The organism is Beggiatoa alba B18LD (assembly GCF_000245015.1).
In the GTDB taxonomy this organism is placed as follows: Bacteria; Pseudomonadota; Gammaproteobacteria; order Beggiatoales; family Beggiatoaceae; genus Beggiatoa; species Beggiatoa alba.
In genome coordinates this window covers 509265-624607 of the sequence record NZ_JH600070.1, presented here as the reverse complement: position 1 = coordinate 624607, position 115343 = coordinate 509265, and the positions used below count along the sequence as shown (strand labels likewise).

Sequence of the window (115343 nt, the reverse complement as noted above, 5' to 3'; positions counted from 1 at the left end):
TAAAAAATAATCGCCATCTCGAATTAAAACAGGACGCATACCATATTCTCGTTCTAATAAACTCGCTAATTGGCGGGCAATGGCTAATACGACTGTTTTTTCATAAGTGCCTTGCTTACCAATTGCCCCAGGGTCAATACCACCATGTCCTGCATCAATGGCTACAATTAATTCTCGTCCATTACCATCTTTTTTCGGGATAACTGGGGTTAATTGACGTGGGCGATTGGTTGGAATTGTGGCTTGTGCATTGAGGCGATTGTTGGGGGCTGTTTGGTTTAATGATTGATTCGCTAGGGTGGAGTTCGTTGATGGCGGGGGAAGGCTGATAACGAGCGGGTTACGCGGAGAGGATGTGCTTGCCATTTGTGCGAGGCTACGCTGTGTTGCGGGAGGGGCTTGTGTGATTTGTGTGGTTTGCCCACTGAGTATGTCGATATTGAGACGATGCCCGATAATGCCCGCAGGTTTTAATAAGAAGCTTTTAGTACGTACAGGGGCATGTAAGTCTAAAACAATCCGTAAATCATTGTTATTACGTGGTGCGCTGCGTATGTTTTGAATCAACGGGTGATTTTTCGCAAAATTGACAAGCGATGTTGATAATTTGGTGTTTTCCAAATCAATCACTAGCCGTTCAGGATTAGAGAGGCTAAAAATGCGATAGCGTACAGGGCTACTAAAATCAAATAGTAAACGCACACTGGTTGCTGTGTCAGTTGCAACTTGCATGGACTGTAACTGAACACTTTCTGCCCGTACATGTGTTGCAATAACACAAAGGAAAACAAGTAGAAATACCCGAAATTTCGTTAAATACCACATCATCTTAACTCTAAGAGGAAATAAAAACCGATTAAAAAATAGGGTAGTGCGAAACAAGTCAGGCTTTAAACGCATAAAACCCGATTGTCTAATGAATCTTTTAAGCCCTGCTAATTCTGAAAACGTTGTGAATCCTGATTCAGACAACCGCGTTAAGATTAACGTGTAAAACTTGACTTGTTTCGCACTGCCAAAAATACGATACCCGAAAAATAATGCTATTAGCATACAACATGCCGCCCACCTTTCCGCATATTAAACACCGTTATAGTGTCAAGCAACAAGATATCTCAGGGTATTATGCTTATTGTCAAATTCTCCACTATTTCTTATCTTTTCAAGTTGTCATACTCAGTTATTTCAAGACTCAATTAATCATTAAAGAGGCATTATGATGCACTTACGAACACTTTTCCTTTACTCACTTCCTTTTTTGTTTTACACCGTCACGGCTGTGAGCGCAGAGGGTACACCTAAAGTTGATTGTAACGACCCACAATCAACTTATGAGATAAATTATTGCGCTGAAAAAGCGTATCAATCTGCTGATGCGGCGTTGAATAGAGCGTATAAAAATTTGATGAATAGTGGTTTATCCGCAGAGGAACAGGCGTTATTGAAAACAGCGCAACGGACATGGATAAAGTTTCGTGATGAACATTGTGAATATGCGGTTTACGGTGCGCGAGGTGGTACAGGATTTTCAGGCTTTCTGAATGCGTGTTTACAAGACATGACAGAGGAACGAATCCGCAGTTTAGAAAAATCATATCTTGAATAATCAGCTTATTTATCCTTGTTGGATAAGAGGAGTTTACCCATGCGTCACTTTATTCTTGTCTGTTTATGTGTTTTAGCGGGCGAACTTTCTGCGACAGAAGCAGAGCCTTTGCGCCAGATTGTACAAAACACCTTATTAGCCCCTGTAGAAAGTTCAGACAATACTTTGTCTATACAGGAAAATTCAGCGGATGGTTTTACTTTTTTTGATAATAACGGGCGTGAATTATTTGCTGCTGTTACGGTACGTACTGTTGAGGGAGAAACACAAACTCGTGAAATACGGACAGTTTGGCGTAAAGGAGGGGAAGAACAAACGTCTGGCGGAGACCGTGTTATTTGGGGATTTTTTTATGTGAATCCAGCGGATGTGAGTTGGGGAAGTTTTAATAATCCAGAGGTTTATGTCAAAGTTTGGATTGATCGGGGTGGACGTGTTGACGTGAATTTTTTCCATGTCTCTGTGCCTGATATTTTTGTGGCGACTGGATTTGCAAGAAATGGTGCACCAACCACGACATTTGGTGAGTTACAAAGCACGGTGACGTTAAGCAGTCGTTATGTTCGTCATTATTTGCCAAACAATGGGGATAGATTTTTTAGGGATTATTAATTTTAACCTGAGTTCGGCAAGTTTCTTTTAAAAAGACAACAGCTTGTCTGAATCAGAATTTTCAGAATTAAAAAGACAAGAAAATTAAAAGAATAAAAAATTATGTTTTTAATTGTTTTTAATTCTGCTAATTCTGTGAATTCTGATTCAGACAAAAAAAGACTTGTTAGGTTTTCAAAGCCTAACAGGTTTTTATTTTTAATATAGTAAACGTACCACAAAGCGATTTAAATTTAGGACTGCCAGTCCTTCGCATTGTTTTATAGTGCGTTTACTATATTTTTAGCGTTCCCGCAATGCTTCGTCATGCACTTTTTTGATGGGTTTTAATAGGTAATTTAACAGGGTTTTCTTGCCCGTTAAAATATCTACGTTGGCAGTCATCCCTGTAATAATCGGCAGGTTTTTATCGCCATTTTTTAAGAAATTTTGTGTTGTGCGTAGTTGAATTAAGAAAAAGGCTTCATTGCGTTCATTCATAATGGTGTCCGCGCTGATATGTTCTAGCGTTGCGGATAGTCCGCCAAAAATTGAGAAATCGTAGGCGGTAAACTTAATCATGGCTGGTTGCCCTGGGTGTAAAAAAGCGATGTCTGAGGGGCGAATTTGTGCTTCTATCAGTAATGTGTCTTCTAACGGCACAATTTCTACTAAATCCATTCCTGGTTGTACAACGCCACCAATGGTTGTGACTTTTACTCGTTTTATTGTGCCTTTGACGGGGGAGCGAACAAGTGTTCGTGTCACACGGTCTTGTAGGGCTAGACCTGATTCGGTATTTTTGGCTAATTCGGCTTTATTATCATTGAGTTCTGCTAGTGCGCCCGCGCGAAAAGTGGCGGTGAGTTCTTTTATTTTGCGTTCTATTTCATCGACGGCGGTTTCTGCGCGGGGAATGCTTAAGCGAATACTTTCGGCATTGCCTTTTAAATCAGTTGCTTCACGTTGTAAGCGGAGTAGTTCTACTTCTGACATTACGCCTTTTTTTACTAGAGGTTCAGTAATATTCAGTTCTTTTTTGGCTAATTCGTAACTTTGTTGTAGTTGAGTCAGTTTTGATTTTAATTCATTGATTTCTTGTGTTTTTTGGCGTTTTTGTTGTAATAAAATATCTATATTGGCTTGTAGGGCTTGTTGACGGGAGTTTGCAAGGGCTAATTCGTTTTTAAAAAAACTTTGTTGTTCTTCAGGTATTTTTGCGGGTAAAGCAAATGGTTTTCCTTCCGCTTCGGCACTTAAACGGGCAATTTTGGCTTGTAGTTCTGCGATGCCGACATTGTTTTCTCGATAGGAGGAGGAAAAACGGGTGTCGTCAATACGTAGTAGAATTTGTCCTTTTTCGACAATATCACCTGCTTTAACAGGTAGTTCGGAGATAATGCCGCCTTCTAGGTTTTGCACGATTTGAACTTGACTTGAGGGTATAACTTTGCCCATACCGCGTGTGACTTCATCTAGTTCGGCATAGTTTGCCCAGATGCCAGCAAGTAGAAGAAATAAGGCACTTAGCCATAAAATCAGGTGTGTGCTTGTGCTGGGTTGGGTTATTAACCAGTCATGTGTTTTATGCATGGTTTTGTTAATCCTGATGATACATAGAGGGTTTAACGTTGGGCTATTTTATGAGTTGTCGCTTCAACCAGAGAATGCTACCTATTACATAATAGAGCGGGAATAAGACGGGGGGGAGTGGTAGAGCTTGCCAATCATGGGGATGTAAAAAAATATGTTGGAGCAGTTCGCGTCGATAAGCCCATGAGCTATTGAGTTGTAAATCGTAGTAGAAGCGTTGCCATAAAACTGTCCGTAAGGGGATAGGTATTGGTAATTGTAAGTAGCGTTCTCCCGCTTGTTGAAGCCGTTTATAGCGTGTTTGTTGTTGGTAGGGGGGAAGTGTATCAGGTAAAGGGCTGTTTAGTAGGTGATGGGCAAGGTGTATGCCTTGAATGAGTGAGGGTAAACAGCCTATGTGTTGCGCGTTGGTAATGACTTTATCCCAGTCAAAAGTGGTTTGTTGTAAGAGTGTGGCGATGTCCCAAAGCCAGAATAAACAGCCCCATACGTGTTGACTGCCATGTGCAGAGAGGTAGAGTAGGTTGTGTAAGGGGGCTAGGACGGGGAGTGCTTGAGTCTGTACGTAAATGGTTTGATGTTGTTGATAGAGTTCGTTAAATGGAATCGGGCAAAGATGGTGGTTGTAGGAAAGTCGCCAGTGAATATCTAGGTAGCATTGTCCTTGTGGGTGGTAGTATTCAAATTGATTCCATAGTTGTTGAATTTTTAAAAATTGGGCTTCTGTCAGGGAAAATGCGGGTTGAATGCGTTGGTAGCCTTGTTGTTGTAATAGGGTGTCAACGTGGCGGAGGTGTTGGGGATCAATGAGTAGGTCTATGTCGCCCGCGTGGCGTGCGCCAATATTGCCGTATAGTTGTAGCGCAAGTCCTATGCCTTTTAGGACGATGCAGGGGATATTGTGTTGTGTAAAGGATTGTAAGAGTGTTTGTATAGTCACTAAATTGCGCATTGCCCGCAGGGTGTTTTTTTCGTAGCGGGTGCGTAGGGCTTGGCGTATGGGGTTGGGAATTAAGTTGTTATTTTTTAGTGATTGATAGAGTTGTGGGGCAACTCGATGACGGTCTGTAAGTTTTAATACGGTTTGCCATGCAATCGTTTGATTGAGCAGTTGAGCGAGTTTATCAGGTTGGTGGGCTTGGCAGAGGAGTTGAAACTCAACGGACATGGTGTTTTTCAATCAGTTGTTGATAGGTTTGTTCCATTAATTCGCCAATTTGTTGCCATTGGTAGCGATTTTCGACGAGTTGTCTGCCTTTTTCTCCATAGTAACGGGCTTGGAATGGGTTAGCCAGTAAATCTGCAAGGGCTTGTTGTACTGCGTTTTGTTCGCAGGGGACGATAACACCCGCTTTTGCTTGTTGAATATCGTGATGCAGATTCACTTTGTCAGAAATCAGTACAGGACAGCGACATGCCATGGCTTCTAACACGGCAATACCGAAATTTTCTGAATAAGAGGGTAATGCAAATAGGTAGGATTCTCGCAGGAGGGAGAGTTTTTCATCCCCTTGTATCATGCCTGTGAAGGTGGCACGGTCTAACATGTTATCCACGCTTAATAAGTGCTTTAAATGGTCGGCATATCTTTCATCGTCTGGACCTGCAATAACGAGGTGAATATCGTCTTGTTGTTTTGCTAACGCGATAAACGCAGGAATCAGAAGGTCTAAGCCTTTCTTAAAATGAATGCGCCCAAAAAAGAGGATGATTTTTTTATCTTTGGTTTCAGGGTAATAATGGGCTAACCATTGGGATGGACGCGGTTTATCATATTCGTTTAATGTCAGTCCTAACGGTACGATAACACTGTGGGCGTTATGGGTGTATGGTTGGGCAAGGAGTTGTTCTTCTTGTGTAATAAAGTGGATTGCGGTTGCTTGTCGCATATTCCGATTTTCAAATGTCCATTCCATTAGTCGTTTTCGTTGGCGATGACGTTGATATAGGAAGGGGTCTAATGTGCCATGTGGCAACATGACATAAGGTTTTTTGTACCAGCGACATAGCCAAGGCGCGATAAGGTTATGAAATAAATACAGGGAATGTATATGGACAATATCAACTGTGGGAATCATTTGCGCTAATGCCCGCGCCATGGGCAGGGATGTGCCCCAAAAACGGGGGGATTGAATCGGAAAAAACCGTAATTGCACCCCTTCGCGTTGAATAATTTGATTTAAAGGGGTATCAAGTTCGCCATCACCGTCTTGATTGGTTGTATAAATAGTGACTTCGTGCCCCCGTTGTGCAACGGCACGTGCTAACTCAAAGCAGGCTTTTGCAGGGCCACCATAACGCGGGGCTAAATTGGCAATAACGTGTAATATTTTCATGGTTTTTAGGGGTTAATGCGCTTATTAATATTGGGTTAATGTGCCGTCACGTTTTGCGCGTTGTATGGCATGGTGAAAAGCCCATAAACTGCTTGGTAGTAAAAACAGGGTAAATAAACTTAAAGGCAATAAGTTAGGCATTAGTTGTGTTAGTGAATAGCCTTGTAAGAGTGCAAGGCGTAGTCCTTCTAAGGCATATGTCACAGGTATCCAATGGGCAACCAGTTGTAAACTATCAGGTAATATACTAATAGGATAGTATAAGCCGCAGAGTAAACGGGCAATACTGACAAATAGGCTACTGAGAGCCTCGCCTTTTTTCAGTAGGATAACAACGCTCGCGGTTAAAATGCCCAAACTGCTAAAAGCCATCAGGGTAAGTAATAAAAATAAGCCCGTTGCGATTAGGTTTGCACCATGCAAGGTAATCTGAAAAATACCGATGGCTAATCCAAGATAAACCACTACTCGTGCTGTTGCTCCTAGTAATTGGTAGCAGATACTCGCAATAATTAAGGTTGGTAGCGCAGTTGGTGTGACTAATAAAGCCTCTAATGTGCCAAGCAATTGCCCTTCACGAATCTGTTGCGGGAGTCCTTTCAATAAAACTTCTAAATAATTAAAAAAGGCAAAGCCAATGAGGACAAAGGCAAAGTAATCACCGCCATAGGGTTGTAACGCAGGCAATTGGGCGTGATTTAAAAGACGAGCTAAAAAAAAGAAAGTAAATAATAAGGTAAATAGGCTGAAAAAAGCGGGCAAAAAAACCAATCGATAGCTTTTTTCATGTTGCCAATCACGAATAAGAAAAGCCCTTATTTTAGCGAGTTCGTGATACATGACGTGGCATCAAATAACTCACCCAAGCTAAGGCAAGGAATATGATAAAAGTCGCCGCATTGGCGGGAATTTGTAAGCTAAAATCAACCATGCTGTGAATCAACATTGCCAAAATTCCCATCATGACACCTAAGGCAATTCCACGACATAGAGGGTCACGTCGACGAAATAACGTTAAAAAAGTTGCTAATAGGGAAGCAAGCACAATACAGGCTAGTATGCTTAATCCGATTAATCCTGTTTCCGTCGCAAATTCCAAATAATCATTATGCGCATGGTCATAGTATCCTCCAAGTCCTGACTGCCAATAACTTGGAAACACCGCATAAAAACTGCCTAATCCTGAGCCCATCCAAAAAAAATCTTTCCAATAGTGAAAAGCATATAGATAAACATCACCTCGTTCTTCACCCGTGATGTGAGTCACATTAATACGTTGACTCAGTTGCTCTATACCGAAAAAAGTACCCATCACGGCTAAATCTATCAGTATTAAACTGAATAATAAAAGACTGACTGAGCGGGCAGTATGACGCGCGAAAAATAACCCGATAAACCCTGTTATTAGCAAACTACCAAAGAAAGCAATATTGCCCATGCGTGAGCGCGTTAGAATTAAGGCAATGACTAAAATAATCAGGTATAACCGTAAACGCATTTTGTGACTAAATAGAAACGTCAGCCAAGCACGCAAGCGTTGTCGCCATGTTTCATACTGAGTGTCACGTAATTGACTGATAAGTAAGCCTAATCCCATAGAAAAACTGAGGATTAAGTAATTTGCAAAATGGTTGCGATTGACAAAAGTCCCCGTTGCAAAGCCTTCATAAGCCGTTTTCGGGCGTAAAAAACCATATTCCCAACCTGTCAATGTCATGACACTGCCATAAACAGCCTGTACTACACCACTGATTAATAAACAGTAGGCAACCCAACGTAGCCGTGAGTGACGATTAACTAACACTAGCACTAATGCAAAGAGTAGGACATAACTGATACTCTTTAACAACGCCGCTTGTGTGCTAAATACATCAACAGAAAGGGTTAGCGTGGTGGGGGTAGTGCCAAAAGTAGCTAACTGATAAAGTCGCGCCGTGCTTGGAGATAAGGTGTTTACCCAGTAATAGGGCAATGGTAAACATTGTAGAATCAAATAGAGTAACCACACACTCCAGAGAATTAAGAGCGGATAGGCTCGATAAAATGTTGCAGGAAAGCTTATTTTCTGTTGTAAAAAAGAAATAATCCAAATAAACCATAACGAGAAAATGCTGATTTCCATGATTGCCCATGCCCAAGCATGATTGCTCGCAAATGGAATGGGTAACCAAATAATAAGCAACAATAAACTAATAAATAAGTAACGATCAGCAAGGGGTGGTGTTGACATAACGCATTATTTTTGTTGTAAACTTACAACATACTGTTGTAAAATTCTGTGCAGTTGTAAAGACATGGCATAATATACTCAATATCAGAATATGTTGTTAAGTGTTACTTTGTAACTAGTTACAACTATTCGTAATTGCGCTATCGTGCAGTTTATAAAAATACTTAAATATAATGGTAAAATTGCACGAATACCCTCGAGATGGTTATGGATGTTTTATCATAACGATTGAAATTATAAGATATTGAGAGTATCAGGTTTTTGAATGGTACAGTAAATGCTATAGGAAAACATCATACTACATGTAGGTGTTTTTACTAAACTAGGCAAACGCTTAACATGGATAATGCTTATGAGACCTTGTATAAAAACTTTCCTAACTTGTTGTTTAATTACTTACGCCCCTTATTCTCTCGCGGCTGAAAGTGGTTTTCCCGTTGGACCTACGGTTTTACACCCTTCGATAGGAGTAGAACTTGGACATAATGATAACGTTATACAATCTAGTCATGATGAAATTCAATCTATGTATATGCGTTTAACGCCAGCGGTTAAGTGGGAGTTAGAACGATTAACTGATAAATATATAATTGATTTTGATACAAATATCATACGCTATTTTGACAGTTCCGCAGACAATGCAGAAAGTTATGGTTTAGCAGGTTCTGCGGATTTAGATTTGCCCGATAAATTTCATGCATTTTTAAGTGCGGGTTACCATAAATATTATGATCCTAGAGGTACAACGGATTTTGATGAGGATGGAAACCCAAATAAGTGGGATACAAGTACGCTAGATGGAAAATTAACGTATGGCAGTCCAGGGGCGAAAGGACGCATTGAGCTTAAAGCAAATTATGCCACTGTTCGCTATGATGAGTTCGACGTTGCACAAATCACTGATCGTCATCTTTTTGGCCTAGGCGGTGCTTTCCACTATCGAATTCAGCCAAAAACCTATTTATTTATTAATGCTGATGTTGTTGATACAAATTACGAAACAAACACCCGTTTAGACAGTAAAGAATATCGTTATGGTATTGGCGCAAGTTGGTTTGCAACCGCAAAAACAACAGGTACGTTGAATGTCGGTTACAACAATAAAGCAATGGATAATGACACTATTCCTGATTACACAGGTACTTATGTACAAGCACTTGTCAACTGGAGACCAAGAACTTACTCATTATTTGATGTGAAAGCCTCAAGAATGACAGGAGAAAGTAAGGGCTTTGGGGACTATAGCTTAACAAATGCATTAGGTTTAGCATGGACTTATGCATGGACTACGCGGGTATCCTCCACACTAGGCTATGACTACGCCGATATCGATTTTGCAGGAACGGATAGAAACGATAAGAAAAACGGCTTATATGTAAACCTTAATTATCAAATGCGACGTTGGTTGAGCTTACGTGGTGGATTCGACTTTATCGATTTTAGCTCTAATTACCCTGATGAAGATTACAATCAAAATGTTGTATCTTTAACCCTATTCTCCAGCTTTTAATCGGTTATAAAACATATGCGTGCTATATTATTCTTAATATTGATAGGCTTAACCGCTCTTTTAACCGCATGTGGTGGAGACGATTTCTCAAAAGAAGTTCCTGTTAATCCAACGAATATTGCTGATATGTCCAGTTATCAGCTTGCAAGTGGTGACCAGATTACGATTACCGTATTTGGTGAAGACAGCTTAAGTGGTAATTACCGCTTGAGCGACGCAGGGACGATATCCTATCCCCTGCTAGGAGAACTGCAGATTTCTGGCTTAACCATTGGGGATTTAGAAAAATTACTTGCAACCCGTTTAACAGAAGGTAAATATCTGGTCTCCCCTAAAGTCACTGTTTCTAGCGCAGAATATCGCAAGTTTTTTATTAACGGTGAAGTCAAATTACCTGGTGGATATACCTATTTACCAGGGCTGACGATTTTAAAAGCAGCCTCGATTGCAGGTGGATTTACAGAACGTGCATCACGTCGCAAAATTTATATTTTGCGAGAAGGTAGTAAACCCATTCAAGCAGAACTCCATACTTATATTCAACCCGGTGATATTATTACAGTAGAAGAAAGTTTCTTCTAACCATAATAGTCCATTGCTAAGGAAATCAAGGTAAAGGTGTTAGTCAAATAACACCTATTTTTCTATGAACTTCACACAAAAACAATTAATAGCAAATGAATTCACACACTCAGTGGATGAAAGCGAAGTTGATTTACGCATTTACCTGAATATTCTTAACCGTTATAAATGGCGAATTCTTCGCCTCACGCTCTTAATTAGCTTATTAGCGTGGCTTGTTAGTTACACACTTCAACCCATTTATACCGCAACAGCGACTTTTCTAATTAATGTAGAGTCCCCTAATATCGTTTCTGTGCAAGAGTTTACGGTCAGAAATGACCAAATGAAAACACAAATAGATATCTTAAACTCTATGCAAGTGTGGGAAGAAACTGTTGCACGGATTCAAAAGCAATTTCCACATAAATTTCAACTGCAACCCCAACAGCCACTTAATTTATTAGGCATTACCTTAGATTGGCAAACTTGGATAAGTCGGTTAGGGATTACCCTGCCTGAACAACAAACTGAAGCCGCTCTCGTTCCTCCCCCTTTACCCGCAAAAGGTAATTTATCCATTATTGATACCAAGGGCAGTCAAGTTATAGAAATTAAATACGATTCACCTGACCCTGAATTAGCCAGTGCGATTCCCAATACTTTAGCCGAGGTTTATGTAGAAAATGATTTAGAATCACGGCTACAAATGACACAAAAAGCAACAGTTTGGCTGACGGAACGTTTAGATAACTTACGCAGTAAATTAGAAGAATCAGAAAAAACCCTACAAAACTTTACAGAAAACCAAAAATTAGTTGATGTTTCAGGGGTTAAAAGTGTTGCCACGCAAGAGTTATCCCAAATCAGTTTAGATTTAGGAACTGCTCGGCGTAAATTAGCAGAAACCAGCAATATGTACTCGCAGATACAAGGGGTTAAAGGAAAACCCTTAGATATTTTAGTGACCATTCCTGTCGTTTTTGCTGATCCATTAGTCAGTAGTTTAAAAGCAACTGAAGCCAATTTAGAACAAAAAGCCTCTGAATTAAGCAAACGCTATGGCAGTCAACACCCTGAAATGATTGCCGTTCGTACAGAATTAGAAACGAATCGTGCTAACCTTGCTCGAGCAGTGCAACGGATTATTGACAGCGTCACCAAACAATATGAAGTTGATCGTGCTAATGCAGCGACATTAGAACGTAATATGCGCCAAAAAGAAGGCGAAATTCAAAATATTAACCGTAAACAATATGATTTAGGCGTGCGACAACGTGATGTAGAAGCAAACCGTCAACTTTACGATATGTTTTTAGCCCGTTTTAAAGAAACAGGCGTGACTCAAACTGAACAAAAAACCATCGGACGAATTGTCGATGCTGCCGTAACTCCCACACGTCCTGATAAACCTAAAAAATTAAAAGTGGTGGCAATTGCCTTTGTATTTGGACTGTTTTTCTCTATATTTCTTGCCTTTTTATTAGAATATTTAAATAACACGCTAAAACATGGTGATGATGTAGAACAAAAATTAGGCATGTCTTTATTAGGCATTTTGCCCAAACTACAACGGAAGAGTAAGCAAAGACCCTTATTTATTGTGCTTGAAGAAGAACATTCCTATTTTGCTGAATCTATCCGAAGTATGCGAACAGGCATTATGTTATCGAATGTGGACAATCCGCATAAAACTTTGTTAATTACGTCTTCATTGCCTTCTGAAGGAAAAACAACGTTTGCAACTAATCAGGCGTTTGCATTGGGACAGTTAGACAAAACAATTTTAATCGATGCAGATATGCGTCGTCCTTCTGTTGGCAAGGGCTTTGGACTGAATGAAAACGCCCCTGGACTTTCTGAAATGGTTGCAGGTACAAAACCGTTTGAAGAATGTGTACACCACTTAGAAGGCATGAATATTGATTTAATTCCAAGTGGTATGTTACCGCCGAATCCTTTAGAACTTTTATCTTCTCAACATTTTTCAGAGATTTTGAAAAAACTGGAAACTGAGTATAAATATGTAGTTATTGATAGTGCGCCCATTCATGCTGTCAGTGACGCGCTAATGATAGCCCGTGTTGCAAGTGCTGTTATTTATGTGACTAAAGCAGATTCAACACCCTATCAACTGATTAAAGGGGATATTAGACGCTTGACCGCTATTGATAAAGCACCAATAGGTATTGTTCTCAATCAAGTTATTCCTAAAGCCTTATCACAATACTACGGCGCGAAATATGGCTATTATGGCGGTTACAGTGACTATTACGGCACTTATGGCTTAGAAAAGAAGAAAGCAGCGGGATAAACTGCCATGAACAGAGATAATAAATAAGATGATTGCATCATTAAGATACTCGCAGTGGATGAGTCTCTTTTTTATGCTGGGTTTATTGCTTGGCATTTATCATGCGGGGCGTTTAGGGGTAGCAGATGTATTAACCCGTCAAATAAGGCAGGAGATGCAACAGTGGAAACAAACGCCCGAACATGTGAATCAAGTTCGCTGGAGTTTTATTTATCGAAAAACTCAAACTCTTGCAGAGTTAATTCCTCAAAGTCCTGATGTTTTAGAACTGCAAGCGCAACTGTATTATTGGCAACTGCGTTTTATTGTTGCGGATGTTCAAACCTTACATGAAATGGTACAAACACAAGCATTAAATCATTTTCTATATGCTGCGCAGAAAAGACCCAGTTCAGCCTATACATGGAGTAACATTGCTTTATTAAAATATTATTTACGTCAATATGATACGCAATTCTTTCAAGCATTGAAGAATACCGCATTATTAGGTTCATGGGAGCCATTAATGCAACGACAAGTCATAGAAATCGGACTGATTAACTGGTACTACTTACCGCCAGCCTTACAAACTGTAGTCGTGCAAACCATTGAACACGGATTACAGATGCCATTTAATCAAGTTTCTCAGCTTATTCAACAATATCGTCGTCATGCGGTCATTTGCCAAACTCAACAACCCAATACCCCATTACTAACCAAAATTTGTTCCTAATGCGGAGTGATGTGAAAATGCAATTTTCTATACGTACCCTACTACTATTTTTCAGCGTTAGTCTGCTGAGTGCTGTTTCTTCTATCTCTGTAGCGGCTGAAGAGGTGCTTACCCGCTATATTCATATTGGTTCTGGTAGTGTGATTAATCTCTATTTTCCAACGGGTGGTTTTGTATGCCACGCGATTAACCAGAATTTTGCAAAACATCATCTACGTTGTACGGTAGAGTTGACTGCGGGTGGAATTGATAATTTAGAAAAAGTGGCTAAAGGTCAATTACAATTCGGTTTTGCAGGCGCAGACTGGCAAACAAAAGCTGCTGATGATTATAAAAATCTACGCTCCGTTTTTTCATTATTTGATGAAGTTTTCACCGTTGTGGTTAGAAAAGATGCAAATGTGAAAAGTTTAGAAGATTTAAAAGGAAAACGTATTAATATTGGTGAAACTGGCTCAGGACAACGGACGACCATGGAAAATTTAATGCAAGCCTTTGGTTGGGATACCAGTATGTTCCAAGCCTTTGCCATTCGTGATGTTGAACAAGCAGATGCTTTATGTAACAACCAGATAGATGCTTTTGTTTATTTATCTGGACATCCTAATGTTTCTGTACGTCAAGCAATTGATATTAGCAGACAACGTGAGTTTTCTGAGAAAACATGTGTTGAGGCAGAAATTTTAAATATTACAGGTGATGCAGTTACACAATTTATTGCCAAACAAAAAGATTATTATCAAGCCAATATTCCCGCGAATACCTATGAACGACATGCCAATGATATCGCCAGTTTTAGCACAAAAGCGACTTTAGTGACCAATGCAAATGTTCCTGATGATGTTGTTTATGAACTGGTAAAAGCCGTTTTCTCGACATTTGCCGAAGGGAAAAAATTACATCCTGCTTTCGCCCCGCTCACCCCTGAAAAAATGATGTTAGGTAACACCGCGCCAATACATGCAGGGGCTGAAAAATATTATCGTGAAAAAGGTTGGATTAAATAACTAAAGGGTATTGTAATGGCAGGAGGTCTGATTCGTCCGCATCATGCAAAACTTGCGGTATTGTTTCGCTTAGTGGATGCATTGTTAATAGGCACTCTCCTATGGTTACTTTCCCAACAATGGCATATTTCTTTTTGGGAACACTCTCATTACTCCCTCATGACTTTATTGGCAATGATGCTCTTTTTCTTCATTGCCGAATTTAATCATTTATATCACTCATGGCGTGGCGATGTGTTAGTGGGTGAATTACGAATTATTTGGCGAGTCTGGTTTCTAGTCACAGGAATTCTATTGATTTTAGGGTTTACCTTTAAAGCCTTTGATTCACTCTCTAGGGCAGTGGTTTTAACGTGGTTAGTCACTGTGCCAATTATATTAAGTGTATGGCGTTTAGCTTTACGTTCTTTTTTAGGCTATGTCCGTGAATCAGGGCGCAATGGTCGGATTGCCATTATTATCGGTGCAGATCATTTAGGTGTTTCATTTGCAAAAGCCTTGTTAGAACGTCCAGAAACAGGGATTCGTTTACAAGGATTTTGTGATGATCATAAACCCGCAAGCGATACTGCATTGATTGAAGGCACTCAATTAACCTGTTTAGGAACACCAGATGTTGCCTTAGAGCAGGCAAGAAATGGAGCGGTTGACCTGATTTATATTGCTTTACCCATCAAAGCGGAAGCGCGGATACAAGAGTTAGTCACGGCTTTTGCTGATGCGACTGCCTCTGTTTATATCCTCCTGCCTGATTTATTTATGTTGGAAATGCTTCATGCTCGGCTAGTTAATTTTGGGGATTTTTCCGCTGTGAGTATTTATGAAACCCCATTTTCTGGATATGGTGCATGGATAAAACGCTTAGAAGACATTATATTAGCAAGTTTTATTCTACTTTTAATCAGTGTGCCCATGTTAATCATTGCTGGGCTGATTAAATTGACCTCTAAAGGGGACATTATTTTTAAACAACACCGTTACGGCTTAAATGGTGAAGTGATTGAAGTATGGAAATTTCGCACAATGCGAGTCAGTGAAAATGGTTCAATTGTCACGCAAGCGCAACGTCATGACCCCAGAATAACCCGTTTAGGTCGTTTTTTACGGCGAACTTCTTTAGATGAACTCCCCCAATTTATTAATGTATTACAAGGTCGTATGTCTATCGTAGGACCTCGTCCTCATGCAATCGCACATAATGAACAATACCGCAAATTGATTCCCCGCTACATGCTGCGCCATAAAGTAAAACCCGGTATTACAGGCTGGGCGCAAATTAACGGTTGGCGTGGCGAAACGGATACTTTAGAAAAAATGGAGCGACGGGTAGAGTACGATTTAGAATATATTCGTAATTGGTCAGTCTGGTTAGATTTAGAAATTATTTTTGCGACGGTTTATAAAGGGTTCTTAAATAAAAATGCCTACTAAGTGAGGATAACTATTGAAAATTTTAGTAACAGGTGCTGCTGGGTTTATAGGTTTTCATCTTATTCAACGTCTCATAGCACGGGGAGATAATGTTATTGGATTGGATAGCATTAATGATTATTACGATACACGTCTGAAATTAGGACGTTTAGCAAAAAGCGGAATTGATAACCCTGTTTATAAGCAATTAATTATCAGTAAATTTGCAACTAACTATCGTTTTATTCAATTACAGTTAGAAGATAACCCCGCCTTACAAGCACTCTTTGCGCAAGAAAAATTTGAGATTGTTATTAATCTGGCAGCACAAGCGGGGGTGCGCTACTCCATAGAAAATCCTCACAGTTATATCAGTAGCAATATTGTTGGCTTTCTAAATCTCTTAGAAGCCTGTCGACATCATCCTGTACAACATCTGATTTATGCGAGTAGTTCCAGTGTTTATGGGTTAAATACTAAAATTCCTTTTTCTGTACACGATACAACCGACCAGCCCGCCAGCCTATACGCTGCCAGTAAAAAAGCGAATGAGCTTATGGCACACACTTATGCCCATCTCTATCAACTACCCAGTACAGGCTTACGCTTCTTTACCGTTTATGGCGAATGGGGCAGACCTGATATGGCTTATTTTTCTTTTACACAAGCGATTTTAACGGGTAAACCCATCAATATTTATAATAATGGGCAAATGCAACGAGACTTTACCTATATTGATGACATTATCAACGGTATGTTGCACGTGTTAGCCTCACCCCCACAAATCAGTTTAAATACTCCGCCTTATCGTTTATATAATATTGGTAATAATCAACCTGTTAAACTACTTGATTTTATAAAAGTTTTAGAAATGATATTAGGTAAGCAAGCCGAAAAAAATTATTTACCGATGCAAGCAGGTGATGTTGTCACTACTTATGCAGATATTGATGACTTAATAAGAGATTTTTCTTACAAACCGACAACTAATATTGAGGAAGGACTGCAACGTTTTGTTACATGGTATCGAGATTTTTACGCTTGTTAAAAAAATGAAAAAGCCCATTATTAATGAACAAATTCTATAGAACCGATTTGAAATGTTTAAAAAGAAACAAGTCGTTTAATCATGAGTCTGATAAAACACAGTTTCAGTTTAGCATTAACCTGAGTTTTGCGAGTTTCTTTTAAAAAGACAACAGCTTGTCTGAATCAGGATTCACAGGATTTTCAGGATTAGCAGGATTAAAAAGCGTGATTCACCTGACTTTTTGGTTTGAGGGTTTTAAATCCTGCTAATCCTGATTCAGACAATGTTTTAATTTTATCTGATGAATCCCGATGAAAAACAAGAGAGTAATCTCTGCCAGTCCTTCAACCCTTTTCGCGTGTTCCGACAAACCTGCTAGGTTTTGAAAACCTAGCAGGTCTCTGTTTTGTTTTATAAATCTCTCCGAACTCAGGTTATAGAACTTCCAAAAAAAAGCAGACGTTTAAGGGATGTGATAAACGTCTGCTAAAAGTGGTTTAAGACTGTTGGTTAATGATGTGCAAGTGCATCCGAAGTCGGTGCGGTGGATTTATCCGTTTGTTCTGTCGCGTTGTTAGGAATTGCATTGGCTTGTTTTAGTTCTTCATACCATAAATCATGGTGTTGCTTTGCCCATGATTCGTCAACATAGCCTGTTACCATTCCTTCCAGTGAGCCTTCACTGCCCATTGTGCCAATGTAAATATGTCCGAAAGTGAAGGCTATCCATGCTAGCGCGAGGGTGACATGTAGTAAGTGTGCAGTTTGTAGTTGGTTGCGGGTTTGTTCAAATAGGCTGGGGAAATGTAGGAATAAGCCTGTTGCGCAAACCGTTAAGCCGACAATCGCTACAACCCAGTACCATGTTTTTTCCCCGCCATTCATCCGTCCTGCGGAAGGGTGTCCGTGTCCTATCATGCCACCGCCTTTTAAAAACCAGTCTAAATCGGCTTTTATCGGTATGTTGTGGCGTAACCAGAGTAAGACCATAAGGATAACACCGCCCGCAAAGTAGATGCCAAGAAAGTTATGTAATTCATGTGCATAGCTAGCATAAGCAGCAAAACTTTCTTTGCCCAGTAGTGGAATTAACACTGCGCGTCCGTATAATAAACTTAAGCCTGTGATGGCTAAAATAATGAATAAAATCGCGGTGTACCAGTGTAGTAAGCGTTCAAAAAATGACCAGCGCAGAATTTTTATTCCTGTTCGTGGGTGTTCTAGTTTGAGCTTGCCACGGAGGAGGTAAAACAGTCCAATCGCACCAATCACGCCGATAAGTAAGTACGCGCCATAGGTTGCAATCGGTGCATTGCGTAATTGTCGCCAGTTTTGTCCTGCATTTTGGATTAAAATCCCACGGTCAACGCCTTGAATAGTGGTATAACCGACTTCACCACTCCGCACTTCGCGCCAGTAGTCAGCACGGGGATTGGTTGCGGGGGCTTCGGCGGTCGCTGTGGCGGTATTTAACCATAGTAAACTGCTAGCGGTTGGTATCAGAATAGCCAGCGCGAGGATGAGTAGGAAACTCCAGCTCATCATGCGATAACGTGTTTTACGTGTCATAACCCTGCTCCTTAACGGTCAGCTTGTACCATTTTAAAACGCGCGGCGAGTTGGGCTGTGCGTTGTTCGGCTGGGGGTAAATTGTCGGCTTGCCCTTTGTATTGCCCTTGATGGTGTAAGGTGACATCTTTCGGGTCTTCATAGCAGGCGGTTAGGGTTAATAAGCAGACAAGAACGCTGAAAAAAGATAAATATCGCATGATGATGTCCTAGTCTTTGTAGGCTGTGCCCCAGCCCCAGAGTTCGGAACGTCCGCCACGGCGAACAATGCGTTCACGATAGAGCATAGAAACCATGTCGCTATCGCCTGCCAATAGGGCTTTGGTTGAGCACATTTCTGCACATAAGGGCAGTTTGCCTTCTGCAATGCGGTTGCGTCCGTATTTTTGCCATTCTTCTTCGCTGTTGTCGGGACTTGGACCGCCTGCGCAGAAGGTGCATTTGTCCATTTTTCCGCGTGCACCGAATTCGCTGACTTTGGGATATTGGGGCGCGCCAAACGGGCAGGCATAGAAGCAGTAACCGCAACCGATGCAGAGATTTTTATCATGTAAAACAATGCCGTCATCGGTGGTGTAAAAGCAGTCGACGGGACAGACTGCCGCGCAAGGTGCATCGCTACAGTGCATACAGGCGACTGAAATCGATTTTTCTCCCGCGACACCGTCATCTAGCGTGACTACACGACGGCGGTTGATGCCCCAAGGGACTTCGTGTTCATTTTTGCAGGCGGTGACGCAGGCATTGCATTCGATACAGCGTTCTGCATCGCATAAAAATTTCATTTTTGCCATGATTTTAATAACTCCCTTTACGCGGCGGCAGTGATTTTACATAGAGATACTTTGGTTTCTTGCATGGCGGTGACGGAGTCGTAACCGTAGGTAAAGATAATGTTGCAAGATTCACCAGAGACCAATGGCGCAGAGCCTTCAGGGTATTTAGCGCGACGGTTTTCGCCTTGGAAATAGCCCGCAAAGTGGAAGGGCATAAAGACCACGCCCGCAGCAACGCGACGGGTAATCATGGCTTTTACTCTGATTTTTCCGCCTTCAGGAGAGCTGACCCAAACCATGCCACCGTTTTTAATTCCTGCGTCGTTTGCATCTTTGGGATTAATTTCGATAAACATGTCTTGTTGTAATTCGGCAAGCCATGGATTAGAGCGGGTTTCATCGCCACCGCCTTCATATTCGACTAAGCGTCCGCTGGTCATGATGAGCGGGAAATCTTTAGAATAATCTTTCGCTTGTATCGATTGATAACGAGTGGGTAAACGGTAGTAGGATTTTCTATCCTCATAGGTGGGGTATTTGGCGGCTAATTCGCGGTCGGGCGCGTATAAGGGTTCGCGGTGAATCGGTACGGGGTCTGGGAATGTCCACACGACACAGCGGGCTTTGCCATTGCCAAAGGGTAAGCAACCGCGTTTTAAGACAGCGCGTTGAATCCCACCTGATAAGTCTGTTTTCCAGTTTTTGCCATCAGCTTCGGCTTTTTCTTCGGCGGTTAAATCGTCCCACCAGCCGAGTTTTTTTAATAATTCGGCATCAAATTCGGGATGTCCATCTTGAATTTCCGCGCCTTTGGGGTAACTGCCTTCAGACAAGAGGGTTTCGCCATTACGTTCTACGCCCCAGTTTGCGCGGAAGTTGCCCCCGCCTTGCATCACGTGTTGGCTAGGGTCATAAAGAATATGTGTTCCAGGGTGTTTTAATTCTGGTGTTCCCCAGCAAGGCCAAGGCAAGCCGTAGGTTTCGCCGTTTAGCGTGCCACCTTCAGCGCGTAGTGTGGTGGTGTCAAAATCGCCCCAATGTTGTTGATGGGCTTTTAAGCGTTCTGGGCTTTGTCCTGTGTAGCCAATGGTCCACATACCACGATTGTATTCACGGACAATATCTTCAATTAAAGGTTCGTTGCCATTGACTTTGATATTTTTAACCAGTTGTTCTGCAAAGCCGAATTTTTTCGCAAACAGATACATTAAGGTGTGGTCGGGCTTGGATTCGAATAAGGGGTCGATGATTTTGTCGCGCCATTGTACGGAGCGATTGGAGGCGGTGACAGACCCGTAGGTTTCAAATTGGGTGCAAGCGGGCAAGAGATACATATTGTCAGTACGGTCTTGCATCACGGCTGTTGCAGTGGGATAGGGGTCGATAACGACTAATAAATCTAGCTTTTCCATGGCTTTTTTCATTTCTGTGCCACGGGTTTGGCTATTAGGTGCGTGTCCCCAGTAAATCATCGCGCGAATATTGTCTTTTTGCGCAATATTTTCTTTGGCTTCTAAAACGCCATCAATCCAGCGTGAAACGGGTATCCCTTTGGTGCTCATTGGGCTAACGGGTTTCATCTCGTCTTTGACTTTCTCTTTTTCGTAGCTATTGCTATCGAAGCGAGATTTTAGCCATTCGTAGTCCACGCTCCAAACCCGCGCCCAGTGTTTCCACGCGCCATCAGCTAACCCGTAGTAACCAGGTAGGGTGGTTGTATCTAAGCCGAAATCGGTCGCGCCTTGTACGTTATCGTGTCCACGGAAAATATTTGTACCGCCACCAGACACGCCCATGTTGCCAAGCACAAGCTGGAAAATGCAGTAAGCACGGGTATTGTTATTGCCGACAGTGTGTTGTGTGCCACCCATGCACCAGACAAACGTACCAGGGCGATTTTCTGCCATCAGTTGCGCGACTTTTTTCACGTCGGCTTCTTGAACGCCTGTCACACGCTCGACTTCTGCGGGTGTCCATTTTTCAACTTCTTTACGAACGTCTTCTAAACCGTAAACCCGTTGATGAATATAGTCTTTATCTTCCCAACCATTTTGGAAAATATGCCATAACGTACCCCAAATAAATGGTACATCCGTACCAGGGCGAAGGCGGACATAGTGGTCAGCATGGGCGGCCGTGCGGGTAAAGCGGGGGTCGATAACAATGAGTTTTGCCCCGCGTTCTTTCGCTCGGAAAATATGTTGTAAAGAGACGGGATGGGCTTCGGCAGGATTTCCCCCAATAATCATGACTGCTTTTGCATTGTGCATGTCATTGTAGGAGTTAGTCATCGCGCCATAACCCCATGTATTAGCAACCCCTGCAACGGTGGTGGAGTGGCAAATACGGGCTTGATGGTCGACGTTATTCGTGCCCCATAGCGCGGCAAATTTGCGGAATAAGTAGGCTTGTTCGTTGCTAAATTTGGCAGAGCCGAGCCAGTAAACGGAGTCAGGGCTAGCGGTTTCTCGAATGGTGAGCAGTTTGTCTCCGACTTCGTTAATCGCTTGTTCCCATGAAAGGCGTTGCCATTTACCAGCGACAAGTTTCATCGGATATTTTAAGCGGTGGTCGCCGTGTCCATGTTCTCGTACTGATGCGCCTTTCGCACAATGTGCGCCTAAATTGAAAGGATGGTCAAAAGCGGGTTCTTGCCCCGTCCATACGCCATTTTGCACTTCTGCAATCACGCCACAGCCGACAGAACAGTGCGTACAGATAGAACGCACGGTTTTAGTGTCAGCGGTTGAATAGTTTTTTTCACGTTCGCCAGCTTCTGCTTTTTTCATTAAGCTGGGAGCAAGGCTTGTGAGTGCGGCAAGTCCACCAACAGCAACCCCCGAACGTTGTAAAAACGTGCGACGGTCTATGGCATTTAGTGGGGAGGTGTGACCGCTAACGGTTGCGGTACTCGTGGTTTGTCGTTTGACTAATTTCATAAAATACCCCTCGTTAAATTATCAACAACCGCTTAAAATTGCAGGGTTTTATAGTAGGCTTCTATGTGGGGCGTGAGGTGATAGCCTTGCGCATGTGTCGCTTGAGTCGCGTCTCTTGCAGGCGATTCGGAAGGAATGGCAGTTTCTGCATTGACAACGGTACTACTAACAACCGCTGTTGCACTACCAAGTACCGCTAAGTTTTTTAAAAATTCACGGCGTTCTTTTTGGATAGTCATTTGAGTTTCTCCAAGTGTAGAGTGTGTCCACTACTATCTATTTATATTTAGTGATATTGCGGAAAGCCGAATCATTATAAAGAATAGTTTCCCTTGATGATTGTCCTGCCTAACACGTCACTGCGGTTTTATTATTATGTGCTGTTATCTGTGTCGAAACAGTATAGTACTGATTCAATTGTCGCTAAAAAATTGGCGGTATCCTTACCGTAACATTGCAAAGGCTTGTTGTTCAATCTGGATAAAACATTTTCCTAATAGTCCCACTTGTTTGTAAAACTGCGCACTGGGCGCGTGTTGCATATCATGGAAAAATTTATGTAACCAGCTTAAGTGGTTAATAAAAAACTGTTTTTGTGTTTCAAAAGTATATTCATCAGCATGAATTATCAGTAAATTCATTACTTCACATAAGGCAGCTGCGTGGTCTTCTGATTCATAAGTATCTTCATGACGGGCTAGCCCTAAACGCGCTAAGTCTTCACGTAACAATGCTAATGGTTTATCCATTAACATCCCTGTGACATACCAAGAGCGATAAGGAACAATTTCGCCTTTACCTAATCCAATGAATAAATTTTGATATTCGTCTGCGACAAGGTCTGCACATCTTTGTTGTGCACACTGTTGTAATGCTTGTAATGCGTGGGGTAAGGATGCGGTGTTATGTTGCAAATCTGGGTCATTTTGTAATGGCTCACTGACAAGTTGACCTAATTGTTGCAATAATGTGTCACTTGGTGGATTTGCTAATAAACCTGCTAATAATGCGTAAAGTCGCGCTCTCCCCGCATCTATTTCATTTAATATAGTCATATTTTCAGCAATAGCAGTGGTATCTGTTCGCTGTGAAACAGGCGTTGTGGACATACGTAGTGTCACTTTGTGAACAGAAGTGTGGCAATAGTTAGACCATTTACGCAGGATTAACGACAGCTAGCAAGCAAAAATACGAAATCATCCCGTTATCATTACCATCAAGTAGTATTTGAAAAGCTCAAATCACTAAAAATAATAATTGATAATGAATAGGGAAAATGAATGATGTTGGGAATTAACTGAGGAAGGCAAAACTAAAGAAAGGAGAGATTATTATTGGTCGGGGCGAGAGGATTTGAACCTCCGACCACTTGAACCCCATTCAAGTGCGCTACCAGGCTGCGCTACGCCCCGAATTAAAGAAGCGACTATTATATAGGGTTGTTTATAGCCTGTATAGTCTTTTTATGATTTTTTGTGACATGCTGGGGCTGGCAGTTTATAAAGATATATTAACCTGAGTTTGGCGAGTTTTATAAAATAAAACAGAGACCTGCTAAGTTTTCAAAACCTAACAGGTCTTTTTTTGTCTGAATCAGAATTCACAGAATTTTCAGAATGAGCAAAATTAAAAAGCGTGATTCGCATTAATTTCTTGGTTTAAGGGGTTTAAATCCTGTTAATTCTGAAAATCCTGATTCAGACAAATGCTTGTCTTTTTTTAAAATCTCGCCGAACTCAGGTTATATTAAGTTTCTAAGTAAGTATAACCGACTAAGCCTGAATCAATTTCACGTTGATAGGCAGCACGTTGTTCAGGCGTGATAGTAGCCGCTTGGAGACGTTTGCGGTAAGTATTGCGTAAGAAGTCCGTGTCAAAATTGACATAGCGGAGCATCTCTTGCACGGTGTCGCCTTCCATGGGGTTGACCAGCTCGTATCCACCATCTTCCGTTACGTAAACGTTGACAGAGAAGGTATCGCCAAACAGATTATGCATATCACCTAAAATTTCTTGATAAGCCCCAACGAGAAAGACACCAATTAAGTAGGGTTCATCTTCGCGGGGAACGTGAACAGGCATACTGGTCTCTACACCAGCACCGTCAACATAACGGTCAAATTGTCCATCAGAATCACAAGTTAAATCTTGTAAAGTCGCACGTCGTTCTGGGCATTCCTCTAAACGATGTAACGGCATGATAGGAAACAGTTGGTCAATTGCCCATGCATCGGGAACAGACTGGAAAAGCGAGAAATTGCAGAAATATTTATCCGCAAGTTTATCGTTGAGTTCGTCTAAAATTTCGCGGTGAGTGCGAGAGCCTGCTTGTAACATTTCGCGCACTTCTCGGCAAATCGCATAATAAAGTTGTTCAGCATGAGCGCGTTGAGCAAGGTTAATAATGCCGTGCGTAAAGAGGGCGTGGGCTTCGTTTAGCCAATAAACGGCATCGTGATAGACTTCTATCGCAGAACGTTGGTTAAGGGTACGCAAGTTTTCCGCCATGTCTTTCAAAATAGTCGGTGCATCTTCAGGCACAGGTGGCGGGGGAGTCAGTCCTGGCGCGGATTCGATATCGTTGACATTGACGATTAAAACTGCATGATGTGCCGTCATCGCGCGACCTGATTCGCTGATGATATTAGGATGTGGAAGGTCGTGTAATTCACTGATTTTTTTCAGTTCATAAACGACATTATTGGCATACTCTTGAACAGAATAATTGACAGAACAAGCATGACGTGAGCGCGTGCCATCATAATCAACACCAAGACCGCCACCCACATCAACCACATTAATGGGCACACCAATAGCCAGCAATTCTGCATAACAACGAGCCGCTTCTTGCAAGGCTTTTTGCATTTCACGGATATTGCCAACTTGTGAACCGATATGAAAATGCATGAGTTGCAGGGACTCGATAAGTCCTTCATCTTTAATCGCTTGTATAACCTCAAGCAATTTAGCCGCAGAAAGACCAAATTTTGATTTTTCACCGCCACTGTTTTGCCATTTACCTGTCCCTACGGACGCAAGGCGAATGCGTACGCCAATACGTGGCACAATCCCCATATCACGGGATTCTTCAATAATCATCTTTAATTCTGACGCTTTTTCGATGACGAGATAGGGACGTAAACCAATTTGCTGACCAATCAGGGCGAGGCGAATATATTCACGGTCTTTATAACCATTGCAGACAACAACACCGCCTTGTAGCGGCGCGAGGGCTAACACTGCCATGAGTTCAGATTTACTACCCGCTTCTAAGCCAACCCCCCCCTGCATACCCGCATTCATGATTTCTTTAACAACATGATGTTGTTGATTGACTTTAATCGGATAAATCGCCGTATAATTACCCTCATATTTATGCTCATTCATCGCAGTTGCAAACGCATTACGGATAAGGCTGACGCGATGATGCAGAATATTAGGAAAGCGGACGAGAACAGGCAAAGATAAGCCATGAGCCGTAAAATTTTGTGCAAGTTCGTACAGGCTGAAATTAATGGCGGGTTGAGAAGGGATAGGCTTAACCAATATTTCCCCTTTATCATTGACATCGAAATAACCACCGCTCCAGTGCTCAATACTGTAAAGTGCTTTAGACTGATTAATATCCCATGCTGGTTTTGACATTGTTTTGCCTGTGTTAAAAGAGAAAGAAGCCATGTGCGTTTATGCTAAGAAGTGATTATGACAATTATGTGAAAAAACGGATGTCAGCAACTTTATGACACATCATTGTCATGCGGGGTTAAAGAGAAAAGCGACTTGTGTTGCTTGCACACAAGTCGCTTTGCGCATTTACGAATAGCGATAAAAAATAGCTGAGATTAAGAGGATTTCCAAGTACCATCAGATTGACGGCAGGCTGTTCCGTATAACGTTTCGCGTTGACCATCAATCACGGCAACTGTGGAATAATTACGGCAAGGAGTACTGCCATTGCTCATATAAGTGCTGGTAGGCGTGACGGTATATTGTGAATTGGTATTCGGATTTTTCCAAGCAACTGGTTGATTATCTGGCATATTTTCTAAAGCGCGATAGGCTTGTTGTTGGTCGGTAGAATCCATTGATTGCCCAATAGCTCCCCCAATAATAGCCCCTAACAATGTACCTGCAATAATAGCCGTTGTTTTACCTTTACCACTGCCGATTTGTGAGCCTCCAATACCGCCTAACGCACCACCAACAACCGCGCCCATGGTTTGCTTAGAAGGGGCTTCGGCACAACCAACCGTGAGAATAGACAGAATGACTAACAAGCTTACAGCGTTGGACTTCATACTAAATACTCCTAAAAGTAAAGAATTGGGCATAATTGAATAATGTTCAATTATGCTAAGTTTATGCCATTCTATTGACTGAGGGCTTACACACTATTTTATCAAAAATGACAGCATGACTGTATGTATTGCGAAACCACATCATTTGATTGCTGATATAGGGATATAAGCAAGCCGCTTCTATAGGGTGAATGGAATATTCAGCGTATTTAATTTTGTAATATATTGATTTTAAAACAGAGAAAAATAATGCGGGATGCTAATTTTTGGATAAAAACGTTAGATTTACAAATACATCCTGAAGGAGGATATTATCGACGCACTTATTGTTCAACGGAAAGCTTGCCGATTCAGGGATTACCCTCGCGTTTTCAAGCCTCACGATTCATCAGTAGTGCGATTTATTATTTATTACGCGATACTCAATTTTCTGCCTTACATCGAATTCGCTCGGATGAATTGTGGCACTTTTACGCAGGAACAAGTATTAGTTTATACATGATTAATCATCAGGGAGATTTATTAAAGTGTGTGTTAGGCGCAAACCCTGAGCAAGGGCAAGTTTTTCAAGCCGTTGTCCCTGCGGGGTGTTGGTTTGGTGCGCATTTGAATCAGGCTGATAGTTACGCGCTGTTAGGTTGTACCGTCGCGCCAGCCTTTGAATTTGCCGATTTTGAATTAGCACAGCGTGAAGATTTATTGAGCACTTATCCACAACATCAAGCATTAATTCATCAATTAACTCACCCATCCTCTTCTTAAGTAATCTGTCATATAAGGAGTTTGTATGTCTGAACATCAAGCAACGATTGAGTGGCGAAATGTAGCGGCTAGTTTTTCAGCGGATAATTTTAGTCGTGACCATACCGTAACATTTCCAAGCGGGATTCAAATAAATGCCTCTTCTGCGCCTGAGTTTAATGGAAATACAGCTTATACAAATCCTGAGGAGTTATTAGTTGCTGCGTTGTCAAACTGTCATATGTTGACTTTTTTGGCAGTTGCTGCAAAACGGGGTTATCAATTAGCGCATTATCTCGATCAAGCCGTGGGCGTTTTAGAGAAAAATACCGAAGGAAAAATGGCTGTTACACGGGTTACTTTAAATCCTAAAGTCACTTTTTTAGGGGATAATCAACCAACTGCTGAACAGTTGGAAAAATTACATGAGAGTGCTCATCGTAACTGTTTTATCGGTAATTCCGTAAAAACAGAAGTGATTATTGCGCTTTAAAATTAAACTGTTGCGGTGTCATATTTGCAATGCACCGCCTTTTTATATAAATAAAACTGGATTATACATTATCGTCGTGTTATTCCTCCTTTGAATTTAACCGTCATGATTGAGATGACAATAATAAAAAAACTGATGACTTCGCCAATTTTTACATTAGCTTACTATGTTGTGTTGGAAGCCTTGCGTACCCGTTTTTTCATGGTGGTTTTATCCCTTTTTGGAATTGGGCTTGGGTTAGTGCTGTTTTTAGGGCAAGTTACTTTGGTAGAAACAGTGGCATATCAAAGCAGTTTATTAGCGGCTTTTTTCCGAATCAGTGCGGTGTATGTCATCAGTCTTTTTGTGGTTACTAGCATGGTTAGGGAATTTAACGAGCAAAGTATCAGTTTATTCCTATCCTTACCATTTTCACGCACAACTTATTTATTAGGTAAGTTTTTTGGTTTTTGCTTAACGGCGGGGATTACGAGCTTATTGTTTGGTTTGCTTCTGCTTTATTATGCTGATTTTCAGCAGGTTTTGTTATGGATTGGGACGTTGTTTTGTGAGCTTTTAATAGTCAGTACAATTGCTTTATTGTTTGTGCTGAATTTCAACAATACTGTGCAAGCCTTTAGTGCGGTGATTGCGTTTTATTTATTAGCAAGAAGTATCAGTACATTACAACTAATGAGCTTGGGTGTTTTATATAGTTCTAATACATTTAGTGATCAATTTATTCGGGGGTTTATTTATTTATTAGCCTTGATGTTGCCTAATTTAGATGAATTTGCACAATCAGCATGGTTAGTTTATAACTCTGGAACAACTGCACAGTTTTTAAGCATTGTTATGCAAACAATTATTTATGTTTTTTTATTAGTCAGTGCCAGTTTATTCGATTTGTATCGTAAAAATTTATGAAGCAGTTAGTGCGTCCGCTGAAATCCGTTCCATGGCTTATTTTTGCATTCTTATTGTGTGGCTTAAGCCTGCAAGTTATTTATGCTGTATATCGTCCCATTTCTACGTTTACCCCACATGAATTACCCGCCCCGCCCCGCGTTGATTTAGTAAAAACGCTCAGTCTTGGTGATTCTATTGTTAGCGCGAAATTATTAATGTTGTGGTTACAAAGCTTTAGCGTGCAGAAAGGACAGTTTCTTGCTAATCAACAACTTGATTATGACACGTTAATTGCATGGCTGAAGGTTATTCTAGCGTTAGATCCATTAGCCAATTATCCGTTATTCGCTGCCAGTCATTTATATACTGATGTGAGTGACGCTCAGAAACAACGAAAAATGCTAGAATTTGTATATAGTGAGTTTTTTATCAATCCGTCTCAGCGTTGGTTATGGCTTGCTTATGTCACCGTGATGGCTAAACACCGTCTTAAAGAGTTACCACTGGCTTTAAAATATGCTCAGGCAATTGCGCAACATGCAAGTCGTGATACTCCATTGTGGGCGCAGGAGATGCAAATATTTATTCTTGAGGATATGAAAAAATGGGAAGAAGCACAGAGGGTTGTACATGATTTGCTACTGAATCATCAAATAATCGACCCACAGGAATTACAGTTCCTTCAGCATAAACAAGATGAGTTAGTAGCAAAGATAAAAAAGAATATAACAGGACGCGATGAATAGTAACGGTTATCTGTCATTATCGTTTATCATTGCCGAAATGATGAAATTGAGGTTTTAACTATGAAACAGCAACAATCTGGCTTTACCTTAGTTGAAATAGCCATTGTCTTAGTGATTATTGGTTTATTGATTGGTGGAGTTTTAAAAGGGCAGGAAATTATCACAAATGCGCGGGTCGTCAATATAGAGAATTCTTTTAGCGGAATTTCTGCGGCAATCTTTAGTTATCAAGATCGCTATCGGGCATTACCAGGGGATGACAGCAAAGCCGACACGCGATTTACCAGCATCACCAGCACAGAAAATGGTAACGGTAACGGGATTATTGCAGGTCAGTTTAAAAGTACGACGAATACAGATGAGTCCAGATTATTCTGGTTGCATTTACGCAATGCAGGCTTAGTTCCTGGTGCAATTAATCCCTCTGACGCGAATGCTTTTGAGCAACCAACCAACCCTTATGGGGGGAAAGTGGGGATTTCCAGCGATGCAACCGCCACAAAACCGACGGATGTTTCTGGTATGTATGTTGGTTTCGCGGTCATTCCTGGTAAGATTGCACAAATTTTGGAAACCCGTTCCGATGATACGCAAGGGGATACAGGCAGTATTCAAGCATTAACGAATACAGGTAATAATGCCGTAACGACTTATAACCCTGTTGAGATTTATGATTTATTTTTAACTTTATAAATCAAAATAAATCATACTGTTATAGATTTTTAATAAAAAAGCGCGAATTTTACCTATTCGCGCTTTTTTATTGAGTAACCCCAGTTCTGCGAGTTTTATAAAACAGAGACCTGACTTTAATCGGCAAGATTAAAACATTGTCTGAATCAGAATTTTCAGAATTAGCAGAATTTAAAACCCTTAAACCAAAAAATTAAGGTTTTCAATCCTGTTAATCCTGATTCAGACAAGCTATTGTCTTTTTAAAAAAATCTCGCAGAACTTAGGTTGAGTCAGCTTATGAAGGAACAATTTCTAAGTGCATGATAATTAAATCAACTAATTGTTCAAATTTAACATTTTCTTTTGCATCAATAATCCCCCGTGTATCGACATCGGGTAAGTCGGGATATAACAAATGAATGCCGTAACGGTCTGTTTCTTGACCATGTGTATAAATATAGGCGATTAAACTGGGGTCTCCCCGTTTGCAAAGTCCTACCGCCGATAAATCATCTTGCCAACGTTCACTGAGTTCAAACGCTTCTTTTCCCAATTGACTGGTCAGCATAATCAGCAGTTTTTTTATATCTTCCGTTTTGTTTAATGCCCATACATTCATATTTATACTCATTTATCAATAAATTAATTTGTTGATTCTTTGCAGGTTACGCGATTAAAACAAGGTGTTTTTTTGTCCTGCAATTTCAATGTTGCAGAGCACTACCATAATCATACTCTGCTCGTTATACTCGCTTCACTTTAACAACGGTTCACCCTTTATGTGCTCATGACGATACGAGATTTATATATAGTAAACGTATCATAAAGTGATTTAAATTTAGGACTGCCAGTCCTTCGCATCGTTTTATAGTGCGTTTACTATATGTCCGTTTTTTCATGATTGATAACAATAGAAGTACTGGCTGACATTCTCTTGCGAGCCGTCGTTATTGTCATTGTAAGCACGCTGTAACGATATAAACCCTTTCGTCTCTTACCACTGAGCTTATTGATATCACATGCAATATTCCCTTATTCAACGCATTCTTGGCTTATTGCTAATGTCATTTAGCGTTACCTTGATTCCGCCGATGTTAGTGTCCCTCTGGTATAAAGATAATAATTTACATGCGTTTACTATTTCTTTTTTAGTCATGTTTGCGTTGGGATTAGTCAGTTGGTTACCCGCTCGCCATGTGAAAAAAGAATTGTATTTACATGACGGATTTATTGTGACCTCTTTATTCTGGATTGTATTGAGCGTGGTCAGTGCCGTGCCGTTCTTAATTACCCCTCATTTAAATTTAGCGCAATCTGTCTTTGAGGCGGTTTCAGGATTTACAACAACAGGCGCGACGGTGATGTCTGGTTTAGATCATCTGCCACCCTCTATTTTGTATTATCGGCAACAATTGCAATGGATTGGCGGTTTAGGGGTTATCGTTTTCGCGGTCGCGGTGTTACCCATGTTAGGGATTGGGGGGATGCAGCTTTATCGTGCAGAAACGCCAGGCCCAATGCATGATGACAAAATCACGCCCCGTTTACAGCATACCGTTTGGCGATTTTTATTAACTTATTTAGTTATCACTGTTGCCTGTACCTTGGCATTTTGGGCGGCGGGCATGTCCTTATTTGATGCAATTGCACATAGCTATTCCACCGTTTCTACAGGGGGATTTTCAACGCATGATGACAGTTTGAAGTATTTTAATAGTGTTTTAATTGAGGTAATTGCTATTGTTTTCATGCTATTGGGGAGCTTGAGCTTTACATTGCATTATATGTCGTGGGCACAGTTTGATTTAGGACGTTATTGGCGAGATGTGCAAACCCGCGTGTTTTTATACTTAGTGATTGCTCTTGTAGGCATTATTACGCTTACGCTGTGGCTAAATGGTATTTATCCTGACTTTTTAACCAGTTTACGCTACGCCAGTTTTCAATTAATTTCGGTCATGACGACAACAGGTTTTTTAACAGACGATTTTAGTCAATGGCCGTTATTTGTGCCTGCTTTGATTATTCTTAGTGCTTTTATTGGTGGTTGTGTCGGCTCAACGGCTGGGGGATATCGGGTTATTCGTTTAATCATTTTATATAAGCAAGCCATGCGTGGATTAATGCGGATGATTCATCCTAATGCGGTATTTAGCATAAAAATAGAGGGTAAATCTGTTCCTGATAACGTTTTACAAACCGTTTGGGAATTTACGATTTGGTTTATTGCCAGTTATGTGATTCTCTCCTTTTTATTGATGGCAACAGGCGTGGATATGGTCAGCGCGTTTTCTGGTGTGGCGACCTGTTTTACAATGGCAGGTCCTGGACTTGGGACAGTTGTCTATAGTTTTTCAGGCATTAGTGATACAGGATTATGGATTCTAAGCTTTTCTATGCTACTTGGACGGCTAGAGATTTTTCCCCTGTTAGTGTTAATCACCCCTGCTTTTTGGCGTAGATAATGAATGCTTTTAAACTGTCTTCATCTCAACTTATGAAATACTGTGGAAAATATTAATATTGATATTAATGTGTTATGGATTTGTATCAGTGCTTTTTTAGTCTTCCTGATGCAGGCAGGGTTTTTATGTTTAGAGTCTGGGTTTACACGTAGTAAAAACGCCATTAATGTTGCCTTTAAAAACTTAGTCGATTTTTCCATCGCGGTCATGCTGTACTGGGCGTTTGGTTTCGCGCTGATGTTTGGTATCAGTTTTCAAGGTTGGTTTGGACAGAGTTATTTTTTATTGCCTGTGCAAGCAGAAACAGCGGGCGTTGTAGCATTTTTCGTGTTTGAAGTCATGTTCTGTGCAACAGCAACCACGATTTTATCAGGTGCAGTTGCCGAGCGGTTTCAGTTAAAAGCCTATGTGTTTGCAACAGCGTTTACCTCTGGATTAATTTATCCTTTATTTGGTCATTGGGCGTGGGGTGGGGCGTTAACCGCGACACAAGGCTGGTTACAAGTACGTGGTTTTGTAGACTTTGCAGGCTCTAGTGTGGTGCACAGTGTTGGTGGCTGGGTTTCTCTTGCCGCACTTCTCATTATTGGTGCACGTACAGGGCGTTTTGCACAAGGACGAACAGTAAGGCAAATTCACGGTTCGAATTTACCCCTCTCAATGCTAGGTGTTTGTCTGCTGTTATTTGGATGGTTTGGTTTTAATGGGGGAAGTACGCTTGCGCTAAATCATGCCGTGCCCGCGATTATTGTCAATACTTTGCTGGGAGGAGTTGCAGGGGCATTAACGGCTTCTGCATGGGGTTGGTATCGTTATGGTTATGCGGAGGTTGGTTACTTAATCAATGGAATGCTTGCAGGATTAGTCGCCATTACAGCGGGTTGTCATGCAATTACTGTATCACAAGCGATATTAATTGGCGGTATCGGTGGTTTAATTTTTTGCTTTGCGAATCAATTACTCTTGTATTTAAAAATTGATGATGCGGTTGGAGCTGTTCCTACCCATCTAGCGGCGGGCATTTGGGGTACATTAGCCGTTGGTTTTTTTGGGGATTTGAGTATTTTAAATACGGGTTTAAGCCGTTTAGAGCAGATTAATGTACAACTGTTGGGGATTTTAGTCTGTGCGGTGTGGGCATTTGGGTGTGCCTATTTTTTCCTCATGACGTTAAATCGAATTTTCCCGTTACGGGTCAGTTTAGAAGCAGAAGAACAAGGGTTAAATCTGGCGGAGCATGGGGCAAAAACAGATTTAGTCGAATTATTAACGATAATGCAAACCCATGAGAAAAATGGGTATATCGGTAATTATGTGCCTGTAGAGCCGTTTACTGAAGTCGGACAAATTGCCCGCCAATATAATCGGGTCATGACCGCTTTGGATAAAGCTTCTATGCAATTGCGGGCTATCATTCATGATATTCGAGATGGCATTATTACCTTTAATCGTCAAGGGGTTATCACCAGCTTTAGCGCGGGGGCAGAGCAATTATTCGGTTATTCAGCAACTTCTATCATTGGGCATCCTGTCACCGTTTTATGGCAACAAGCAGACCCGCATTTTTTATCCGCTGCTTATGAAATGACCTTACCTGTTGGTATCAAACGGGAAATTGAGGTTAAACGGCAAGATACAACAACGCTGATGGTAGAGTTAACCATTACACAAAGTTGGTTACAACGCGATGTGATGTACACGACCTTGATTCGTGATATTACCGAGCGTAAGCAGATGGAAGCTCAATTATTTGCGGAAAAAGAATTAGCACAAACAACACTCGCCTCCATTGGTGATGCGGTGATTACAACCAATGCAACAGGTTCAATTGCTTATTTAAACCCGACAGCCGAATCATTGACAGGTTGGATACGAGCTGATGCCGTTGGACAGCCAATTCATGAAGTCTATTATTTAATTGATGAAGTCACACGCGATGTGTTGTTATCACCCATGCATCGCGCTTATCAACATAATCCAAATACGCATAAACCTAACCATGCTGTTTTAATTCGACGCGATGGGCACGAAATCGCTTTAGAGGATTCCGTTGCACCGATTCGTAACCAACAAGGCAGTGTAATGGGTATTGTGGTTGTTTTTCACGATGTGACAAAAACCCGTAAATTAGCACAACAACTGTCTTATCAAGCCAAACATGATGCATTAACTGGCTTAGTTAATCGCACAGAATTTGAATATCGCTTACAACATCTCCTTGAAAATTCTGAACAAGAACGCGCTCGCCATGTTTTATGTTATTTAGACTTAGATAACTTTAAAGTTGTGAATGATACCTGTGGACATGTTGCTGGTGATGAGTTACTCCGCCAAATTACAGCATTATTTAAAACCCGTGTGCGCGGTACGGATACCTTAGCGCGTTTAGGGGGGGATGAATTTGGTCTCTTGTTCCAAAACTGCGCTGTTGAGCAAGCCGAAAACATTGCCGAACAACTCCGCGAATCGGTTCACCGCTTCCGCTTTGTTTGGAATACCTACACTTTCCGTATTGGCGTTAGCATCGGCTTAGTAGAGATAAAAGGCTGTGGAGAAACACTTGCTAGCATACAAGCCGCCGCAGATACCGCCTGTTATATCGCTAAAGATTCAGGGCGCAACTGTATCCATATTTTCCGCCCCAGCGATTTAGAAGGCAAAGAACAGCCTGAACCTGTGCAATGGTTACATCGAATTGAACACGCGCTACAAACTGACCGCTTGCGCCTGCTATATCAATCTATTTGCCCGTTACACACTGCGGAAGGTACTGAAGGTTATTATGAAATATTTGTCAGCCTGCTAGACCAACACAACCGCCTTATTCCCCCAGGAGCATTTATCCCAGCGGCAGAACGCTACAATATCATGCCCTTAATTGACCGCTGGGTTATTCGCAATATTTGCGCATGGGTTGGCGACTATTTGCGTGGTGGAAAATATCCATTAAAACTCTGTATGGTCAATCTTTCCGCAACAGCTGTCGGTGACGAAGATTTTTTAAAACTGGTTGCAGAATTGATTCGTAAGCACCAAATTCCCCCGCATATCCTTTGTTTTGAGGTTGTTGAATCCGTTTTAATCGCCAATATTGCTAAATCAGCACAATTTATTCATGCCTTACATGCATTAGGCTGTTACTTTTCTGTTGATGATTTTGGGCGCGGTTTATCCTCCTTTTCCTATTTCAAAGAACTGCATGTCGATTTTTTAAAAATTGATGGTGCATTTGTGAAAGACATTGCAAAAGAAGAAATTGACTATGCGTTAGTCGCCTCAATTAATCACATTGCCCACGTGATGGGATTTAAAACGATTGCTGAATTTGTAGAAAGTGAAACCGTTTTGAATAAACTGCGTGAAGTCGGTGTCGATTTTGCGCAAGGCTATCATGTGGCAGAACCGAAACCCTTAGAACAATTAGCAGGGGTTTGGATGATGCCACGATAACTATGTACTTGCTAGATTGAATTAAATCTGTTAGTCAAAGAGAACCTGTATGAATGCACAAGCTAAAACCCCACCCGCTCATTATGAATTAAGTTTCCGTACTATCGCGATGCCTGCGGATACCAACTACAATGGAGACATCTTTGGCGGTTGGTTACTGGCACAAATGGATATTGCAGGGGGAAATTATGCGTTTCAACAGGCAAAAGGTCGGGTTGCAACGGTTGGTATTGAAGCCATGAGTTTTCACCTCCCTGTTTATGTTGGTGATGAAGTCAGTTGTTATTGCAATGCCTGCCGTATTGGTACAACCTCGATTACGGTGCATATAGAAACATGGGTCAGACGGCATAAAGACAGCCAAGTTGTAAAAGTCACAGAAGGCAGTTTTATTTTTGTTGCTTTAGATGCCAATGGTAAAAAACGCAAAATTAGTGAATAAACTCAATCAGTAAGTCATACCATGGAGTCACCGCATTATGAGTGAAAATTTAGTAGAAAAACGTCAAATCATACTGACAGCCCGCCAAGCCGCTCATCAAGGTTTAAAAGCCAGTGCAAATCCTTATCCTGTTGATACGCCTGAATATGCAACATGGCAACATTTTTACCAAATGGCAAAAAATGAAGGTTCTATGCAATGCTTGTATGCATTGGAATATGAAACCTCTGCGTATTAAGACGGAACAGAGACCTGCTAAATTTTGAAAACCTAGCAGGTCTAATGTTGTCTGAATCAGGATTCAGCGGGATTATCGTCATTTATACCTGAGTTCGGCGAGATTCTTTTAAAAAGACAAGAGATTGTCTGAATCAGAATTTTCAGAATTAATAGAATTAATAGAATTTAAACCCCCTTAAACCAAGAAATTAACGCGAATCACGTTTTTTAATTCTGCTAATTCTGAAAATTCTGTGAATTCTGATTCAGACAAAAAAAGACCTGCTAGGTTTTGAAAACCTAGCAGGTCTCTGTTTTGTTTTATAAAACTTGCCGAACTCAAGTTCATTTATCCAACCATGGCTAAATTCTTACCATATTTATCTTTATGACGATTAGCCCAATATGTGTCTGCTAAGGCTTGCGCTTCCTCTTGAGTGTTGGCTTTACCCATAAATTTCAATGCAATTGCAACAGTGCCTGTAATACTAGCAACGGCAAATTCATCCTCAATATCGCCACGCCATAAGGCAGCTAATCGTTCAGGATTCATATCCATTTCTTTGATATGCCGTTGTTTAAATAATGGTTGCCATAACTCTTCGCCCAGCTCGCCATCATGTAAGGTTTTTACCAAGCATTCAACATCAGGATTCCGCTCAATTTCTCCCCCTTCCCCCTTAATCACGGCTAAATGAGGCTGATTCAATAATTGTCCTGCTTCTTGATGCACATCACGGAAACTGGGGTGGAAAATGCCTTGCATCATATACGGTGCGTTAAAGGGGTTAATCATTCGTACAACGGTATGAATGGGGGAACGTAAACCCATTAAAGGACGTAAATCCATTATTTCTTGCAATTTAGGACATAAATATTCTAAGGGAAAGTAACTAAAATGATGCTGTTCTAATTGGCTCACCGCTTCGGCAAAAGTGGTGGCATAGGGTAAGCCTAAAAAGTGTAAAACATCTTTGGTATAAATTCGCCCGTTTGTATGTCCGCCCGCACCGTGCATAAAGACTTTAATCCCATTATTGGCTAACAATAACGTGGCTAATAAAAACCATGGTAAATGCCGACGTTTCCCCGCATAAGAAGACCAATCTAAATCAACAGGGGTAAGTGCTTGCGGTAATTGGAAGGAATCACGCACAGCTTGCACAAAGCCTGCTAACTCCTCCCGTGTTTCTTCTTTCACTCGCATTAACATCATAAACGCACCGAGTTGTACTGGTTCAACCTCTCCTGCCACAATCATCCGCATTGCTTGATAGGATTCTTCACGGCTTAAAGGGCGTGCGCCATTTTTGCCTTTTCCTAACGCACGGATATATTGTGCAAAAGGGTGTTCGGTGTAATGGTTAAATAACTCGCTATGTGTGTCGCTCATGATAATGCCTTGAATAATAAATCAATAAAAAAGGGAAAATCCATTTATCCCACAGTGAGTCAGCCTATTAATTTAGGCAGTCACTTTGTCTGTGTGCTTGGTTAGCATAAACCGCTTAATGACCAAGTCCAATAAATCAACGGCTAAATCTTGTTTCAGTCCATATCCTAAATCTTGTTCGCCCCCTTCCCATAACACCAATAAGGCATTTTCATCCATGTCAAAACCTTGATTTTTCCCCACTTGATTTGCTGCAATCATATTTAATTTTTTCCGACTTAATTTCTCCCATGCATAATTGGCGACATTTTGCGTTTCAGCGGCAAAGCCAACCGTAAACGGGCGTTTTTCCAGCTTGGCAACTTCTCCCAAAATATCGGTTGTCCGTTCTAAGGGTAAATGAAGCTCTGCTTGTGCGGTTTTTTTCAATTTTTGAATAGCAACTTGTGCGGGGCGATAATCAGCAACAGCCGCCGCCGCAATAAAAATGTCTGCGGATTCTATGTTAAACATCACCGCTTCATACATATCTTGCGCACTGTAAACTGAAATGAGTTGTGCATTGGCTGGAGGGGGTAAATTACTATTACCACTGATTAAAATCACGTCCGCGCCTTCGGCAATTGCCGCATTGGCAATGGCATATCCCATTTTGCCCGAACTGCGATTACTGATAAAACGAACGGGGTCTATATCTTCGCGGGTCGCGCCTGCGGTGATTAACACTTTACGACCTGCAAGACGGTGAGGAGTAAGGAAGTTTTGTAAATGCGCGACAATGGCTAATGGTTCGGGCATTCGTCCTGCCCCCACTTCGCCACAGGCTTGTGACCCTTCATCAGGGGTTAATAGCGTGATGCCTCGCTGTTGTAAGCGGTGACAATTTTCTTGAGTAATGGCAGCACGCCACATTTGTTGATTCATCGCGGGGGCAAGGACAATCGGTGCTGTGCTGGCTAAACATAAGGTTGTGAGCAAGTCATCTGCCATCCCAACGGTTAAACGTGCGATAAAATCCGCTGTGGTAGGCGCAATAATAATTAACTCCGCCCAACGGGCTAAATCAATGTGTCCCATTGCGGATTCTGTATCTGCGTCTAACAATTCTGTGTGTACGGCTTGCCCTGAAACAGCTTGAAAAGTCAACGGTGTGACAAACGCCTGCGCCGCTTTCGTCATCACGACTTTAACGATTGCGCCTTGTTCTTTTAACCGTCTAACGAGGTCAGGACTTTTATAAACGGCAATCCCGCCTGTAACACCCAGTAAAATCCGTTTATTTTTTAAGTAATTCATAATATCCCCTTAATTTTTTAAACTTTTTTGCAACAATTTATTGTATGCAACGTATCCTACCTGATAAGGGTTGCAATTAATGAAATAAGCCTTTCAGGACATAATATTTTAAATGGTGTAAAAACAAGCTGAAACGGGGGTAACGCGGGTATAAACGCACAATAAAATGATTGCAACGTGCAATACTTCGTTGTAAATAAACCGACTTTTTTAAAAACCGTGTGTTTTTAACGGTTTGAATTTGTTCTACTTTGCCAATCAATTGCGCATACAAGATTTTGCTGGCTGATAAATTGGTGTCACCACATTGCCAAAAGCCATCCGTTTCTATGCGTAAGACACGATGAGCGATTAATTTATTCTCTGCAATAAAAACCGCAATATCCCCCATTTGCAAAGCCGTCTTTGCGATAACATGAACCCCAATTTTTGCTTGTGGTGGCATTAAGGGCATCATGCTACCCGATGTCATCGTAAGCCAAAAAAAAGTGCTTGGCTCAGACATGTTGATAATACGCGGTAAAAAGGGTTTCTAACGAGGGGGTAATAGAAACAAAACAAGAAACACTCGCGCCTAGTCCAACCAGTTGCGTTAAAAATGCACTGGGCGTAATGACTTGCGGATTTAATTCAATTTCAATCGTATATTGGTCTGGTGCAAGGGGTATTTGTTGATGAATAACACCTTGTTGTTTCAGCCAATTCATCACCGTTGGGCTTGATGTTTGCAACGACAATTGATAACGAGTCGTCGACTGTAATTGTTGGCGTAAACTGCGCAACGTTTCTACTGTTTTAACCTGTCCTTGTTTCAAAATGGCAAAACGGTCTGCAAATTGTTCTACTTTTTGCAAATTATGTTCAGTAACAACAACGGTTTTACCCTGTTGTTTGACCAAGGTTTGCTGAATGTATTGCCATATTTGCATAGCAGACAAACTATCTAAAGCATTGCTAGGCTCGTCCATCAAAATTAATGGGGGGTCGGTTAATAAGCCACGAATAAATGCTAATTTGCGTCGCGTCCCTGTAGAATAGGTTTGAAAGGGCTTGTCTAAATATGCAGTTAGGGCAAATTGTTCGCTTAAGGTTTGAATCCGCGCTTTAGCAACAGCTTTGGATAAATTTTGTAAGGTCGCAAAAAATTGTAAATTTTCTCTCCCTGTCAATCGCCAGTAAAAACTTCGCTCATCGCTTAAAACATAACCAATCAATGCTTTAATTTGTCGTGCGTGTTGGGTGACTTCCAAGCCTTGAATAAGAACCCTGCCACTGTTTGGTAACATTAATGTGCATAAAATCTTTAATAAAGTCGTCTTTCCTGCACCGTTTTCCCCCAAAATACAAAAAAGTTCGCCCTGCGTAATGGATAAAGAGACTTGATGTAATGCAGTGACATATCGCGGACGTATCGAATGCCATAAAAAATCACGATAGCCGCGAATGACAGGGAAATGTTTGTAAATATCTATTATTTCAATAAATTGACTCATTACGACTCTGTCAAAATCAAGCAGTGATTAAACAACTTAAACGATAGAGGGCTTGAATGTCCTCAGAAAAACCGCATTGAATCATATTATCTCGTTAGACAATAGTAATTCTCACAGGAAACATTTTATGTTGCACTTTATACTGAGCTTATTAATTGTTGTTGCTGATATTTTTGCCATTCTGAAAATTACACAATCCAGCGTGCCTGTTGAACATAAAGTTATTTGGATAGTGATTATTTTATTACTGCCTGTCTTGGGTTTTATTGCATGGTATATCGTAGGACCCGGTGATAAAACGGTGCGATTAAAATACTAAATATTCAAACGTACACGTTGGGAAAGGTTTTCACCGCGCCCCAACAGACCTGCTAAATGTTGAAAGCCTAGCAGGTCTCTGTTCTTGTTTAGAAAACTCGTTGAACTTGAATTCATTAACTACAACAACTTGATTTTACAAAAGTAAAAAATATTTTAACTTAGTGGTCTTGAATATTTAATATTTTAAATATATAAATATACCTGTAAATAAATTAACCGTAAAATATTGTTAAGGAATAAAAAATGCAAGCACTGACTGAACGTTTAAATGCAACCCTTTTTCAACCTTTTGCCTTTGGTCGCCAACAATTACCGAATCGTGTTGTAATGGCACCAATGACAAGAAACCATTCTCCCAACGGTATCCCAACTACAGACGTAGCCAATTATTATCGGCGACGGGCAGAAGGCGGTGTCGGCTTAATCATTACGGAAGGAACTTATATCAATCATCCTTCCGCAAATGGATATCCTAATGTGCCTGCATTCTATGGTGAACAAGCCCTTGCGGGTTGGAAAAAGGTCGTTGATGCCGTGCATCAAGCCGGTGGAAAAATTATTCCGCAATTATGGCACGTCGGCATTATTCGCCGTGCAGGGTTAGAGCCTGACCCGACCATTGGCGGTGTGGGTCCTATGGATATTGAAGAAGATGGCAAGCTGGTTGTACGGGCAATGACCAAAACAGATATTCAAGCCGTGGTAGAAGCCTTTGCCCAAGCAGCCCGTGATGCGGAGCGTATTGGGTTTGATGGTGTTGAAATTCATGGCGCACACGAATATCTGTTAGATAACTTTTTATGGGAAGGGACAAACCAACGGCAGGATGAATATGGTGGCTCAATTGAAAATCGAGTGCGCTTTCCTGTTGAAATTGTCAAAGCCGTGCGGGCAGCGGTTAACCCTGATTTTCCGATTGTTTTCCGTTTTTCACAATGGAAACAACGCGATTATAAAGCACGTTTAGCCAATACCCCTGACGAGTTAAAACGCATTCTGCAACCCTTAGCTAATGCTGGGGTTGATGTGTTTCACGCCAGCACACGGCGTTTTTGGGAGGCAGAATTTACCGATTCGCCCGATAACTTAGCCACATGGACACAACGCTTAACTAATAAATCAGTGATTACCGTTGGTAGCATTGGACTTGACCGTGCTTTTTCCTTAGAACAATTCCAAGGCAAAGATTATCCCAGCCTTCAATTCGAACAACTCAGCACCTTAGCTGAACGGTTAGAACAGCATAAATTTGACTTAGTTGCAGTAGGAAGAGCGTTATTATCCGAACCTGAATGGGCAAATAAAGTACGCTCAGGACATTACGAATCCATTAAAAATTTTAGCAGTGAGGCATTAACAACACTGATTGTTTAAGCATAACGCGGTAAAATGGCGACTTGTTGACGTTTTTTAAGACCTGACTGGCGATATACTTCCCGTCGGGTCTTTATTTATAAACATTTTTAATACACCTGCTGAAATAAACTTTAAAATTAAATAAAGAGCGCGTCTTAAACGCAGTCGCTATGTTAAGTTGAGGTAGTAGTACGTGAGTAATGAAATAGATATCGATGGCATCATCAAAGCACTGTCTAATCCAGTGCGTCGAGAAATATTAATGTGGTTAAAAGAGCCTGAAAAACACTTTCAACCGCAGGAGCATTCGCTAGAAGAAACAGGCGTTTGTGTTGGACGTATCTATGAACGTGCGGGCTTATCTCAATCGACGATTTCAGCATATTTGGCAATTTTGCAACGTACAGGCTTGGTAACTTCGCAACGAGTCGGGCAATGGGTATTTTATAAACGGAATGAAGACGTGATTAAAGCCTTTTTGTTATATCTGCAAAATGAATTGTAATCTCTTTTAACGAGTTGTTTTTTTATATCCCTCTCTCTTCTCTTTCCATTATTGCACTGGTTTTGTGAAGACTGGTTGCGCTTGCGTTTAAAATATAACCCCAGTTTTGCGTGTGTTATAAAACAAAGACCTGCTACGTTTTCAAAACCTAGCAGGTCTTTTTTTGTCTGAATCAGAATTCACAGAATTTTCAGAATTAGCAGAATTAAAAACATAATTTTTTATTCTTTTAGTTTTCTTGTCTTTTTAATTCTGAAAATTCTGTTAATTCTGAAAATTCTGATTCAGACAAGCTGTTGTCATTTCAAAAGAAACTCGCGTTAATCTTATAAAATTTCGCCAAACTCAGGTTGATTTAACTTTCAGCAGATTATTGATTTGACGGATAAACGGTTTATTCCGTTGTAACCGCTCGGCTAAATTTTTTAATGCATTATCCGCCTGTATTTCATCAGGATATATGCCGTAAATGATTATCAAACTTTGTCCAATATCTAGCACTAAAAGTTCTGTTTGCAAGCGTTGTACATCAGGCAAGCGTAAAAAACGTTCTAATTCTTCAGGCTTATCGTCATTAATTTGGAAAAGTTGCAAGGTGTAGGATTGGGGATTGAGTTGTTTTAAGCGTGTGTTTGAGTCGATTAAGCGTTGTTGTAACTGGCTGGGTAGGGTTATCGAGTCTGTTGCGGGTGTGTTTTGCGACGGAGAGGGCTTAATCGGTGGTGGTGTGGTGATGGGCTGTAATGAATTTTGTGGCGGTGAAAATAGTTGTTGTAATTGTTGATTTATCCATGTGTTATGGGGAGAGAGTAGAAAAGTCAGCAATAGGATAAGTAGGATTAAGCTAACGCTTTTTAGCGGTATTTTGTTTTGATAAGGAATGGAAAAATTGCTGTCTTGTGCAGCGCGTAGGATGTATTTTTTTTGTACAAAGTGTGTATTTTCCATAAATGCAATCAATAAGGCTTTATCAGCGAGTATGTTCAGTCGGCGGATAAGTCCTTGTGAAATAATGTATAGCATTTTAATTGCGGCTTTATCAAAGACGGGAAGCCCACGATAGCCAACAGATTGCATACGAAAATAGAGGTAGTTTTCTATTTCTTGTTTATTTAGGGGTTCTAAGTAGAAATTATGGGTTATGCGTTCTTTTAGTTGGCGAACATGGGGCTTTGCAAGGTTAGCATCGAGTTCTGGCTGTCCAAACAGTACCATTTGTAGGAGTTTATCGCGGTTTGTTTCTAAATTAGTTAATAGGCGAATTTCTTCTAGTGTTTCCAATGGCATGGCTTGCGCTTCTTCGATAAACACGACAACTTGTCGACCTTGTGCATGTTTTTCAAGGAGGGCGGCTTGTAGGCGATGCATCACGTGTAAACGGTTATCTTCGGTTTTAATCGTCAGGCGCATTTCAAACGCGATAGCGTGTAAAACCATGTCGGGGGAAACATGGGGGTTTGCAAGGTAAACGACTTCAACTTGTTTAGGTAAACGGGCCTCTAGCATTCGACAAAGCATGGTTTTTCCGCTGCCCACTTCACCAACGACTTTAATGATGCCTTCACCTGTTTTGATGGCATATAGTAAGGCATCTAGGACAAGCCCACGTTTTCCGCCTGAGTAAAAAAGATGGGTGTCAGGCGTAATTTTGAAGGGGGGGGATTCTAAGCCGAAGTGTTCATAGTACATAAATCAGTTTGACCTCATTAATGCACCAGACTATTTATGATGTGTGATTGTTTCCCCCGCTTGTAGGGGGAGTTAGGCGCGGGGTTATTGGTTTAGTGCTTCTACGCAAGCAAGCACGGTTTTAACGTGGTCGGGAATTTTTACCTTGCGCCATTCGTGGCGAAGAATGCCGTCTTTATCAAAAATAAAGGTACTTCTTTCTATTCCGCGAACTTGTTTGCCATACATATTTTTAGCTTTGACAATGTCAAAAATTGCGCAGAGTTTTTCTTCTTCATCGGCGAGTAAATCAAAGGGAAATTCGTATTTTAATTTAAATTTCTCGTGTTTTTTGACGCTGTCGCGGGATACGCCAAGGATAAGGGCATTTTTAGCTTGAAAATCGGCAAAGTGGTCGCGGAAATCTTGACCTTCTTGTGTGCATCCTGGGGTATCGTCGCGGGGGTAGAAATAAAGGACAAGGATTTGTCCGCGACAGTCTCGGAGGGAAATGGTTTTATCACCCGTCGCGGGTAGGCTGATGTCTGGAAGCGCGTCGCCTATCGTTAAACTCATGTTAGTTTCCTATTTTTTGTGTTATTTGATGGGTTCCATCACGGCATCTAGGTTGAGTTCGTCAGCAAGGTCAAAAAAATCACCGCGTAAATTACTGATGACGATAGTATTCGGAACGTAAATACGTAATGTGAGGGAGAGCATGAGGGTTTCAAGTTGTGCAAGGGTATAAGTATGGCTATTGATGTCTTCAATCCGAACATCTGCATCGCTAAAAAAACGCACGATATTGGGTAGAATTTCTGCGTTGTAAATTGCGACAACTTCAATCAGGTAGGGTAAGTGATTCGTCAGTTTGGGTAGGGTTTCTGCGCGTTGACTTAGGATAGTAATTCCCAGTTGTTCTTGTAAACGGGGGAATTGCGTTTCTATTTTGGCAATAGCGTTCCACGTGCCAGAGATAGATAGAAATAAACTGACTTGGTCACCCAGTGTCGTTAGGCGCAGTTCTTCAATATTGCCACCACTGTCAACCAGTGTACGGCTGAGTTGTTTAATAAGTTGGGGTTTATGTGGCGCGATGGCACAAATCACAAGTTGCATGAATGTTTAATAGCTTAGGTGGAATTGTGAGTTTTTAGTATTAACGGTTATAGCATACCGTCATTCCATTACATTTGGTAACGGGTTTTTGATTGTTTAGTTTGGTTGATCAGGTGTTCTTTATGTAAGAAGACGCTTCCTTCTAAACTGACGGGATATATATCAGGATTTTCAAGGCGTTTGAAATTATCGGGATAACGCTGTAATTGTTGTTGTAGATATTGGCGAATGTCTAGTAAAGACTTTGGCTGATTTGCTAGGGTTTTGCCTTGACGCATCACAGGGATGAGTAAATCCTCATATAGCACTTCAGGACTAATTTTTAATAATTTTTGTGTGTCATTAATATTCACCAGTACAGGGTTACCAGATGGTGGTTGTAAAATATCATAAAGCATATCACCAAGGAAAAACCCTTGATCATTGTAGAAACGACGAACTTGTAAAATACCAGGGTTCGTTGTTTTAATAGATTGTTCAGACACTTTAATGCGATATTCCCAGCAATTTTCTTGATTTTTAATCGCTGTTAATTTGTACACGCCACCGAGTGCAGGTTCATCATAACTGGTCACTAATTTTGTGCCAATTCCCCAAGCATTAATTGCTGCACCCTGCTGTTTTAGGCTTTGAATAGCATATTCATCTAGGTCATTACTGGCGACAATCAGCGCGTCAGTAAATCCCGCTTGGTCAAGTTGTTGGCGAGCTTGTCGGCTAAGTTCGCATAAATCCCCTGAATCTAAGCGAATACCTACCATTTCATGCCCTTGTTGACGTAGCGATTGACCAACTTCGATAGCATGTTGTACCCCCTGTAAGGTGTCATAGGTATCAACAAGGAAGATGCAGTTATTAGGTAAAACATTGGCATAAGTTTGAAATGCGGTTAATTCATTCGGGAAAACCATGACCCAACTATGCGCATGTGTCCCTTTCACAGGCATATCAAAGAGTTTACCCGCTAAAACGTTTGATGTGCCTGTACACCCGCCAATATAAGCAGCACGGCTAGCACTGAGACCACCATCGATACCCTGTGCACGACGCAAACCAAACTCTAGCACCATATCACCTTGTGCGGCTTGGCATACACGAGTGGCTTTTGTAGCGACAAGTGTTTGATAATTTAGTAAAGTGAGTAATGCCGTTTCTAACAATTGGCATTGAAGTAGCTCACCTTGAACACGTAATAAGGGTTCATGAGGAAATACAATAGTCCCTTCAGGCATTGCGTCGATATCACAGGTAAAACGTAGTTCATAGAGATAATCTAAAAAGCCTTTTTCAAAAAGCGGTTTGCCATCATTACCGTTAATTGTCGCAAGATAGGCAACATCCTCAGCCGTGAAACGCAGTTGCTCAACAAGTTCTAAGGCACTGGCAAGCCCTGCGGTAATGGTATAACCGCCTTGATAGGGGGGTTTACGAAAAAAGAGGCTGAAAATAACTTCTTGATGTGGATTGCCTGTTTTCCAATAACCATAAGCCATGGTTAATTGATATAAGTCGGTGAGTAACGCTAGCGAATGTCCGTAGAGTGGTTGCAGATGCTTCATAAATGATTCCTATGTAACCCCAGTTCGGCGAGATATTTGATATAAAACAGGCTATCAATGGTAAAACCAGTAAAAAAGCAGAATGGATGCAATAATAAGTTGTACCCAAAGGAAAAATAGGAATAATGGAGCATCGCTAAATGTCTGCTACTGCGTTCCACAGGTACAATAATGAGTACGATAACAAATTTATTCTGTGCAATCGACGACTTTTGTCCATGGTTTATACCATGATGAAAGCAGATGTTGTTAGAGTCGGTTTTGAAAACCTAGCAGCTCTGTCGGAACACGCGAAAAGGATTTATCAGAGAAGATTAAAACATTGTCTGAATCAGGATTAGCAGGATTTAAAACCCTTAAACCAAAAAGTCAGGTGAATCACGCTTTTTAATTCTGCTAATCCTGAAAATCCTGAGAATTCTGATTCAGACAACCTGTTGTCTTTTTAAAAGAATCTCATCATGATCCCGTTTTTCAAAAAATGAGATGAGCTATTCCCATTTAAGGTCGCTACCTACTCGATAGTCACGGACACGTCCTTCAAAGAAATTTACTTCTTGTTTCATTTCGTACTCAGACAACCAAGGCATAGGATGTTCTTTGATATCAAAGAGTAAATCTAAGCCTAAAGCTTGGCAAATGTTGTTTGCCATTAAGCGAGCATAGCTGGTGTAAGAGTTAATGGATAAACCAGGAATTCCCCCATTGGGCATGGTTGCTTTGCCGAAATTTGTTTCTAACGCAACTGCTTCGTTAATAATGGCACGCGCCCGTTCACGCATGGCTTTATCCCATAATTCTGGGTTTTCTTTGATAATTTGGCGAATTAACCAACGACCATTGATGGCATGAAGGTTTTCATCGCGCCAAATATATTGATATTGTTGTGCCGTGTTTCTGAGTTTGCCTTGACGGGCTAATGCAAATACTTGGGAGAATCCTAAGGGGAAAAATAGGTATTCAAAGATGTAATAGCTAATTAAATCTTCTAATAACGCACGGTTGGCTTCTCGTGAACCAAGTGGCGCGTCACAATTTACGACGTTATTGGTAAATGTCAAATTCCAGTTTAATTTTGCGGTTAATTCAGGGACTTGTTGGTATAAATTGAAAATTTGCCCTTGTCCTTCTACGTCTAGCCCAAAAGATTCTAATATAAAGAAATAAGATTCAATATGATTAGCTTCTTCTGCCATTTGCCAGCGTAAATACTGGCGCATTTCATTTGCGGTAATTTGTGCCAGAATCGCATTGTCTAAATTGTCAGGCACTAGGTTATCAGAGGCGGTGAGGTAGGAAATATTGCATTTAAACATCCATGCCTCTTCCTCTGTCAATTTTCCTGTATTCCATTGCATTTTATCGTCACCCATCGCGATATCGTTGGGTGTCCAGAAATTATTACGGGCGTTGAGAAAATGCTGACGAATATTAGGATATTTCAAGGGAATTGGTTGACGGACATCATAACCTTGTCCACCAATAATTTTTACCGCACTGGCATCAGGACGACGCGCCCCAATGCTAACAGGGGATAGGCTACTGGAAACAGGGAAAATAAAGCGTTTTTTTTCTTCCATGAGTTCAGGCTCTGCCATAATGGGGCTTGTGTCTGTTTTACTAGCGGATGTCATGGGTTTACTAACTTTATAATCCGTGTTTTGACGGGCATCTACCGCATTAGAAAAACCATTATTTTTATGGGTCTTTTTGCTGGGAGATATACTGAGTTTATGGAGTAATAAGGATTCTTCGCTATTACTGGGTTCGTCAAAATCTAACATTTTATTAAAATTCTCCGACAGGATGGTTTACACAGTTAAGGTTGTAGCAGCACATATGCCAACTGGGGTAGTTACCTTAGTATATGTATAAATCATCAGTATTATAACGATTTGATACATTTCTAAAACTTGTTTTTTTCAATGCTGAGTAGTACCCCATAAACAGCCGAATTGTCACGGTGTTGTCATTTTATAAATGTGATAGCACGGCTAAATTAGGGGGAGAAAGCGTGATGCTAAAAAAGCAATGAGGTTTGATAAATACAATGTTTGCTTTATGTGAGATGTGAGGCTTTAGGCGATGAGTTAATAGCGTTCACTTGTTTGCGTTTCCATAGTGTGATTACAAGCGGAATGATGAGCATGACTAAGGTTAGGCGCAGTAGTTGGTGAACTGCAACGAATGCAGGGTCTAGTTGTAGCCAAAGGGCGATTAACATGAGTTCCGCTCCGCCACCAGGCGCAAATGCAAGCATAAGGCTAGTGAAGGGAATACCTGTAGCGATGTGTAATCCGCCCGCAAACACAAGTGTTACACCCATTAGTATGCTCACCATGCCAACGCCGAGTTTAAAAAGACGAAGTGCTTTTAACCATGGAAATCCTGCAAAACGACAACCTATCGAAGAGCCAATAATCAGTTGTGTGATAATGATTAAACCACTGGGCGGTTTTGCCGTGGTGAATAAGCAGATATGAAGTAGCGCACTCAGCATGAAGGGATAAAACAACATTGCTATAGGTGCATGAAAACGGATGGCTAATAAAGCACCTAAGCCACCACAGGCGAATAAGAGGAAGGCATCATACACACTGAGATTAAAGGTCAGCGAGCTAGAAACCGAGGGGGGCGTAAAATGGCTATGTGCGAACCAGAGGAGGATAGGCAAGCTCAGTAGTATCACAATGACCCGTAATGAGTGAAATAAAGCAACCGCACGAACGTCAGCTTGCAGTTGGTCGCTTAATAAAATGACTTCGCTCAGTCCACCGGGAACGCTGGCAAACCATGAGGATAAAAAATCCAATTTGGCAACACGTTGACAGTAGTACATGGCGAAAAAAGTCACTGTTATCAGGTAGAAGAAGATACTACTGAGACTGAGTAGCCATTGTTCTGCTTGCTGTAACAGTTGCAGGGAAAAGCTACTGCCTAGCATAACGCCAATCACCGCAAGCGTCATACTATTAATGCGGTGAAACATTAACAGGGGTAAGCCTGCCATGCTCAATAATAGGGTGAAGGTTAAAGCACCTAACAACCAAGGGGCAGGAATTGCGAAATAGTAAAAAACCCAGCCACCTAATAGCCCTAAGGCTAGTGTTAGCAGGAAACGAGCGAGTTGTATAATCAAGGAAATATCAGATATAACAGCAATTAAATCAATTAGAGATTATCAAAATCGATAATCAAACCTTCTCGGGCAATATGGCATTGCATGGCAGATTGACGGTCATGCAGGATATTCACGGCAGAACGATGCAATGTTTCAATTTTATCATCGTTGTAGTTTGGATCAACATGGAATAGATAAAGTTGCTTCACATCCGCATCAGCAGCAAAGTTGACGGTATCGATATAGCAGGAATGTCCCCAGCCCCGTTTCTTATTATAGTCTTCAGGTGTGTATTGGGCATCATGAATAAAAATATTGGCGTTGCGAATATCTTCTAATGCTTTAGTTCTCTCTTCGGCTTGCATGGCTAAAATAAGCGCATGTTCCTGCTCATTCATTTCATCTTTACGTGATTCAATATTTTGGTCGATAAACGATAATTCATTATCAGAGGCGTAAATAATGGTTTTACCTTTTACCTCAATTCGATATCCAAATGTACTTCCTGGATGATGTACATTGAAACTACTGATTTTATAAGGACCATAATTCAATTCATTATTTTCCATATCAATGTATTGAATATTGGCTAACCACATTTCTACTTCAACAGGAAAATAGGGGTCAACCATTTGCCCTGAAATCCGTTTTTCAATTTCTTTTCGATTATCACCTGGCCCGAAAAAATTTACTTTCCAACCAGGTACAAAAGCAGGCACAAAAAACGGTAAGCCTGAAATATGATCCCAATGGTAATGGGTTAAAATAATCGTCACTTCACGAATATCTTGCTGTCCCATCAAGGCATTACCCAGCGGAATAATGCCTGTTCCGCCATCACAAATCAGAATATGATTATCAACTCGCAATTCGACACAAGATGTATTCCCACCAACCCGTAAATGACTCCCAAACGGTGCAGGATAAGACCCTCTTACGCCCCAAAAGCGAATGTAGTTAAGTGCCGTACTCATTTATTCGTTGCTTCCGTAGTCGGTGTAATATCAACGTATTTACAGACTAAATCACGAATTTCTTTAAAGCGCAATGGTTTAATCACAAAGTCTAACGCGCCTAACTGTTTGGCAATATAGCGGTCTTGTGCGTAGTCTTTTGAAGTCACCATGATAACACGGGTCATTTTCTGATTTTCTTGGGTACGTAACCGACGGAGAAAAGTCAAGCCATCCATACCAGGCATAATAATGTCTAAGAACAGCAAATCAGGTGTATGCTCTTGTAAATAAGGCATGGCTTCTTCAGGTGATTTGAACCCCATAAAATTTATCGCAAGAGGGTCAATACTGAATTGATAAAGGGAAATGGATGTTGCGCTATCGTCCACTACCACAATAGTTGGTCTTTTTTCTGTCATGAAGTTAAACCCATCAACTATTAATTTTGGTGCGTCGGTTATCACAGAGAGTTTGAATGAGCAGACAATCAATACGCATCGTTAACGCAGTTAATCATAATTTAAACAAAATGTTGTTTATGGTGGAAAGGGTAGTATTCGCACGATTGTTATAAAGAAAACTTGTGTATCTTGTCTCAATAATGTCTTTATAGTATCTCGGCTAATCCTGTCAGGTGTTAGTATATGTCATCATTTCAACAAGGCTTATAGGCAATTCAGTTTATTCTTGCCAATAAGTAAAACACCCTATCTCTGTTTATACTGACCCTTTCTTATATTTTTCATTACCGTTATGGACACGTGATTTTCTCTAGCTTAATCCCTTTAAAGACTTGATTAAATTCTTGTGTTAAACCACTGCGTCGCTCGGGTATTTTAACATTTAACTGATAATGTGTATCTGTTTCATAACGTTTTTCTAAACGAGCATTGCTATAGCCTTTTTGTTTTAACTCATTTAACCGCTGTTTTGCTCTAGCCTCTTCACGAAAGATGCCAAAAGAAATTGCATTGTTATATTTCCCTTCGGTCATGATAGAAAAGTCTATAATCCCTTGACTTTCTAGTTTTTTCAAAGCATTTAAAGCCGCTTGGCGATTCTTTTGTGGGGGTAAAAAGACCCATGAGGATTCGACTTTTTTATTATCCTGACGACTTACCCGTGCGATATTTTTCTCTTTTTGATTAAACCAACTGGCGGCACTTCTTAACAGATTGCCATCTCCATAATAATTGCTTTTATAGCAGGCTGTTCCTGTCGTTGTTGTGGATGTAGCCGCTACTGATGTTAGCGTTTTTGCGGGGTCGTTGGGTTTTTTCTCGACAGCTTTTTGCGTGTTTGTGGGGGACATGCCCGCATCAGCCAGTTGTGTCGACGGTGCTGATGATTTATGACTGTTCTTTTCTACTGATTTTGTTGATTTATCTGCGGGTTCATTTGCTTGAGGCTCAATAATCGTGGGAGATTTATCCGTTTTTTCAGCGGCGGTAGTGTTTTCTTTTGTAGATTTATTTTCAGCTACTTTTGTGTCAGGTGTCACATGCTGAGGGTCTGGTGTTTTACGCACTTCAGCATTAGCCGTTACTTGATTGATTGCTGTTGTTTCTGTCGCTTGATTTTGTCGAGTTTGTGCGGGTGTTTTTGAAGCTATGCTATCTAATAAATGCGTTTTAGCTGTGTTTAATGCGGTCAACGTGGTTGATTCTGGCGGGGGCGTTGTTGGCGTTATTAAGGTTGACGCTGTGTTAGTCTCCGCCACTTTTGCAGGTTGATTTGCATCAACGACCTGAGCTTTATCAACAGTTGTAGTTTTTTCAGGCTGTTTTTGAGCAGGTTCAGCGGGCGTTGCTGTTGCTGTGTTTGTAGTCTCTAGGCTTGTGTTATCAGGTATTGTTGTGGCTGTTGTATTGCTGGCGACTGTTGTCGCCGGTGGGGTCGCAATGGCGGGTGTTGTAGTTGCATCATTTGCAATGCTTGGCGGTTGTGCTGTATTAGGCATTATCCCCGCTTTATATTCGCTAGATAAAACCAACTTTGGCAACCCGTTATCCACCACAGCGGCTTGGGCTGATTTGAATTGTTGCGGTTGCCATGGAAACCATGCCATCCAATCAAATTCCTGCAACCAAACAAAAAAAGCCAGATTGAGCAATAGCAGTAATAAGGCGAAAACTCTCATTTGTTTTGTGTGACCATCATGGTTAGTCCTTGCAATACCAAATCAGGAATATGCTGATAAGGTCTTTGAAGCAAAGGAAGTAAACTGGGTAAACTACCGCCCGTTAATACCAACTGTAACGTTCCTAAAGTCGGTTCAAAACGGTTCATCACATAATCAATTAAACCAAGTACCGCATATAACGTGCCTAAAGTAATACCTGCATGGGTATCTGTTGCTAATCGGTTTTCCTGCAAATTTGATGCAATAGAGACATACGAAGCAAGCGCATGTGCATTTTTTGCAAGGGCTTGGTGCATAGTAATAACACCAGGCACAATTAATCCGCCTAAGTGCTGTCCCGCTTGATTAATCATATCAATCGTTATTGCTGTCCCACAATCCACAACACAGAGATTATCTTGAATTAAATGATGTGCACCCATCAAACCTAACCATCTATCTACACCTAATTTTTCAGGCTGTTGATAGGCATTTGTGACACCATGAGCAAAGGCAGTGCTTTTGGCAAATTGAGGCGTTAAACCCCATTGCGCCTGTGTCCACTGTTGCAAAGCGGTTGCCACTTCTTCCCCTGCAACATTAGAAACCCAAATTGCCGTTGGTGGAGGAAAAGTTTGCCATGCTTGCTGAAATGCATCGTTGACATGCGACTTTTGATAAGCACAACGTTGTTGAGCAGTTAGCTGATTATGCTGAAAACTTGCCCATTTAATGCAACTATTTCCGATATCGATGAGCAAGTTCATAATTTAACGCTAACATCTCCATATACATAGCGTTGTCGCTGATGATTGACATCTTCTAATAGTAACGCGCCTTGAGCATCAATACCACACGCAATACCCTGAATTTGTATTTGTGGTGTTGTTAATGTTACCTGTTGTCCTGCTAAGTAATCAAATGCTTGCCAATCGGGCAAATACGGTGTTAAGCCTCTGCGTCCATATGCCAATAAATGAGGGATTAATTGCTCAATCAGTGCAATCACAAGGGCTTGTCTATTCTGTGTTTGTCCCATCACGGTCCTTAAATCAACAATTGGATATTCTAAAATGGGCAATGGTAAGGGAAAACAAACATTAAGCCCAATTCCTAATACCATTTCACAAGCCCCTGTCGTTAATGGGCGATTTTCTAACAAAATACCTGCTAATTTCTGCCCTTGCCATAAAATATCATTAGGCCATTTTATCTGTAAGCCGACCGCGCCCTGTTGCTGTAAAAAACGCGCTAAAACAATCGCAATCGCAATATTTAACCCAACTAACTGGCAGGGTTGTGCATAACGTTGTTTAAAAGATAAGCAAATCCCACTGGCAAAGGGAGAAACCCACGTTTTTCCCTGCCTGCCATAACCAGCCGTTTGATAATCTGCCAAGCAAATCGCAATTTTATGCGGGTCACTGGCTTGCGCGTGCAAGTGGCGACTGGTCGAGTCTATGACAGCAAAGACTTGCAATGTTTGAATATGCTGACGGACTTCAGGGGATAAATTCGCTTTTAACTGTGTCGCATCTAATAAGGGGATAGGATGAGACCATTGATAAGCCTCATCAGTAACCGCCTGTAGGCTTAAGCCATAAGATTGTAACGCCATTAACATATCTGCAACTTGCAGAGGCGATTTGTGCAAGCTCGTTGCTAACTGCGTTAATGAATGAACTTGACCGTCAGCGAGTTGTTGTAATAACAGATTTAACATAAATCAGAAAACGCCCCACGCGATGTGAATCAGTGATTAATGCACAATCCGTTTAGGCGCGGCAGGTAAGCCCGCATCTTCCACAAAATCGCCATCGTCTTCATCATCATCTTCAAAAGGGTCTTCAAAGTCTAAACTATTCTCATCAGGCATTAAGGACGAATGATGCAGAATAATTTGCCAACTGCCATTAATTAACTGATAAATATTTGTAGCAATCATTGATGTTGCAGGGCGGTTGCTCCCGATTAAGGAGATGTTTTCATATAAAATATGAATGGCAATATTATGATTAATATTTTGCTGAACTTGTGTTAATTCGAACGCTAACCGCGTACCACCGCTAAAGACCTCACGCCAGCCACTCATGACTTCCTCTCGCCCTCTTAAACAATTCCCCATCGGATGAATGCAAGTAATATCATCCGAATTTGCCCAAACCCTTCCCATCTCTGTAAGGTCAGCGGTCTCAAACGCCTCATAAAAGGCTAATTCAGCTTCTTCAGGGGTCGCATAAACGGGCATAACAAATTCCTAAACAGTTTTCAAAACTTATAAATGTAGTATAGACGGCTGAGACGAGAAATTAAGCGGTTGACACCTATCACCTGCCACCCCTTAATTGATATTCCTAACGTTTTTTAGCATTCGCCATGGCTGCCGCTAATGCAGAACCCAACGCTGTTGGCTCAGGGGCAGGCGACGATTTTGCGGGTTTGACAGGTTTGCCCGCTTTAGACGTATTTTTAACCGCATTTGTCGATTTTGCCTGAGAATGCGCTTGAGTCGTAGAACCCGCTCCTGCTTTGGCTTTTTCCACAGGTGCATTGCTCCCTGTTCCCGCATAATCACGAGCAGAATCTGTTAAACGCATGGTTAAAGCCACCCGTTTACGCGGTAAATCAACCTCTAAAACCTTCACTTTTACCACATCGCCCGCTTTTACCACTTCACGCGGGTCTTTCACAAAAGTATTCGACAACGCAGAAATATGCACCAAACCATCTTGATGTACGCCAATATCCACAAACGCGCCAAAATTCGTGACGTTAGTCACAACGCCCTCTAAGACCATATCAATTTTTAAATCGCTTAGGGTTTCAACCCCTTCTTTAAACTCAGCCGTTTTAAATTCGGGACGTGGGTCACGACCAGGTTTTTCCAACTCACGTAAAATATCCGTGACCGTTGGCACGCCAAATTTATCATCGACAAACTCCTGCGCTTTTAACTGCCGAATAAAACTGACATCGCCTATCATATTTTTTACGGGACGTTGCGTTTTAGACACAATTCGCTCAACCACAGGATAAGCTTCAGGATGCACACTAGACGCATCCAGCGGATTCTCACCATTCACGACCCGCAAAAAGCCCGCTGCCTGCTCGAAAGTTTTCTCGCCAAAACGGGGCACTTTACGCAACATATCGCGACTGGTAAATACGCCATGCTCATCCCGAAATGCCACAATATTCCGCGCTAAACCCGCATTTAAACCCGATACCCGACTTAATAACGGGATAGAAGCCGTATTCACATCAACCCCGACCGCGTTCACGCAATCCTCAACCACCGCATCCAACGTGCGGGCTAATTGTGACTGATTCACATCATGTTGATACTGTCCAACCCCTATCGATTTCGGCTCGATTTTCACCAATTCCGCTAAAGGGTCTTGTAAACGACGCGCAATAGAAACCGCGCCACGAATCGACACATCTAAATCAGGAAATTCATTAGCCGCCAATTCTGACGCAGAATAAACCGACGCACCCGCCTCAGAGACCACAATTTTTGTTAAACGCAATTCAGGATGCGCTTTAATTAAATCACCTGCTAAACGGTCAGTTTCACGCGACGCTGTTCCATTACCAATACTCAGCAACTCAACCCCATGTTTTGCCACTAAATGCGCTAACAGCGCAATCGACTCTGTCCACTGATTTTTAGGCGGATGCGGATAAATCGTTGCGTTATCGACTAATTTTCCTGTTTTATCAACCACCGCAACCTTAACCCCTGTCCGCAATCCAGGGTCTAATCCCATCGTTGCCCGTTGACCCGCAGGCGCAGCTAATAACAAATCATTCAAATTCTGTGAAAAAACCTTAATCGCCTCAGTTTCCGCGCTTTCACGTAAACGCATCAACAATTCCACATCAAGGCTTAAACGCACTTTAAACCGCCACGTCCAGCGCACCGTCTCCACTAACCACTTATCGGCTGCACGTCCTTGCTCTGCAATTTGATAATGCTGTGCAATCATCGCTTCACAAGCATTTAACGGACGATGCGCCGAAGGAATGCCTGCGTCTTCTTCCCCTGCTAACGGGAGCGTTAATTGCAAAAATCCCTCATTTCTACCACGGAACAATGCTAAAGCCCGATGCGAAGGAATTTCTTTTAAAGGCTCTTGATAATCAAAATAATCCGCGAACTTCGCGCCATCCGTTTGCTTACCATCGACCACTTTAGCAGTCAACTTAATCGTATCCCACATGAAAGTACGGAGCTTATCCAACAACGCCGCATTTTCAGAAAACTGCTCCATTAAAATCTGTCTAGCCCCATCTAACGCCTGTTTAACATCACTTACGCCTTTATCCGCATTAATAAAGCCCATTGCGACTGTTTCGGGGTCTTGGCTTGGGTCTTGCCACAAAGTTAATGCCAAAGGCTCAAGCCCTGCTTCCTTCGCAATTTGGGCTTTCGTGCGCCGTTTAGGTTTATACGGCAAATACAAATCTTCTAAATGCGTTTTTGTTTCTGCTTCTAAAATTGCCTGTTCTAATTCGGGCGTTAGTTTTTCTTGTTCCCGAATACTATTTAATATCGCCTCACGACGCTCATCCATTTCCCGCAAATAACGCAACCGCTCTTCTAAAGTCCGTAACTGCGTATCATCTAAACCGCCTGTTAATTCCTTACGATAACGGGCGATAAATGGCACTGTCGCGCCATCGTCTAGTAACGCAACGGCAGCTTGCACTTGACGAGCTTGCACACCGAGTTCATCGGCAATACGTTCGGCGATAGTCTTCATAAATGGAGAATAACCTCTATACAGACAAGCAAAATAATTTCCCCTTCAACAGGGTAAATAAACAGGGGGGAAATATAGAAAGCGCGAATTATACAATAATCGAAGCGTAGTGGGGAAAATCGTTAAACAAGGGGAAATTGGGGAGATTGTTTGGCGGGTTTACTTTAAACATTTAGCGCGTCTATGCTTTAGTTAAGTATTTGATGTAATATAAAAACCTATTTATCTGCTTCTCTATCCACAAAGGAATATTAAATATGACTGGTTCTAATCGTTCTGTCACAATTTCAGGTTCAACGGTTGGTGTCGTTGCGACAGGGGATAATGCAAAAATTACCATTGGTACACAACAAATTGCAGGGCTACATAATGCCAGTGAAGACACCAAAGAGAAGTTAAAACAATTAATCACGCAATTAAATGCCGAGTTGCAAAAAGTCCCTGCTCAGGAAAAAGACAAAGCCATTGAAGCCAGCGAATTAACCGAAAGTTTGCTAGAAGAAGCCAACAAAGAAAAACCGAAACAATCTTTAATTAAAGTCACCGCGCAAGGATTAATCGACGCAACCAAAGCCCTTACCAGTGTTATCCCCTTAGCCCTACCCATCGCCACCGAGATTGCCAACACTATCGTTAATTTAAATCCTTAAAAATTGTCTGAATCAGGATTAGCAGGATTTAAAACCTTCAAACCAAAAAGTCAGGTGAATGACACTTTTTAATCCTGCTAATCCTGAAAATCCCGATTCAGATAACCTGTTGTCTTTTTTAAAAGAAACTTGCCGAACTCAGGTTAATCTATAAAATCTCGCAGTACTTAGGTTCTTATTAGTTTCGATTCTGAAAGGATGTACAGTATAATTAACAATCATGTTTTTACGTTACTGTTTAATATTACAAAATCACTCTTGTAACACTATGACAAATTTAATTATTGCCTTAAAAAATCTTATACAAAATCCAATTACAGACTTAAATTCATTTTATCAGGGTTCAAATAGAGCAAATAGTATGGGAGATGCTCTTGAAACTTATATTAAAGATATTTTTTGCAACTCTCTTCATTTAAGTGATACTGAAAAAGATAAGCTTTATAGTCAAAACTTTTCTTATATTGGCAATCAAAATAATCCGCCCGATATTATCATTAAAGGAGGCGATGCGATTGAGGTAAAGAAAATTGAAAGTATTTCATCAGCTATTGCACTGAATAGTTCCTATCCAAAAAGTAAATTATTTAGAAATGATTCAAGGATTACAAACGCCTGCAAAGAGTGTGAGGGCGCGGTATCTTGGGAACAGAAGGATATTATTTATATTATTGGTGTCGCGCCAAAATCGACGCTTAAAGCATTGTGGTTCGTCTATGGTGATTGCTATGCTGCTGAAAGCGAGATATATCATAGGGTTGCTAATAAAATTTCTCAGGGGATTTCAGAAATATCAGGCGTTGAGCTAGTAGCAACGAATGAACTTGCCAAAGTAAAAAAAGTTGACCCTTTAGGAATTACAGATTTAAGAGTTCGTGGTATGTGGCACATTGAAAATCCAATCAAGGTTTTTCAGCATATTGCTTCCATCACCGAACTTCATCAATTGACGGTTCATACTATTTTGTTAGAAGAAAAATATAATACTTTCCCTCAATCAGATAGAGAACAATTAGAACAACTTCAAAGCGAGCATTTTACAATTAGAAATGTAGCGATTAGGTCTCCCTCTAATCTAGCTCGTCTTTTAAACGTTAAACTTCTTTCTTATACAAAGTAATATGAAAATAATTTCTTTATTCAGTGGTGCTGGCGGGCTTGATTTAGGATTTCATCAAGCGGGATTTAATACGATTTGGGCAAATGAGTTTGACTCCTCTATTTGGGAAACTTTTGAATATAACTTTCCTCATGTTCATTTAGATAGAAGAAGTATTACTGATATTTTACCTACCGATATTCCTGAATGTGCGGGCATTATTGGGGGACCTCCCTGTCAGAGTTGGAGCGAAGCGGGTGCAAGAAGAGGCATAAATGATAAAAGAGGACAACTATTTTTTGAATACATCCGAATTTTAAAAGAAAAAAGCCCTTTGTTCTTTCTTGCTGAGAATGTTTCTGGCATTTTACTTTCAAGGCATCAGGAAGCCTTTCAAGCAATTTTACGTGAGTTTAACTCGCTTAATTATAACGTTTCTTATTTTCTCTTAAATGCGCATGATTATGATGTTCCCCAAGATAGGAAAAGGGTCATCATTGTTGGATATCATAAAAAAATTGGGAAGAGTTTCACTCCACCCAGTAAAGTTTTACCAAAACCAACGTTAAAAGATGCTATTTGGGATTTAAGGTTGACAATGCCCGCAAAAGAGAAGAAAGGGGCATATGAAGGTGAGAACTTTCCCATTTTAAATCATGAGTATGTGAATGGCGGATTTTCAAGTATTTATATGTCAAGAAACCGTGTCAGAAGTTGGGATGAGCCTAGCTTTACGATTCAAGCGAGCGGTCGCCATGCTCCATTACATCCACAAGCTCCAAAGATGGCGTTGGTAGAGCGGGATAAAAGAGTTTTTGTGCAGGGAAAAGAAGATTTATATAGACGGCTTTCCGTGCGTGAGTGTGCAAGAATTCAAACGTTTCCAGATGATTTTATATTCAAATATAAAAATATTTCAGATGGATATAAGATGGTTGGTAATGCAGTTCCTGTGAAATTTGCAAAACATCTGGCTAGTGTCATTTTTCGAGATATTTTAGAATAAATAATAATAATTCTAACCCCCAGTTCTGCGATATTCAAAATTTAAAACAGAGGGTTGCTGTATTTTCAGGTATAAATAGTTTCAGCGATTTTAATTGGGTAAATTATTTTCCTCTCTAATTATTCTTACTAACTTAATACAACGCCTATTAACGTTGCCCTGCCTAAAAATCCCGTATAATTTGCTTATTCATTCTTCTTCCCTGACTGTGTAGCTATGTTTGCTGATCAACGTGATACAACCCGCCGTTTTTTTATCGAAGTGTGGCGAAAACATCAAGAAAAAAAGCCCTTAGAACCGCTGGAAAGCCTGATTTTAGATGTTTTATTAATGCATCCTGAATACCATGTGATTTTACATGCAGATATTGTGGATAAAGATTATTTACCTGAAATGGGTGAAACCAATCCTTTTTTACATTTAGGCTTGCATATTGCGATTCGTGAGCAGTTAAGCACTGACCGACCTGTAGGTATTCGCGCACTTTATCAGTCGTTACGTGCAAAAGCGCGTGATGTGCATGAGCTAGAGCATCAAATGTTGGAGTGTTTGGCAGAAACGTTGTGGTTAGCGCAACGTAATAATACATTGCCTGATGAACAGGCGTATTTAGCACAATTAAAACGCTTGTTGTAATTGCGTTTTATCAGCTTTTTTTCGCAGGATGGCGGTTTGTTATGTTGCAAGGTTCTTCTTTAACTTGGCGGTCTGTTGCGTCTTTTGAGGTATTACGAGCACGCAGTCAGTTGTATCAACAAATTCGAGATTTTTTTGTTGCGCGGGAGGTGTGGGAGGTGGAAACGCCGATTTTATCGCGTGCGAGTGTGCCTGAGCCAATGATTGCGCCGTTTTATACGCATTATCATGCTGAGACGGTAGAGCCTTTATTTTTGCAAACATCGCCTGAATTGCCGATGAAGCGTTTATTAGCGGGCGGTAGTGGTGCAATTTTTCAAATTTGTAAAGTGTTTCGGGATGGTGAGGCGGGTACAAAGCATAATCCTGAATTTAGTTTGTTAGAGTGGTATCGCCCTTATTTTTCTTTAGCAGATTTAATTCAAGAAATTAATGAGTTATTACAATTGGTTTTAGCTTGTCCGCCTGTAGAAGTTGTGAATTATTGTGATGTTTTTCAGGATTATACAGGGTTACATCCGTTAAATACGCCTTTGGAAACTTTGCAGTATGCAACGGTTACAGCGGGTTTAGTCACACATACGCCTTTAGACAGGGATAGTTGCTTGCAATTTTTGATGAGTCAGCAAGTAGAGCCATTTATTGGGCAAACTTGCCCAACAGTCGTGCAGTATTTTCCCGCAACTCAGGCAGCCTTAGCCCGTAAGTGTCCAACAAATCCCCAGTTAGCGGCGCGTTTTGAGGTGTATTTTAAAGGCATGGAATTAGCGAATGGTTTTCATGAATTGGCTGATCCTGTTGAACAGCGAGCGCGTTTTATGGAGGATTTGCAACGACGTGCGGCGTTAAACTTGCCACAGCATCCGATTGATGAAAATTTTTTAACTGCGCTTGCAATGGGTTTGCCTGATTGTGCGGGCGTTGCCATTGGATTGGATAGGGTGTTGATGTTAAAAGTGGGCGTTGAACGTATTCAGCAAGTTTTATCTTTTTCCATTGATAACGCTTAACCATTCTGTCATCTTTACCCCGCTTGTAATTGTGATGCATAGCACAAAATTTAAAGGATGTGGGTTGTGTCACTAGTTGTGTCACTAAAACAATAAAGACTTAATACTTCTTTGTATATTATCTTTTTTTCTAGGGATGTACTTGACCACTAAAGGTTATTTTGGCTACCCTACTTAATTATGATGCATTGCATCATTATGGCACATGTCTGATGTGGCTTATCTGAAAATATAAGTGCTTTTAGCGTGTTATTAATAACCTTTACGTCAACTGGATGAATTGCAACAAACCGTTGTTATAAGTTGATGTTCTGTTAATACATACAATCGTTGAAATATTTAGGAGTCTTGAATGTTTTCCCAGTCATTGAGTGAGCTCCCTATTTTTGAAGGTTATGATCCTGATGCCTTGTTAAAAACTATGCAGGGGATTTTGGATAAAAGCCAAAAAATTATGGCGCATTTGATTGAACAGCAGACTGAGCGGGTTGAGCAGGGCGAAATTCCAACCATTGATCATGACCCCTTAAATATCAGTCAGGCATCACAGGAGTTAATCATGCATTTTATGATGAATCCTGTCAGTTTGATGGAAGCTAATCTGTCTTTATGGCGGGAGCAGTTAAAGGTTATTGAGAATGTTTGGCGACGTTCTTTAGGCTTAGAAATTGAACCGTATATCGATGCGGCAAAAGGGGACCGTCGGTTTAAACATGAGGCTTGGAATACAGTTCCCTCTTTTGATTTTGTGAAACAGAGTTATTTACTCTCTGCAACATGGTTACACAATACTATCAAAGCGATAGGGATTAAAGATAGTGATTCGCAACATGCGAAGAAGATCGATTTTTATACCCGTCAATTAATCGACGCGCTCGCACCGACCAATTTTGTGGCGACAAACCCTGAAGTTTTATTTTTAACCTTGCAAACAGGTGGGCAAAATCTGTTAAATGGGTTAAATAACTTTTTGGAAGATTTAGAACGCGGTAAAGGGCGTTTAAGCGTCAAAATGACAGATTTAGATGCTTTTACACCTGGTAAAAATATTGCGGTGACTGCGGGTAAAGTTGTTTTTCAAAATGACTTAATGCAGTTAATCCAATATACGCCAAGCACCGAGAAAGTTTATAAACGTCCATTATTAATCGTTCCTCCTTGGATTAATAAGTTTTACATTCTGGACTTACGCGAAAATAATTCGTTTGTTAAATGGGCAGTTGACCAAGGACAAACAGTTTTTGTGATTTCTTGGGTCAATCCTGATGCAACCCTCGCCAATAAAAACTTTGAAGATTACATGCTAGAAGGTCCTTTAGCGGCTTTAGCGGCTATCGAAAAAGCGACGGGCGAAAAAGAAGTTAATGCCATCGGTTATTGCTTAGGCGGTACGTTGTTGACCAGCACGTTAGCCTATATGGCGAGCAAACAAGACAAGCGTATTGTCAGTGCAACTTTATTCACCACTTTATTAGATTTTAAAGACCCTGGTGAATTAAGCGTCTTTATCGATGAAGAGCAAATCGAAGCGTTAGAAGCAAAGATGGATGAAAAAGGCTATTTAGAAGGTAGCCACATGGCGACAACATTCACCATGTTACGGGCAAATGATTTAATTTGGTCATTCCACATTAATAATTATTTGATGGGAAGAGAAGCCAGTGCGTTTGATTTGCTCTACTGGAATTCTGACTCTACCCGTATGCCTGCTAAAATGCACAGCTTCTACCTACGCAATATGTATTTAAACAATGCGTTAAAAACCCCTAATAAAGTGACTTTAGCGGGTGAACCCATTGATTTAGGTAAAGTTAATATTCCTATGTGCTTTGTCTCTGCACAAGAAGACCATATTGCCCCATGGGAATCTACTTATGCAGGGACACAATTAGTTTCTGGTGATGTGAAATTTATTTTAGGGGGGTCTGGACATATTGCAGGCATTATTAATCCGCCCTACAAACCTAAATATTTTTACTACACCAATGATAAGACTAAAACCATTGATTCTCCAAATGTATGGTTAAAAGGGGCAACCAAACATGAGGGTTCTTGGTGGCCGCATTGGGCATTATGGATTGACCAATATGGCGATGGTAAAGTCGATGCCCGTGTTATAGGGACAGGCGCATTACCAATCATTGAAGACGCACCTGGTAGTTATGTAAAAGTTCGCGCATTAGCGGGCTAAATGAACCTGAGTACAACGTAAAGTTCAATAGGTCTGCCAATCCCTCAAAGACGGGCAGACCTTATTAAAAGGGTTAGGTTACTATTCACGATGAAAACACCCGAACAATGGATAAAAGTCTGTCCTAGCGACGCATTAATCGACCGTCGGCACATTATCAAAGAAGTGCTTTACGACAACCAGCCAGAATCCATCATCATCTGTCGTTTTGAAGGGCAATGCTACGCCTACATAAATCGCTGTGTCCACATGCCCAAGCGGTTAAACTGCGAACACGATATTATTTTCGACCTATCAGGGAAATTTCTACGTTGTTCCATGCACGGCATTATCTACACACCAGACACAGGGACATCACAAAGTACCATGTGCAACGGCGAACAACTGAAAGCGGTCAAAGTGACCGAAAAAGAAGGGATGATATACCTTAACGACAAACATATTCACGAATTAACTAAATAACGCACTAATTTAACTGAAATAAACCATGCCCCTCAAATACCACTTTGCGAGCCTGCAAAAGATGATGATGGACATGGCTTGTTAAAATCACCGCTCCGCCTGTTTCACAAAAATGTTGTAAACAATCAATCACCAATTTTGCCGACTTATCATCCAACCCTGCGGTTGGCTCATCCGCTAATAACACTTGTGGTTTTGTTAATAACACACGAACTAAGGTCAACCGATTTTGTTGCCCACCAGATAAAGAAGAAGCCTCACGTTCTAAAGCAACATCCTGTAACCCCACGCGCTGCATAGCTAGACGTAAATCAGGCGGAGAAGGAATATATTCCTGACGAGACTGTAAACGCTCTTGTTGAATCTGAAAGTTTTTAAATGGATATAATAGATTATCTTCAACAGTACCCGCTATGACGACATTTTTTTGCGGTAATAAAGCAACTTCAGCCCGCCAATGATTCACAGGTATTTCAAACGAGGGAATACCGTTTAAAAATAATTTTCCCTCAGTCATCGGACGCATCCGCGCCAACGCCCACAATAAACTGCTTTTTCCACATCCAGACGCGCCCATTAAATGCACTAATTCCCCTGTCCGTACAATTAATGAACAGGTAGAACCCCCCCGTAAAATAATTTTACGTTGTTCACGAACACCGCGTTCTAGGGCTATGGATTCAGCATAAAGAAGGGGGAGAATTTTGGAGTACCTCGGGAAAAATTAAACTTTGAACTCTTTTTTAAGTAAATCTATTATAACTTGACAAAATTCTTTTAATTCTCCTCTATCATTTGTCTTGTTGTAATATTCAATTAAATCTGTTGCTAATTTTTTGCCTTTTTCTATATGCCAATTCTTTCCAATTTTTTTATAAAAAATATTGCTCACGCCTTGCCATGCTCCAAAACGACGGCTCATTAATGTTTGATGATTAAGATTTAAACAACCTTCTTCTATTCCTGTCAAAGGGTCATTTTTTTCTAAGCCTATTTTATCCTCTTCTTTATTTTCAGCTTTAGCTTGCTTAATCTTTTCATTCCATAATGGCATGACACTAATATACTTATCTGATTCTTTACCTTGTGTATTTGCTGTAATTTTATAAGCAATATATTTTATCTTAAATTGTTCAAATTCTTTAGATTCTGGATTGGGAACTTCTTCTAATTCCTTTCCTAGTTTTTTACTATCACAATGTGTTTCGCTATTTGAGTTTCCTAAACAACTAGCTAGTAAATTTCTGTAATCTAACTCTAAATCTTTATATTTGGATTTTGGTTTGAAATGCTCTACTTTCATTTTAGGCATTTCATTTTCTACAAGATTAATTCTTGATTGGCAATAACAACAAATATAACCTTGTTCCTCTAACAGCTGTTTGCGGAGATTAAAAAAGTGCTGCTTATATTCTTCTTTAGAATCTAAACCATTTTTATAAACAGGGTCAATTTTTTTATCTTTTTCTTGTTTGATGAAGTCAGATAATGCTGGGCAAGGGGTTTTATAAATTCGTCGCATTATAAATTTTCCATTAAATCAATAGATGTACTCAACTCATTAATAATAGGGTCATTATCTCCTAAAATCTCTCGTAGTTCATTTAAAAGTTGTTTTGCTGGTTCTAATTGTTCTTGGTCAAAGAAATTATAAAGAGCATCAATTTTTTCCTGAATTTCTGGGGGTCTTGCTTCTATACCATAAAACTCAAAAAACAAATCAATTTCGTTACGCCCGTAAAAATGTTGAACGGAAGTAGCTATATTATTTTCAAGTTTATAAACAGTGGTGTTTTTCCATTGGGTTAAATACGCTAAAACCATTGGAGAATGACTCGTAACGATAAATTGTAAATGAGGAAATTTTTCTACTAATACCCGTAAAATATTCCGTTGTCGGGTTGGATGCAGATAAGTATCAATTTCATCAATTAATACAATACCATGAAGCTCTTCAATTGTGTTTGCTTCGTAACGTTTTCCGCGTGTGTTTGGATTGCGTAAAAAAAGGTTTTTATCATCTTTAGCGATGGTTTGATGGGCTTTTAAAGCACTGTATAAGCGCATGACTAAGCGACCTACCCAGATGAAAATATTGGTATAGCCTTGACTGAGCAAATCTAAAGAAATCCCGTCGGGCATGTCGGGGGTGCAGATAATAATGTCTTTTTTCCCTGTTGCGGGGTCGTGAACGGCACTTTTTAAGCGAATCGCGGTTGCATCAGTGTCAGAAATAATTTTAGAGAAAATATCAAAAACCCAATTGATTTGTACTAAATTTTCAGTGCGAATTTTAGCATCAGGTTCTCGATATAATGCAACTATCCATTCCACTAAATCATTTTTCCAGTTTGCAATGTCGCGGTCTTCTATTAAATCAATTACGTCATTTAAATTCGGTTCAGCAATTTTTCCTACATTCTTTTGAGCGCGTTTCTTGCCTTGTGGAAAACCTAGCACCAAATCAATAAAACGGTTTTCACTGGACAATAACCATTCATCCTCATTATCGACAAAGGTTTCTACACCGATACCGCCTAACTCTGTATCATTGAATTCAATAATTTGACTTTGTATGGCATTAATTTGTAAATTTAAATGGATAGAACCGTTATTACAAAAATGTTTTGTACCATCAAAATCCGTGTTTAAAATACGTAAATAATTTTGAATAAGTTCAGTGTCCAATGTTCTCGGAACACCTGATAAAGCTAACGCAATCGCTTTTAAAATCGTTGATTTACCGCTACCATTTTCACCGATAAAAATTGTAACTTGCCTGCTTAAATCAATGCCAAGACTTTCAAAATGCCCAATATTTTCTAATTGTAAAGAATGAAGTTTTAACGGCTTACCGATTTCGGTTAAAATTTTTATTTCAGCACTTTCTAATTTTTGACGTAATAAGGTAGTAAATTTTAAAGCCTGTAAAAATTCAGCTTCAGGAATAAAACTAAAATCAGCTATTTGATTACCTTTAAAGGCTAAATAATCATCAATTTGGGTTTTATCGATTAAAAATGCGTCTAAAGCACTTTGCCAATCTTGGGGATAAGTTTTTTTCCATTGCTTTCCATCAGTTGATTGAATAAATCCGTCGAGCAATTGCGTTATATCTTGTAAAAATTCTGCTTTTTCGCGGGAATCATTACCATTAAAAGTAATGGTTAGTTGTTGCTCAAGATTGATTTCAATAGCAATGGTCGGCATTTGATTGGTGCTATCGATGCCTTTCCAAAAAGAAAAATATAAAAATTCTTCTTCTTCTAAAAACCAATAGCCTCTAGAAAGTCGCCCTTGCTCATCATTGCGATGTGTGCGCAAGGTAAAAAATAATTGCGGATTTTTTTCACGTTTTTGTAGTAGAAATTGTAAAACAGTATTATGTAATTGACTAATTGAAGATAATCTAATCAAGCTACTAACTACTTGGCTAATAGTCTCCGCAAGATTTCTTAAACTTTGCGTTGTTTTGGGATGCTCAAAACCTAGCTTGCTCTCCCGTATTGCAAGTGCTTGCTGATGCAACTGTTTTGCCTCCGCGTGCTTTCCCTCTTTCCGATAAGATTCAGCGAGATTATTTAACCCATCAGCAATGGCAACATGGTCATTACCAAATTTATTTCGCCAAATGGCTAACGCTTTTTCATAAAATTCTTCTGCTTTGGCATAATCACCTTGGTCTGCATAAATATTGGCGAGATTATTAAAGCTCATAGCCACATTAGGATGTTGCAAACCGAAGTGCTGTTCACGAATGACTAAGGCTTTTTCGTTAAGTTCTATCGCCTTGGCATAATCACCTTGGGCTTGATAAATAGTAGCAAGATTTCCTAGGCTTGTAGCCACATTAGGATGTTGCGAACCAAAGTGCTTTTTGAAAATGGCTAAGGCTTTTTCGTTAAATTCTATCGCCTTGGCATAATCGCCTTGGGCTTGATAAATAGTGGCGAGATTTCCTAGGCTAGAAGCCACATCAGGATGTTGCGAACCGAAGTGCTTTTCTTCAATGGCTAAGGCTTTTTCGTTAAATTCTATCGCCTTGGCATAGTCGCCTTGGGCTTGATAAATATTGGCGAGATTCCCTAGGCTCGTAGCCATATCAGGATGTTCCGAGCCTAATATTTTCTTTTGAATTGGAATGGCTTTATTTAATAAGGTTTCTGCTTTTGTATAATTTCCTAAGTTATTTAAAACATTCGCGGTATTGACTAAACAGCTCGCATAATTTTGTTCTTGTCCTTTTATGCCTTTGAATAGTTCTGAGGCTTCTAAAAAATTATCAACGGCTTGTTGATAGTTAGCTGTATTTAGCGCGTGTTCTCCTGCTTCAGCTTTTTCACTGGCTAACCGTAAGCGTTTATTGAAATTCATTGTTTATATTCCGAACTATTTTTATAAATAAATTGGGGTAAGTATATCATTCAGGCAAGGGCTAAATGAAAAGACCAGACAGGTTTCAAGGGCTGTCTGGTCTTTTTGTTTTAGCTATAACTTGTTTAAAAATAAGTAAATTTAGCTTAAATAATTAACGACTGACTTTATTCAGCATCATCCGAATCAGGGGATTTTTTCCCTTTATCTTTATCCTGTTGGGGTAAATCTGTTTTTAAGCGAATACCACGGCGGGCGGGTTTTTTCCCTTTTGGGCTGGCTTTTGCGGATGTGCTTTGTGTTGCTTCAGTGTCATCATGATGGACAACAGCGGTTTCTGCTATTTCTACGCTGGTTGGTGTGGAATCCGTTGGCGGCATTTCTGCGCGTGGTTCTGTTTTTTCAACCAGTGGTTGTTCTGGCGCGTTGATTTGTTGCACCAGTGATGCGGGTATTGCGTTGATTTCCGTCGTTGTATTGGGCGACGATGAAGAATTTGCTTTTGGAGCGAGCGCGATAAGTTTCGCTTTTAAGGCTTGTATCGCCATTGTAAACATGATGAAAACAGCACGAACGATATAAAACCCCATGATAATGATGTTAATAAGCCCTGCCCAAAGGGTGAGCCATAGAGGCGGGCGATAGCTGTCTTCTACTGTTTGAGCTGTCACTGTTTCTTCTGTGGGGTGTAAACCGACACCGCCTGCTCCTGAGCATAGGTGTGTTGCACCAATACTTAAACAGCCGAGCGGTATGACAATTAAACTCAGCACGGTTGAAACCATGACACCGAATAGGAGGGAGATTGCCATCCCTTGAAAAATGGGGTCGAAAAGGATGACGAATGAACCCGCAACGAGGGCAAGTGCGGTAATCATAATCGGGCGTGTTCTGGTTTTGCAGGCTAAAATCACGGCTTCTTGTAGCGGTGTGCCTTTTTGCACTTCGTGTATGGAGTAGTCAACCAGTAGGATTGAGTTACGGACAATAATCCCCGCCAGTGCAATCCAGCCTATCATGGAGGTGGCGGTAAATTTGGCATCCAGTAACCAATGCCCCGGAATAATGCCTAATAGCGTTAGGGGGATAGGGGCCATAATGACGGCAGGAACAATAAAGTTGCCAAATTGCCAGACAACAAGAATGTAAATGAGTACCATCGCCACGCAAAACGCGAGACCCATATCGCGGAAAGTTTCATAAGTCACTGTCCATTCACCTGTCCATTCAAATGCAGAAAGTCCATCGGCAGGCGGTGCACCGAAGTAGTGTCCGCCTGTGAGTGCAACTTTATCAGGGGTTTCATAGCCTTTTAGTAAGGATTCTATTTCGAACATGCCGTAAATCGGCGCAGTGAGGCGATATTCATTATTTTCAGGGTTGTAAATCCCGACAGAGTCGCCGACTACATATTCAATCCGTCGCAAATCTTTTTGATAAATAATGGGGTCTTGGACTTCTTTCACAAATCGCCCAAGTTCTGCCAGTGGGACTGTGTTACCCGTTTGGCTGGGAATGGGTAAGTCATACAGGCGGGTGAGTTGTGAGCGCATGGCTAAAGGCACTTGTAAGACGATATAAGTCGGTTCTAATACCGTGCCGACTTTGATATCGCCGACTTTATAATCGCCAAGTGCCATGGCTAAGTTGCGGTTGATGGTGTCGACGGAAATGCCACGTCGTACTGCTTTTTCTGTATCAACCATAAATCGCCATGTGCTGTAAGGCGATGCCATGTAGTTATCAACATCGTCAACAATTTGCGCTTGGGTAAAGGTATCGGTTAATTTTTGCGCAACGGTGCGACGGGTTTCGTCATCAGGGCCATAAATTTCTGCAACAATGGTTTGTAGCACTGGGGGGCCGGGGGGCATTTCTACCACAGTGATACGGACAGGGCTGTCTTTTAAGAGGGTTTGTAAAATTCGACGGGTTTCTGTGGCGATATCGTGGCTACTGCGATGACGGTCTTTTTTGTCTTGTAGTTGGATATGTATATCGGCGTGCCATGGTCGTCCGCGTAGGTAGTAGTGGCGAACCATGCCGTTAAAGTCGAAAGGTTGTGATGTGCCGATGTAGGTCACGAGGGAAACGACTTCGGGAATTTCGCGGATTTTTGCTGCCATGGCATAGGTTAAATTTGCAGTTTCTGGCAGGGCTGTGCCTTCGGGCATGTCCACAAAAACGGAAAATTCTGGCTTGTTATCCAAGGGGAGCATTTTGACTTCTACCCATTGGATGTAGAACAGGGAGCAGGCAAGCCCGAACAGGAATAAGAGGCTAAAGAGGAATAGCCAACCTTTCCAGCGTTCTTTGTATAAAGGCGGGATGATGGCTTGAAAAAGACGATACATGCGCTCGTTAAAACGGTGTTCGACTTGTTCTGCTTTGTGTAGGGCTTGCATAGAGGGTTTTAAACGACGAGCAAGCCACGGTGTAAAGGCGAATGCGGCAAAGAGGGAGAATATCATCGCAACCGAGCCTAAGGCGGGAATCGGTGCCATGTATGGGCCCATCATGCCTGAAACGAAGCCCATCGGTAGTAAGGCAGCAACGACGGTAAAAGTGGCTAAAATCGTCGGGTTTCCAACTTCGCGCACGGCATCGACGGCAATTTCATTGCTGGTCGATTCTTCCAGTAACCAACGGCGGTAAATGTTTTCAACCACCACAATGGCATCATCAACCAAGATACCGATAGAGAATATCAGGGCGAATAAGCTGACGCGGTCAATGGTAAAACCTAACAGCCACGCGGAAAAAACGGTAATGAGGATGACAACAGGAATCACGAGGGTAACGACAATCGCAGGACGGAAGCCTAGCCATAAAAATACAAGGATAGTAACTGCACCTGTCGCAATAAATAATTTAATAATCAGGCTATTAACTTTGTCATTAGCAGTTTTTCCATAGTTGCGCGTGACTTCTACATGAACATTATCAGGAATTAATCGCCCTTTGAGACGTTCCACTTGTGCTAACACGGCATTAGCAACGCTGACACCGTTAGTATTAATCTTTTTTGCCACAGCAATCGTTACTGCTGCCGCGCCGTCAATATTGGGCACAACGCGCGTTTGTGTTGTATCGACGGGGGCTGTGTTGGCGTTGTAGGCTTTGCCTGAGAAGAAATTAACCAGTTGTTGCGGTTCTGCGGGTTCTTGGGTGACGGTTGCGACATCGCGGACATAGACAGGCGCGTCTAAGTGTGTGCCAACGACTAAACGGGAGACATCCTCCGCATTGCGTAAAAAACTCCCTGTATAAACGCTAAAGTAGCCACTTTCGGTTTCAATATGCCCTGCTTGAGTTTGATTATTTGCGGTTTGAATGGTGTTTGCGACTTGTTCCAAACTGATGGAGAAACCTGATAGCCGTTCGGGAATGACTTCGACACGCACCTGTTCCGTCCGCCCTCCCACAATAAAGCTTTGCCCTGTATTAGAAATTTCTTTTAAATTCTGCATGACATCAAGGGCTAATGTACGCAATGCGCCGTCGTCAACATCAGTCGACCATAATGTCAAGGCAACAACAGGCACATCATCAATGCCTTTGGGTTTAACTAAAGGCGGAGAAACCCCTGGTGGAATTTTTTCCATGTTCGTTTGTAATTTGTCATGGACTTTGAACACGGAATTTTCCATTTTCTCGCCCACATCAAATTCAACCGTCACAATGCCTTGCCCACGTTCTGACATGGAGTAAACATGTTTTACGCCTGCAATTTCGCTCATGATGCGTTGTAAGGGGTCTATGGCGAGGCTGGCAACTTGTTCGGCGGACGCGCCGTTATATTGGATATAAATATCGACCATCGGCACAGAAATTTGTGGGTCTTCTTGGCGCGGCGTGAAAAATATCCCCAACAAACCCATGAAAAACATGGCGATAAATAATAAAGGGGATAAAGGCGATTCAATAAACGCATGTGCCATTTTGCCCGCAATCCCTAGATGCGCAGTTGATGCGGGGGGGGTGGAGGCGTTAGCGGTTTGAATAGGAGGCTGTGGAGTATGTTCAGTCATTGCTATGAAAAATCTGTGGGAGAGGGAAGATAGGTGAACAGAACGCTTTATTATTCAATCATTGAGGGTGTTACATTTATAACACCCTGTATAACGCATCAAAAAATGATTATTTATTTTGGGGCGGTGAATTGGGTGGTGTTGTAATCCAGCCTGATGTTGTGCCAGGTGTGGGATTTAACTCAATATTATCGCCTGCTTTTAATCCACTCAAAATACTAACATTCTGGGCATCCATTTCGCGCCCAATACGAACCAGTCGCAATGCCCGTCGGTCTTGTTCTAAGACATAAACACCGGGTAGGCTACCTCGCCAAACCAGTGCAGATTTGGGAATAATGGCAAGGGTTTGCGCAGGAATGGTTAAATCTTGGATTTCGACTTGTGCGTATTGCCCAGGTCCTGTGCGCGTGCCGATGGGTAAATCAAATTTGACGGTGACTGTATGGCGTTGGGGGTCAGCAGTGGGGAAAATTTGCGCAACACGCACTTCTAATAATTGATTCGCCACATCTAAGCGGGCGGGCACACGTGCTCCAACGCTTAAACCAGCAACTAAACGCGCTGGGACATCAACCGTGATTTGTAAATAGCGAGTATCAGCAAAGTGTACTAACGGTTGTCCTGCTTGGACAGTATCACCCACTTCAATAAATTTTTTAGTGACTACGCCGTCAAAAGGGGCTTTGCTAACCGTATCCCGTAATTTTGCGTCGATTTGTTCTAACTGCGATTGGGCTTGCAACAAGGTATTACGCGCTTGTTCCATTTGCGTCCCATAGCGATGTAAATCGGCTTGACGGTCTAAAAAAGTGCTACTTTGTCCGAAGAAATCGCTGGCAGGTTTGGTAAAAAATTGGTCGAACATATTAGGCATTCCCATACCACCAGGGGCTTGCGCGGGTGAGTTAGGCGACCATAATTCGCGGTTATATTGCACATTCGCATTACGCAAGGTAGCGTCTGCATTCATCATTTGTGCAATAGCAGCGCGACGTTGTGCCAATAATTCATTATCGTTTAAAGCCACTAAAACGGTATCTTTAGGAAATGCCGAGCCTTCTTCTCCTGCAAGACGTTCTACCCGTCCCGATAATTGTGCAGAAAAAGTCACCTCTTTATAAGGGACGACCGTACCGCCTAACGTCACAGTTGTCGGGATAGCATACTCCCGCACCACATAAGATTCTGCGGCAAGCGTCACACACGCTACCATGTACAAACCGAACAATGTTGTTATTTTAATCAGTTGTTTAAACATGCTGAATGGAGTGCCTCATGCTGTGCTAATGCCTGTCGTGCGCTTAAAAATACTAAAGTTGGCTGTACTTCTTTGATGAACGAAATACTTTAAGAAGTACAGCACAAAAAACGATAGTGGGGGATTATGCCTTGACTTTCCCCATCACATTAAAACTTTTAATAAACGGCCCTGCCATGCGCGGGTCTTTAATCATCGCCGTATAATCACCCGTTTTAAATTTTAATTTCCCGCCCATATAAGCCATGCCTAGCCCCGCCATGCCGATACCTTTTTCCATCCATTTTTGCCAATTATCGGCGGTTGCGCGTAAATCCCAATTTAACGGCTCATTATTATAAGGCCCCGCAGAAACGGCTTTACCCGCTTGTACTACTAAAATGCCTGTTGGTTTGTCTTGGTCAGGAAATCCATAAGCAATGGTTGAGTTAAAATTAATTTTTGCCAATGCCTCTGCTAATTCAGGTTCTTTATTCCACTCAGTCATATAAGCCTGCATCCAAGCCTCAGAAAATAAGTCAGCCATCTTTCACTCCCACAATGTTATTGTCATTTAGCAGATAAATTTCGCTACACTCGTTTTCATTGAAAAATGAGCGAAATAACCCAATTAAAAAACTTTCATCCTGTATAGTATGATTTTTTGTTAAGCTAACAAAGAAGCTTTTAGTTATAGTCTTATGTGAGGGGCTTATAACAACTCATCAGCTTAATAAAAAATTAACAATAAATATAACTTGTTAGCTGTTAATTGCTCAAGCAGTATTTAAGTCTTTTATAGACCTATTAAACAAACTTAGTGCAAATTATATTAGCATTTTCTTATTGAGACTCACAATAACACTTTCGTATAAAAAACTACGGGATTATAGCTCTCATATTGATTTCCCCTAATAAGCATTTCAATATATACACGACTTAAAAAGTAGGTTTTCTCTCACTCTCCCTAATACGTAATAGAGTTGACGGTTTCACCCTGTTGTTTAAATACAATAATATTGTTATCAACAACATGCTAAATAATTCAATAAGCATATACAGCACTGAAACCAACAACATAACAATCAAGTATTACAAAAACGTCTCCTTGCTATTCACTTCAAATGACTATCCATGAGCTAGCGTAATACGAAAACACCTTTTAATACAAAGGAGTATATAACGCCATATTTATTGAGCTGAATTTATTGCACGTATTAAGATGGATAAGTAACGGGCATATTCCTTAATTTTTGTGAAAAAATGATTTTAGTATTGTGAAAACAATAACTTTTTAACTATTACGCGCTACTTAAGAATTGCAATAAGTGCGTTACCGTATATTATGTAATAACTTATCTAATGATTGATTCACACAACGCCTGATTATCACCAAAGTCTATATAGAATCACTGGTTAGATTTTTTAGTCATTATTTTTGTTCATAGGACAATTGAACTGTATGAGTTATATCAGTCCAGGCAGTGCGTTAGGGTGCACAATTAACTCTCACCGCAAAGGGTGGGATGGCAGTATCTGCAAAAATGCGGAAACATGGAATTGTTCTGCAAAACAGCAATTTAGAACAGATTACTGTCAACAAGGTGACCCCCGCTGTTATCACATTCATGTATTTGAAGAAGCAACACCATATTGCTTAGTCGACGACTTAGGCATTGGTTGGTTGCTTGAACCCCACCCAGAAGCACTCAACGACCAAATTCTGTTATTTTGGGGAAAACGTTTCCAAGAACCTCGCGGGATTAGTGAAATTAATACCCGTCCTAAAGATTATGTTTTCGGCGCTTATCGAGTCCGTACCGTTTCACAGCAAAAAATTAACGAATTCAAAACAATTTGGAAAATAGAACCTTATCCAGATGGTTGGGTGCGCTTTCAACAACCTTATGATTTAACTGTTTACTATAGAAGTATTATGGGAGGCGTTTATCTCAAGGAAGTGAATCGGGTTGCTGTGGAAAATATGTTTGAAAAAGCTGCTGAAAAAGCCACCATGGCAAATCCTAATTGGCATGAAGCAGAAGACGCAGTGCGTTTTGAACGCTTTCACGCGCAATTATCAGAATGGTTTGAAATTGCCCGCGAAACCGCCGAAAGTCATAATATTACGTATAGTTCGAAAACCTTTCTACCGCCGACAGTTAATAACAATAATCCGCCCGTTATTATCAGCAATAGTAATAATTTATCTAAGAATCCATTTGAAGAACAATTAAAAGGCTTAGAGATTAGAAAGGCAACACATCCCATTATCTCACCCAAAAAATCGGATTTTGTAGCTTATCATTTGATTGAAAAGGATACCGTCAAAGATAAAGTTAAAACGGTTTATGGGAAAGAAGTGTTGGATGCAGTTATGGCAGTTTCGCTCACCAAAAATATTTTAATTTTGACAGGACATCCAGGCGTAGGAAAAAGTACCCTTGCAATGGAACTGATTGATGATACTGAGCGTAAATTAATTGTGCCTGTTGGCTCTACATGGCGCGGGCGCGAAGATTTATTAGGTTACGTTAATCCTGTTAGCAACGAATTTGAACCGACAGAATTCACCCGTTTCTTGTTCAAAGCAGAAACAGCTTGGCGGAAAAATTTACGACATACCTACCTTGTGATTTTTGAAGAGTTTAACCTTAGCCAACCTGAATATTGGTTCTCTGACATTCTGGTACGTTCACAATATCCTGAAGACCAAGAGAAATTACGTACTTTAGATTTAGGGGGGAAAAAAATTCGTGGTGTTGAGAGTAACAGCAGCAAAGTATTTATTAGCCCCGCGCTACGTTTTGTCGCAACAATTAACAACGACCACACAACCTTATCACTTTCTCCGCGTGTTTTAGACCGTGCGTCTATCATCGAACTAACGCTAGAGCCACGCACAACATTAGAACGCGCTAAATTAGAGCTAGAAGAAAAACAAATCATGGCAATTGAAGAACTAGACGCATTATTAAAGTATAAAAATGCCATGTTCTCGATGCGGGCGGCGGAATCGTTAAAACGCTGTAGTGAAAGTTTACAACTCTTAGATATGTATAGTATTTGGGATGCTTTAGATATTGTGCTACTGCAACAGGTTTTAACCAAAGTACGCTTAATGGTGGGCGATCCTTCCAACGACAGCTTAATGCAAGGTTTAGAAGATTGGAGCGAAAATTATGGCAAATATCTGCGTAAGTGCGCCAGTTTAATTAATAACTGGACAGAAGCGTTAAAAGATGGACGCGATGTGATTCAAGCCTAACTAACCGCTTTAACAATTTTGCATTATTATGTGTTGATTCAACCCACTTTATACTGCATTTAAGGACTCAGTTCGCACAATGACTGCTACTAAACCATTATGGATAAGTTGTGAATTTTTCCCGCCTCGCACGGATGAAGCGGCAACTAAACTAAAACAAGTACAAGCTCGTTTAAAAGTCTTAAATCCGACCTATTATTCTGTGACTTTTGGCGCGGGTGGTTCTACACAAGAAAAAACCTACGAAACGGTTGTCGATATTCAAAGCAATGTCGGCATTCCCGCCGCGCCACATTTATCTTGTATCGGCAGCACCCGCGATAATATTCGCCAATTGCTCAAAGCCTACCAAGAAAAAAATATCAGTCGAATTGTTGCCTTACGCGGGGATCAACCTTCTGGTTGGGCTGGTCGTTTAGGAGATTTTAATTATGCGAATGAATTAGTTGAATTTATTCGTGCGGAAACAGGTCAATATTTTCATATAGAGGTCGCTGCCTATCCTGAAATTCATCCGCAAGCAAAGACCGCCGAAAGTGATTTACAGTACTTTGTGCAAAAAGTGAATGCAGGGGCAGACAGTGCAATTACCCAATATTTTTACAATGCCGATGCTTATTTTTACTTTGTAGAAGCGGCGCAAAAGTTAGGCGTAACGATTCCGATTATTCCAGGGATTATGCCAATTAGTAATTATGAGCAACTGACACGCTTTTCTGATGTGTGTGGGGCTGACATTCCGCGCTGGTTACGTAAACGGTTAGAGTCTTTCAGCGATGATAAAGCCTCTCTACAAGCCTTTGGCATCGATGTTGTTACAAATCTATGTCAACGTTTGATTGATAACGGTGTCACAGGGCTACATTTTTATTCATTAAATCAATCTGAATTAACCTTGCGTGTTGCAAGAAATTTAGGGTTGATTCCTGCCTAAGCAAACGCAAGTTTGATTAAGCAAAAACGGATAATACGGTTTTAAATCGTGTTATCCGTTTTTTTTTAGTTTTTTCTGCCCTGTATTCTTGAGTTCTTTAACCTGAATTCTGCAATATTTTATAGCAAACGTGCCATAAAGTGATTTAAATCTAGGACTGCCAGTCCTTCGCATCGTTTTATAGTGCGTTTACTATATAAGATTAAAAAAACACTGTCTGCATCAGGATTTTCAGGATTAACAGAATTAAAAAGACAAGAAAATTAAAAGAATAAAAAATTATGTTTTTAATTGTTTTTAATTCTGCTAATTCTGCTAATTCTGAAAATTCTGTGAATTCTGATTCAGACAAAAAAAGACCTGCTAGGTTTTCAAAACCTAGCAGGTATCTGTTTTATTTTATAAATATCGCCGAACTCGGGTTTCTGAAAATTCTGTGAATTCTGATTCAGACAAAAAAAGACTAGCAAACCTTATTTAATTACTCGAACGAGTTCTTTAATGTGTTACGGTGAACGAATCAAAAACGGGCGTTGCATTAAGGTATTTTCAAAAGAAACAGGCTGATATGGGGATTTAGTTTGACGGAGTAAGCCATAAATTTGTTCTAGTAATTCATCACTATTATGGCTTTCTTTTTTGATAATCGTATCAACATGCCCATGTAAATGCGCTTGGTCTTCCGCGCTCAATTTTGTTGCGGTTAGAACAACGACGGGAATAGTGCGCCAGTTGGGGTTATCTCTTAAATGGGCGATAAACTCGAAACCATCCATTTCTGGCATCAGTAAATCTAATAAAATCAAATTGGGTTTTTTATAAGCTAACTGTTCCAGCGCGACCCGTCCATTTTCTGCTTTATAAACCCGCCAACCTTCTTGTTTTAAAATTTCCGCCATATGTTCACGGGTAACAATTTCATCTTCTACAATCATAACGGCATGTGAACCCTGTTCACCAATATGATATTTTTGCAGAATATTAATAACTTGTTGCCGTCCAACAGGTTTCATCAAATAATCGGTTGCTCCCAGTGCAACACCTTTTGATTGCTCATTTTCCATAGAAATCATAAAAACGGGGATTTCTGCCAGTAAATTATCGCTTTTTAAGGCAGATAAAACATTCCAGCCATCTAAATCGGGCATTTTGACATCGAGTAAAATCGCATCGGGGCGTAATTTTTTCGCCAGTTTTAAACCTTCTTCGCCATTTTCTGCGGTTGCGACACTGTAATTGAGGCGTGTGAGATAACTTTGTAGCAGTTCACGCACTAAAATATCGTCGTCAATAACCAAAATAATGCCACTGTTGACTAATAAATGTTGTATATCGTTTAAGGTTTCTTTAGCGGGTGATGGGACTTCAAGCTGTACTTCTAGTGGTAAATGTACGGTAAACGTACTGCCTTCACCAAAGACGCTAGAAACATGAATACTCCCGCCCATCATTTCAATAAATTCTTTTGTAATCGCAAGCCCTAAGCCTGTTCCGCCATAACGGCGAGTGGTGGAGGCATCCGCTTGGCTAAAGGGTTTAAACAATTTGCGTTGTTGTTCTATGGTCATGCCGATACCGTTATCGCTGACTTTTAACATTAACCAATCGCTGGGACTTGCGGGTTGTCGCTCAACAATAAGGGTAATAACCCCATTTTCAGTGAATTTAATTGCATTACTGAGTAGATTAAAAAGAATCTGTCGTGTTTTAACAATGTCGGCATATACATTTTCAATTTTATCAGTTAGTTGTAGATTTAAACGATTATGATTTTGCGCTAATAATGGGCTAACGGTATCTATCACTTCTTTAACCATCACATCAATGGCGAAGCGTTCTAAAGACAGTTCCATTTTGCCTGCTTCAATTTTTGATAAGTCTAATATATCGTTGATAAGTCCTAGTAAATGTTTAGCAGATGAGCGAATTTTTTGTAAATCGGGGATGAAATTCTCTAAACCATCCTCTAAAGCATCTTCTAATAATATTTCGCTATAGCCAATAATTGCATTCATCGGAGTTCGTAATTCATGGCTCATATTGGCTAAAAATTGACTTTTTGAGAGATTTGCCGCTTCTGCCTGTTCTTTTGCTTTATTTAATTCTTCCGTGCGTTCTTCAACCTTTTTTTCTAAATCATTAGCATAGGCAAGTAGTTGTGTATCACGGTGTACAATTTCTTGTTCTAATTTTTCTTGTAAGCGGTGTAGTGCTACGTGGGTGCGTACTCGTGCAAGTAGTTCTTTTTCTTGAAAAGGTTTATTAACGTAGTCAACGCCACCTACTTCAAAGGCTTGTAGGCGATTTTCGGCTTGGGTTAATGCGGACAGAAAAAGCACGGGAATCGTGGCAAGGCGGGGAATGGCTTTTAAACGGCGACAGGTTTCGTATCCATCCCATTCAGGCATAGTCACGTCTAACAGAATCAGGTCGGGCGGGGTTTCTTGTGCAATGTTTAATGCAGATTTGCCATTTTTTGCTAATAAAACGGTAAAGCCTTCTTGTTGTAGCACTTGGTTTAAAAAGGCAAGGTTTGTGAGCGTATCATCAACGACTAAAACGATTGGCTTGTTATTATTCATAAATATCCTTGAATACAGCAGTGTTCACAGAAACCCATTGTGATGACGATATTAACAATGTTTATTTGCTCCCATTGGGAAAAATGGGAGTGTATTCAAATGGGTAGTTGACTAGGTAATAGTCTTTTAAACATCTGCAATTTTTATGATGGTTCTGCCTGTTATTTTGCCATCAATGTAGCGATTAAACACGGTCAATAAATCAGAAAAAGTAACTTCTTGGTTAATAATAGCTTTTAAATTAGATGGATATAAATCCGTTGCGAGTCGTTGCCATAAGTGTAAACGGGTTGCTGGGAGAATTTCATCACAATTGATGCCTAGTAAATTAATCCCTCGTAAAATAAAGGGCATAACTGTTGTGTTCAGTTCGTGACTACTGGCAAGACCGATTAAGGCAATGTTGCCACGAGGTTTTATTGTACGGGTTAACCATGTCAAGGTTTTTCCGCCTAGATTGTCAATTGCACCAGCCCATTGGGCTTTTTCTAAGGGACGACTTCCATAATCTATTGTTTGGCTCAGTAAAACATCGCTTGCACCGATTTGGCGTAGGTAATCCGTTTGTTCTGCTTTACTGGTTAATGCGGTAACGTGGTAGCCTAAGCCTGCTAGTAGATTGATAGCGAGACTACCGACACCGCCTGTTGCGCCCGTTACTAGAATCGGGCCTTTTTCGGGTGTTTGTCCATTTTCTTCTAACCGTTGAACCGCCAATGCAGCGGTAAAACCTGCTGTTCCGATTGCCATTGCGGTTTGTAGCGTTAAACCGCTAGGTAGGGGGACAACCAGTGATGCAGGAACGCGCACATATTCTGCATAACCGCCATCTCTTTGTTCGCCTAAACCGCATCCTGTTACAAGCACTTTGTCGCCAATTTGAATATGGGCGACATCGCTTTGTACAACCACGCCCGCAACATCAATGCCTGCATTGAGGGGAAAGGATTTGAGAATTTTACCTTTACCCGTCACGGCTAAGGCATCTTTATAGTTGATGTCGGAATAGGCGGTTTTAATGACAACTTCCCCAGCACTTAAGTCGGCAAGTGTTAAGGTTGTCATGCGTGGGCAGGTGGTGTTGTGTTCGTTAAAAACCCGCAGGGCTTGGAAGGTGGTAGGAATTGGCATGTTTTCTCCTTTGGTGATAGTTTTTATTTAATCACAACTTACTGTTTTTAAGTAAAAAAGTAGTTGCGTAGTATCTGCTGTGAGGCTTAATGTCACTTGGCAGGCTTGTGTACCTACATAAACACGAGGAATTTCTAAATCACCTGTTTCTGCATGATAAATACTGGCTGGTGCTAATCCTGTTTGCACCGCTGTTGTTGTTAGCTGTGTGACGGCAAAATGCCATTCAGGGCTGGTTTGTTGTTGTAATACTGCTTGAAAAGTGCTGGTGTTGCCTTGTGCATCAGTCACAGTAACAACAGGTAGTTGTAAATTGCCTGTTTCTGGTAAGTATTCTGCTTGTTGAATCAGTTGATAAGTTTGTGTGGCGATGTTTTGATGAACCACTGTTGTTGGGTGTTTGTCATCCCAAAATAAATAGCTGTTTGGGTTATCACAAATTTGTTGCGTTGGTGTTGTTTGTAAACAAGGTTCGGTAACGTTTTCTAAATTTAAAAGTGCGGGGGTTGTGACTAAATTGCGTAACGTAGAAAAGGCATCAATATAGGCGACAGAATAATTTAGCTGATTGAGCCGTGCGTACAAGCTCGCATTATATTGCGCGATAATATTGGTTAACGTGCCGTCTGTATTTTGTGTTTGTCCTGAAGGTGTTAAGCCTAAATCAGGGACATTAAGAACGGCGATGAATTGCGCCCCCGCTTCGTGTAATTGCGTCACAACGGATATCACATTATCAACAGTTGTCTGAATGTTTGCTTCAGTTGCATCATTGCCGAAGACAAAAAAATCATTGCTACCAGCACCGACAAGATATAAACCTGTTGGGTCGGCTTGAGGATTGCTACGTAGATAATTATTGACTTGTGTTTTTAAGCCTTGCGGTAAAAAACTTGTACCTGTTTCTGCGCCACCCCATGCAAAATTAGTATTAGCGTCATACGTCAATTGTAATTGTTCCGCTAAGTATTCTACCCAGATAGAACCATTGGAAAAACGTCCTTGATAGTAAGGGGGAGAAGCGGGCAAGCTTCCGCCACTTAATTGATAAATTCGCCCTGTATCTGACAAACTGTCGCCAAAAACATAAATCGCTTGATAAGGATTTGCGACGCTGATAGCGGGTTGTAAAATAGTGAGAAGTAACACATTGATGAGAAAGTTACGCATAGATTTTTCCTGTAGATATTATCTAAAGTGCGAAAAGGCATGAAGGGTCATTTTTAAACAGAATGACCTTTATATTTTAAGCATAGAATGCTACCTACTCGCCAGTTATCAAAAAATCTTATATATAAGATAAATATCAAATAGATAGCAATAATATATTTCTCTACCAAACAGCTCAACACACCGTATTTTAAAAACACCGTGCTGTTTCACACCACCAAGGGTTATAACGATGAAAATAGTACTTGTCAGCGATACCCACGGCTTTCATCAGGATATTGACTATCCAGAAGGCGATATTTTGCTACATGCTGGGGATATTACCGAACATGGAACTTTTGCAGAAATTCGTGAATTTGATAATTTTTTAGGGACATTGCCCTATCGCTATAAAATATTTACCGCAGGGAATCATGACTGGGCGTTGTATCAACGTCCTAAAGAAGCCCGTGCATTGATTAAAAACAGTATTTATTTGCACGATGAAGGAATAGAAATTGATGGTTTAAAAATCTATGGTTCTGCGTGGCAACCGCGTTTTCTCAATATGGCGTTTAATCTCAGTCGTGGACAAGAATTAGCCGAAAAATGGCAGTTAATTCCAAAGGATACCGATATTTTATTAACGCATACCCCACCCTATGGCATTGGTGATACGGTCAGTACGGGCGAACATGTTGGCTGTGAGGCTTTGCGCACTGTGGTACGAGCATTGACATTACGGTTACATGTTTTTGGTCATATCCATGAAAATTATGGTTATTTTCGTGAAAATACAACGGTATATGTCAATGCATCCAGTTGTAATTTACGCTATGCCCCCCGTAATCCACCGCTATTAATTAATTTGTAATGCCTTAATTAGTTATGATGCAATCGTGGGTATCGTTTGTATGTAGCGACATAAGCAATAACCCTACTGATTTTACGATAGAAAATTGATTAGCATTATCCAATAAACTCACCAAATTTGTATCACATTATCTCATGCTCAATTGTTATATAATGATACTTTCTTGACAGCTCATAGAAATCAACTCATGACAATCATTGCTTCTGAAGAGAACGCCCCACTGGTGTTAATTGTTGACGATGACGCAACGATGCGTTTATTAATGCGACATACGCTAAAAAAAGCGGGTTTTCAGGTAGAGGAAGCTGGCGATGGTTTGCCTGCGCTCCAAATTTTTAAAGAAAAAAAACCAGATATTATTCTGTTAGATGTCATGATGCCTGGTATGGATGGTTATAAAACCTGCGCCGAAATTCGTAAATTACAAGGTGGCGAACACATTCCCATCCTGATGGTGACAGGCTTGGATGATATGGAATCCATCAATCAAGCCTATGAAGCAGGTGCAACCGACTTCATCACAAAACCCATTACTTATCCCTTGCTAGGTCATCGAGTGCGCTATGTACTCCGTGCGAGTCAAGCCATGGCAAATGTTGGTAAAAGCCAAGCCAGTTTGGCACATGCACAAGCAATTGCCCATTTAGGAAACTGGGAATGGGATATGACCAACAACAGTATGTTCTGGTCTGATGAAATCTATCGTATTCTGGGCTGTCATCACCTTGCAGAAAAAGGGGTTTCCCACAAACCAACCTTAGAATCATTCTTAGCCTGCGTTCATCCTGATGATCAAACCCCCTTTTCTGAACATGTGGAAATGGCTGTTAAGACAGGAAATCCCCTTAGTTTTGACCACCGTATCTTAATGCCCGATGGCAAAGTGCGGATTGTTCATGAACAAGGCGAAATCATGATGAATGAACAAGGTAAAGCCGTATTGATGAATGGCACAACGCAAGATATTACTGAACGTAAATCGGTAGAAAATGAATTAGCGCAATATCGTAACCATTTAGAAGAATTAGTCGAAAAGCGTACCGTCGAATTAACTGCCGCTAATGCACAACTGCGCAAAGCCAAAGAACAAGCAGAACAAGCCAATGAGTTAAAAGATAAATTTGTTTCATTGGTTGCGCATGATTTACGCTCCCCCTTAGCGGGTATTATCTCTGCATTAGAATATCTCTACACCGACGACGAAGCCCCTTTAAATGAAGATCATCAAGATATTGTACGTCGGTTATTAGAAATCGGTAAATCTGCTATTCATCTCATAGAAGACGTTTTAAATATCAGTCGTTTAAAAACGGGTAAGTTAACGCCTAAACCCAAGTTTGTTGATGCACAACAAAAGGTTGAAAAAACCATTAATAACTTACGTTACCTTGCAAAACAAAAAGGGGTGGAGTTAGTGAATAACGTCCCGCAAGGTGTGCGTTTATTTGCGGACATCGCTCTATTAGGCGAGGTGATTCAAAACTTAGCGTCGAATGCGATTAAATTTTGTAAAAAAGGCGATGTAATCAATTTTTATATTCCTGCTGACCGTCCGACAAGCATTGCAGTCAAAGATACAGGGGTTGGTATTCCCGCAGAAAATTTGCCTAAACTCTTTAAAATTGAAGAAAAAACGTCAACAACAGGGACAGCAGGCGAAAAAGGCACAGGATTCGGCTTGCCTTTCAGTCAAGATATTATGTTTGCACATAATGGCAGTTTGACGGTTGAGTCCGAACTTGGCAAAGGGACAACTTTCTTTATTAATTTACCGCCAGTTACGCCAGAAGTATTAATTATCGATCCAACCATCAGCGAGCGAACGGCGTTAAAACAATTGTTACAACACTATGCGATTCATGTTTTAGAAAGTGATGATAAAGAAACAGGCTTTAACCTTGCTGAAAAACACCAGCCACATCTTATTTTTTGTGATTTAACTGACCCTGATTTACAAGGCGATATCAGTGCATTAACGCAGTTTAAACAAAACCCTGCGACTAAGGAAATTAGCCTTGTGATGATGAGTAATCTGATGGATGAGACGATTTTAAACAAATTAGTGAATATGGGCGTTGATGATTTCTTACGTAAACCATTAGATAACGGGGAAGTCATTAAACGGCTGGAAACTATTTTATTAATCAATCCATTGCCGAATTAATGATAAAGCACGTGTAGATAAATAAATCTACGACGCGCTCTTTTATAGTAAACGTAACTTGAGTTCAGCGAGTTTTATAAAACAAAACAGAGACCTGCTAGGTTTTCAAAACTTAGCAGGTCTTTTTTTGTCTGAATCAGAATTCACAGAATTTTCAGAATTAGCAGAATTAAAAACAATTAAAAACAATTAAAAACATAATTTTTATTCTTTTAATTTTCTTGTCTTTTTAATCCTGAAAATCCTGATTCAGACAAACTGTTGTCTTTTTAAAAGAAACTCGCCGAACTCAGGTAACTAAAAAATGTAGGGTGGAATAGCGAAGCGTATTCCACCATACGATTTATAATCTGTTTTTGCTCAGTTGTTGCAGAATTTCAAGGTGGAATACGCTTCGCTATTCCACCCTACAATATTCAAGCTCTTGTCTTTTTAAAAGAATCTCGCCGTACTCGCGTTAAACGCACTATATCATCCTGTTAATTTTCTTCCATCATAAAGTTGCAACCGCTTCATTTTTAACATTCTGCAATGTTTTTAGCGGGTATTGTTTAATAATCAATAAGGTGATGTCATCCGAAATTTTCTGCACACCAATATGCTGTTTTAAATCCTGAATCACTTTTTCTTTAATCACTTCCGCACTTTCCTGCCACGCCATTTGTACAACATGACATAAACGCTCAACCGTGTAAGGCTGATGTTCAAGGTTAAAAGCCTCTGTAATACCATCGGTATATAACACAATCCCATCGCCTGTATTTAAAATGATTTTTCTCTGATTAATAAAAGGCGCGATATTTTCCTCAATCCCGACCATAAATCCCAGTTCTAAGGTATCTATCCGTTCAATAGCACCATTTGCACGGACAACTAACACCTCTTCATGCTGACCGCTCAATTTTACTTGACCATTTTGATAATCTAATAATGACAAGGTCAGGTTTTTATCACTATCCATCCGCTTAATATTCTTATAAATCGTCCGATTTAAAATATCTAAAAATTGCTGTGGATTAGTCACATTATTCAGTAATAGCGTTCTAACAGCGGTTTGTACCATCATCATCAACACACCACTTTCTAACCCATGTCCTGTTACATCACCAATACCGATTTTAATATGTCCATTGTGTTGTAACACATCATAATAATCACCCCCGACTTCTGTTGCAGGCTCCATATAACCTGCAATATCTAAATCAGTAATTTCTTTTAATTCATCAGGTTTAGGTAAGACAAGATGTTGTAAATGGCGCGAAATTTCTAATTCTGTTCCCATACGCATATTTTCTGCTTTTAAGCGTGAATTTAAGGAACGGATTTCTTCATATGCCTGATGTAATTCCTGAGTACGCTCTGCAACCCGTTTTTCTAAGCCCTCATTCAGTGCTTTTAATAACTGCTGATTATGTTCACGTTGAGCAATTTCACGTTCTAACGCCTTCTTTTTCTGAAGTTCAAAACGGCTTTGTTTTAAGACACTACTAAAAACAAGGAGTAATAAACCAACGATAAGCCAAGTCGTTATGATAACGCTCAAGACTATATTGGAGATTTTTTGCTCTTTTTCTAACTGTTCGTTTTCATGATTTAAAATGTGCAACACCCATCCTAATTGAGGCAATGTCGCTGCTGCGGGTTCAATCTCTGTAAAACTTAAATGTCTATGACTGTGAAAGCCTAAAAATTGGTGGAAAGCGTTTAAAGTTTCAGGCGATATTTTTGTAAAATCTGTGCTTGTCTCTTTAGAAACATATTGTTGTAGCTCTTTGATTAATGGGTGTAATATCGGTTTACCTGCTGCTGTGGTGACATAAACAATACCTTTATTGCCATATTCTGCATTAATCTTTTCAATCGTGGCTTGTAGAATAGCAATGGTTGTGTCAACGGTGACGATGCCAATGGGTTTACCCTGTTGATTTAAAATTTTTTTCCCAAAGGTCACAAATACTTCTGATGTCACGTTGCTATTATCCAGATAAGGTTCAGAAACATGTACGTTATCGGGTGATTCGATAACATCTAAATACCAACGTTCTTTAGAATAATCATAATGTTCTGTTGCCCATTCGTAGGTAATTCGGGTGTGAGCATCTGGCGTGTTGCGGTCCGCATAAGGTCCATATAAGCGTTGATTTGCATTAAATTGATGGGGTTCGTAGAAAAAACCAACACCAAAGACAGGTTGTGGGGCAGATTCTACGAGAATAGAAAGAAGACTGGTGGCTTTATCTGAATCGCCTGTTGCGTAGTGTGCAACTAACGCGGCGGTGTAGGCGAGTTGGCGCAAACTAACGGTATAGGCAGAGAAATTTGTTGCTAATTCATTCGCTTTTGTTTGCTGTTGGCGAATAAAATCACTGTGTAAATTTTCCACTCGTACCATGTAAAAAATGCCCATGCCAATGGTGATAAGCACAGCAACGGCAACACTGAGCATCATTGTTATGATGAGGGCAAAGTAGCCTGATTGTCTAACATGTATTAGTAATGACATGATCATTCCTTGCAATCATGATTATCACTATTTCAGTAAATAATCGGTTGTTATTTCCAATGGTTTTTTCTTTTTGATAGGTTATTTAACATGATTGTAACGAAAAAAAAGCGAATATACTTAAGCCTCACAAGTGATTAGTTTGTGACGCTTAAGAAATCTTTTGATTTTTAAATATTAAGTAACTCAATTAATAAGGCTTTATGGTCGGTATTTTTGAGATGAATAATGGAAATAAATCTTGAATTTTCTCTTTGATGCTTTATTCTCAAAAAATTTTTAATGGGGATAGACTAACAACTGCCCTTGCCCTCACTTGCTTGATTGATTCATGTTAAAAAACATCGTGCGAATACGTAACCAATTTATTTTATTTGCCTCTTTATTAAGCATTGCGCCGAGTATGAGTTACGCGCTTGATTGGGGGATGTGTCAGGCGATTGGGGAAATTACGCCTCTACCGCCCGTTTTACCGCCCCCACCTGAAAATAATGCCGTGCGTTTATATGCGGATGACGGGGAAATGTATGAACAAGAGGGAAAAATTGTTGCCAGTGGCAATGTGATTTTGCAACGGGGCGAGCAGGTTTTAAAAACAGACTTGGCAACCTACTTAAAAAATCAAGAGGTTGTTGATGCTGAGGGGAGTTTCACGTTTTGGGACAAGCAATTTATTATCAGTGGTAGCCGTGCCAAATTACTCCCCAATCATCAGGGAGAAATGCAAGATGTGCATTATTGGTTATTGAACCGTCGCGGGCGCGGGCAAGCGACTTCGTTACAGCGAGAAAATGAGAATAATGCCAAGTTGCAACAAACGACTTATACGACTTGTGACCCTAGTTCGGAAGTCTGGCGATTAAAAGCAAGTAACGTGCATTTAAATCAGGAAACAGGGCGAGGCTCTGCTAATAATGTAGTGATTAATATTTTAAATATTCCTGTCTTTTATAGCCCTTATTTGTCATTCCCTATTGATGACCGTCGTTTGTCTGGCTTTTTACCGCCGAGTATGGGGAGTTCGGACGAAGTCGGGATTGAGTTTAGTATCCCCTATTATCTCAATCTCGCCCCAAATTATGACGCGACGATTACGCCCCGTTTGATGAGTAAGCGCGGTGTTTTGTTGGGGACAGAATTTCGCTATTTGTTAGAAAACAGTGGCGGGCAAATTGAGTGGGAATATTTACCCAATGACCGCACGGCAGATGAAGATAGAAGTTTGTTGAAAATTCGGCATAGTGGCATGGTTGTGCCGTCTTTATATACGGATATTGTTTATGATGAAGTGTCTGATGATCGTTATTTTAGAGAGTTAGGCGATAATTTGACGATATCGAGTACCACGCACTTGGAACAACGAGGCGATTTGCGTTTTTTTGGCAATGGTTGGAATGTGTTAGGACGGTTACAGCGTTATCAGAGTTTGGATACAAATCCTGCAACCCGTCCGTATGAACGGTTACCGCAAATTGTTTTAAGCAGTGATTTACCCGAACGGAATAAACAGTTAAATGTACAAGGGCAAATGGAGCTTGTAAATTTTGAGCGTTCTTATAATGAAGCCCCTGTCGGTAATCGTTATGATTTTAAATCAACGCTCAGTTTTCCATGGCGGACAGCAAGCGGTTTTGTTGTCCCTTCCGCAATTTTACGCCACACCCGTTATGATTTAACCCAATTACCTGATGAGTCTGTGAGTGCTTTGCGTGACCATCCAAGCCGTAGCACTTATACCTTGATGATGGATACAGGTTTATTTTTTGACCGCGAGGTAAATTGGTTTAATCGTTATTTACTACATACATTAGAACCGCGTTTATTTTATCGTTATACACCTTATGAATATCAAGAGGATATTCCGATATTTGATACGGCTGAGTACGATTTATCATTTGGGCAATTATTCCGTGATAACCGTTTTATTGGGGCTGACCGTGTCGATGATGGTCATCAATTAACGGCAGCATTAACCACACGGTTTGTCGACCAAGCAACAGGGTTAGAAAATTTACGGGTCAGTGTGGGACAAATCTATTATTTTGCTGACCGTGAGGTTGTATTGCCCAGTGAATTATGGAATACCGATAGCACGTCGGATATTGTGGCGGAACTCTCTTCGCAATTTAATGCGCGTTTAAGTGGTTCTGCAACAATGCTTTGGAATCCAAACAGTAATAACACGGAATTGAGTATTTGGCGATTACGTTATCGTCCGAATACTGACAGTTTATATAATTTCTCCTATCGTTTACGTGAAAACCGTTTAGAACAAACGGATATTTCTTGGCGGTTTCCTTTGTCGTCTCAATGGCGCAGCTTAGGACGTTGGAATTATTCGCTAGATGCGCGTAAAGATTTAGAGGTCTTTTTAGGACTTGAGTATGAAAGTTGCTGTTGGGCAATACGAGGCGTTGCACGTCGCTATTTGAATACGATTGAAGGTGATTATCTGCATGGTTTCTTCTTAGAAGTAGAATTAAAAGGCTTAGGTGGTTTTGGGAAGAAAGCTGATGCATTTTTAGAAGATAATATCGTGGGTTATGACGATAGATTTTAATCCATTATCAAAATAGAGATTCAAAGGCGTATTAACGATAGGGTTATACGCCTTTTTTTACCGCTACTATTTGCATTATCACGTTGATTATGTATGAGGTTAACTATGATGAACCAAAAAAGATGTTGGCTCTTAGGGGGGCTACTTTTCTTAAACAGTTGTGCAACATCTCCCTTAGGACGTAATCAGTTGGTTTTTATGCCTGCTGATGAAATGGATAAAATGGGCTTGCAAACGTTTGAGAACTTAAAGCAAGAAACGCCTTTATCGACAGATAAGCGTAAACAGACTTATGTGTCTTGTATTACCAATGCTATCGTGAGAGTGACAAATAGTAATGTACAAAACTGGGAAGTTGCTGTATTTCAAGATGATGAATCAGTAAACGCTTTTGCCTTACCTGGTGGAAAAATCGGGGTTTATACAGGGCTTTTACCCGTTGCAAATAATCAGCACCAGTTAGCTGCAGTCATCGGGCATGAAATTGGGCATGTGTTAGCACAACATGGCAATGAACGTGTCTCTCAAGAAACCTTGTTACAAACAGGGTTACAAGCGGTGCAAGCGTCACTGTCTAATCCACAATCACAAACCGCTCAATTGACCATGGCAGCGTTAGGTGTTGGCGCACAATTTGGCGTGTTATTACCTTATGGACGCACGCAAGAAAGTGAAGCGGATATTATCGGCTTGCAATTGATGGCAAATGCAGGGTTTGACCCTCGCCAAAGTATTCAACTCTGGCAAAACATGTCAGCCGCCAGTCAAGGACAGCCTCCAGAGTTTTTATCAACCCACCCCGCCCACGAAACCCGTATTCAACAATTATCTAATGCCATGCCACAAGCTATGCAATTATATGAGACCGCAAAAAAACAAGGCAGAACGCCTAATTGCCGTTTATAAAAACAAGGCTTAAATAATCAATCCGTTTGTTAAGCGTCAATCCACAAATAAAACAGGATACAATAGTAACATTGTATCCTTAATTCCCGATGGTCTGTGCCTGTCATGCAAACCAATCTGAACACCACGCATTTTTTACACTTAGATAAACCCTTATTATTTGGTCTTATTATCTTAGCTTCCATCGGTCTTGTGGTTGTTTACAGTGCTGATGGGCAAGATTTAGACCTTGTCTTTAAACAAGCATTACGAATTTTATTAGGATTCGGCGTGATGTTTATCATTGCACAGATTCACCCTCAGCAATTAATACGTTGGGTTCCTTGGATTTATCTAGCTGGCGTGATTATGCTCATTGCAGTGATTTTAATCGGCGACATCAGCAAAGGGGCACAACGTTGGTTAGATTTTGGTATTGTACGCTTTCAACCGTCGGAATTAATGAAATTAGCCGTTCCTTTAATGGTTGTTTGGTTTGTTGCTGACCGCCCATTACCGCCGACCTATTTTCGTTTAGCCATTGCAACGCTATTGATAGCTGTCCCCATGTTATTAATTGCCAAACAACCTGATTTAGGAACAGCCTTATTAGTAGGCGCGGCGGGGACATTTGTCCTGTTATTGGGGGGGATTCCATGGAAATTGATTTTCAGCTTATTAGCTATCGCACCCGTTGCAGGTTATGCCCTTTGGAATGTGATGCATGACTATCAACGGCAACGGGTTTTAACCTTATTAAACCCTGAAGCCGACCCTTTAGGCACAGGCTACCATATCATTCAATCACAAATCGCCATTGGCTCAGGCGGGATTTATGGCAAAGGCTGGTTAAATGGCACACAATCCCATTTAGAATTTTTACCTGAACGCTCCACCGACTTTATTTTTGCAGTTTATTCCGAAGAATTTGGGCTATTAGGGATTCTTTTACTACTATCAGTTTATATTTTTATTCTCACACGAGGCATGATAATTGCCGCACAAGCACAAGGCAGTTTTTCTCGCCTATTAGCAGGTAGCTTAATCCTGACTTTCTTTATTTACATTTTTATCAATATGGGAATGGTAACAGGTATTTTTCCTGTTGTCGGTGTACCACTACCCATGATTAGTTACGGTGGTACTTCTGTTGTAACACTGATGGCTGGTTTTGGACTGTTAATGGGGGTACACACACATAAACGACTGTTGTCGAACTGATTATTCTTAAAACTGACAGTACACATTCACGGTTATTTCTTGACTGTATTCCATCATGAATAAACACTTTTCCTTAGCTTTTATCCAATCAATTGGACTGAGTCTTTTACTCAGTTTCTATAGTCTTAATAGTTTTGCGACCACACAAGCGGAATTTATTGCGGATATGGTAAATCAACACGGTTTTGATTATGCCTCCCTCAATCGCTTACTCGCACAAGCCGAAGTCAAACAAAGCATTATCAAAGCCATTACCCCACCAAAATCAGGCAAAGCCCGCCCGTGGTATGAATACCGCAAAATATTTATTAATGACAAACGCATTAATGGCGGGGTTGCCTTTTGGCAAGAAAATGCAGCGGCTTTACAACGTGCAGAACAAGTATATGGCGTTCCTGCTGAATTCATTGTTGCGATTATTGGCGTAGAAACGTTTTACGGGCAAAACATGGGCAGTTATCGAGTGTTAGACGCACTCGTAACACTGGCTTTTAATTATCCGCGCCGTGCCGACTACTTTCGAGGTGAATTAGAAAATTTTCTACTCTTAACTCGAGATGAAAGAATTAACCCTTTAAGTTTAAAAGGCTCTTATGCAGGCGCGATGGGTTTAGGGCAATTTATGCCCAGTAGTTTTCGCAACTATGCCGTCGATTTCGACAACGATGGACATCGCAATATTTGGACAAATCCAACCGATGCAATTGGAAGTGTTGCCAATTATTTCAAACAACATGGCTGGCAAACTCGACAACCCGTCATGATTGCAACGCAAGTACGCCCCGACGCGGAAAAAACCTTGTTAAGTCTGGATTTTAAAATGAATCGTTCTTTAGGCTGGTTTAAACAAAATGGCTTGCTATTTTATGGCGATTTACCCGACCAAACATTAGGGCTTTTAATTGATTTAGAAACTGAACAAGGGAAAGCCTATTGGTTTGGATTAAACAACTTTTTTGTTATCACCCGCTACAATCGGAGTAACCGCTACGCGATGGCGGTTTATCAATTAGCCACCGACATTGCAACATTGTATTATGGACAAGCGCACTAATTTTTTAAGTTTATTAACCCTTTTAGCTTTTGGTCTCAGCAGTTGTGCCAATACAACACCAACGCACACCGTTACGCCCGCTCCCCGCTCATCCGTTGCCAATCCCCCCGCTAGCTCGGCAACAACAACCTTACCTAACCCCGCTACTCGAACAACCACGCCAACGATTACCCAACCCGTGAATTATCAAACCCGTGGAAATGCCAGTTGGTACGATTTAGGCGTACATGGGATGAAAACAGCCAGCGGCGAAGTTTACGACTTATACAAAATGACGGCTGCCCATGCAACATTACCCTTATATAGCCGTGTTCAAGTCACTTCCCTACAAACAGGACAAAGCGTGATTGTGACGATTAACGACAGATTGACTGATAACCAGACAAATATTCGTCTTGCCTATGACGCAGCAAAACGAATTGGGCTGATAAATCAAGCAAATCGCCTTGTCAATATCCGCCTGCTCAGTACACCTTAATCAGGCAATATGGGCATTAATCCTGCAAAGATAGGTAAACCCCTTTTTACTTTAAAATTAAAGTGACCATCATGATGATTTTGCGAAGATTTTACAGCCTCTTATTACTGGGTTTATTGATATACCCATGGATAAGTCACGCTGAATCCATTACGAACCTTGCCCCAACGCCACCAACCTTATCCGCACGCAACTACTTCTTACTAGATTTTCACAGCGATGCCATTTTGATGGAAAAAGGCGCAGATGAACGTATAGACCCCGCAAGCCTAACCAAACTCATGACGGCTTATATCGTCTTTGAAGCCTTAAAAACAGGGCGGATTAAATTGACCGATGAAGTCTTGATTAGCGAAAAAGCATGGAAAATGTCAGGTTCACGCATGTATGTTGAAGTCAACAGTCGTGTACCGCTAGAGTCTTTAATCAAAGGCATGATTATCCAATCAGGCAATGATGCCAGCGTCGCGCTTGCGGAATACGTCAGCAGTTCTGAAGAAACCTTTGTCGACCTGATGAACCGCAAAGCACAACAGTTAGGGCTTAAAAATACCCGTTATGCCAATACCACGGGCTTACCCGTAGAAAATCATTACAGCACTACGCGCGACCTTGCCTATATGGCAAAAGCCTTAATTCGAGATTTTCCAGAATATTACCGCTACTACTCAGAAAAAGAGTTTGCTTACAACAACATCACACAAACAAATCGCAATTTATTATTATGGCGAGATGCCAGCGTTGATGGGGTAAAAACAGGCTATACCGAAACAGCAGGCTATTGCCTAATCGCCTCTGCTAAACGAGGAGAAATGCGTTTAATTGGCGTTATTATGGGCACAGCAGGCAGAACAGAACGTGCTGATGAAAATCAAAAAATGCTGGAATACGGCTTCCGCTTTTTTGAAACTTACGAACTTTATAAACCCAGACAAGCCTTAAATAATGAAAAAGTCTGGCAAGGAGAAGTCGGACAAGTGGCTTTAGGTTTAGCAGATTCTCTTTATATTACAATTCCGAAAGGACAATATGCCCAATTAAGTGCGAGTATCCAGTTAAACGGTAAAATTATTGCGCCTGTCAGTGCGGGCGCAACTTATGGACGTTTAATTATTCGCATTGCCAACCAAGCTATTGCAGAACGTCCCATTATTGCATTAAACAATGTCAATACAGGCAACTGGTTTCAACAATCAATAGATTACTTCTGGTCACTGTGGGAATAAATGCAGGACATTGTATTTTCACCCGATACGATGGCTCTCGACGACAGTTCGGCGAGTTTCTTTTAAAAAAAGACAACAGCTTGTCTGAATCAGGATTAACAGGATTTAAAACCCTCAAACCAAAAAGTCAGGTGAATCACGCTTTTTAATCCTGCTAATTCTGAAAATTCTGATTCAGACAAAAATAGGACTCTGGTTTAGTACAACCATATCGTTCTTTTCTACGTGTTTCACTTCGTAACGCATAAAACAAGATAAGTTAGCGCACTATTAAGCCTTTTTAACTGGTAACTCATTTATTTTAAAAAATAAAATCCATATAACCTATTATTAAAATCAACTATTATCCTCGCTAAAAATAGAGCAAAAAACTCAGGAATTCTATTCTTTTCTCCCTTAAAAATTCAGATTGATTAACAGGGTTCACTTTCTTTATAGTGAGTACCTCATCTGTTTCATTTATACGCTTGTGATAACTCAATGCCTAATAACAAGTGTGTAAGGCATTTTCAAAAAGTCTTTGAACTAGGAAAACCACCATGTCCACAACTGATACCTACTACGAGGTGATGCGCCGACAAGGCATCACTCGGCGGAGTTTCCTCAAATTTTGCAGTCTAACTGCTGCCGCATTGGGTTTAGGGCCCGAATATGTCGGACAAATTGCTCATGCAATGGAAACTAAACCACGTACCCCTGTCGTTTGGTTACACGGCTTAGAATGTACCTGTTGCTCTGAATCCTTTATTCGCTCCGCGCATCCCCTCGCTAAGGATGTGGTGCTTTCCATGTTGTCATTGGATTATGACGATACGTTAATGGCTGCCGCTGGACATCAAGCCGAAGCCTGTTTAGAAGAAACCATTACCAAGTATAAAGGCAATTACATTCTTGCCGTTGAAGGTAATCCGCCCTTAAATGAAGATGGGATGTATTGCATCATCGGTGGAAAACCCTTTGTCGAACAATTAAAACGCGCTGCCGAAGGCGCGAAAGCCATTATTGCATGGGGTTCTTGTGCCTCTTGGGGCTGTGTGCAAGCCGCAAAGCCTAATCCCACTCAAGCAACCCCTGTGCATAAAGTCATTTTAGATAAACCCGTCATTAAAATTCCTGGTTGCCCACCGATTGCAGAAGTCATGACTGGCGTTGTCACTTATATGCTCACCTTTGGACGTTTACCCGAATTAGACCGCCAAGGTCGTCCTAAAATGTTCTATGGGCAACGGATTCACGACAAATGCTACCGCCGTCCGCATTTTGACGCAGGGCAATATGTGGAAACATGGGACGACGAAAACGCTCGCAAAGGTTACTGTTTGTATAAAGTCGGCTGTAAAGGGCCGACGACTTATAACGCTTGTTCTACTGTGCGCTGGAATGAAGGCGTATCTTTCCCGATTGGCTCAGGTCATGGCTGTATTGGCTGTTCTGAAGATGGCTTTTGGGATAAAGGCTCATTTTATGACCGCGTTACCGATGTCGGACATTATTTCGACGGGGCTGCCAAAATGGGCGAACACATCGGTGTTGAAGCCCAAGCGGATAAAGTCGGCATGGTTGCCGCTGGCGCAGTGGGTGGTGCGATTGTCGCCCACATCGCCGCAACCGCGATTCAACGCGCCCGCAAAGGCAACACCATCCAAACGACAGACAGTAGTGATAATGCAGTAGAAAGGAGCGAACAATAATGGCAGTGGTAACAACCCCTAACGGGTTTTCTTTAGATGATAGTGGCAAACGGGTTGTTGTTGACCCTGTCACCCGTATCGAAGGGCATATGCGTTGTGAGGTCAATTTAGACGAAAACAACGTCATTCGTAACGCCGTTTCTACGGGGACAATGTGGCGCGGTTTAGAAGTGATTTTAAAAGGGCGCGACCCCCGCGATGCTTGGGCATTCTGTGAGCGGATTTGTGGCGTTTGTACAGGCACACACGCGCTTGTCTCTGTTCGTGCGGTAGAAGATGCAGCAGGGATTAAAATCCCAACCAATGCGAATATCATTCGTAACTTAATGCAACTCTGTTTATACGCACATGACCATTTAGTTCATTTTTATCATTTACATGCATTAGACTGGGTCGATGTCGTTAGCGCGTTAAAAGCCGACCCGAAAAAAACCTCTGAATTAGCCCAAAGTATTTCCAGTTGGCCCCTATCCTCCCCTGGATATTTCCTTGATATTCAAACCCGTTTAAAAGCTTTCGTCGAATCAGGACAACTAGGGCCATTCATGAATGGCTACTGGGGCAACCCTGCGTATAAACTACCGCCCGAAGCCAACTTAATGGCGGTTGCGCATTACTTAGAAGCCCTAGATTTCCAAAAAGAAATTGTTAAAATTCACACTGTATTCGGTGGAAAAAATCCCCATCCTAACTGGCTGGTTGGCGGGATGCCCTGCGCAATTAACTTGGATAATACGGGCGCGGTCGGGGCGATTAACATGGAACGCCTCAACATGGTCAGCAGTATCATCGACCAAACCATCGACTTTATTGACAAGGTCTATGTCCCTGACCTTAAAGCCATTGCCATGTTTTACAAAGACTGGTTATATGGCGGTGGTTTATCAGGTAAAAACGTACTGTCTTATGGTGAATTCCCTGATATTGCAAACGACTACACCAATAAGAGCCTGTTAATGCCTGCAGGCGCGATTCTTAACGGCGACTTATCCACCGTTCACGATGTCGACCTACGTGACCCTAGCCAAATTCAAGAGTTTGTCAGTCATTCATGGTATGCCTACGCCGATGAAAGCAAAGGCTTACACCCATGGGACGGCGTTACTGAGCCAAAATTTGAACTCGGTAGCAAATCCAAAGGCACAAAGACCAACATCGAACAAATCGACGAATCTGCCAAATACTCTTGGATTAAATCCCCCCGTTGGAAAGGTCACGCGATGGAAGTCGGGCCTTTGGCTCGCTACATCATCGGCTACGCCAAAAACATGCCCGAGTTTAAAGAACCCGTCGACAAACTATTAAGCGACTTAGGGCTACCCGTTACCGCGCTGTTTTCCACCTTAGGACGCACCGCTGCGCGGGGTTTAGAAGCCTCTTGGTCAGCCCATGAAATGCGTCGCCAATTCGACAAACTCATTGCCAACATCAAAGCAGGCGATTCCAACACCGCCAATATGGAAAAATGGGACCCAACCTTATGGGGTAAAGTCAAAGGGGTTGGCTACGGGGAAGCCCCACGTGGTGCACTAGGACATTGGGTTGTCGTTGAAAATGGCAAAATTGCCAACTATCAAGCCGTTGTCCCTACCACATGGAACGCCTCACCGCGTGACCCACAAGGACAAATCGGTGCATACGAAGCCTCACTACTCGACACCCCCGTCGCTGTGGCTGACCAACCCTTAGAAATCTTACGGACACTACACAGTTTTGACCCTTGTTTAGCCTGCTCTACCCACGTCATCTCCCCTGACGGGCAAGAACTGGCAAAAGTCAAAGTTTTATAACGGAGGTTCACATGGCAACATCCGAAGAAACAAAACCGAAATTCCGTTATGTACAATCGGTTTATGTCTATGAAATTCCTGTGCGTTTATGGCACTGGATTAACGCGCTGTGCATCACGATATTAATGATTACAGGCTACTTAATCTCTCATCCCCTGCCCAGCATTGGCGGGGAAGCGAGTGAACACTTCATCATGGGTTATATCCGCTTTACCCATTTTGTCACCGCCTACATTTTCACTATCGGCTTTTTTGCGCGGATATACTGGGCATTTTTTGGCAATCACCACTCCAGACAATTGTTTATCCTACCGATATTCAATCTCAAATGGTGGTCAGAAGTCATTTATGAATTACGTTGGTACTTCTTTCTTGCCAAAGAACCCAAAAAATACATTGGACATAACCCATTAGCACAACTCGCCATGTTTTTCTTCATCACCTTAGGCTCACCGTTTATGATGCTGACAGGATTTGCCTTATACGCGGAAGGCACGGGCGAAGGCAGTTGGCAATATGTCCTATTTGGCTGGTTTATTCCACTGGTTGGACAAAGCCAAGATGTCCATACTTTTCACCAGCTAGGCATGTGGGCAGTATTAATTTTCGTGATGATACATATTTACGCCGCGATTCGTGAGGACATTATGTCCCGTCAAAGTCTGGTCAGCACCATGATAAGCGGTTATCGGATGTTTAAAGACTCTCGCGAATAATTAATAATTTAACGCGAGTACGGCGAGATTTATAAAATAAAACAGAGACCTGTTAGGTTTTGAAAACCTAGCAGGTCTTTTTTTGTCTGAATCAGAATTAGCAGAATTAAAAACAATTAAAAACATAATTTTTTATTCTTTTAATTTTCTTGTCTTTTTAATTCTGAAAATTCTGATTCAGACAAGGTTTTAATCTTGTCTGATGAATCTTGATAAAAAATAAGAGAGTAGTCCCTGCCAGTCCTTCAAACCGATTCGCGTGTTCCGACAGACCTGCTAGGTTTTGAAAACCTAACAGGTCTCTGTTTTATTTTATAAAACTCGCCGTACTCGCGTTAATAGTTTATGTTAAAAGACTTGTTGATTGTGTGAATGGATTATGTTGGCGGAAAGTTGGCGAGGGGTGCACGATTTAGGACTGCCAGTCCTCGAAGGACTGGCAGTCCTTGAGTTCGGGGGCATGTTGTAAATCTGCTAGGGTTTTAGAGGCTAGCAGGTTTAGAGTTTGCCTGAGAATGCGCGTTGTGAGAGGGAATTAAATAGCTCATCTACGCTGAGCTTAATAGGTATCTCTGTAAATTTTTTAACTAATATTAGATATTTATTTTGTAACTCTATAGGAGGTAAAGGAATCTTCATTTCTTTAATTTGAGTTGTAGTTAGATTTTGAAATATTGCTCCTGCCTGCCTAGATACATGAGTCGTTTTCATCAACATTAAAGTTTCTTGGAGAAATTCTGGTTTTACTCGATTTGAATTCAATTTATTAAAAGCAATAAAACCGTCATGAATACATGCATCTATTGCAAGAATTGACGTAAGTCCAACATTGCCACTAACAGCCATTACAACTGTACCAGCTTGAACAAAACGGCTTTTTTTAGCTCCTTCCTCTGTTAAATAATCAATTTTTGGTGTTACAAGTTTTCCATCTCTAGTTAAGTCTGCAACCATCAATCTAGGAACTAGCCCCCCATAAAATCTAGGGTCTTCTTTAGGTCTTGGAGAACTACCTCTAACAATTGTGCATAACTCACCAATTGATAATTTTTCCCACCCCTTCGGATTCGTCACAGGGTCGCCGAACATATCCAAAAAAACGGCGCGTAGGAAGTCGTCAGCGAGTTTTATGGCTTGTTGACGTTTGCGTCGGATTGCGTCGGCTTTGTCGAGAATAGTGGCAATTCGTTTTTGTTCGGCAAGGGGAGGGAGGGGGATTTTAATTTTTTTAATATCATTTAGGATAATTCTTCTTAAAGCAGAACCTGTTTTATTTTTACTAGCTTGTAAAATAACAATGGGTGATTTCAATACATAACCAAGATAACTTGAATCGAGTTCTTTATTAGGACGAAGAATTGCTAAGGATGATAATACAGCAAATTCTATATTTTCTTTTACAACATAAACCTTTCCAACTGTTCCATCTTTAGAAAACAAAACATCACCTAATTTAGGGGCAGAATTACCAATATCGGCTTTTTGATATTCTTCAATTGAAATTTTTGAACAATTATAAAAATCTAGCCCATCATCGGATACATCTTTAACCGTTAAAAAGGGAATACCATAACCCAAATCTGGTGGGGTATAGTGTGTTCCATCTGTCAATAAGGTACAAACATCCCCCAGCTTCACCATATCCCACATCACAATAACCCCTCCAAATCCTTCAAATCCCCCATAATTTCCGCTTCCAACGCCATTAAACGCTGTAAAATTACACGCGGGTCTTCATACGATTCTTCTTCATGCACAACAGTTTTATACCGATTAATCGACAAATCATAATTATTCGCCCGAATCTCCGAAGCCTCGACTAAAAACGCTTTCTGCGTTCTATCCCCAAACGCTGTTTGCAAAGCCTCAACGCTCGCCTGCGTTTGCAACAACTGACGGTACACTTTCCACTGCGCTAACGCATCAGGTAAATCATTATCTTTCAATGGATTACGCTTATCATCCAACGAAAAACCATCCGCCTGCACATCATAAAACCAAACGCGCTCCGTCTCTCCGCCCTTCGTAAAAAACAAAATCGCGGTACTCACACCTGCATAAGGTTTAAAAACCCCACTCGGCAAACTCACAACCGCCTCTAACTGATTCTGTTCCAACAAACGCGCCCGCAACTGCTGATGTGCTTTAGAAGAACCAAACAACACGCCATCGGGCACAATCACCCCCGCCCGTCCGCCCAACTTCAACGCCCGCAAAATGTGCGCAACAAATAACAACTCCGTTTTTTTCGTCTGCACCATTGCCAATAATTCGGGGTTTGTATTACTTTCATCTAAACTACCCTTAAAAGGCGGATTTGCTAAAATAACATCGTAAAAATTATGCGCTTGTTGCGGATAGTGTTGCAAAATAGACTTATTCAAACTGTCTTGATAATGAATATGTGCCCTATTCACCCCATGCAACAACATATTCATACTAGAAACGCGCAACATCGTCGTATCAAAATCAAAACCCCAAAACATCGCCTGATGAATATGCGCTCGATAAGGCTCTAATAAATCTCCCGTATAATGCGGATTGCCTTCCTCATCGCACAAAGTCCCCGCCTCACTAGAATGTTGACGGTTTAAATACTCCATCACCCGCGCCAAAAAGCCCGCCGTGCCACACGCAGGGTCGCAAACAACCTCTGTCGGTTGCGGGTCAAGAAATTCAATGATTTTATCAATAATATGCCGAGGTGTGCGAAATTGCCCATTAATCCCTGCGGTGGTTAATTTACTGAGCAAATACTCATAAATATCGCCTTTTACATCACTTTGCCCCAAAGGAAGCGCGTCGACCATTTCTAAGGCAGCGACTAAAACCGATTCATTTTTAATCGCTAAATCAGCATCCTGCATGTATTCGCCAATATGTCCAAACGCCTGCTGAATATCTTCTTGTCCGACTTGTTTACCTAATTGTGCAAAAAAGGGAAAAACTTGATTTTTTAAATGTGAATATAATTGATTTCCTGACAGATTTTTAAAATTTCTCCAACGCAATAATTGCCCTTCTGCCCCTTCAGGAAACAAACGCGGGAAAGCTTTCCCCGTCCGTGCAGATTTACGCTCCGCCATTTCTTCCTGCATATCCAACATTCGGGCGAACATTAAATAACTGATTTGTTCAATAACGGTTAAAGGGTTTGTAATTCCCCCTGTCCAGAATTTTTCCCACAGTTTATCGATGTCGTTTCTTAATTGACCTGTCAGCATAATGTATTGAATAAACCCTATTTAAAAAGAAATGAGGAAAACGAGGCATTTAAGCAAAACGGGATAGTGTAGCAAAAATCCTAAAAACAACCCATCACGCCCGACTCGAAACAAGAAAAGGTTTTAACACATTAAACAACATATCAATATCCGTTTTTTGAAATACGCCATCAATGCCCTGCTCGGAAAGACTGGTAAAAGGAGGTTCATAAAACGTTTCAATTTTTATACTGCCAAATTGAGCAATATGATTTTTTAACAACCGAATAAACTTCGTTTGTTGCGCGGTTAGCGTGGGATGTTGCAATAAAAAGTCGCTGAAATGTTTATCAATCGCTTGCTCATCAATACCGACAAGCTCTTGTAAAGTCAGATGTAACTCTGTCGCCGTGCGTTCATAAAAATCATTTAAGGCTTTTAAACTGACCGTCGGATGCGTGGTTAAAAGCGTAGAAGTGAGCATTTTTAAGTCAGTTTCATTAATTGGCTCGTTATTGCGAATTTTCTGCAACGCGGGGTTATTTTTTGCCATTTCTTTCAAGATTTTTTTCAGTTTGGCTTGATATAACTGCGCTTGGTCTGCGCCAATAATTTGCATCTCGCGTTCAACTTCTTCAATGCCTGCATCTGCGGTGCTGGTGCTGGGAATGCTAAAACTGCTACTGGGTGTGGCTTGGCTGTATTTCATAATGCCCCGCAATTCCATCCGAACCCGTTCTAAAGCGGGAATAGTCAGCGTTTGCCAAAAATACTCATGCCGAATTTCAGTGATTAACTTATCTTTTTGCCGAACCGCTTGAATATTAACCGCTAAACTGTCTAATTCATTGAGTAATCTAGCTTTATAAACTTCAAAACAACTGGCTTTTTCAATAAAACAACTTGCTAATTGAGCAATCAGTTTGTCGAACGCAGTGGCATGACGGTCATGCAACACACGATTGCTCATCAGGGGCGCAATGTGCTTTTCTAATTGATTTTGTGTCGTCGCGGTAAATTGTTGTAAAAGCGGGGTTTGTTGTAACTCATGTATTAACCGTTGTACACGTTTAACGGCAATGCTGTCGCTGGGTAAATCATTGATGTCAGCACGAATTAAGCCGATAGCAATATCAAAAGCTTGTGCATGATTGCGCGAGAGTGCGGACTTGGCGAAGGCTAAACGGGTTTCAAATGTGATTTGTAATAAAGATTTACTCCCCGTATCTTCAGGTTCTTGATAAGCTTGTTCAAAGAAATCAAAATTGCTGTAATGGTCAAAAATTAGAAATTCGCTTTTATCTTTTCCCGCGCCGAATAAATTCGGACATAAACGTGTCCCGCGTCCTATCATTTGCCAAAATTTCACCCATGATTTAACAGGCTTTGCAAACACAAGGTTAACGATTTCAGGTACATCAATACCCGTGTCTAACATGTCGACAGAAATCGCAATGCGAAAATCACTATGTGCTTGTTTAAATTCTCGAATTAGGCTTTCTACTTTGGGAATCGCGTTATGGATGACTTTACACACCCGCGTCCCAAATTGCGGATAAAGCTGACAAAAAATCGTTTCTAAATGCTCCGCATGTTTCTGACTTTGCGCGAAAATAATTGTTTTTCCAACCAATGAGCCTGTCGCATCTTTAATGCCGTGCTTCATGAGGTTTTCTAAAATAATGCTGTCGGTGCTTTCACTAAAAATTTTTCGCCCGATGTCTTTGCCTTCAATTTGCGTATTTTGCGCGTCTTCTTCGCCTAAATCTTCCTCTAATTGTTGGCGTTGTTCTGCATCTAAATCATGGTAATGAATGCCATCACGTAAAAAATCCGTACTTAAATCTTTGACTCGATAAGGCACTAAATACGGCGGTTGGTTATTAATCGCCGCTTCTAAACCAAATTCAAAAGTCGGGTCGGTATTTTCACAACCAAACATACTGAAAGTATTACGGCTGATAAATTTCACAGGCGTTGCCGTTAAACCGACTTGCAACGTGTCAAAATAATCAAATATATCCCTGTATTTATTGTAAATACTGCGATGAGATTCATCAGCAATAATCAAGTCAAAAAATCCGACATCCAGTTGAGTAAAGCGATTCATCATGCTGGGATAAGTGGCGATATAAACCCGTGCGGTTTGGTCGATTTGAGTCGTTTCACCGATAATACAACGCGGTTCGCTGGGCAGATTTTGCTTAAAGGCTTCGTCGGTTTGGGTGCGCAATTCTTTACGGTCACAAAGGAATAACACCCGTTTTGCCCAACTCATGCGCAAAAGTAATTCTACAAGGGCGATAGCAACCCGTGTTTTGCCTGTACCTGTGGCTTGAATTAACAAGGCTTTACGGCGTTGACTTTGAAAATGGGCGGCGACGGTTTTAATCGCTTCAATTTGGTAAAAACGGTCGACAATTTTAGGGTTAGGGTTGTGACATTCTAAATTTTTATGGCGGTATTGGCGTTGATAAATCAGATATTCTAGGCTTTCTTTACTGTAAAAACCGTAAACCCGTCGATAAGTATTGTATTGTTGGTCATCCCAAATAAACGTTTCATAACCATTGCTATAAAAAATAATCGGGCGTTGATAACCCATTTTTTGCAAGGCATCCGCATATAAACGCGCTTGCTCGCGTCCTGCTTGCAAATTGTGATTGCCTGAGCGTTTTGCCTCAATCACCGCTAAAGGCTGTCCATTATTTCCCCACAAAACATAATCCGCATAGCCTTTGCCTGACTGGTTATCGGGATAAATCACCTCAACTTCTTGCCCGACTTGTTCGCGGTTATTGATATCCCAACCTGCTTGTAATAACAGCGTATCAATGAGTAAAGCGCGGGTTTTGGCTTCATCCCATTGCAGAGAATCGGCAACTTTTTGGCTTTGTTGCTGGCGGTGTTGTTGTTCGTTGGGCGTGGGTGGCGTGAGCGTGGCATGATTGCGCAGGCGTTCCGCTTCTAATTGGTTCATCACCCGCTGGAGTTCTTCTTGTTGGGCTTGTAATTCTTTTTCGTAGCGAGAAACAGATTTTTTTAAACGGCTTAATTCAGCGCGGGGGTCTAGGATGGTTTGAAAGTCGGGTAAATCAGCTAGTTTTTTGCCGTAATAGTGCACTGCCATGTATTTGGCGAGCTGGTGCGCGGTTTTTAGCGCATTTTGTGCGGTGTTTAAATCCCCAACATTACCGTGTGCGGTTGCGTTGCCTGAAATTCGTAAATAATCTAATTGATAATGCAGGGATTTATTAATAGAACTGGTAAAAACAGTATCATTGAGTAAGTCGTAAAAGCTGGCTTGTGGCAGTTGTGGCAAGCATTCTAGTTTATAAATGGTTTTGGTTAATGCTTCGGCAAAACTGCGTAAACGGGTTAAGGTACTGCCCGCATCAATAAATAACACGGCTTCCGCTAAATATCCCAATTTTGCAAGCGTTTCGTTTTCTGGACGTAAAAATTCAAAATTGAATGATTGCATAATTATCTAATAATCCCTAGACATTTTAACGCATGGCGAGTTCTCCCTTCAGTCATTCCAAAACGGGCCGCGCGTTTAATGGTGAGCATTGAGATATAACTCAACATTTTGTCTTAAGGCTTCACAGTCAATTTTACAGGGTCTGTTATGTGTACCTTTAGTTTCCAATACTTTACTCTTTCTCTTTTTAATCCGGCTAATTAAGATACAGACTAAGACAACTCATGCATCCATGCGTCTTGCTCAAAGGGACAATTTTCATAGCCCATTAACACAACCGTGGTTAAATATATGGATAAAAAAATATCCATAGAACCCGCTTGCTCACATTGAGCAACATGGCGACATTCATGAGAAAGTAAAGTTCGGTTTAAATAACCACTTCGAATTAAAATGGCATAACCTAAAGTAAGACCTGAAATATTATCACTTAAAAAGCCGATTTGTTGCGCGGCTGCGTGTAATTCAGCTTCCTCTGGTAAAGGAATTGTATCAACAATTAACAATCGAATGCGTTCAGGCTGTTGCACACCGACTATTTTTGCATCCGCAATTTGTGTCGCGGTCAGTGCGACACCACTAATAGCCACTTGATTAGCAACTTCTTCTGCCCATGTAATGACTCGTGGAATGAGAAATGGCAAACGTGTAATTAAGCTCACTTACCCCTCCAAACATCAATAGATGACGTAAATTAAAAAGCCCACATCAGATATGCCTTAAATTTTTTTCCCAATATAAAACACATAACCATAATATTGCTTGTATTTATCATATAGCGTTGCTTCATACCGTTGATAATCTATAAACGCCTCTGCCGTTTTATTGCCCTGATATTTATTCAAAAAAGCCACTTGTCTCACTGCTTGCGCAGCATAATAATCTGTCCAACAAGTATCAGGGACGACAAAAGTAGCTATCGGGAGATAACCTGCTTTTTGCATTTGAGCAACCTTATTTGAAATCGTATCTATTTCAGAATAGGCTTTCTGCCAAAAATCTTGAATTTCAGCAGGGCGTTCTTCAGTAAACCAAGTATTTTCTGTAACAGCAATATACCCGCCCTGCTTCAGAAATTTTCGCCACTCGCTCAACCCCCGTTCAAATCCAACGTTATAAATCGCCCCTTCTGACCAAATCAAATCCAATTCACCGTTTTGAAATGGAAGGCTTTCCATATTACCAACTACGCCTTTCACTCTATCTTGAACGTTTTGGTTTTTAGCATTTTGGTTAAATTGTGTGATGAAATCAGCCCACAATTCGACACCAATAATTGTGCTAGCAGTATTTTTTGCCAACACCATTGTTTGCCCACCTGTTCCACAACCAACATCAGCAATTTTGGATTTTTCGGTAAGACCTTCTATAAAACTCAATGCTTTGAGCGTTATATCTGCACTTCCCGGCCCTTGCCGTTCAGTGTTTGAAAAATAATCATAAATAATATTTAAATCAAATTCATGGATGGTTTTATTTTCGTTGCTCATTATTAAGACTGTCTGCAAGTTATAAAGAAGTTAATATATTAACCATTTGGCGAGCGAGTGCACGTTTTTTAAATTGCCACTATTGCTATATGCGGTTGCATTGCCTGAAGTTCGTAAATAACTCCAGTTTTGTAAGAATTTCGTTTTCTGAACGTAAAAATTCAAATATTGAATGTAATATGTTATTATAATACCACACTTAATAAACTTGATTTAATGAATAACACTAATTTTACCTGTATATTTAAATAAGTTTTATTTGCTTTATTATGAGGAGAGTAAACAATGAACTTCAATGAACACTTACGGTTAGCAAATGAAAAAGCTGAAGCAGGTGTACACGCGCTAAACACAGCTAACTATCAACAAGCGGTTGATAGTTTTTTAGAAGCTTCAGAACTATTCAAAGACATAAAAGGACAAGAACAAAATTATGCAAAATGCTTGGTAAATAAAGCAAAAGCATTTTTAGCGTTAGGTGATTATGAAAAAGCAAAATCGTTATTGCTTGATGAAGCAATCCCTTTTCAAGAGAAAACGCTAGGAGCTGAGTCTGTTGATATAGCTAATAGTTTTGACTGTTTATCTGACGTGTATCGGAAACTAGAGAACTATGAAAAAGCAATAGAATTTAGTCACAAAGCCCTAACTATTCAAAAAAGAATGTTAGGAATAGAACACACTGATGTCGCTAATAGTCTAAATAATTTAGCAAAAGCCTATCAAAAATTAGATGAATATGAAAAGGCTAAAGAATATCATGAAGAAGCGTTAGCTATTCGAAAAAAAATACTCGGAATAGAGCACCCTGACGTTGCTACTAGTTTGAACAACTTGGCACTTATTTATCACCTCCATAATAACGATTATCAAAGGGCTATAGAACTCTTTAAAGAGTCTTTGAGTATCCGCCAAAAAGTATTGGAAGAGGAACATCCTGATGTAGCGAGTAGTTTAAATAATTTGGGTAATATTTATAAAGATATTGGAGACTATGAGCAGGCAATAACGCACCTTGAAAAAGCTTTGACCATCCGTGAAAAGCGATTAGGAGAAAAACATCCTGATGTTGCTAAGACACTAATGAATTTATCCAAAGTTTATCAAACGGTGGGTGATACGAGAAAAGAAAGAGAATTCTTTAAAAAAGCTAACGCCTCACGTACAAAGTAAAAAACAATAAATAGTGCTACTAAAAACGTTATATGTTTTTGGTATTTTTTATAACTTAATGACTAAATTGGTAATATTTGTAATTCTGTTTTCTGCTATCTAGCCACATTTCATCCGCTTTCTCTACTTCTTCCTGTTTTGACTAATAATCTAATTATGAAAAAAGAGATAACAAATAATAAAACCCTACTATATGCGGACATGTTAGATAAATTGGGTAATGATGCCCAACGTGAAAATAAGTATCAAGAGGCAGAATCTTATTATGAGGAAGCATTGACTATTCGGAAAGAAATATATCGGTGGAAAGATCATAACAGTATTGCCAATAGTTATAACAACTTAGGAAATCTGTATCAGCGTCAGAAAAATTATGTAAAAGCAGAAGTGTTTTTTAAAAAAGCTTTAGATATCCAAAAAAAAATTTTTTCGGAATATCACACTCTTATTGCTAGAAGTCTGAATAATCTTGGTCTTGTGTATCAATATCAAGGAAACTACAAGAAAGCAGAGGAATTTCTTAAAAAAGCTTTAGATATTCGTGAAAAAAAATTAGAAAAAGAACACATAGATGTTGCTAATAGCTGTAATTTTTTAGCAACTTTTTACAGAGCATTAGGTGATAAAGAAAAAGAACAATATTTTTCTCAACGTGCTTTAGCTATTTCTGAAAAGCTACAAGCAGAAAATGAACACTTAAAACAACAAGAACGTGAACAACGAATTGCTTTAGAAGAAAGTAAAAAACTGAATTATCTTAGTTATATGGCTTCTGGTGTTGCACATAATATTAATAATCCTGTTGGTATTTTGCGACTGGCTGCCCAACGGGGTTTAAAAGCCTTAGAAAAAGGTGAGTTAACGAATGAAACAGGGCAAGAAATTTTTCAGCGCATTTTAAAACAGGCTGACCGCTTACACGATATTATTGAAAAATTTAGAGAGTTTGCTCGTGGCGACCGTAAACAGGTAGAAAATATTGATTTAAACGCCATTGTTAGCCAAGTAAAAGAGTATTTTGCCAGCCAATTAGACACGCATAAAATTACTTTACAAATAGAATTGTCTCCCGATAATCCGCAAGCGTTAGCGAATAACTTTATTTTGCAAGAAATTTTAATTAATCTAATCAGCAATGCCCGCGATGCTTTAGAAACAATAAACAATGCGCAAATTCTGATAAAAACGTGGAAAAATGTGGAAACTGTCGGCTTTAGTGTGTGCGATAACGGGACAGGCATATCTGAAGAACAGCAAAAAAATCTTTTTTCCCCTTTCCATAGCACCAAAGCCCACGGCACAGGCTTGGGATTACACTTTGTAAAAAAATCACTAGAGGAATTAAAGGGAAATATTGATTATCAAGACAATATCCCACAAGGTGCATGTTTTAACATTGAATTACCGATAGGAAATAATTAGTCATGAATACAAATAAATACCAAATTTTAGCCGTTGATGATGAGCAAGAAATGCGTGAAGAACTTAATGCTATTTTAAAAGATGATTTTATTGTAACCACAGCAAACGATGGCGAAGCAGGTTTAAAACAACTGATTAAAAATGATTTTGATATTGCAATCATTGATTTAAAAATGCCAAAAATGGATGGTTTAGAGTTAATTAAACAGATTAAAGCAAAAAATATTCAAATTCCGCTGGTTTTACTCACAGGTAAAGGTGGCGTTCAAGATGCGTTTGAAGCCTCAAAATTAGGCGTTGATAAATGGGTAGAAAAATCTAGTTTAAATATTGATGATTTTATTAAAATATTATTGGAATTAGTTCAAAAAATCCCTGATTATCACTCAACTTACCACTCAACGGTTAAAACTCTCACGCTAAAAAACTTCACGGCATTTTCTAATGAAACTTTTGAATTTAGTCCCCAACTCAATATTTTCATTGGTGAAAATGCGACAGGTAAAACCCATATTCTTAAAAGCTGTTACGCAACTTTATCCGCCGTTGCGGAGCGCAACCTAGTAGATATAAACCCCGATTTAGGAACATTAAACGTAGATTTATCTGATAAATTTTTCAGAGTTTTTCGTCCTGACTTTCTGAACAATTTAATTCGTTATCAACAAGAACAGGCAGAAATTCAGCTTAGTTTTGAAAATCCTGAATGTGATTTACAGCTTTTTTTACAGAAAAAAGAAGATAAAATCCAACTTCAACACTTGCCCGCTAAATACATCAATAAAACCCCTGTTTATATTTCCACACGGGAAATGCTGGGTATTTATCAGAATTTTCAAGCAATTTATGACAAGCACTATATGCGTTTGGATGAAACATGGCGCGATGTCTGCGTCGCGCTGGGTGGTCTTGAATTGCGACAAATAGATGAACGTTTACAAACAATTGTGAATAAAATAGAGGAATTTATTGGTGGAAAACTGGAACTAGATAAAAATGGCAATTTTTACCTAAATACGCCCCAAAAAGGACGCTTAGAAGCGCAGTTAATTTCTGAAGGACAACGAAAATTAGCCATGCTATCGCGGTTAATACAAACCAACGCGCTACAAAATGGTTATTTATTTTGGGACGAACCCGAAGCCAATTTAAACCCACATTTTATTAAAGAAATTGCGCCGATTTTATTAGAACTTTCTAAACATGGCGTGCAAGTTTTCATCGCAACGCATAGCTTATTTTTACTCCGTGAAATTGAAATTTGTTTGACAGAAGAACAGTATAAAAAAGTGCAGGTTCGGTGGTTTGGGTTGCAGTTGGACAAGGAAACAAATAATACAGTCGTTACTCAAGCAAATGATATTGATGATATTGGCGATATTACTGCTTCTGAAGAACAGTTGATGCAGTCGGTCAGATTTATGCGGAGTAATAGATAATATGCAACAAGCATTTAGTGAAAAAGAGTTATGTTTTAACTTTCCCAAAAATTATCAGGTTATAAAGTATGATGAAACTAAATTTTATGAAAAATTTAAAAGATTAAATGAATTAATTTGTCCAAAATTAATGGATAAACTAAATCCCACAGACTCAGAAGAAAAAAACTATGGAATTAGTGGCGTTGATTTTTTAGTGATTGATGTAGAAAAATCTATCTTATGGCTATTAGAAGTAAAGAATTTTAATACTGCTAAAGAAAGCAAGTCATTAGATAGAACCGATAAAGAATTTATTAAGGCGTTTGTTAACGATATAACTATTAAAATTGTTTCAACACTTTCAGCTTTATTGCCATTTAAGATAAATGCAGAAGACGACGAGAAAGTATTTGCAAACTATTTATGTCGTATAGAAAAAATAAATATTGTTCTTTACATTGAAACGAAAAAAGAAGATGAGTTTATCTGCGAAGAAATGCAAAAAAAGTTAAGACAGAAATTTAAAAATGCACTAGATAAATCAAATATACATATATTTGATAATGCAATACTAACACGAGAAAACAAGTTAAGTGGTAACCCAGAAGATATATGTTCTTTTGAAGTAATGATGAATAAGGGTTGGCGTTTCACTCATTATTAAAACTAAACAAATTAGCATCAAAAACCTTGCATTTCCCCCATGCCTCTCTAGTCATCCCTCCCCATAATTCAAGCCCTTTCACTCGAGTTTATTTTCCTTGTAATTCCGCTTGCTATCCTTACATCGTGCAATAAGCAAATCATAACCGAGGGGATACTTAATCATGAATATGGACAAATTAACGACTCGTTTTCAACAAGCATTGTCAGAAGCCCAAAGCCTTGCTGTCGGGCGTAATCATCGTTTTATCGAACCTGCACATATTTTATTCGCCTTAATTGACCAAAATGATAGCAGTGTCGGGCATTTATTGATGCGAGTTGGGACTAATATCAATCAATTACGTTCAGGCTTAACCGAAATTTTAGACCGTTTGCCCACCACCAGCGGGCGAGAGGGTGAGCTACATATTTCTAATGATACCAATCGTTTATTAAATATAACGGATAAATTAGCGCAAAAACGACGCGACCAGTTTATTTCTAGTGAATTATTTTTGCTCGCAGTTTTAGAGGAACAAGGCACGTTAGGGGAGTTATTACGTAAAGCAGGCGTTGATAAAACAGCTTTAGAAAAAGCCATTGAACAAATGCGTGGCGGAGAGTCGGTTAACGACCCCAATGCCGAAGAAAAACGTCAAGCCTTAGAAAAATATACGATTGATTTAACACAACGTGCTATTCAAGGTAAATTAGACCCCGTTATTGGGCGCGATGATGAAATTCGTCGGACAATCCAAGTTTTACAACGGCGGACTAAAAACAATCCTGTCTTAATCGGTGAGCCAGGCGTTGGAAAAACGGCGATTGTTGAAGGACTTGCACAACGGATTATTAACGGTGAAGTGCCTGAAGGTTTAAAGGGAAAGCGGGTTTTATCCTTAGATATGGGTGCGTTAATCGCGGGGGCGAAGTTTCGCGGCGAGTTTGAGGAACGTTTAAAAGCGGTTTTAAATGATTTAGCCAAGCAAGAAGGGCAAATTATTCTGTTTATTGATGAATTACATACGATGGTTGGCGCGGGCAAAGCAGAAGGCGCGATGGATGCGGGTAATATGTTAAAACCTGCTTTAGCGCGGGGTGAGTTGCATTGTGTTGGTGCGACGACGTTGGATGAATATCGTAAATATATTGAAAAAGATGCCGCTTTAGAACGGCGTTTTCAAAAAGTCTTGGTCGATGAGCCGAATGTTGAGGATACGATTGCGATTTTACGCGGATTAAAAGAGCGTTATGAAGTGCATCATGGGGTTGATATCACAGACCCCGCGATTGTCGCCGCTGCC

The 115343-nt window shown here is 40.6% G+C and carries 93 protein-coding genes and 1 tRNA gene (2 of these 94 cut by a window edge); 46 read left to right on the top strand and 48 right to left on the bottom strand.

Annotated elements, in window-relative coordinates; translation table 11 throughout:
• Positions 1–828 carry the 5' portion of an N-acetylmuramoyl-L-alanine amidase gene (locus tag BEGALDRAFT_RS02530; RefSeq protein WP_198284595.1) on the bottom strand. It extends 540 nt beyond the left edge of the window, so the window shows 828 of its 1368 coding nt (coding positions 1–828); it begins with the start codon at positions 826–828; its stop codon lies beyond the left edge, outside the window.
• Positions 829–1216: 388 nt separating this feature from the next.
• On the opposite strand from BEGALDRAFT_RS02530, the gene BEGALDRAFT_RS02525 reads away from it, so the two are divergent.
• On the top strand, positions 1217–1606 hold the full coding sequence (locus BEGALDRAFT_RS02525) for a lysozyme inhibitor LprI family protein (RefSeq protein WP_040294853.1): 390 nt from the start codon (positions 1217–1219) through the stop codon (positions 1604–1606).
• Positions 1607–1645: 39 nt separating this feature from the next.
• Positions 1646–2218 (top strand): hypothetical protein, encoded by a 573-nt coding sequence (locus BEGALDRAFT_RS02520; protein WP_002683353.1) that lies wholly within the window; start codon positions 1646–1648, stop codon positions 2216–2218.
• A 282-nt stretch (positions 2219–2500) separates the two neighbouring features.
• Here the strand turns inward: BEGALDRAFT_RS02520 and BEGALDRAFT_RS02515 are convergent, their stop codons facing one another.
• The 5 genes from BEGALDRAFT_RS02515 to BEGALDRAFT_RS02495 are packed head-to-tail and all read right to left on the bottom strand — an operon-like array spanning position 2501 to position 8356.
• Positions 2501–3790: an HlyD family type I secretion periplasmic adaptor subunit gene (locus tag BEGALDRAFT_RS02515; RefSeq protein ID WP_002683351.1), complete on the bottom strand. Its 1290-nt coding sequence runs from the start codon at positions 3788–3790 to the stop codon at positions 2501–2503.
• A gap of 43 nt (positions 3791–3833) precedes the next feature.
• Complete coding sequence (locus tag BEGALDRAFT_RS02510) at positions 3834–4958, bottom strand: nucleotidyltransferase domain-containing protein (RefSeq protein ID WP_002683349.1); 1125 nt, start codon at positions 4956–4958, stop codon at positions 3834–3836.
• Positions 4948–6126 (bottom strand): glycosyltransferase, encoded by a 1179-nt coding sequence (locus BEGALDRAFT_RS02505; RefSeq protein WP_002683346.1) that lies wholly within the window; start codon positions 6124–6126, stop codon positions 4948–4950. The genes BEGALDRAFT_RS02510 and BEGALDRAFT_RS02505 overlap by 11 nt, the downstream gene beginning before the upstream one ends.
• 24 nt (positions 6127–6150) lie before the next feature.
• Positions 6151–6966, bottom strand: coding sequence for an ABC transporter permease (locus BEGALDRAFT_RS02500; RefSeq protein ID WP_002683344.1), 816 nt, complete (start codon positions 6964–6966; stop codon positions 6151–6153).
• Positions 6947–8356 (bottom strand): O-antigen ligase family protein, encoded by a 1410-nt coding sequence (locus BEGALDRAFT_RS02495; RefSeq protein WP_002683342.1) that lies wholly within the window; start codon positions 8354–8356, stop codon positions 6947–6949. Before BEGALDRAFT_RS02495 ends, BEGALDRAFT_RS02500 begins: the two co-directional genes overlap by 20 nt.
• A gap of 352 nt (positions 8357–8708) precedes the next feature.
• On the opposite strand from BEGALDRAFT_RS02495, the gene BEGALDRAFT_RS02490 reads away from it, so the two are divergent.
• From BEGALDRAFT_RS02490 to BEGALDRAFT_RS02460, 7 genes are all read left to right on the top strand, one after another.
• Positions 8709–9866: an outer membrane beta-barrel protein gene (locus BEGALDRAFT_RS02490; RefSeq protein WP_002683334.1), complete on the top strand. Its 1158-nt coding sequence runs from the start codon at positions 8709–8711 to the stop codon at positions 9864–9866.
• A gap of 15 nt (positions 9867–9881) precedes the next feature.
• Positions 9882–10448: a polysaccharide biosynthesis/export family protein gene (locus BEGALDRAFT_RS02485; RefSeq protein ID WP_002683332.1), complete on the top strand. Its 567-nt coding sequence runs from the start codon at positions 9882–9884 to the stop codon at positions 10446–10448.
• A gap of 64 nt (positions 10449–10512) precedes the next feature.
• Entirely contained in the window at positions 10513–12741 is a 2229-nt protein-coding gene (locus tag BEGALDRAFT_RS02480; RefSeq protein ID WP_002683331.1) for a GumC family protein, read from the top strand.
• Between the two features lie 73 nt (positions 12742–12814).
• Positions 12815–13453 (top strand): hypothetical protein, encoded by a 639-nt coding sequence (locus BEGALDRAFT_RS02475; protein WP_040294852.1) that lies wholly within the window; start codon positions 12815–12817, stop codon positions 13451–13453.
• A gap of 17 nt (positions 13454–13470) precedes the next feature.
• Positions 13471–14460 carry a TAXI family TRAP transporter solute-binding subunit gene (locus BEGALDRAFT_RS02470; RefSeq protein ID WP_002683327.1) on the top strand — a complete coding sequence of 330 codons (990 nt, stop codon included), beginning with the start codon at positions 13471–13473 and terminating at the stop codon, positions 14458–14460.
• A gap of 15 nt (positions 14461–14475) precedes the next feature.
• Complete coding sequence (locus BEGALDRAFT_RS02465) at positions 14476–15891, top strand: undecaprenyl-phosphate glucose phosphotransferase (RefSeq protein WP_002683325.1); 1416 nt, start codon at positions 14476–14478, stop codon at positions 15889–15891.
• Positions 15892–15904: 13 nt separating this feature from the next.
• On the top strand, positions 15905–16918 hold the full coding sequence (locus BEGALDRAFT_RS02460) for an NAD-dependent epimerase (RefSeq protein ID WP_002683323.1): 1014 nt from the start codon (positions 15905–15907) through the stop codon (positions 16916–16918).
• 492 nt (positions 16919–17410) lie between these two features.
• Here the strand turns inward: BEGALDRAFT_RS02460 and BEGALDRAFT_RS02455 are convergent, their stop codons facing one another.
• The 9 genes from BEGALDRAFT_RS02455 to BEGALDRAFT_RS02415 form a co-directional block, all read right to left on the bottom strand.
• On the bottom strand, positions 17411–18469 hold the full coding sequence (locus tag BEGALDRAFT_RS02455) for a formate dehydrogenase subunit gamma (RefSeq protein ID WP_002683320.1): 1059 nt from the start codon (positions 18467–18469) through the stop codon (positions 17411–17413).
• Positions 18470–18480: 11 nt separating this feature from the next.
• Positions 18481–18669 carry a hypothetical protein gene (locus BEGALDRAFT_RS02450; protein ID WP_002683317.1) on the bottom strand — a complete coding sequence of 63 codons (189 nt, stop codon included), beginning with the start codon at positions 18667–18669 and terminating at the stop codon, positions 18481–18483.
• A 9-nt stretch (positions 18670–18678) separates the two neighbouring features.
• Complete coding sequence (fdh3B, locus tag BEGALDRAFT_RS02445; RefSeq protein ID WP_002683315.1) at positions 18679–19263, bottom strand: formate dehydrogenase FDH3 subunit beta; 585 nt, start codon at positions 19261–19263, stop codon at positions 18679–18681.
• A 17-nt stretch (positions 19264–19280) separates the two neighbouring features.
• Entirely contained in the window at positions 19281–22184 is a 2904-nt protein-coding gene (locus BEGALDRAFT_RS02440; RefSeq protein ID WP_002683313.1) for a formate dehydrogenase subunit alpha, read from the bottom strand.
• 32 nt (positions 22185–22216) lie between these two features.
• Entirely contained in the window at positions 22217–22423 is a 207-nt protein-coding gene (locus BEGALDRAFT_RS02435) for a twin-arginine translocation signal domain-containing protein (protein WP_002683312.1), read from the bottom strand.
• Positions 22424–22627: 204 nt separating this feature from the next.
• Entirely contained in the window at positions 22628–23293 is a 666-nt protein-coding gene (locus BEGALDRAFT_RS02430; RefSeq protein ID WP_002683309.1) for a TorD/DmsD family molecular chaperone, read from the bottom strand.
• Positions 23294–23519: 226 nt separating this feature from the next.
• Positions 23520–23596, bottom strand: a tRNA-Pro gene (locus BEGALDRAFT_RS02425).
• 334 nt (positions 23597–23930) lie between these two features.
• Positions 23931–25829: a biosynthetic arginine decarboxylase gene (gene speA, locus BEGALDRAFT_RS02420; RefSeq protein ID WP_002683307.1), complete on the bottom strand. Its 1899-nt coding sequence runs from the start codon at positions 25827–25829 to the stop codon at positions 23931–23933.
• 197 nt (positions 25830–26026) lie between these two features.
• Positions 26027–26482 (bottom strand): RT0821/Lpp0805 family surface protein, encoded by a 456-nt coding sequence (locus BEGALDRAFT_RS02415; protein ID WP_002683305.1) that lies wholly within the window; start codon positions 26480–26482, stop codon positions 26027–26029.
• A 249-nt stretch (positions 26483–26731) separates the two neighbouring features.
• On the opposite strand from BEGALDRAFT_RS02415, the gene BEGALDRAFT_RS02410 reads away from it, so the two are divergent.
• From BEGALDRAFT_RS02410 to BEGALDRAFT_RS02390, 5 genes are all read left to right on the top strand, one after another.
• On the top strand, positions 26732–27244 hold the full coding sequence (locus BEGALDRAFT_RS02410) for a cupin domain-containing protein (protein WP_002683303.1): 513 nt from the start codon (positions 26732–26734) through the stop codon (positions 27242–27244).
• Between the two features lie 25 nt (positions 27245–27269).
• A complete protein-coding gene (locus BEGALDRAFT_RS02405) occupies positions 27270–27716 on the top strand; it encodes an OsmC family protein (RefSeq protein ID WP_002683300.1) in 447 nt (148 codons plus the stop codon).
• A gap of 135 nt (positions 27717–27851) precedes the next feature.
• Complete coding sequence (locus BEGALDRAFT_RS02400; protein WP_040294851.1) at positions 27852–28622, top strand: hypothetical protein; 771 nt, start codon at positions 27852–27854, stop codon at positions 28620–28622.
• Positions 28619–29350: a hypothetical protein gene (locus BEGALDRAFT_RS02395; RefSeq protein WP_002683296.1), complete on the top strand. Its 732-nt coding sequence runs from the start codon at positions 28619–28621 to the stop codon at positions 29348–29350. Before BEGALDRAFT_RS02400 ends, BEGALDRAFT_RS02395 begins: the two co-directional genes overlap by 4 nt.
• Positions 29351–29410: 60 nt before the next feature.
• Positions 29411–30043 carry a type II secretion system protein gene (locus tag BEGALDRAFT_RS02390; RefSeq protein WP_002683293.1) on the top strand — a complete coding sequence of 211 codons (633 nt, stop codon included), beginning with the start codon at positions 29411–29413 and terminating at the stop codon, positions 30041–30043.
• A gap of 277 nt (positions 30044–30320) precedes the next feature.
• Here the strand turns inward: BEGALDRAFT_RS02390 and BEGALDRAFT_RS02385 are convergent, their stop codons facing one another.
• A complete protein-coding gene (locus tag BEGALDRAFT_RS02385; protein WP_002683291.1) occupies positions 30321–30644 on the bottom strand; it encodes a hypothetical protein in 324 nt (107 codons plus the stop codon).
• Between the two features lie 400 nt (positions 30645–31044).
• Between BEGALDRAFT_RS02385 and BEGALDRAFT_RS02380 the strand changes: the two genes are divergently transcribed.
• The 4 genes from BEGALDRAFT_RS02380 to BEGALDRAFT_RS02365 are packed head-to-tail and all read left to right on the top strand — an operon-like array spanning position 31045 to position 36620.
• Positions 31045–32490, top strand: a complete 1446-nt coding sequence (locus BEGALDRAFT_RS02380; protein ID WP_002683289.1) for a TrkH family potassium uptake protein — start codon at positions 31045–31047, stop codon at positions 32488–32490.
• Positions 32491–32532: 42 nt separating this feature from the next.
• Positions 32533–35940: an ammonium transporter gene (amt, locus tag BEGALDRAFT_RS02375; protein ID WP_002683287.1), complete on the top strand. Its 3408-nt coding sequence runs from the start codon at positions 32533–32535 to the stop codon at positions 35938–35940.
• A 49-nt stretch (positions 35941–35989) separates the two neighbouring features.
• Positions 35990–36382 carry an acyl-CoA thioesterase gene (locus BEGALDRAFT_RS02370; protein WP_002683285.1) on the top strand — a complete coding sequence of 131 codons (393 nt, stop codon included), beginning with the start codon at positions 35990–35992 and terminating at the stop codon, positions 36380–36382.
• A 37-nt stretch (positions 36383–36419) separates the two neighbouring features.
• On the top strand, positions 36420–36620 hold the full coding sequence (locus tag BEGALDRAFT_RS02365) for a hypothetical protein (protein WP_002683283.1): 201 nt from the start codon (positions 36420–36422) through the stop codon (positions 36618–36620).
• A 330-nt stretch (positions 36621–36950) separates the two neighbouring features.
• On the opposite strand, the gene BEGALDRAFT_RS02360 is transcribed toward BEGALDRAFT_RS02365, so the two are convergent.
• From BEGALDRAFT_RS02360 to BEGALDRAFT_RS02345, 4 genes are all read right to left on the bottom strand, one after another.
• Positions 36951–37994 (bottom strand): glycosyl transferase family protein, encoded by a 1044-nt coding sequence (locus tag BEGALDRAFT_RS02360; protein ID WP_002683282.1) that lies wholly within the window; start codon positions 37992–37994, stop codon positions 36951–36953.
• Between the two features lie 72 nt (positions 37995–38066).
• Positions 38067–39290 carry a bifunctional phosphopantothenoylcysteine decarboxylase/phosphopantothenate--cysteine ligase CoaBC gene (gene coaBC / locus BEGALDRAFT_RS02355; RefSeq protein WP_002683279.1) on the bottom strand — a complete coding sequence of 408 codons (1224 nt, stop codon included), beginning with the start codon at positions 39288–39290 and terminating at the stop codon, positions 38067–38069.
• A gap of 76 nt (positions 39291–39366) precedes the next feature.
• A complete protein-coding gene (locus BEGALDRAFT_RS02350; RefSeq protein WP_002683277.1) occupies positions 39367–39795 on the bottom strand; it encodes a S24/S26 family peptidase in 429 nt (142 codons plus the stop codon).
• Positions 39788–40783, bottom strand: coding sequence for an ABC transporter ATP-binding protein (locus BEGALDRAFT_RS02345; RefSeq protein WP_002683272.1), 996 nt, complete (start codon positions 40781–40783; stop codon positions 39788–39790). Before BEGALDRAFT_RS02345 ends, BEGALDRAFT_RS02350 begins: the two co-directional genes overlap by 8 nt.
• A gap of 127 nt (positions 40784–40910) precedes the next feature.
• Here BEGALDRAFT_RS02345 and BEGALDRAFT_RS02340 point away from each other — a divergent pair, with 127 nt between their 5' ends.
• From BEGALDRAFT_RS02340 to BEGALDRAFT_RS02330, 3 genes are all read left to right on the top strand, one after another.
• Positions 40911–41102: a PLDc N-terminal domain-containing protein gene (locus BEGALDRAFT_RS02340; RefSeq protein WP_002683271.1), complete on the top strand. Its 192-nt coding sequence runs from the start codon at positions 40911–40913 to the stop codon at positions 41100–41102.
• A 245-nt stretch (positions 41103–41347) separates the two neighbouring features.
• Positions 41348–42478: an NADH:flavin oxidoreductase gene (locus BEGALDRAFT_RS02335; RefSeq protein WP_002683270.1), complete on the top strand. Its 1131-nt coding sequence runs from the start codon at positions 41348–41350 to the stop codon at positions 42476–42478.
• Between the two features lie 175 nt (positions 42479–42653).
• Positions 42654–42965: an ArsR/SmtB family transcription factor gene (locus BEGALDRAFT_RS02330; protein ID WP_002683269.1), complete on the top strand. Its 312-nt coding sequence runs from the start codon at positions 42654–42656 to the stop codon at positions 42963–42965.
• 345 nt (positions 42966–43310) lie between these two features.
• Here BEGALDRAFT_RS02330 and BEGALDRAFT_RS02325 read toward each other — a convergent pair whose 3' ends face one another.
• The 13 genes from BEGALDRAFT_RS02325 to BEGALDRAFT_RS02260 all read right to left on the bottom strand — a co-directional run bounded on the left by BEGALDRAFT_RS02325 (position 43311) and on the right by BEGALDRAFT_RS02260 (position 58276).
• Positions 43311–44654, bottom strand: a complete 1344-nt coding sequence (locus BEGALDRAFT_RS02325) for an ExeA family protein (RefSeq protein WP_002683268.1) — start codon at positions 44652–44654, stop codon at positions 43311–43313.
• A gap of 84 nt (positions 44655–44738) precedes the next feature.
• Complete coding sequence (locus BEGALDRAFT_RS02320; protein WP_002683267.1) at positions 44739–45209, bottom strand: peroxiredoxin; 471 nt, start codon at positions 45207–45209, stop codon at positions 44739–44741.
• Positions 45210–45230: 21 nt separating this feature from the next.
• Positions 45231–45752 carry a glycine cleavage system protein R gene (locus tag BEGALDRAFT_RS02315; RefSeq protein ID WP_002683266.1) on the bottom strand — a complete coding sequence of 174 codons (522 nt, stop codon included), beginning with the start codon at positions 45750–45752 and terminating at the stop codon, positions 45231–45233.
• A 68-nt stretch (positions 45753–45820) separates the two neighbouring features.
• Positions 45821–47311 carry a nicotinate phosphoribosyltransferase gene (locus tag BEGALDRAFT_RS02310; RefSeq protein WP_002683265.1) on the bottom strand — a complete coding sequence of 497 codons (1491 nt, stop codon included), beginning with the start codon at positions 47309–47311 and terminating at the stop codon, positions 45821–45823.
• A gap of 491 nt (positions 47312–47802) precedes the next feature.
• On the bottom strand, positions 47803–49095 hold the full coding sequence (locus BEGALDRAFT_RS02300; protein WP_002683263.1) for a ribonucleotide-diphosphate reductase subunit beta: 1293 nt from the start codon (positions 49093–49095) through the stop codon (positions 47803–47805).
• Between the two features lie 275 nt (positions 49096–49370).
• A complete protein-coding gene (locus tag BEGALDRAFT_RS02295; protein ID WP_002683260.1) occupies positions 49371–50450 on the bottom strand; it encodes an AbrB family transcriptional regulator in 1080 nt (359 codons plus the stop codon).
• A gap of 32 nt (positions 50451–50482) precedes the next feature.
• Complete coding sequence (locus BEGALDRAFT_RS02290; protein ID WP_002683259.1) at positions 50483–51406, bottom strand: MBL fold metallo-hydrolase; 924 nt, start codon at positions 51404–51406, stop codon at positions 50483–50485.
• Complete coding sequence (locus BEGALDRAFT_RS02285; protein WP_002683254.1) at positions 51403–51807, bottom strand: response regulator; 405 nt, start codon at positions 51805–51807, stop codon at positions 51403–51405. Before BEGALDRAFT_RS02285 ends, BEGALDRAFT_RS02290 begins: the two co-directional genes overlap by 4 nt.
• A gap of 332 nt (positions 51808–52139) precedes the next feature.
• Positions 52140–53528, bottom strand: coding sequence for a hypothetical protein (locus BEGALDRAFT_RS17755; protein WP_002683252.1), 1389 nt, complete (start codon positions 53526–53528; stop codon positions 52140–52142).
• A complete protein-coding gene (locus tag BEGALDRAFT_RS02275; RefSeq protein WP_002683250.1) occupies positions 53525–54277 on the bottom strand; it encodes a type III pantothenate kinase in 753 nt (250 codons plus the stop codon). Before BEGALDRAFT_RS02275 ends, BEGALDRAFT_RS17755 begins: the two co-directional genes overlap by 4 nt.
• The gene (locus BEGALDRAFT_RS02270) at positions 54274–55233 is read right to left on the bottom strand and encodes a biotin--[acetyl-CoA-carboxylase] ligase (RefSeq protein ID WP_002683249.1); all 960 of its coding nucleotides are present in this window, start codon (positions 55231–55233) and stop codon (positions 54274–54276) included. The genes BEGALDRAFT_RS02275 and BEGALDRAFT_RS02270 overlap by 4 nt, the downstream gene beginning before the upstream one ends.
• A 36-nt stretch (positions 55234–55269) precedes the next feature.
• Positions 55270–55758: a YybH family protein gene (locus BEGALDRAFT_RS02265; protein ID WP_002683247.1), complete on the bottom strand. Its 489-nt coding sequence runs from the start codon at positions 55756–55758 to the stop codon at positions 55270–55272.
• Positions 55759–55864: 106 nt separating this feature from the next.
• On the bottom strand, positions 55865–58276 hold the full coding sequence (locus tag BEGALDRAFT_RS02260) for a Tex family protein (protein WP_002683245.1): 2412 nt from the start codon (positions 58274–58276) through the stop codon (positions 55865–55867).
• A gap of 257 nt (positions 58277–58533) precedes the next feature.
• Here BEGALDRAFT_RS02260 and BEGALDRAFT_RS02255 point away from each other — a divergent pair, with 257 nt between their 5' ends.
• The 7 genes from BEGALDRAFT_RS02255 (at position 58534) to BEGALDRAFT_RS02225 (ending at position 65330) form a co-directional block, all read left to right on the top strand.
• Complete coding sequence (locus BEGALDRAFT_RS02255) at positions 58534–58926, top strand: hypothetical protein (RefSeq protein ID WP_002683243.1); 393 nt, start codon at positions 58534–58536, stop codon at positions 58924–58926.
• Positions 58927–59194: 268 nt separating this feature from the next.
• On the top strand, positions 59195–60046 hold the full coding sequence (locus tag BEGALDRAFT_RS02250; RefSeq protein WP_002683240.1) for an NgoPII family restriction endonuclease: 852 nt from the start codon (positions 59195–59197) through the stop codon (positions 60044–60046).
• A gap of 1 nt (position 60047) precedes the next feature.
• Positions 60048–61031, top strand: a complete 984-nt coding sequence (locus tag BEGALDRAFT_RS02245; RefSeq protein WP_002683239.1) for a DNA cytosine methyltransferase — start codon at positions 60048–60050, stop codon at positions 61029–61031.
• A 216-nt stretch (positions 61032–61247) separates the two neighbouring features.
• Positions 61248–61667 (top strand): DUF1841 family protein, encoded by a 420-nt coding sequence (locus tag BEGALDRAFT_RS02240; protein ID WP_002683237.1) that lies wholly within the window; start codon positions 61248–61250, stop codon positions 61665–61667.
• Positions 61668–61708: 41 nt separating this feature from the next.
• The gene (gene epmA, locus BEGALDRAFT_RS02235) at positions 61709–62677 is read left to right on the top strand and encodes an EF-P lysine aminoacylase EpmA (RefSeq protein WP_002683235.1); all 969 of its coding nucleotides are present in this window, start codon (positions 61709–61711) and stop codon (positions 62675–62677) included.
• Positions 62678–63029: 352 nt separating this feature from the next.
• Entirely contained in the window at positions 63030–64868 is a 1839-nt protein-coding gene (locus BEGALDRAFT_RS02230) for a PHA/PHB synthase family protein (protein WP_002683233.1), read from the top strand.
• Between the two features lie 90 nt (positions 64869–64958).
• Positions 64959–65330, top strand: a complete 372-nt coding sequence (locus BEGALDRAFT_RS02225) for a Rieske (2Fe-2S) protein (protein WP_002683231.1) — start codon at positions 64959–64961, stop codon at positions 65328–65330.
• Between the two features lie 4 nt (positions 65331–65334).
• Here the strand turns inward: BEGALDRAFT_RS02225 and BEGALDRAFT_RS02220 are convergent, their stop codons facing one another.
• The 6 genes from BEGALDRAFT_RS02220 to BEGALDRAFT_RS02195 form a co-directional block, all read right to left on the bottom strand.
• On the bottom strand, positions 65335–65937 hold the full coding sequence (locus tag BEGALDRAFT_RS02220) for an ABC transporter ATP-binding protein (protein ID WP_269719557.1): 603 nt from the start codon (positions 65935–65937) through the stop codon (positions 65335–65337).
• 117 nt (positions 65938–66054) lie between these two features.
• The gene (locus BEGALDRAFT_RS17750; RefSeq protein ID WP_002683226.1) at positions 66055–66852 is read right to left on the bottom strand and encodes a retron system putative HNH endonuclease; all 798 of its coding nucleotides are present in this window, start codon (positions 66850–66852) and stop codon (positions 66055–66057) included.
• Positions 66852–69704, bottom strand: coding sequence for a tetratricopeptide repeat protein (locus BEGALDRAFT_RS17745; protein ID WP_002683224.1), 2853 nt, complete (start codon positions 69702–69704; stop codon positions 66852–66854). The genes BEGALDRAFT_RS17750 and BEGALDRAFT_RS17745 overlap by 1 nt, the downstream gene beginning before the upstream one ends.
• A 167-nt stretch (positions 69705–69871) precedes the next feature.
• A complete protein-coding gene (locus tag BEGALDRAFT_RS02205) occupies positions 69872–73735 on the bottom strand; it encodes an efflux RND transporter permease subunit (RefSeq protein WP_002683222.1) in 3864 nt (1287 codons plus the stop codon).
• A 109-nt stretch (positions 73736–73844) separates the two neighbouring features.
• Positions 73845–74996 (bottom strand): efflux RND transporter periplasmic adaptor subunit, encoded by a 1152-nt coding sequence (locus tag BEGALDRAFT_RS02200; protein WP_198284592.1) that lies wholly within the window; start codon positions 74994–74996, stop codon positions 73845–73847.
• Between the two features lie 124 nt (positions 74997–75120).
• Entirely contained in the window at positions 75121–75522 is a 402-nt protein-coding gene (locus tag BEGALDRAFT_RS02195; protein WP_002683219.1) for a hypothetical protein, read from the bottom strand.
• 915 nt (positions 75523–76437) lie between these two features.
• On the opposite strand from BEGALDRAFT_RS02195, the gene BEGALDRAFT_RS02190 reads away from it, so the two are divergent.
• Together BEGALDRAFT_RS02190 and metF are read left to right on the top strand one after the other, a co-directional pair.
• Complete coding sequence (locus tag BEGALDRAFT_RS02190) at positions 76438–78243, top strand: McrB family protein (protein ID WP_002683218.1); 1806 nt, start codon at positions 76438–76440, stop codon at positions 78241–78243.
• A 79-nt stretch (positions 78244–78322) separates the two neighbouring features.
• Positions 78323–79177, top strand: a complete 855-nt coding sequence (metF, locus tag BEGALDRAFT_RS02185; RefSeq protein ID WP_002683216.1) for a methylenetetrahydrofolate reductase [NAD(P)H] — start codon at positions 78323–78325, stop codon at positions 79175–79177.
• 506 nt (positions 79178–79683) lie between these two features.
• Here the strand turns inward: metF and BEGALDRAFT_RS02180 are convergent.
• The 3 genes from BEGALDRAFT_RS02180 to BEGALDRAFT_RS02170 form a co-directional block, all read right to left on the bottom strand.
• On the bottom strand, positions 79684–81759 hold the full coding sequence (locus tag BEGALDRAFT_RS02180; RefSeq protein WP_002683215.1) for a response regulator: 2076 nt from the start codon (positions 81757–81759) through the stop codon (positions 79684–79686).
• Between the two features lie 126 nt (positions 81760–81885).
• Positions 81886–82890, bottom strand: coding sequence for a YhdH/YhfP family quinone oxidoreductase (locus tag BEGALDRAFT_RS02175; RefSeq protein WP_002683213.1), 1005 nt, complete (start codon positions 82888–82890; stop codon positions 81886–81888).
• A 27-nt stretch (positions 82891–82917) separates the two neighbouring features.
• Positions 82918–84060, bottom strand: coding sequence for an SGNH/GDSL hydrolase family protein (locus BEGALDRAFT_RS02170; RefSeq protein WP_002683211.1), 1143 nt, complete (start codon positions 84058–84060; stop codon positions 82918–82920).
• A gap of 232 nt (positions 84061–84292) precedes the next feature.
• On the opposite strand from BEGALDRAFT_RS02170, the gene BEGALDRAFT_RS02165 reads away from it, so the two are divergent.
• Both BEGALDRAFT_RS02165 and BEGALDRAFT_RS17740 read left to right on the top strand, forming a co-directional pair.
• Positions 84293–84913, top strand: coding sequence for a metallophosphatase domain-containing protein (locus BEGALDRAFT_RS02165; protein WP_002683209.1), 621 nt, complete (start codon positions 84293–84295; stop codon positions 84911–84913).
• A gap of 187 nt (positions 84914–85100) precedes the next feature.
• Positions 85101–87077: a response regulator gene (locus tag BEGALDRAFT_RS17740; protein ID WP_002683204.1), complete on the top strand. Its 1977-nt coding sequence runs from the start codon at positions 85101–85103 to the stop codon at positions 87075–87077.
• Positions 87078–87570: 493 nt separating this feature from the next.
• Here BEGALDRAFT_RS17740 and BEGALDRAFT_RS17735 read toward each other — a convergent pair whose 3' ends face one another.
• Positions 87571–89580 carry a SpoIIE family protein phosphatase gene (locus tag BEGALDRAFT_RS17735; RefSeq protein ID WP_002683203.1) on the bottom strand — a complete coding sequence of 670 codons (2010 nt, stop codon included), beginning with the start codon at positions 89578–89580 and terminating at the stop codon, positions 87571–87573.
• Between the two features lie 331 nt (positions 89581–89911).
• Between BEGALDRAFT_RS17735 and BEGALDRAFT_RS02150 the strand changes: the two genes are divergently transcribed.
• The 9 genes from BEGALDRAFT_RS02150 to cybH all read left to right on the top strand — a co-directional run bounded on the left by BEGALDRAFT_RS02150 (position 89912) and on the right by cybH (position 101201).
• The gene (locus BEGALDRAFT_RS02150; RefSeq protein ID WP_002683201.1) at positions 89912–92140 is read left to right on the top strand and encodes an LPS-assembly protein LptD; all 2229 of its coding nucleotides are present in this window, start codon (positions 89912–89914) and stop codon (positions 92138–92140) included.
• Positions 92141–92245: 105 nt separating this feature from the next.
• On the top strand, positions 92246–93046 hold the full coding sequence (locus tag BEGALDRAFT_RS02145; protein WP_002683200.1) for a M48 family metallopeptidase: 801 nt from the start codon (positions 92246–92248) through the stop codon (positions 93044–93046).
• Positions 93047–93151: 105 nt separating this feature from the next.
• Positions 93152–94246, top strand: a complete 1095-nt coding sequence (gene rodA / locus BEGALDRAFT_RS02140) for a rod shape-determining protein RodA (RefSeq protein ID WP_002683198.1) — start codon at positions 93152–93154, stop codon at positions 94244–94246.
• Positions 94247–94301: 55 nt separating this feature from the next.
• Positions 94302–95300: a lytic murein transglycosylase B gene (gene mltB, locus BEGALDRAFT_RS02135; protein WP_002683196.1), complete on the top strand. Its 999-nt coding sequence runs from the start codon at positions 94302–94304 to the stop codon at positions 95298–95300.
• Positions 95284–95778: a septal ring lytic transglycosylase RlpA family protein gene (locus BEGALDRAFT_RS17730; protein ID WP_002683194.1), complete on the top strand. Its 495-nt coding sequence runs from the start codon at positions 95284–95286 to the stop codon at positions 95776–95778. The genes mltB and BEGALDRAFT_RS17730 overlap by 17 nt, the downstream gene beginning before the upstream one ends.
• A gap of 71 nt (positions 95779–95849) precedes the next feature.
• Positions 95850–97004: a D-alanyl-D-alanine carboxypeptidase family protein gene (locus BEGALDRAFT_RS02125; RefSeq protein ID WP_002683192.1), complete on the top strand. Its 1155-nt coding sequence runs from the start codon at positions 95850–95852 to the stop codon at positions 97002–97004.
• Positions 97005–97543: 539 nt separating this feature from the next.
• The gene (locus tag BEGALDRAFT_RS02120) at positions 97544–98695 is read left to right on the top strand and encodes a hydrogenase small subunit (RefSeq protein ID WP_002683186.1); all 1152 of its coding nucleotides are present in this window, start codon (positions 97544–97546) and stop codon (positions 98693–98695) included.
• Entirely contained in the window at positions 98695–100485 is a 1791-nt protein-coding gene (locus BEGALDRAFT_RS02115) for a nickel-dependent hydrogenase large subunit (protein WP_002683184.1), read from the top strand. Before BEGALDRAFT_RS02120 ends, BEGALDRAFT_RS02115 begins: the two co-directional genes overlap by 1 nt.
• 11 nt (positions 100486–100496) lie before the next feature.
• Complete coding sequence (cybH, locus tag BEGALDRAFT_RS02110; protein WP_002683182.1) at positions 100497–101201, top strand: Ni/Fe-hydrogenase, b-type cytochrome subunit; 705 nt, start codon at positions 100497–100499, stop codon at positions 101199–101201.
• A 498-nt stretch (positions 101202–101699) separates the two neighbouring features.
• Here the strand turns inward: cybH and BEGALDRAFT_RS02105 are convergent, their stop codons facing one another.
• From BEGALDRAFT_RS02105 to BEGALDRAFT_RS02085, 5 genes are all read right to left on the bottom strand, one after another.
• Positions 101700–102851 (bottom strand): restriction endonuclease subunit S, encoded by a 1152-nt coding sequence (locus tag BEGALDRAFT_RS02105; RefSeq protein WP_002683179.1) that lies wholly within the window; start codon positions 102849–102851, stop codon positions 101700–101702.
• Positions 102851–104425 carry a type I restriction-modification system subunit M gene (locus BEGALDRAFT_RS02100; RefSeq protein WP_002683177.1) on the bottom strand — a complete coding sequence of 525 codons (1575 nt, stop codon included), beginning with the start codon at positions 104423–104425 and terminating at the stop codon, positions 102851–102853. The genes BEGALDRAFT_RS02105 and BEGALDRAFT_RS02100 overlap by 1 nt, the downstream gene beginning before the upstream one ends.
• Before the next feature lie 94 nt (positions 104426–104519).
• A complete protein-coding gene (locus BEGALDRAFT_RS02095) occupies positions 104520–107888 on the bottom strand; it encodes a DEAD/DEAH box helicase family protein (protein ID WP_002683175.1) in 3369 nt (1122 codons plus the stop codon).
• A gap of 212 nt (positions 107889–108100) precedes the next feature.
• Entirely contained in the window at positions 108101–108550 is a 450-nt protein-coding gene (locus tag BEGALDRAFT_RS02090) for a hypothetical protein (RefSeq protein ID WP_002683173.1), read from the bottom strand.
• Positions 108551–108607: 57 nt separating this feature from the next.
• Positions 108608–109378, bottom strand: coding sequence for a class I SAM-dependent methyltransferase (locus tag BEGALDRAFT_RS02085; RefSeq protein WP_002683171.1), 771 nt, complete (start codon positions 109376–109378; stop codon positions 108608–108610).
• A 285-nt stretch (positions 109379–109663) separates the two neighbouring features.
• Between BEGALDRAFT_RS02085 and BEGALDRAFT_RS02080 the strand changes: the two genes are divergently transcribed.
• From BEGALDRAFT_RS02080 to clpB, 5 genes are all read left to right on the top strand, one after another.
• Positions 109664–110551: a tetratricopeptide repeat protein gene (locus tag BEGALDRAFT_RS02080; RefSeq protein ID WP_002683169.1), complete on the top strand. Its 888-nt coding sequence runs from the start codon at positions 109664–109666 to the stop codon at positions 110549–110551.
• 156 nt (positions 110552–110707) lie between these two features.
• On the top strand, positions 110708–111973 hold the full coding sequence (locus BEGALDRAFT_RS02075) for a tetratricopeptide repeat protein (RefSeq protein ID WP_002683167.1): 1266 nt from the start codon (positions 110708–110710) through the stop codon (positions 111971–111973).
• A gap of 2 nt (positions 111974–111975) precedes the next feature.
• The gene (locus BEGALDRAFT_RS02070) at positions 111976–113412 is read left to right on the top strand and encodes a response regulator (protein WP_002683166.1); all 1437 of its coding nucleotides are present in this window, start codon (positions 111976–111978) and stop codon (positions 113410–113412) included.
• Position 113413: 1 nt separating this feature from the next.
• Positions 113414–114058 (top strand): hypothetical protein, encoded by a 645-nt coding sequence (locus BEGALDRAFT_RS02065; protein ID WP_002683165.1) that lies wholly within the window; start codon positions 113414–113416, stop codon positions 114056–114058.
• Between the two features lie 163 nt (positions 114059–114221).
• Positions 114222–115343: the 5' portion of an ATP-dependent chaperone ClpB gene (gene clpB, locus BEGALDRAFT_RS02060; protein WP_002683164.1), read on the top strand. It continues 1470 nt past the right edge of the window; the window shows 1122 of its 2592 coding nt (coding positions 1–1122); it begins with the start codon at positions 114222–114224; the stop codon falls past the right edge of the window.

What these genes read in the sequence shown, in the direction of transcription:
- BEGALDRAFT_RS02230 (WP_002683233.1), top strand. Translation starts at nt 63,030, where the DNA reads ATGTTTTCCCAGTCATTGAGTGAGCTCCCTATTTTTGAAGGTTATGAT.
- BEGALDRAFT_RS02505 (WP_002683346.1), bottom strand. Translation starts at nt 6,126, where the DNA reads ATGAAAATATTACACGTTATTGCCAATTTAGCCCCGCGTTATGGTGGC.
- BEGALDRAFT_RS02080 (WP_002683169.1), top strand. Translation starts at nt 109,664, where the DNA reads ATGAACTTCAATGAACACTTACGGTTAGCAAATGAAAAAGCTGAAGCA.
- BEGALDRAFT_RS02365 (WP_002683283.1), top strand. Translation starts at nt 36,420, where the DNA reads ATGAGTGAAAATTTAGTAGAAAAACGTCAAATCATACTGACAGCCCGC.
- BEGALDRAFT_RS02125 (WP_002683192.1), top strand. Translation starts at nt 95,850, where the DNA reads ATGATGATTTTGCGAAGATTTTACAGCCTCTTATTACTGGGTTTATTG.
- BEGALDRAFT_RS02270 (WP_002683249.1), bottom strand. Translation starts at nt 55,233, where the DNA reads ATGTTAAATCTGTTATTACAACAACTCGCTGACGGTCAAGTTCATTCA.
- BEGALDRAFT_RS02495 (WP_002683342.1), bottom strand. Translation starts at nt 8,356, where the DNA reads ATGTCAACACCACCCCTTGCTGATCGTTACTTATTTATTAGTTTATTG.
- BEGALDRAFT_RS02240 (WP_002683237.1), top strand. Translation starts at nt 61,248, where the DNA reads ATGTTTGCTGATCAACGTGATACAACCCGCCGTTTTTTTATCGAAGTG.
- BEGALDRAFT_RS02250 (WP_002683240.1), top strand. Translation starts at nt 59,195, where the DNA reads ATGACAAATTTAATTATTGCCTTAAAAAATCTTATACAAAATCCAATT.
- BEGALDRAFT_RS17740 (WP_002683204.1), top strand. Translation starts at nt 85,101, where the DNA reads ATGACAATCATTGCTTCTGAAGAGAACGCCCCACTGGTGTTAATTGTT.
- BEGALDRAFT_RS02075 (WP_002683167.1), top strand. Translation starts at nt 110,708, where the DNA reads ATGAAAAAAGAGATAACAAATAATAAAACCCTACTATATGCGGACATG.
- BEGALDRAFT_RS02290 (WP_002683259.1), bottom strand. Translation starts at nt 51,406, where the DNA reads ATGAGTACGGCACTTAACTACATTCGCTTTTGGGGCGTAAGAGGGTCT.
- BEGALDRAFT_RS02405 (WP_002683300.1), top strand. Translation starts at nt 27,270, where the DNA reads ATGTCTGAACATCAAGCAACGATTGAGTGGCGAAATGTAGCGGCTAGT.
- BEGALDRAFT_RS02485 (WP_002683332.1), top strand. Translation starts at nt 9,882, where the DNA reads ATGCGTGCTATATTATTCTTAATATTGATAGGCTTAACCGCTCTTTTA.
- BEGALDRAFT_RS02525 (WP_040294853.1), top strand. Translation starts at nt 1,217, where the DNA reads ATGATGCACTTACGAACACTTTTCCTTTACTCACTTCCTTTTTTGTTT.
- BEGALDRAFT_RS02200 (WP_198284592.1), bottom strand. Translation starts at nt 74,996, where the DNA reads ATGTTTAAACAACTGATTAAAATAACAACATTGTTCGGTTTGTACATG.
- BEGALDRAFT_RS02145 (WP_002683200.1), top strand. Translation starts at nt 92,246, where the DNA reads ATGATGAACCAAAAAAGATGTTGGCTCTTAGGGGGGCTACTTTTCTTA.
- BEGALDRAFT_RS02095 (WP_002683175.1), bottom strand. Translation starts at nt 107,888, where the DNA reads ATGCAATCATTCAATTTTGAATTTTTACGTCCAGAAAACGAAACGCTT.
- BEGALDRAFT_RS02320 (WP_002683267.1), bottom strand. Translation starts at nt 45,209, where the DNA reads ATGAGTTTAACGATAGGCGACGCGCTTCCAGACATCAGCCTACCCGCG.
- BEGALDRAFT_RS02520 (WP_002683353.1), top strand. Translation starts at nt 1,646, where the DNA reads ATGCGTCACTTTATTCTTGTCTGTTTATGTGTTTTAGCGGGCGAACTT.
- BEGALDRAFT_RS02515 (WP_002683351.1), bottom strand. Translation starts at nt 3,790, where the DNA reads ATGCATAAAACACATGACTGGTTAATAACCCAACCCAGCACAAGCACA.
- BEGALDRAFT_RS02470 (WP_002683327.1), top strand. Translation starts at nt 13,471, where the DNA reads ATGCAATTTTCTATACGTACCCTACTACTATTTTTCAGCGTTAGTCTG.
- BEGALDRAFT_RS02115 (WP_002683184.1), top strand. Translation starts at nt 98,695, where the DNA reads ATGGCAGTGGTAACAACCCCTAACGGGTTTTCTTTAGATGATAGTGGC.
- BEGALDRAFT_RS02350 (WP_002683277.1), bottom strand. Translation starts at nt 39,795, where the DNA reads ATGTCTGAGCCAAGCACTTTTTTTTGGCTTACGATGACATCGGGTAGC.
- BEGALDRAFT_RS02285 (WP_002683254.1), bottom strand. Translation starts at nt 51,807, where the DNA reads ATGACAGAAAAAAGACCAACTATTGTGGTAGTGGACGATAGCGCAACA.
- mltB (WP_002683196.1), top strand. Translation starts at nt 94,302, where the DNA reads ATGAATAAACACTTTTCCTTAGCTTTTATCCAATCAATTGGACTGAGT.
- BEGALDRAFT_RS02150 (WP_002683201.1), top strand. Translation starts at nt 89,912, where the DNA reads ATGTTAAAAAACATCGTGCGAATACGTAACCAATTTATTTTATTTGCC.
- speA (WP_002683307.1), bottom strand. Translation starts at nt 25,829, where the DNA reads ATGTCAAAACCAGCATGGGATATTAATCAGTCTAAAGCACTTTACAGT.
- BEGALDRAFT_RS17745 (WP_002683224.1), bottom strand. Translation starts at nt 69,704, where the DNA reads ATGAATTTCAATAAACGCTTACGGTTAGCCAGTGAAAAAGCTGAAGCA.
- BEGALDRAFT_RS02500 (WP_002683344.1), bottom strand. Translation starts at nt 6,966, where the DNA reads ATGTATCACGAACTCGCTAAAATAAGGGCTTTTCTTATTCGTGATTGG.
- BEGALDRAFT_RS17750 (WP_002683226.1), bottom strand. Translation starts at nt 66,852, where the DNA reads ATGCGACGAATTTATAAAACCCCTTGCCCAGCATTATCTGACTTCATC.
- BEGALDRAFT_RS02415 (WP_002683305.1), bottom strand. Translation starts at nt 26,482, where the DNA reads ATGAAGTCCAACGCTGTAAGCTTGTTAGTCATTCTGTCTATTCTCACG.
- BEGALDRAFT_RS02465 (WP_002683325.1), top strand. Translation starts at nt 14,476, where the DNA reads ATGGCAGGAGGTCTGATTCGTCCGCATCATGCAAAACTTGCGGTATTG.
- BEGALDRAFT_RS02070 (WP_002683166.1), top strand. Translation starts at nt 111,976, where the DNA reads ATGAATACAAATAAATACCAAATTTTAGCCGTTGATGATGAGCAAGAA.
- BEGALDRAFT_RS02340 (WP_002683271.1), top strand. Translation starts at nt 40,911, where the DNA reads ATGTTGCACTTTATACTGAGCTTATTAATTGTTGTTGCTGATATTTTT.
- BEGALDRAFT_RS02225 (WP_002683231.1), top strand. Translation starts at nt 64,959, where the DNA reads ATGAAAACACCCGAACAATGGATAAAAGTCTGTCCTAGCGACGCATTA.
- BEGALDRAFT_RS02175 (WP_002683213.1), bottom strand. Translation starts at nt 82,890, where the DNA reads ATGCCAATTCCTACCACCTTCCAAGCCCTGCGGGTTTTTAACGAACAC.
- fdh3B (WP_002683315.1), bottom strand. Translation starts at nt 19,263, where the DNA reads ATGGCAAAAATGAAATTTTTATGCGATGCAGAACGCTGTATCGAATGC.
- BEGALDRAFT_RS02180 (WP_002683215.1), bottom strand. Translation starts at nt 81,759, where the DNA reads ATGAATAATAACAAGCCAATCGTTTTAGTCGTTGATGATACGCTCACA.
- BEGALDRAFT_RS02395 (WP_002683296.1), top strand. Translation starts at nt 28,619, where the DNA reads ATGAAGCAGTTAGTGCGTCCGCTGAAATCCGTTCCATGGCTTATTTTT.
- BEGALDRAFT_RS02325 (WP_002683268.1), bottom strand. Translation starts at nt 44,654, where the DNA reads ATGTACTATGAACACTTCGGCTTAGAATCCCCCCCCTTCAAAATTACG.
- BEGALDRAFT_RS02360 (WP_002683282.1), bottom strand. Translation starts at nt 37,994, where the DNA reads ATGAGCGACACACATAGCGAGTTATTTAACCATTACACCGAACACCCT.
- BEGALDRAFT_RS02400 (WP_040294851.1), top strand. Translation starts at nt 27,852, where the DNA reads ATGACTTCGCCAATTTTTACATTAGCTTACTATGTTGTGTTGGAAGCC.
- BEGALDRAFT_RS02335 (WP_002683270.1), top strand. Translation starts at nt 41,348, where the DNA reads ATGCAAGCACTGACTGAACGTTTAAATGCAACCCTTTTTCAACCTTTT.
- BEGALDRAFT_RS02120 (WP_002683186.1), top strand. Translation starts at nt 97,544, where the DNA reads ATGTCCACAACTGATACCTACTACGAGGTGATGCGCCGACAAGGCATC.
- BEGALDRAFT_RS02390 (WP_002683293.1), top strand. Translation starts at nt 29,411, where the DNA reads ATGAAACAGCAACAATCTGGCTTTACCTTAGTTGAAATAGCCATTGTC.
- BEGALDRAFT_RS02205 (WP_002683222.1), bottom strand. Translation starts at nt 73,735, where the DNA reads ATGACTGAACATACTCCACAGCCTCCTATTCAAACCGCTAACGCCTCC.
- BEGALDRAFT_RS02380 (WP_002683289.1), top strand. Translation starts at nt 31,045, where the DNA reads ATGCAATATTCCCTTATTCAACGCATTCTTGGCTTATTGCTAATGTCA.
- BEGALDRAFT_RS02315 (WP_002683266.1), bottom strand. Translation starts at nt 45,752, where the DNA reads ATGCAACTTGTGATTTGTGCCATCGCGCCACATAAACCCCAACTTATT.
- metF (WP_002683216.1), top strand. Translation starts at nt 78,323, where the DNA reads ATGACTGCTACTAAACCATTATGGATAAGTTGTGAATTTTTCCCGCCT.
- BEGALDRAFT_RS02265 (WP_002683247.1), bottom strand. Translation starts at nt 55,758, where the DNA reads ATGCCCGTTTATGCGACCCCTGAAGAAGCTGAATTAGCCTTTTATGAG.
- BEGALDRAFT_RS02510 (WP_002683349.1), bottom strand. Translation starts at nt 4,958, where the DNA reads ATGTCCGTTGAGTTTCAACTCCTCTGCCAAGCCCACCAACCTGATAAA.
- BEGALDRAFT_RS02170 (WP_002683211.1), bottom strand. Translation starts at nt 84,060, where the DNA reads ATGCGTAACTTTCTCATCAATGTGTTACTTCTCACTATTTTACAACCC.
- BEGALDRAFT_RS02450 (WP_002683317.1), bottom strand. Translation starts at nt 18,669, where the DNA reads ATGCGATATTTATCTTTTTTCAGCGTTCTTGTCTGCTTATTAACCCTA.
- BEGALDRAFT_RS02065 (WP_002683165.1), top strand. Translation starts at nt 113,414, where the DNA reads ATGCAACAAGCATTTAGTGAAAAAGAGTTATGTTTTAACTTTCCCAAA.
- BEGALDRAFT_RS02480 (WP_002683331.1), top strand. Translation starts at nt 10,513, where the DNA reads ATGAACTTCACACAAAAACAATTAATAGCAAATGAATTCACACACTCA.
- BEGALDRAFT_RS17730 (WP_002683194.1), top strand. Translation starts at nt 95,284, where the DNA reads ATGGACAAGCGCACTAATTTTTTAAGTTTATTAACCCTTTTAGCTTTT.
- BEGALDRAFT_RS02260 (WP_002683245.1), bottom strand. Translation starts at nt 58,276, where the DNA reads ATGAAGACTATCGCCGAACGTATTGCCGATGAACTCGGTGTGCAAGCT.
- BEGALDRAFT_RS02085 (WP_002683171.1), bottom strand. Translation starts at nt 109,378, where the DNA reads ATGAGCAACGAAAATAAAACCATCCATGAATTTGATTTAAATATTATT.
- BEGALDRAFT_RS02345 (WP_002683272.1), bottom strand. Translation starts at nt 40,783, where the DNA reads ATGAGTCAATTTATTGAAATAATAGATATTTACAAACATTTCCCTGTC.
- BEGALDRAFT_RS02440 (WP_002683313.1), bottom strand. Translation starts at nt 22,184, where the DNA reads ATGAAATTAGTCAAACGACAAACCACGAGTACCGCAACCGTTAGCGGT.
- BEGALDRAFT_RS02490 (WP_002683334.1), top strand. Translation starts at nt 8,709, where the DNA reads ATGAGACCTTGTATAAAAACTTTCCTAACTTGTTGTTTAATTACTTAC.
- BEGALDRAFT_RS02190 (WP_002683218.1), top strand. Translation starts at nt 76,438, where the DNA reads ATGAGTTATATCAGTCCAGGCAGTGCGTTAGGGTGCACAATTAACTCT.
- BEGALDRAFT_RS02275 (WP_002683250.1), bottom strand. Translation starts at nt 54,277, where the DNA reads ATGAACTTGCTCATCGATATCGGAAATAGTTGCATTAAATGGGCAAGT.
- BEGALDRAFT_RS02310 (WP_002683265.1), bottom strand. Translation starts at nt 47,311, where the DNA reads ATGAAGCATCTGCAACCACTCTACGGACATTCGCTAGCGTTACTCACC.
- BEGALDRAFT_RS02165 (WP_002683209.1), top strand. Translation starts at nt 84,293, where the DNA reads ATGAAAATAGTACTTGTCAGCGATACCCACGGCTTTCATCAGGATATT.
- BEGALDRAFT_RS02410 (WP_002683303.1), top strand. Translation starts at nt 26,732, where the DNA reads ATGCGGGATGCTAATTTTTGGATAAAAACGTTAGATTTACAAATACAT.
- BEGALDRAFT_RS02385 (WP_002683291.1), bottom strand. Translation starts at nt 30,644, where the DNA reads ATGAATGTATGGGCATTAAACAAAACGGAAGATATAAAAAAACTGCTG.
- BEGALDRAFT_RS02300 (WP_002683263.1), bottom strand. Translation starts at nt 49,095, where the DNA reads ATGTTAGATTTTGACGAACCCAGTAATAGCGAAGAATCCTTATTACTC.
- BEGALDRAFT_RS17755 (WP_002683252.1), bottom strand. Translation starts at nt 53,528, where the DNA reads ATGAGAGTTTTCGCCTTATTACTGCTATTGCTCAATCTGGCTTTTTTT.
- BEGALDRAFT_RS17735 (WP_002683203.1), bottom strand. Translation starts at nt 89,580, where the DNA reads ATGTCATTACTAATACATGTTAGACAATCAGGCTACTTTGCCCTCATC.
- BEGALDRAFT_RS02435 (WP_002683312.1), bottom strand. Translation starts at nt 22,423, where the DNA reads ATGACTATCCAAAAAGAACGCCGTGAATTTTTAAAAAACTTAGCGGTA.
- BEGALDRAFT_RS02430 (WP_002683309.1), bottom strand. Translation starts at nt 23,293, where the DNA reads ATGTCCACAACGCCTGTTTCACAGCGAACAGATACCACTGCTATTGCT.
- BEGALDRAFT_RS02100 (WP_002683177.1), bottom strand. Translation starts at nt 104,425, where the DNA reads ATGCTGACAGGTCAATTAAGAAACGACATCGATAAACTGTGGGAAAAA.
- coaBC (WP_002683279.1), bottom strand. Translation starts at nt 39,290, where the DNA reads ATGAATTACTTAAAAAATAAACGGATTTTACTGGGTGTTACAGGCGGG.
- BEGALDRAFT_RS02195 (WP_002683219.1), bottom strand. Translation starts at nt 75,522, where the DNA reads ATGGCTGACTTATTTTCTGAGGCTTGGATGCAGGCTTATATGACTGAG.
- epmA (WP_002683235.1), top strand. Translation starts at nt 61,709, where the DNA reads ATGTTGCAAGGTTCTTCTTTAACTTGGCGGTCTGTTGCGTCTTTTGAG.
- BEGALDRAFT_RS02255 (WP_002683243.1), top strand. Translation starts at nt 58,534, where the DNA reads ATGACTGGTTCTAATCGTTCTGTCACAATTTCAGGTTCAACGGTTGGT.
- BEGALDRAFT_RS02475 (WP_040294852.1), top strand. Translation starts at nt 12,815, where the DNA reads ATGCTGGGTTTATTGCTTGGCATTTATCATGCGGGGCGTTTAGGGGTA.
- BEGALDRAFT_RS02370 (WP_002683285.1), top strand. Translation starts at nt 35,990, where the DNA reads ATGAATGCACAAGCTAAAACCCCACCCGCTCATTATGAATTAAGTTTC.
- BEGALDRAFT_RS02105 (WP_002683179.1), bottom strand. Translation starts at nt 102,851, where the DNA reads ATGTGGGATATGGTGAAGCTGGGGGATGTTTGTACCTTATTGACAGAT.
- rodA (WP_002683198.1), top strand. Translation starts at nt 93,152, where the DNA reads ATGCAAACCAATCTGAACACCACGCATTTTTTACACTTAGATAAACCC.
- cybH (WP_002683182.1), top strand. Translation starts at nt 100,497, where the DNA reads ATGGCAACATCCGAAGAAACAAAACCGAAATTCCGTTATGTACAATCG.
- BEGALDRAFT_RS02455 (WP_002683320.1), bottom strand. Translation starts at nt 18,469, where the DNA reads ATGACACGTAAAACACGTTATCGCATGATGAGCTGGAGTTTCCTACTC.
- BEGALDRAFT_RS02245 (WP_002683239.1), top strand. Translation starts at nt 60,048, where the DNA reads ATGAAAATAATTTCTTTATTCAGTGGTGCTGGCGGGCTTGATTTAGGA.